An 89,419-nucleotide genomic window follows, 5' to 3' on the forward strand; every position below is an offset into this window, starting at 1 on the left:
ATTTATTGGCGTGATGATTTTTGCCGGTTCATTACCTGCGACGCGCGCGGCGGTAGCGGATTTTGATCCGCTGTTTTTAACCAGCGCGCGAGCCATTATTGCCGCCACGCTCGGGGCGATGTTACTGGTAATAGGCCGTCAGCGTCGCCCGGCGTTGTCCGATCTCTTCTCTTTAGCCATCACGGCAGCGGGCGTAGTGGTAGGATTTCCGCTGCTAACAGCTCTCGCGTTACAACAGGTTTCTTCTGCCCACTCTATTGTTTTCCTTGGTTTATTGCCGCTTTGCACGGCCGCCTTCGCCGTACTGCGCGGCGGAGAACGTTTACAGCCCGCATTTTGGCTATTTGCGATTGTCGGTGGGGCGCTGGTGGCCGGCTATGCGCTTTCGAATGATAGCGGTGGCACGATGAGAAGTGATTTGCTGATGACCGCCGCTGTTATCGTTTGCGGATTAGGCTATGCCGAAGGGGCCAAACTGACGCGCAGATTAGGCGGATGGCAGGTGATAAGCTGGGCATTGCTGCTCTCTTTGCCCGTCATGATTCCTATGGCGTGGTTTACCGTGCCGCCAACCTTTAGCCAAATTTCGACCTCGGCGTGGATGGGGTTTGTCTATGTTTCGGTCTTCAGTATGCTAATTGGTTTTATATTTTGGTATCACGGGTTGGCTAAGGGCGGAATTGCCGCCGTCGGTCAATTGCAGTTGGTGCAACCTTTTATGGCGCTGGGTCTCGCCTCTTTACTACTACATGAATCCGTCAGCGCGATGATGCTGCTTATTACCCTCGGCGCAGTAACCTGTGTGATAGGCGCGAAACGATTTGCCGTGCGTTGATTCTGAATAATTACCCTAAGTTGGCACTTTGCTATAAAAACACGCTCCCTTGTCTATACTTTCTTATTCTGTGAATTATAGAGAAGGGAAGAGCGATGCAATTAAAAGCCGCGTTATTGAAAACGACCTTATTAGCGGTAATGGCCGCGTCTTCACTGGCGACCCCTCAGTTTGCCTTGGCCGACGCCAAGCCAGAGATTATTGGTCGATTAACTCAGCCCGTGCCCGATCCTTCGGGTATTGCAGTCAGCTCGAGCAATCGCGTATTTCTAGGCTTTCCGCGCCATGCCGATAATCATTCATGGTACGCGCTGGGAGAATTGAAGAATAATAAGGTCGAACCTTACCCCGATAATAAGCTGGGCAGCGTGCAAAACGGCAATTATCAAGACTGGCTGGTGTCACCGCACGGCATGTATATTGATAAAAATGACGTGCTGTGGATTTTGGATGACGGCAAAAGGGCGGGCGAACAAGAAATTCCCGAAGGCGCTGCGAAGGTAATTGGTATCGATACCAAAACCAATAAAGTGGTGCATAAGCTGATCATTCGTAAACCTGTGCTGAACTCAGGCTCACACTACAACGATCTGCGTGTCGATCTTTCTCACGGTTCGCAAGGAACGGTTTATATCGCCAACTCGGGTTTTAAAGAGCATTTCTCGCTGGTGGTGATAGATATTGCGACCGACAATCAAAAAGAAGTGTTGGTAAACCATTATTCCACCTCTCCCGACGCAGGCTTTGTGGCCTTTTTAGAAGGCAAACCGCATAAATATGATTTTAAAAACCAGACCTTCCCGCTTGGCGGCGCGGACGGTATTGCCATCAGTCCGGATAATAAAACGCTTTATTGGACAGCGTTGAGCGGCCGTAATTTGTACAGCGTGCCGACGGCGATATTAAGTAACTTCTCTCAGTCTGAAAGCAATATAGAGAAGAGTGTCAAATTCGAAGGACAGCATCCGGCAAATGACGGTCTGGCGGAGGATGAAAAGGGCAATATTTATTTTGGTGCTTTCGAGCAGGAGTCGTTAGTAAAACGCGATCCAGCGGGGAATTATTCCCTGATCGCGCATGACGAAAAGAATTTCGGTTGGCCCGACGGTCTGGCGTATAAAAATCACTATTTATACATCACGCTCGGTCAATGGAATAGACTGGCTGATTTGAACGGCGGCAAAGATTTACGTAAACCGCCGTTTTTGGTAATGCGGGTTAAAGTCGACTAACGGCCAATAGCCAGCGTTCATTAATAGCGAAAATCCAATAGCAAAATTCAGCGCTGGATAGTCACTATTATAAAAAGTCCTGTCGTTGCGGGGTGAAGGTATCCAGCAGCACGCCTTTCTCAAGACAGACACAGCCGTGCATAATGTACGGCTGTTTATAGAGCGTATCTCCCGCCGAGACTTCACGGGTTTCATCGCCGATGGTAAAGGCAAAGCGGCCACTCAGCACGTAAGTTAGCTGCTCGTGAACGTGATTATGCATTGGGCCGACTGCACCTTTTTCAAAAGAAACCTCGACCGCCATCATCGAGCCGCTGTGTGCCAATACGCGACGGCTTACGCCTGCGCCAAGATCCTGTAAGGGAACATCTTTATGGTAAATAAACACCTTTACTCCTTGCCTAATGAGGTTAATAAAGACGCCGGAATTTCAGCGAGATAGAGCGCCGGAAGTCCCTCGTAGTCACTGGTAAACAGCACGTGGCGATTGTCGGGCGAGAAAGAAGGGTGCGGATGAGTCACCTGACGATCGCCGTTGAGGACCTGCCAGGAACTTTTATGGGCCGCCAGCGGCGCATAGTGGCGAGTTTTCGTATCGAAAATATACAACCACGGATCATTTTCGATCTCATGGCTGGCGGTATCTTTTACATCTACGGGCGTGCCCGACCCATCGCCAACCAAAAGCGTGCCGTTTTCGTTACTCATCAGATGCGAGCAGGCTGGCATGGTCATCAAGCTGCTGTCTTCTGCCGTCTGGGGATCGAAGCGACGGATGTGACGCTCACTTTGTCCTTTCATATAAGAGACATAGATGAGCGCCGAGCCGTCGGGCACCCAGAATTCGTGAGTGCAGCTTTCGCCAGCCGCATGCTCTTTCACCTTACGCAGATGAGTGCCATCTTCATTTATCAGCCACATTCGTGCGTCAACAAGGTCGTGTGGACCTTCATGACAAAAAGCGACCGTTCTATCATCAAAAGGACGAAAGATTGGATGCCCAAGCCACTCATTTTTCTGATGAATAACGCGCGATTTTCCATTCAGCATATCCACTGAAATCAGGCGACACTGCGGGTTACTGTGATAAAACGCCTGGAATTTTTGCCAATCGGAAAGAGGCGTCCAATCTTCTTTGGCGATTTCAATGCCGACTAAACGTGTGCATTCGCTGTTCGCCACCCAAGTGCCATAACCCACCCAATTTTCGGGGACCTGATAAATAGGCGTTTCGGTAAAATCAGTCAGCGATACCCGACACAAGGTGCGTTCGTTTTTAACGTAATAAAGAAAACGATCGTCGGGCGACAGAAAACCACCAAAGGTATTATCGCCAGCGCCCTCGGTTAATTGCACCGCCTTTTGGGTTTTCAAATCCAGAAGATAATAGTTGCGATGACCCTCAAACTCGCCCGCAAACAGCAGCCGATTACCATCACGGGTGAAGCATTTCTGATAGAAATAATTGCGATGACACAATACGTCCGGCGACGTTAAACGCGTGACGTTGGCCCCCGTTTGCGCATCCTGCACGGTATGAAAATTTAACTGAATCTGGGCACCTTTGGCCATCACTCACCTCATGACTCGGACTAAAAAGAATAAGCGTTCAACAAGTTCTATAGCGCATTTAAAATAATTGAAACACCATTTCATTTATTTAAGTCAATTTAATCATAAGAATGTAACGTAGATCTCAAAAGTGGTCGATAAAGCCGGCTGCTTAACCTGACTTTGAACCACCTCACATTTTTCCTGTTGTTCAAAAGATATAAATCTGCCATCAAAAAATGAAACGCCGGTTCATTTTATTCTCTCTTTTTGGCGGACACCCGATGAACGCAGAAAAACCGATTTTATTCAGGCATCAACTGGCTTATGGCGGTGGGAATTTATTGGGCAGCGGAGCGTTAGCCATTGCCGGGATCTGGCTGCTCTATTTCTATACCACCTTCTGTGGCCTGACGTTATTAGAGGCCTCGGCAATCTTTTCCATCGCGAGTATTATCGATGCGCTAAGCAATCCCTTGATGGGCTACCTTTCTGATAATTTTGGCAAAACGCGGCTCGGAAAACGCTTTGGCCGTCGCCGCTTCTTTATCTTACTCGGCATTCCATTAATGCTTTTTTATCCGCTACTGTGGGTAGAAGGCTTTGGTTTTTGGTATTACCTGACCACTTATGTGATTTTCGAATTGATATACACCTCGGTTATGGTGCCCTACGAAACCCTTGCGACCGAAATGACCACCGATTTCTCGGCGCGCTCTAAACTTACCGGCTTTAAAGCTATTTTCGGCAAGATAGCGAATTTTTTGGCGGCTCTGATTCCGGGGCAGTTTATTTTGCTTTATGGCAAAGACTCCGCCGAACCGTTTTTCTATACCGCGCTGACGTATGGCGTGATTTTGTGCTGCGCCATTGCCATGCTTTATTTGTCATCGTGGGAGCGTCCGGTCGAGGAAACCACACCCGTTGATGAGAAGAAAATGACGCTGGCGAAGACCTTGTCAACGCTGGTGAAAGATATGCAGTCGATTTTCCATTTACGGGTGTTCCGCAAACATTTGGGGATGTACCTGTGCGGATTCGGCGCTGAATGGCTATTTGCTTCGCTATTTACCTACTTCATCATTTTCGTTTTGCAATACGACCCCGCGATGGTCGCCGGTTTGAACAGCCTGAACTCCCTGCTACAGCTTTTTTCAACCGCCATTTTTATTGGTTTATGTGTGAAGAAGGGCTTTAGCAAGCCTTACATTTTGGCGCTCGGCATCGTGATTTTCTCGGTAATCTGCTACAGCCTGTTGCACTTTATGCACCTGCCACGCCAGTATGCGACGGCGGCGATGCTCGCGATTACCGTAGTGTTTGGCATCGGAACGGGCGGCGTTTATTACATTCCCTGGACGGTTTATACATTTTTAGCCGACATTGACGAGGTGTTTACCGGCCGTCGTCGCGAAGGAATCTACGCCGGTGCCATGACCTTCTCGGGCAAATTAATGCGATCGGTTATCGTGTTCAACATGGGCGCCATACTGACTTTCTATGGCTTTCATTCGAAATCAGTCACTCAACCAGAGAGCGCGGTTACAGCCATTGCGGTGGTATTTAGCGTTGGCGTGATCGGTCTGGCATTGATGGGCATCGTTTTCAGCTATCAAATGAAACTGAACCGCAAGGCGCATCTCGTGGTGCTGGGGGAAGTGGCTAGAATCAAGGCTGGCGGGCGCCTCGTGATGATTAAACCGGAGGTTCGCGTGGTCATTGAAGAGCTGGTGGGCTATCCGTACGAGCAATGTTGGGGCAATAGCAAAGTATGTCGGAGCATTTTCGCTACGCCCGCTTTAGAAGCGCTTGAGCCTAAAGCCGGCGATCTCAACGCTATCGAACCGAAAGTCATTGAACATTGATTAACGGTAATAGCCGGTGATATAAAAAAAACGTTTTTGGATGAGCAAGGAGCCACGGGTTATGACTTAGTGGCTCGCTGTTACGTTAATCCTGATGCAGCGATTGCATCACGCGAGCATGTTCTTCTGGCCCGAGGCAGGCAAAATGCGGCAGCATTTCAGCCGCTGTCTGTTTCAATGCGTCGATAAGCACCAGCACGCTTTGACGCGGCGGTCTCGATTGCGGTGTCATCACGCCGAAATAGTACGGAATTTCCACATCCAGCTCTTTCAGCACCACGCCCGCGACGGGCAGGCCATAAGCGGTCACTGGTTCGAGGATCGCGACGCCCATTCCCGCACGCACGCAGGCCAGAATATTCACCGACGAATTGGTTTCCACCACGCCCGCAGGCTGCACCTTGGCCTGCCGTAACGCCTGCTCAAAACGCCGACGCAGCCGATACGGGTTATAAGGGGTGATCAGTTTTCGCGCCTCTAAATCCGCCAAAGAAACCTGCTCTTGCTGCGCCAAAGGGTCATCGTCACGCAGCGCCAGCACGCAGCGGGACTGACCAATCCAATGCACCTGCACGCCCTGATGCTCCAGCGGCAAACTGCTGATCCCCAATTCGGCCTGACCAGTAATAATCGCGTGCGCCGTTTGCTCGGCGGAATCGGAAAGGATCTGCACCGAATCACTCAGGCTGAGACTCGCCAACGCCGCAGGCAGTAAACCCGAAGACATCGACGGCGTGGCGGCAATCATCAACGGACTCTTTTCCTGTTTCCAGATTTCATTGGCCCGCAGGCGAATCTGCTGCAGTGAAATCAGCGCCGTTTCAACATATTCGTGCAGTCGCAACGCCTGTTCGGTCGGGTGAATGCGTGGCCCGTTGCGTAAAAACAGCGGATATCCAATCGCATTTTCCAAATCCTGAATCAGCCGTGAGACGGCCGGCTGCGAGCGCTGCAACACCTTGGCCGCCGCCGTCACACTCCCTGAAGAGATAACTGCAGAGAATGCCTCGAGTTGTCGTAGATCAAGATCGCTTAAAGAGGTCATTTTCGGCATTAAAATTCCTTATTTTATTGCGTTATTTTACTGAAAAACTGCACTATTTTACTGAAAAGATTTCAGAAAGATTAAAGAAAAAAGACTGTTTAAAAAAAAACCAATTGCATTTTTTGTATAAGCTAATTATTAATTAGTATTAAGAATTCGCATACAACCTCAATCATAATGCGTTTTTCATATAATAGATTAGACGATTTCATTGTTTGTTATGCCGACATCAGGGGTCTTATGTTTAGACAAAAAGCGTCCGCACCGACAGTGTCCGCCACGGATACTACACCTTCAGAAGATAAAAATAGAGTCGGATTAGCGGCGCTGGAAAGGCGTTTGCAGGAGGATCTGGCGCTGCTGGAGCTTCCGGCCAAGCCATGGGTTCCCGCGCGTTCGTTTAATGGCGAAGCCGTGCGTGACGTGGTTGTCATCGGCGCTGGAATGTGCGGATTGGCGGCCACGGCAAAACTCATTCTTACCGGCATTACAAATGTAGTGACTTACGACGCCGCTCCTGAAGGTCTAGAAGGCCCGTGGGTGACGTTTGCGCGCATGGAAACGCTACGCTCGCCGAAGTCGTTGCACGGCCCGGCGCTTGGTCTACCGCAGCTGACTTTCCGCGCCTGGTTTACCGCTCAGCAGGGCAGTGAAGCCTGGGAAGCGTTAGACAAGATCCCGAAAAATATGTGGATGGATTATTTGGTCTGGTATCGCCAGGTTTTGGCCCTACCAATCCGCAACAACGTGCGAATGACAGGTATTTCCGCTGTCGGCGACCTGATTGCGCTGGAGCTGGAAGGTTCAGAAACGGGCCGCGTACTCACTCGCCGTTTGGTGCTGGCGACGGGACGTTCCGGTCTTGGCGGCTTTGCCGTGCCTGATTTCCTGCAAGGGGTCGATCGCCGTTTCTGGTCTCATTCCGCCGATGACATCGATTTTTCGGCGCTGCAAGGCAAGCGCGTGGCGGTGATTGGCGCGGGCGCGTCTTCAATGGATAACGCCGCAACCGCGCTCGAAACGGGTGCCGGATCGGTCGATTTGCTGATTCGCCGAAAAGAGATGCCGCGCATTAACAAGATGACCGGCATTGGCAGTCAGGGCGTGGTGCTCGGCATGCAGCATCTGCCCGACAGCTGGAAATGGAAATTTGTCGATTATACCGCCTCGACCCAAACTCCACCGCCGCGCGCCTCAACCCTGCGCGTGTCGCGTCATGACAATGCACGATTTTTGCTCGACTGCGGCATTGTCGCGGTGAAAGAAGACGCGGGCGAGCTGCTGATTGAGACCACTCAGGGTCCACTGCGTTACGATTTTCTGATTGCCGCCACCGGTTTCTCTAACGATTTCAACGGTCGACCGGAGTTTTCCGAACTGGCGTCGCACATCCGCTCGTGGGCCGATGGCCGTTATCGCCCCGAAATGGGCACGCCGCGCGTCAACATGCTGGAAGCGCCAGACCTCGGCCCCGCGTTTGAATTCCAGGAGCGCGTCGCCGGCGAATGCCCGATGTTGGCGCACATTCACTGCTTCAACGACGCCGCCATGCTCAGCCACGGCAAGGTTTCTGGCGATATTCCGGCAGTTAGCGCCGGTGCCGATCGCCTGGTTCGCGGCATTGCCGCCTCGCTGTTTGCCGACGATGTCGACACTCATTTTGCTAATTTGATTGCCTACGAAAATCCGGAATTACTCGGCGACGAATGGACAGATTCCACCCCTTTACTCAAACAGGAGAACGCGTTGTGATTGACGCAATTGACAAGGCCGCTGGCCTTTCACCGAGTGATGCCCTCTATCAGGCACGGCGTTTTCGTCCCGAATTTGTCGAGGGTGCAGAACTGTGCCGCGTGTCGGTATTAACACCTGATGACGATCAGGGACTGGCTACCCATTTGCGTGTCGCGTTAGCGCTGCGCATGGCGATACTGAACGCCGATGAAAAATTGGTTGACCAATATAAAGCACAGTTGGCGGCCTTAAACCCGTCGCCTGAATTGTTGGATCTCGCCGAAGGGGCAAACGATTTACCCCAGCCTTTGCGCGCCATCGCCCGTCACGCAGATTTCGTCACGCTGACGCCTGCCGATGCCGTCGTAGCCGATATTACCCGTCTGGAAGAGGCAGGTCTGAATAACGGACAAATCGTCGCGCTTTCAGAACTGATCGCTTTCGTTAATTTCGAAACTCGCGTCATTACCGGCCTGCGCCTAATGGGGTTGGCATGATCCCTTTAGTGACCTTAAAGCCGTTAAATTGGCACCCTCATATTGCGCCCGTCGAGGTTGAAACGGCCAGAGCCGATCAGCTCGAGGCGATGAAAATTACGCCGTCGAACAAGAAAGTTTCTGACTATGTGCGCACGCTGGCCCATGACCCGCAGAGTTACGTGGCGCGAACCGTGTTGTTCAACGCCATCATGTATGTCGATGGCGGTCTCGATCGCGCGGACCGTGAGTTGGGCGCGTTGGGCGCGTCGATGGTTAATGGCTGTAAATATTGCGCCGTGGTTCACGCCCGTCGTCACGTGCAGCTAACCAAAAACGAGAAAGTGGTGTCGGCTCTCTATTTCGATAAACCGGCCACGCTCGGCGCTCGCGACAAGGCGATTTATCAGTTTGCCCGTCGCCTGTCTGCAGCACCTTCCGAAGCGACCAAGGAAGATGTCGCCGCATTGCGCGCCGTAGGAATGAACGACGTTGAAATTCTTGATCTTATTCACGCCATTTCCATTTTTGGCTGGGCCAATCGCCTGATGCACGTTCTCGGCCATGCCGACAGCGGAAAATCATAGGACACTCAATAAAATGTTAGAACTCAATAACATCAAGCTTTCGTATGGCAGCACCCAAATTTTGAAAGGCGTTAATCTGTCGGTAAATCGCGGCGACGTAGTCTCTATTATCGGGCCGAGCGGCACCGGTAAAACTACGTTACTGCGTTGTATCAACTATTTAGCCAAGCCTGAGTCGGGCAGTATCGCCTTTGACCAGCTCAAAATGGATTATCAGTCTCCTAATAAGCAGGCGATCCAGACTATTCGTTTGCGCACGGCGATGGTGTTCCAGCAGTTCAACGTGTTCAAAAACATGACCGTTTTACAAAACGTGATGGACCCGCTGATCGTGGTGCAGGGCAAATCACGCGACGAGGCGCGCAAAATCGCGCTGGAAGAACTCGAGCGCGTGGGGTTAATTGCTAAACAGGACAACTATCCTTCGCAGCTTTCTGGCGGACAGTTGCAGCGTACCGGCATTGCGCGTGCTCTGGCGGTGCGTCCTGACGTGATCCTGTTTGACGAACCGACCTCGTCGCTGGATCCCGAGCTGGTGGGTGAAGTGTTGAAAGTTATTAAAGATGTTACCTCGTCCGGCATTACGTCCCTGCTGGTCACGCACGAAATGCAGTTTGCCAAAAGCGTTTCCAATCGAATCGTCTTTATGGATCAAGGCGTTGTGGCTGCACAGGGGACGCCGACAGAAATGTTCGACACGCCTGCAAATCCGCGACTTGCGCAATTTCTGAATTCTGAACACACCGTTTAATTACGCTAACTCATTAAAATAAAAGGATATCAGCACATGCAGGCAACTCATTCTACTTTGCGCCGTCGTTTCGGTCTGGCGCTGTTAAGCGGCGCGGCTTTATTGATGACCTCCGGCGCAAGCTTCGCCGATACCGCCGTTCGCACCATTAAAATCGCTACGTCAGCGGAGTCTAAACCTTTGTCATGGGGCGCAATTGGCGTCGAACCGCAGGGCTACGAGCCTGACGTGCTGAAAGCCATCAACGCCAAGCTGCCACAGTATAAATTCCAGATGGTCGGCGCGGCAGACATCGCGCAGGAAACGGGTTTGGTGACCGGTAAATATGACATGGCAACCGGCGGTTTCTACACTAATCCGGCGCGCAGCAAGCAGTTTCTGATCCCTGCTACGCCAATGGGCGCCAGCCTGATGAAGATCTACAGCCATAAAGGCAGCAATATTAATGGCATGAAAGATTTGGTCGGCAAAAATATCGTGCCAGTGACTGCGGGCGGCGGCGTTTACAAGTTCGTCAACCAGTGGCAGCAGGACAATACGGGCTACAAGATTGATATTAAAGCTTCAAGCGCCGGCATCCCTTATCCAGATCGCCTGAAAGAAGTGCAGAGCGGCAAATATGACGCGCTGATTTTGCCATCCAACCTTGGCGAGCAGACGGTTATCGACAATCAGAAACTGGATATCGTGGCGAGCGAGCCGGTTTCCATTAACAACACCTACGTGCTGATTCACCGTTCTGCCGAAAATCAGGCGCTGAACGACGACATCAACAAGGTACTGATTGAGCTGAAGGCTGACGGCACGCTGGATAAGCTGGCCCAGAAATGGTTCGGTGAAGACGTCGTCAAGTACATGAAGTAATTACCTATTTATAGAAATATTACTTATTTGTAGAAATATTACTTATTTATATAAATATCAATATCTTATATAAACACAGCACTAAAGTAATGGACTCTCGCTGGCCGCGTTGAAAGGGCCAGCGAACAAGAGTCGAGGCTGAAATTGCATTTAGGAGTGTATTAACGTGGATCTCACTACAATGATTCCCGAGCTGCTGTCGGCGCTGCCGCTGACGCTCGCGATTATGTTTGTGGCTCTCATCGCCGGTTTCTGCCTGGCTCTTGTCGCAACGACGTTTCGCGTGCGCAGAGTGCCGGTGATTAGCCAACTCGCCGACCTCTACGTCTCCTATGCGCGTAGCGTGCCCGTTGTGCTCCAGCTGTTTGTGGCATTTTACGGCCTGCCGATGCTGGCCGGTTTATTCCACATTGAAGATATTTTCACGGCGACGATCGCCTCGATGGTTGGGCTGAGCCTCTATCACGGCGGCTATTTGTCGGAAGTTATGCGTCCGGCTTATCTGGCGGTCGAGCGCGGCCAGCATGACGCCGCCGACAGCATGGGCTACAGTTTTCGCCAAAAACTGACGCGCATTGTCGCTCCTCAAGCTTTGCACATCGCCTTGCCGGGCTATGGCAACTCGGTCATTTACCTGATCCACAATGTGGCGCTGGTGATGTATATCGGCGCGGCCGACGTGATGGCGACGGCGCATCTGATCATGGAACGCGCGTACAACCAATATCAGTTCGGCACTTATCTGGTGCTGGCGGTGTTGTATTCCCTGCTGTGTCTGATCGCGTGGCTTATCGTGCGTGTTTTCGAACGTCGCAGCGCAAAATACACGTCGAAAACGGCGCAGGCCAACATCAAGCTCACGCCGAGCGTCTGACAGAGAGAGTGATTAAACATGTTTGATTGGGATGTTTTGCTACCGGATTTCTGGAGCATTCTCGACGCGGTGCCGGTTACGCTGGCGATGGCGCTGACCATTTTCGTTTTTTCGACGCTTGTCGGCGGCCTGTTTGCGCTGATCGAACACCGCCGAATTCCCGTGCTGCGCCACCTTGTAACGGGTTACAAGGTGGTTTTCAAAGGCGTGCCGATGGTAGTGGCGATTTTTCTGGCCTATTACGGCTTGCCGCCCGCGCTGCACTTTGTCGCTGGTCTGTTTGGTATCGAAGTGAACGGTCATTCGTTGCCAAACTGGGTGATTATCGTGGTGGCGTTAAGCGCCTGCGTGGCGGCGTTTCAGGCTGAGGTAGTGAAAGGGGCGTTAAACTCATTCGACAGCGGACAATCCGACGCGGCGCACTCTTTGGGTTACAGCAACGGCCAACTGTTTCGCCGCGTGCTGTTTCCGCAGATCATCGTCTCGGCCATTCCAGACCTCGCCAACTCGTTCATGGTCATCATGAAAGCCTTGTCGCTGGCGTTTGCTATTGAAGTAGTTGATATTTTTGCGCAGGCTCAGCTCACCGCCGCGCTGAACTTCTACTATCTCGAAGCCTTTATTCTCGCCGCGCTGTTCTACATGGTGATAGCTTACGTGGTGACTAAAATCGCCGACCTGCTCGAAGCGCGTCTGCGTATTAGAACCTGATATTCGACATGATTTACTGACAAGCAATAGATGAAAAACGGGCAGGGAAGCTCGTTTTTCAGTTAACGACTCCAGACAGCGAATAAGAGACGATTATTTTGCTAGCGTGCCGTTAAGCCGCGGCGGAAAATGCGTTACCAACCAATCGATAAATACCCGCAGACGCTGGGTCATATGACGGTTTTGTGGATACACCACGTGAAACGGATAAACCGGCGGTCGCCAATCGTGAAGAATTTCTATTAACTCCCCCGTTTTTAATCCAGCCGCTGCACAGTAGGTGAAGGTTTGAATAATACCGATACCCGCCACGGCTGCCGCCAGATGTGCATTACTTTCGTTCACGTTAAATCGTTGCTCGGCCTTTATTTCGATTAACTCGCCGTCCTGCATAAATTTAAAAGGCACCGCGCGGCTATTGTGATGCGTAACATAACTCACTAATCGATGGCCATTTTTTAGCTCATCAGGATAAGCCGGCACGCCGTAAAGTTTTAAATAGGCCGGAGAGACGCAGGTAATCATCTCGGCATGACCCAGCGCACGAGCAATCAGGCTGGAATCATCCAGATTACCGCCACGAATAACGCAGTCTACGTGATTGCCGATGAGATCGATTGAATGGTCTGATACGCCAAGCTCCAGCGTAATATCCGGGTACAGGGCGATGAAATCCGGTAGCGCGGGAATAAGAATATCAGTAGCCGTTGAAGACCCAATATCGATGCGTAATTTACCTCTGGGCTTACTGTGCGTGGCGTTAAGTGCCGAATCAATATCTTCGAGATCGTTAATCACCCGCGACGTCTGTTGATAATAATCCTGTCCTTCAGGCGTAACCGTTACGCGGCGCGTGGTGCGCTGAAGTAATCGCGTACCCAGATGATTCTCCAACTCTTTTACCATCTTGCTTAGCGTCGCATTTGGAACATCCAGTGAATCGGCGGCACGCGTAAAACTGCCCATCTCGACCACTCTTGCAAAGGCTTTTATCGCTTGCAGTTGATTCATTAGTTTCGCCTTTAGGATTTCTATTATCTACAGCGGTGAATAATCATTTTCATTTTACATGATTTATCCAAACTCCTTACGAGTCTATTGTTATTTCAAGCCCGGACGAGCTGCTTTAAATAAACAGGCAGCGAGTGGGAAAGGCAAACCGAAATCCTAAACAAGACATCTAAACTATCCATCTAAATGACCGAGTGGAGTAAAGCATGAACAATCAACTGGCAGGTAAAATCGCATTGGTAACCGGCGGCACCACGGGAATTGGCCTGGCGGCGGCGCAGGAGTTGGCGACGCAGGGCGCAAAAGTCTTTATTACCGGACGCCGTCAGGCAGAACTGGATGCAGCGGTAGAAAAAATTGGTCAGGCCGCTACGGGAATTCGCGCCGACGCCTCATTACTCACTGATTTAGATAATGTTTATGCTGAAATTGCCCGCAAGGCCGGACACCTAGATATTCTCTTCGCCAATGCAGGCGGCGGTGACATGCAGCCTTTAGGCGCGATTACCGAAGAGCATTTTGACCGAATTTTTGGCACCAACGTTAGGGGAGTGTTGTTCACTGTGCAAAAAGCGCTGCCGTTGCTGGTGGATGGGGCATCGATTATTTTGACTGCCTCCACCACCTCGATACAAGGCACGGCAAGCTTCAGCGTGTATAGCGCCAGTAAGGCCGCCGTGCGCAACTTTGCCCGCTCGTGGGCGTTGGATCTCAAAGACAGAAAAATCCGCGTCAACGTAGTAAGCCCGGGCCCAATCAAAACGCCGGGTTTGGGTGGATTAGTGGATGAGAGCGAACGCCAGGGTTTATATGATTCCTTTGCCGCGCAGATCCCGGTAGGTCGCGTCGGCGAACCCGAAGAAGTCGCTAAAGTCGTTACATTCCTAGCGTCAGACGCCTCGAGCTTTGTAAACGGCATCGAACTGTTCGTCGACGGCGGCATGGCTCAGGTTTAAGGGATTTTGACGATATACTCACTACAACTTATACAAAACCGTGTTTAATGCAGCCTTAAACGACGTATTTTTTTAAAAAAATAATCGGACCTGTAAAATTTAATAATAATTCTACAGGCCGATTTTATTAACATTTATCCAACCGAGTGACATTACCACGGGGATGCGGTGAGATAGACGGGGATTGAGAAGGTGCCAATCTTATTACTATATGCCGCAGAGCTCTGATAAGAGTAAATCGTTCCTTTAATTTTTAAATATATGCTGTTCTCTTTTATGACGGCAGAAGCATTTTCACCATCAGTGATAAGAAATGGCTGCTGTTTTTCGTTAGAGATAAATTTATTTACCTCCTCCTCATTTTTACTTGCGTCAAGGAGATAATAACGGTAGGAATAACGCGTAGTTGCACCAGCGCTAGCCTGCGTAATGTAAAGAGTGACTAAGTTATTAACCGCCACTCTTTTAATAATCGACTGCTCAAAAGGTGAGAAGAGTGCAAGCTTATAGACGGCAAGAACGATGATAATTAATAAAACCAGCCTAAAAGGGCGTTTGGTAAACATCTTGGCTAAATGCATAATCTGTCCTTGATAAATCCCAATTACCTGGATATTTCCGAATGGCGAGTAATTTAGCTCATCTGATCAAAGGTTGCTGTGACGCAAGCATATGATTGAGTTGTCCAAATTATCGGCTATAGATGTAGCGGAAAATTCTCATTTTAAAACAGCTATTTACTCGTGAGTTGAAGAATATTCAACGTTATCAGCGAACTGCGGGATTGATAAGTAAAATAGATAATACCTATTTATCATATGCACAAAACTTTATTACAGATTGGCTCAAAAAAGGGCGGTATAGACTATAATTAAAAACGTTAGACAAGCGTTACCTTATTTAAAATTAACGTTTTAGGAGGTAGAAATTGTTTATTTCTGATGAAGTAAAAGGTAATAAAATGATGGGCGAAGCGGCCTTAAACCTTCTCTTCAACAGCGAGCAAGTCACGACCGCCAATTTAGTGAAACAATTGAAAATGATGGCGGAAATTGAAGCAGACGAAGACCGATTGCTGTTGATGCACAAAACGCGTCGTTGGTTGGAAGGGTATATCAGCGTCAGCTGCCGCAAACCTGAAAGGGCAGGTTGGCTGGAAAACGCCGAGATAAGGGTAAAATCGCCGTCTCCACATCTTCGGCTGGTCCCAACGCAGGCCATCGATTAACGCTATTTTTCATGAGCTTATCCATTAGTAACTTAGCTTGGATTATTATTTTTCGTTCTCCTTTCTTGACTGCAACCCGACAGTAGGTAGACTGGTCTACCTACTTCGACTTCCTGAGGTTGCTCTTCATGCCCGCCAATACTCTTCCCGACAGCGCACGAAATCGTCTGCTTGATGCTGCACGGGTCCTCTTTTATAACGATGGCATTGCTGCCACCGGCATCGACAGTCTGGTCAAAAAAGCCGGCGTTGCGAAGAAAAGTCTGTATAACAATTTTGAATCGAAAGCCGCGCTGGTCGCCACTTATCTGCAAATCCGTCATGAAGAGTGGTTGGCGTTTTATGCCCAGCGCGAGCAGCAGGCCAAAAATCCCCGCGAGAAAGTGTTGGCAGTTTTTTTAGCCTATGAAGATCACGCAGAGTTTGCCTACGAGCGGGGTTTTCGCGGCTGCGGATTGCTCAACGCCGCCGCAGAACTGCCCGCCGGATCTCCCGGCAGAGCGGCGGTGCGGGGTCATAAAGAGCAGGTCGAAGCCATTTTGTCGCACCATCTTTGCCAGCTGTTTTCAGGTGATGAAGCCCGCGCCGCGCTGACCGCCCGACATTTCGCCTTCTTGCTCGAAGGCAGCATTTCTCGCGCCGGTCTCGAAGGCAACGGCGACTGCGTGCGTCAGGCGATGGCGATGGCCGCGACCATGATGGAGGAGGCATGAGCTTAAATTCGAGTGAACGAACTGTCGGGATTTTTGCCGTGCTTTTTGCCTCGCTGCTGTGGGGAACCACCGGCACGGCGGCCACCTTTGCCCCACAGGTCAGCGCCGTGGCTATTGGCGCGGTGGCGATGGGCGTGGGCGGACTATTGCAGGCCGCGATTGCTGCCAACAGTCTTGTAAAATATGCGCCTACTTTGCTGAAAAATTGGAATTTATTACTGATTGGCGCGCTGGCAGTCGTCGTGTATCCGCTCGCTTTTTATGCCTCGATGCACTTGGCGGGCGTGACCGTCGGCACGGTAATTTCTATTGGATCGGCACCGTTATTATCCGCATTAATCGAGTATCGCCTTGATGGACAACGTCTTTCTCGCCGCTGGATGTTCGGTGCGGCAATCGGCGTGACAGGCATGTTGTTGCTTAGTGTGGCCGAAAAAGGCGGGCAGGGCGAATCTGCCGAATCTTCGCAGATAATGGCAGGCGTCATTTTAGGGTTGGTGGCCGGATTCACTTACGCGCTCTATTCGTGGGCCGCGCGGCGCTTGATGCAGCAGCAAATTCCCTCTCGCGCAGCGATGGGTGCCACATTTGGATTAGGCGGTTTACTGCTCATGCCGGTGTTGGCATTGACGGGCGCGCCGCTGCTCGCCTCGTGGAACAACGCCGCAGTAGGCGCTTACATGGCGCTGGTGCCAATGTTCATTGGCTATCTGTGTTACGGCTTCGGGCTGGCGCGCATTTCCGCCAGCATGGCGACCACCATCACGCTGATTGAACCCGTGGTGGCCGCCATCTTGGCGGTAGTGATAGTTGGCGAGAGATTGCCGCCGCTCGGCTGGCTCGGCATCGGTCTGGTCGTCGCTTGCCTGTTAGTGATTACCTTGCCCGTTCAGTACCGTTATTCGCGTTCCCGGAATGCTTAGCGCAAAGTCGTCGCCAAAGACTTTCGCGGGAGTCTGGAATCCGGGCGCGCGCTGGCCTTCAAGCGCGCGTTTGGCGGCTTCGATCGCTGCCAGCGGGGTATAGGCGTAGCCGTTCACCGTGTCTATAATCGCACGATGGACCTCTCCGTCCGCGCCGGTGATTTCAACCACCGCGCGGGCGGGCGTTGATTGTAGCTCGTCGAGTGACGGCCCGTCAGGCAGCAGCGAAAGGTCACCTTCTGGAAATCCCGCGCCCGCCACATGAACAAACATTTCTATATTTGGAATGCTTGTGGAGTGCCACGCCGTGACCAAATCGCCGAACGAAAGTGGCGCGCATTCGACCGCGCCGAGACCAAAATCGAACATTCCCATGCTGGCGTCCTGTTTGGTGGTCAATTCACCGTTGACCCGGGCAAGCAGGCCAGCACTGAAAATCTCTCCTGCGCTAATCGCCGAGCCGCGTGACATCGACCCCGCCACTTGCAGCGCGATTCGCAATCGCTGCGGATTTTTTACCTGACGTGACAAGGTGACGGCGAGCGAATCGGTCGGCACCACGTCCCAGCCCACGCCCGGCATTAGCATGCTTCCCGCTTGTGTGGCCGATTGCTGCAAAGATTCGGCAAGACGATAAACATTAATTTCTGCCGTAATATCCAGATAATCGATGCCGTTTTCGATGCAGGCTTTGATCAGCGGTTCTGCCGTTTTGGCAAACGGACCCGCGCAGTTCAGCACCACGGCAATATCAACCAGCTGCTCGCGGACAAGCTTGGGATCTTCCAGCGTAAACACCGCAGCGCTGACACCAAGGGTTTCGGCCAGCTCGCCCAGCTTCTGTTTATCCCTGCCTGCAACAACAAAATTCAACCCCGCTTTCTTCGCCTGATGGGCAATCATCTTGCCGGTATAACCGGTCGCGCCATAAATCATTAACGTCTTCATTATCTTTCCTCTTAAGTTTCGGTGAGGAAAGACTAAACGAATAGGTCTGAGAGGAATTCAGCATTCCTGCTCGATTGTTGCCTATTTCTGCTCTATGCTCGCGAAACCGCAATGGCGAGGAGAAAGATGATGAGTCAGCAAGCTTTGCTCGACGAACTATGCCTGTTGGCAGCCCACGCCCGAAACTGGCGAACCGAAACCGGCATTCCGCGCGTCGCGATGGTGCAGGGCTGTATTCCCCAGCACGCGCTTTCAGCAGTCTATGAACCCATGATCAACCTGATCCTGCGTGGCAGTAAAACCATGAGCGTGGGTGACAGAGTTTTCCATTACGATCCCGCGTCCTACTTTGTCATGTCGGTCGATCTTCCGGCCGTGGGCGCGGTATTTCCGTCGGCCGCGCGTGAACCTTATCTGGCGGTCAGCCTGACGTTGCAGCCCGAACGGGTGGCAGAGTTACTGGCCGATGCGCCGCCAAGAGTTCATTCGGACGACGTGCAGGGTGCGTTTTCGGTGGCCTCGGTGACGCCAGAGCTGCTGGATGCCTGGGTGCGCATGCTGCGCCTGATGAATCAGCCTGAAGATATTCCCGTGCTGGCACCCGTGTTTGAACGCGAGATTTTGTATCACGTATTGAAAGGGCCGCACGGCTGGATGTTGCGAGACATCGCCTCTCCCGACACCATGCTCGGGCGCATCGCCAACGCGATCAGCTGGATAAAACAGTATTACATGCAGGAGTTCAGCATTGATGCGCTGGCCGAGCGTCACGCGATGAGCGTTTCGGCGTTTCATCGTCATTTTAAAGCTGTGACCGCGATGAGTCCGTTGCAGTATCAAAAACGGGTGCGGCTGTTGCACGCCCGAACGCTGCTGCTGCGCCGTCAGCTGAATGTCACCTCCGTGGCGCTGGAGGTGGGTTATCAGAGCGTGACGCAGTTTAATCGGGAATATGCGCGGTTCTTTGGCCTTCCTCCTTTAAAAGATATTAGCCGACTGCGTGAAGAAGTAGGCGCAGCAGAATCGCTGATGATCTGATTTAAGGCGGTTGACCTGATTGAAAGCAGTTGACCTGATTAAAGTAGTATTAGGCAGTTTTCAGGCAGGATAGGGCAGGTCGTTGCAAGCCGGGGTCGGTATGCTTTCTTTACACCCAAATGTAAGGAAAGAGACATGACTGTAATCTTGATAACCGGCGCAAATCGCGGCATTGGCGCCAGTACGGCAATCGAATGTGCCAAACGAGGCATGGGCGTAATCATTACCTACCGCAGCCATGCAGAAGAAGCTGAAGCGTTGGTGAAAAGCATTCAATTTGCTGGCGGTAAAGCCGTTGCCCTGCAACTCGACGTAGCGAATATCGCCTCTTTTACGCCGTTCAAAGCCACGCTGGTTCAAGCGCTTGAAACGACGTGGGGCAGCACGCAGCTCGACGGACTGGTAAATAACGCAGGTTTCGGCAACTTCGTGGCTATCGATGCCTTAAAAGAGAGTGAATTTGACGATTTGCTGAACGTGCATCTGAAAGGCCCGCTGTTCTTGACTCAGGCCTTGCTGCCCATGATTGCCGATGGCGGCCAGATTATTAATTTGACCAGCGCCACCACCCGCGTTGCCACTCCGGGCGCTGCGCCGTATGCGGCCTTCAAAGGCGCGATGGAAGTGGTCACGCGCTATATGGCGAAAGAGTTTGGACCGCGCGGCATTCGCGCTAACGCGATTTCACCGGGCGCGGTGCGTACCGACATGACCAGCGGCGCTTTCGATCAATACCCCGAGTTTGAAACTATGCTTGCCGCGCAAACCGCGCTGGAACGTATCGCCGCGCCCGATGATATCGGACAGGCTATCGCAAGCCTGCTGTCGGAAGGCAATCGCTGGGTCAATGCGCAGTCCATTGAAGTCAGCGGCGGCTACATGATCTAGATTAATTTTCGGTGATTTATCAGAGTGTTATTCGCAGTAATGCCTTAATACGCCGAGATGTTCGAGCTGGAGGCGGTAACGGTAGACCGGTCTGCCGGTGACGCCATAGTGAATGCTGGTGAACAGGACGTTCATCTGCGCCAGCCAAATCAGGTATTTACGGCAAGAGACGCGTGAGATATTGACCTCGTTGGCCAGCTCATCGGTGGAAAATTCCATGTCGGGATGAGCATCGATCCACTGGCACAGCGTGCGTAACGTCTGCTGCGTCAGCCCTTTTGGCAGCCGTTTTTGCTCGTTATCGGCGGGCGCACTGCCGTGAATCAGGCGATCGACATCGGCCTGCTGATAAAAAGGCTGATTCTCCATCAGCTGTTTTTTCTGCCGCCAATGGGTCAACGCCTCCTGGAAGCGCGGAAATTGAAAGGGTTTAATCAGATAATCGACCACGCCGTAATGCATCGAGGTTTTGATGGTCGCAGCATCGGCGGCGGAGGAGATAATAATCACGTCGACAGGCCGTGCCGAGGCGCGCAGCTCGGGCAAAAGTTGCAGCCCGTTTTCATGACGCATGTAAATATCCAGCAAAATCAGATCGACCACGGGATAACTGTGGGCCAGCCGATCTTTCGCTTCCTGCAAGGTCGACGCCGTGCCGCAGCAGTGAAAACCCTCTATTTGATCGACATAACACCGATTTAGCTCGGCGACCATGGCGTCGTCATCAACCACTAATACATTGATCATACGCTGTTATTTCCTTTTCCCCACGGAAGCTGGACTAAAAATTGCGTGTAAACGCCCGGTTCTGATTCAACCACAATCTGGCCGCCGAGACTGCGAACCTGCTGGTGGACTAAAAAGAGTCCGACGCCGCGATCGTTGCCTTTCGACGACAGCCCCTTATCGAAAATGTGCGGCAAATAGTCTTCCGGAATGCCGGGGCCATCATCGCCGACCTCGCAGGCCAGCCAGCCATTTTGATAGTGCAGGAGCAGGTGAATTTCGCCGTCTGACTGATCTGCAAGCGCTTCGAGCGCGTTTTCAATCAGATTGCCGAGCACGGTAATCAACACCGCGACCTGCTGTTCGCTGCCGATATCCGGCAAAGAGCTGGCGTCGCTCAGCGTGAGCTGGTGGCCTTTTTCGGCGGCGCGATTAGTTTTACTCAACACGAAACCGGCAATCATTGGCGAGCCAATCTTTTGCTGCAAGGCACCGATTTCATGCTGATAGCTGTTGGCCGATTGCAAAATAAACGCCTCGGCCTGCGGATAATTTTTCAGGTGCAGCAGGCCAAGAATGACGTGCAGCTTGTTCATGAATTCGTGCGAACGTTCACTCAAAATATCGACGTAGTTTACCATGCCGTCGAGCCGCTGCATGAGCTGGCTGATTTCGGTTTTATCACGAAAAGTACAGACCGCGCCGATAATCCGCTGGCCGCTGCGCACGGGCACAGTATTGCTGATAAGCGTTCTGCCTCGCGTGCTGACCTTCTCATCGAGCCAGGCCGTGCCGTTGTGCAACGCGTCGCGCAGGTGGCTGAGAATTAACGAGTTCTCGGGAATACTCTCGCCAGTTAGCGGCGCTTCGGTCGTGGTTTCACTCAGCAACGTGCGGGCCGCCTGATTAATCAGGGTCACGCGCGCGTGTTCGTCGACGGCAATGACGCCCTCTTTGGTCGATTCAAGAATTGCCTGCCGCTGCTCGAATAAGCTTGAAATTTCATAAGGTTCGAGGCCAAAAAGAATGCGTTTCAGCCGTGTCACCAGAATTAAAATGCCTAATGAACCGACCAGCGCGCCGACCAGCACGGTCCAGAAAATATTCCAGCGATTGCGGGTGATTTGCGCATTGACCTCGCTTATTGAAATACCGATCGCCACCACGCCAACCTGTTGATGTTCGGCATTATAAACGGGGGTGAAAACGCGTAACGCCTCATCGAGTACGCCATGATTGACGGAGAGATTTTCCAGCCCGCGCAGGGAAGGGAGGAAATCGTCGCCAATAAAATGGTGATTGATAAACTGCGGATTAGGATGCGAGTAACGAATGCCCTGCATATTAATGATAACCGCGAACAGTAAATCGTTGCGTTTAACCACCGTGTTGGCAATCGGCTGAATAATATTGTCGGTCGGCGAGAGGGTCAGCGCGTGCTGAATTTCAGGGGAATCGGCCAGCGTGCGCGCCACGGCCAGCGCTTTATCATTCAAATGCGCCCTGATGAAATTATCTATCTGTATATAGTAGAGAAAATTGACGCTCAACAGCACGGTCGCGATTACGGCGGCGAACATCAGGCTCACCAGCGTAGAGAGTTTTAGCGGGCGTCGACGCGCCGGATCTTGCTTTTGGGCCTGAATCATAAGGTGTCTATTGCGAAGCGAAACGACGTGAAGGAGAAGATCAATGACATAGAGTACCGCCGTAGAGAGGGTCTTGTGTTGTTGAGTGTAGGTTTAGTAATTAAAAAAATTAAAATTTGCGATTATTAATTAAATAACTAAAAACACATTAACTTGGCTGTAACAATATTTTAAATTCCCCGCACTTTTTTCCGACCCACAATAACAAAGTGTAGACCTGGAATGAACAAATCCACAAAACTACTGACTTCGCTCTCTCTTTCTGCATTACTTGTTTCTACCGCGCTCCACGCTGAAACTTCACCAGAGAAAACCGACGTACTGTTGATCGGCGGTGGCGTAATGAGTGCTTCCCTCGGCACCTGGCTTGAAACGCTGCAACCTGACTGGAAACAGATCATGGTCGAAAAGCTTGACGGCGTGGCGCTCGAGTCTTCCAACGGCTGGAACAATGCCGGGACCGGACACTCGGCCAACATGGAGCTGAACTATACGCCTGAGCGTAAAGACGGTTCAATCGACGTCAGCAAGGCGCTGGAAATCAACGAAGCGTTCATGATTTCGCGTCAGTTCTGGACCTCGAATGTTAAAAGCGGCGTGCTGCACGACCCACATTCTTTCATCAACTCTACGCCGCACATGAGCTTTGTCTGGGGCGACAAAAATGTCGAATACCTCAACAAGCGTTATGACGCGTTGCAGAAAACCGTGCTGTTCCAGGGCATGAAATTCTCAACCGATCACCAGCAGATCCAGCAATGGGCGCCGTTGATTATGGAAGGGCGTGACCCGCAGCAGAAAGTCGCCGCGACGTGGACGCCGGTCGGCACCGATGTTAACTACGGCGAAATTACCCGTCAGCTGATTGGCAGTCTGAAGAAAAACAGTAACTTCAAGCTTGAAACCTCGTCAGAAGTCACCGACTTCAAGCGCAACGGCGACAATTCATGGCACGTGACGATCAAAGACGCGAAAAGCGGCGATGAGCGCAGCGTTGACGCGAAATATGTCTTCATTGGTGCGGGTGGCGGCGCGTTGAAATTGCTGCAAAAAACCGGTATTCCAGAGGCGGATAACTACGCTGGCTTCCCGGTTGGCGGCTCGTTCCTAGTGACTGAAAACCCGGCAATTGCCGCGCGTCATCAGGAAAAAGTTTACGGTCAGGCTTCTGTTGGTGCTCCGCCGATGTCAGTTCCGCACCTCGATGCGCGCTATCTCGACGGAAAACGCGTGGTGCTGTTCGGGCCGTTCGCGACTTTCTCCACCAAGTTCCTGAAAAACGGTTCACTGTTTGACCTGCTGGGCACCACGACCACGCACAACTTTATGCCAATGACTCACGTGGGTCTGGATAACTTTGACTTGGTTAAGTATCTGATTGGTCAGGTTATGTTGAGCGATGACGACCGCTTTGAAGCACTGAAAGAGTACTATCCAGACGCTAAAAAAGAAGACTGGAAGCTGATTCAGGCCGGTCAGCGCGTGCAGATCATCAAGAAAGATGAAGATAAAGGCGGCGTTCTTAAGCTGGGTACTGAAATCATCACTGACCAGCAGAAAACCGTAGCTGCGTTGCTGGGTGCTTCACCGGGCGCGTCTACTGCGGCACCGATTGCTATCAGCGTGATGGAAAAACTGTTCCCAACCGAGTTCAAGTCACCGGAATGGCAGAGCAAAATCCGTCAGATCGTGCCAAGCTTCGGTCAGAAATTGAATGACGACGCTGCGCTGACTCAGCGTGTTTGGAATGATACAGCGGCGACGCTGCAACTGACCAAACCACCAGTTATCAACATGCCGCAAACTAGCGCTACAGCCGCGGTTCAAGGCGCTGTTGAAGCCGCTGTTCCGGGCAAACCTGAACCTGCGAAAGCGGATATGGCGCTGTAAATTGCTGATTATCAAATCAGTAAGCTAAGCCGTTCTCAGTACGTTAAACAGTTAAAAAGTAAGTCATAAAAAATCAAACGCCTGATGCCTCGCATTGGGCGTTTTTTTGCGTCCATAAAAAAGGCCGGTCATCGCTGACCGGCCTTGAAACTCCGTTAACTATGCTAAACGTTAGCCGTTGATCTCGGGGTGCTGATCAATCAGGTTAGAACGTTTCTTTTGCAGCTCGGCAATCTGCTCGTCGATAGCTTCAATCTTCTGCTCTACGCTATCGTAATGTTCTTGCAGGATTTCTTTCGCTTCCGCACGGTCAGAAGCGGCTGGCGTCGCGCCTTTCAGCGGTCGGTTGGCCGTCTCTTTCATGAAGATTGCGGTGACGAAACCAATCACTGCCACCACCATCAGATAGTAAGCTGGCATAAACAGGTTATTGGTAGATTCAACCAGCCACGCCGCGAACGTTGGCGTCAGGCCTGCAATCAACACTGAAATGTTAAAGGCAATCGCTAGCGCGCTGTAACGAATGTTGGTCGGGAACATCGCGGGCAGGGTAGAAGCCATCACGCCGATAAAGCAGTTAAGCAACACGGCTAGAATCAGCAAGCCCAGGAAAATCAGGCCGATAACGTTACTCTGAATCAGAATAAAGCACGGGATCGCCAGAATAAACAGCCCCACGCTGCCGATTAAAACAAACGGCTTACGGCCAAATCGGTCGCTGAGCATGCCCATCATTGGCTGAACGAACAGCATACCGACCATGATAGCGATGATAATCAGCAGACCGTGGTCCTCTGAATAGTGCAGGCTATGCGAGAGGTAGCTCGGCATGTAGGTCAGCAGCATGTAATAGGTGACGTTGGTGGCAATCACCATCCCGACGCAGATAATCAGGGGTTTCCACTGTTTGGTCAGGATCTCGCGGAACGAGACTTTTGGCGGCTCGGCAATCTCTTTACGCGAATCGCTGTCGATTTTGTCGACGTGCTGCTGGAAAGTTGGCGTCTCTTCCAGCGCGTGGCGCAGGTAAATACCAATCAGGCCCAGCGGCGCGGCAATAAAGAACGGAATACGCCAGCCCCACGCAATGAGGTTTTCTTCGCCGATGATGCTGGAAATAAGAATAACCACGCCCGCGCCGAGGATGAAACCGGCGATGGAGCCGAAGTCTAGCCAGCTGCCGAGGAAGCCGCGTTTTCTATCCGGCGAGTATTCCGCCACGAAGATAGCCGCGCCCGTGTATTCGCCGCCAACGGAGAAGCCCTGCGCCAGTTTTGCCAGCAACAGTAATATCGGCGCCCAGATGCCAATCGAATCGTAGGAGGGAATAAGTCCGATACAGAAGGTACTGACGGACATGATAATAATGGTCACCGACAGCACTTTCTGACGACCAAACTTGTCGCCGAGCGCGCCGAAGAACAGACCGCCCAGAGGTCGTACGAGGAACGGCACGGAGAAGGTTGCCAGCGCGGCAATCATCTGAATACCCGGATCCGCGCCCGGGAAGAACACTTGCCCCAGCGCAAATGCGACGAAACCGTAGACACCGAAATCAAACCACTCCATTGCATTACCGAGCGCAGCGGCGGTGATCGCCTTTTTGAGCTTGGTATCATCAATGATAGTAATATCATTGATGTGCATCGGCTTGATGCGTTTTTTTCTTAATTTAATCATATACTTCCCTTGTCTTTAATAACTCTGCAATCATTGCTTGAGAAATTACACTCTCAATAAATCGTTCGTTAACAAAATTATTATATGTCGCTTTATGAATAAGGCAAAAATTTCGCCCTATTGGCAATAAATAAAATTTTTGCCGGGGAAATATTTTAAAAGGGCGGATTTGATCACAAAATTTAATTAGGTCGCTTAGTAATCGTTATTTCACTTAAGTATTTTACGCAGGGGGAAATAGCAGGATAATGCCACGAGGGGATGTGATTAAAAATCAAACGAGATGATTAAATAACAGGCTAATGAATTAAGTGTGAGTCTTTAGGATTTAGCTAGAGAAAAAACCTGAGGATTTTCTCCTCAGGACTCAACTATTATCTTCTGTCGAGCTTTTCAATATTGTAGGTATTAAACTTGGAACTCAATTTGACGATTAAAATATTGTCGTTGATTTCTATCGCGTTCCGGCTTGGCCAGACAGGCATTTTATTGGCGTCATCAAGCACCGCATTCTTTTGTTCGACCGTGCCATTTCACGGCAATATACAGCAGGCGGGAGATAACCAGCACGATAGGTAGCGTCACGGTCGATTGATATATCGACCGTGAAAATAATTATTATTGATAAACTCTTCGTCAATAGAAAGGGTGAAGTGTGTGAGTTCAAAACCGTAAATAACGAGATAAGCCAATACGGAATAAAAAAACAGCATTCTGAACTCTTTATCAATCTCCATCGTTTACTTACCCTTGTTATTAATATAATCACTACGCTTAACGTTTATTATTGGCATTCCTTCATGTTAAGGCATAATAACCTGCTGCAAAATAGCTTCTGAAAAATCCAGAATAATGCGATTTTACCTGCATCTGCTTGGCGGTATTAAAATGTCCAGAGATTAGAGCGAGGCGAAAATAACGGCCTGCAAAATACCTCTGGCGGCAATCCCGACCAGTGCGCCAAGCATGGCGAAACGCGCTACTCTCGCGACTCTAAACCCTGCGCCTAACATTATTCCGATACCCGGTAAATCAAAGGTCTGGATAAGCCATCCCGCCGAGGCATTCAGCGTATGCGCATTCAAGGTGCCATTCTTTAGCAGCTCTGAGGCGACGCCCAAATAGGCGGTGCCGCCTGCAAGACATTTGACCAGCGCGGGCATGATAAGCACGGTAGGAATATTGAGGCTGTGCATTAAGGGTGACAATGCGTGCTCAAGTAATGCAATACCGCCAACCGCTTTTAAAATGCCGACTACCGTAAGCGAAAGAATAAGCATCGGCACGGCGCCCAGCGCAAGCCGGATAGATTCTGCCCCCGCGCTGTTGATGATATAAAGCAGGCCATTATTCTGTGGTGAATGAACCTCGGCATCCTCCGCCGAAATAACCTCTTTAACCGGCAGTTTTCGACCAAAGACATACCACGTCATCGCGCCCGCAATCAGGCCGCCAATAACGGAAATAACCACCGACGAAAGCCAGTGCAGGCCAAGCGGCGCAAGTGGATAAAGCACGTTGGCCTGTCCCATCGCAAACAGCATGGCGAGGGTTGCCGCTAGATGCCTGTCGGAAACGCCTTTCTTTTCCATCATCGCAAGGGTGGCAACGGGCGCAGCAAAACTGACGAAGTTCAGCTGTATTAAGGCAAAGAGACTCAGGCCGGTTAAACCAAAAGGTTTTAATAACGGTGCGGTAATATTAATAATTCTGGCGAGAATGCCGACCGACTCAAGGTATTTCATGATAACCATCATGACCACCATGACGGGAATCAGCGTATATAGCGCAATATCAACGGCCGAACGTCCGGAGGCCATAATGATTTCGATGATGTTCAAGGTAAAAGCCTAAACTTATGCAGATACAGCGTTAATTATTCGGCAAAAGGGGTTAGCGCAAAAAATGACGTTAACGGCTTCTTCCATAAAGAAAAACTACAGCAGAATAAGTCGGTTGTTAGGATTAGGCAATATTACATTGACTTCAATTTAATTTGGATCAATATTACCAGCCCTGTAATAGGGTGTGATGAGTTGGGATAAATGATGATATGAAAGACGAAAATAAAAAGGTGTGCAGTACTCCGGCAGAAAGCGAGGCACCTGTCATCATTGAGCAGTTTCTGTGCTTTGCACTTTATTCTGCATCCCTGGCGATGACCAAGCTTTACCAGTCGCGACTCAAGCCACTCGGCCTGACCTATCCCCAATACATCGTGCTGCTGGCGCTTTGGGAAAAAGATGACGTCACCGTTTCTGAAATAGGTGAACGTGTGCAGCTCGATTCAGGCACCTTGAGTCAGCTGTTGAAAAGGCTTGAACAAGCTGGAATTATCAGCAGAAGGCGGGATGTGGGCAATGACGAGAGGCGAGTGCTGATCTCACTGACCGAGCAGGGCCTTAAGCTTAAAACTGAGGCCGCTGGCGTGCCGGCAGATATGGTTTCTGTAATGGGCACGCCGTGCGACGAGCTGACCGAACTCACCGTTAAAGTGAAGCAGCTGCGGGATAAATTAATCAACGCGATACCGTAATTCGCCGCAGGTTTATAAAAGTTTTCAAACATAGGGAGAGGCTTTATGACAATTAAAAACGCAGGTTACGGCGATGATATTCTCGCTACTATTGGCAACGCGGCCTCGCTTCTCATTATGGAAAGAAAGCCCCTTGGCATAAACGACATCTCAAGCCTGCTGAAACAACATGCCGATGAGGCCTCTGGTTCAGGAAAGGAGAGTTTCGTTAAGGCGTTAGAGCTGATCGCTGCCAAAAAGAGATAGGAACCGGATAAACAGTTTCTTAAACTTTTAGTGCAATTTATGACCGCCGGGCGACACGAGATCCTCAGAGGATAAAGCACCCTGAAGCAGAGAATAGTCGTCATTTTTGGCTGATTGATAGGCGTCTGCCATGCTGTCGATGATGAGGGCGATGGCGCTTTCACACGCTTGCCTTCTGTCTTGTCGCTCTTCCGTTTCAATCATTACTCGCAGTTTTGCGATCAGATTAGGGAGAGAGAGCGTTTCGTCGCCGTCGAGCAGTTCCAGAATGGCCTTGCCCATTACAATATCACTCAATTTTTCGTCGTTGTTTCTTTTCATATCACCATCTTTTGATTCATCTACCTACCCAAAAGCTTATACCAGAAAATCAGGCTTGCCTGCATCATTTTGATGCTAAAAATCCCCTTCTTAGGCCTTTTCAGACCTATGCTGCCCGTGCAAGGTATGTTAATTGTACTGCTTATTACCAAAAGTTCAGTTTCGCTCATCTTATATCAAAAATTTCAGAGCGGAATAATGCTGATGAGGTTTCCCCACGCTGCTTGATTAACAGGAGTAAAAGATGCTTAAGGGCCTTTGCGCTTTTCCACTAACGCCACTGAAAGACGGTGAAATCGATGAAAAAGCGTTTACTTTACTGATTGAAAATTTGCTCGAAGCCAATGTTGATTCTATTGGCGCGCTGGGCTCAACCGGCAGCTATGCCTACCTCACTCGTGAACAGCGCAAGCACGCGACAGAGTGGGCGGTTAAGGCCGCGGGCAAACTTCCGGTGATTACCAGTATTGGCAGCGTCCGATTTGAAGAAGTATTACAGCTCGCCGACGATGCGCAGAAAGCCGGCGTCAGCGGCGTGCTTATGGCACCTGTTTCTTATCAAAAACTGCGTAGCGAAGAGGTGTTTGAGCTTTATCGTCTTGTTACGCGAGAACTTTCTGTTCCACTTTGTCTCTACGACAATTTTTCGACCACCGGATTTGAGTTCACCGACGAGCTGCTGATTGAACTGGCGCAGCTGCCCAATATGGGGTCAATCAAACTCGGTTCCTTACCTGCCACGCGTGATGAAGCCGAACGCCGATTGACCCGGCTTCGCTCGGCCATACCTTCTACGGTAACGCTGGGAATCAGCGGCGACGCGCAGTCTCCGCGAGGATTACTGGCCGGATGCGACGTGTGGTACTCCGTACTGGGCGGACTTTTTCCACGTTATACGCGGCGGCTTGCCCGCGCAGCGATGGCGGGTGATGAAGCACTCGTTAATCGGCTTAGTCAAAAACTCGATCCGTTATGGGCACTCTTCGCCCGTCACGGCAGCCTGCGCGTAGTCGCCGCGATGGCAGAGATGCAGGGAAAAGTTCAGGCTCCGTGCTTGCCTAAGCCTTTGAATGCATTGCAGGGAACTGAACGCGCGCTGTTGCAGCAGGCTTTGCAAACGTTGGATGAATTGTCGTGAGGTAGACATCACAAATTTTTGCCGTTAAAAAACCCACATCAGTGGGTTTTTATTAAACGAGGTTATTAAACATTCGTTTGACGCGTACGCAAAGTACCTTCTCGAGCAGCCCTTTCAAAAGAAGCTTTCAACTGTCGCATGGCTTCTGCTTTACGTTCGGCAGTAGTCATTTGCTTAATCGTGGAAATATTTTGTTTTGAGTGCATAACCCATTCCTCCGTCACCTAAGCCCGTGATGATTTCATATCCTATATCATGCTGAGGCTGCTGTAAAACGCGGTCATAAAAGCGTTTTAATTTGTGAGTCTCAGCTACTGCAAAATAAGCTTTGGCTCTATAGGTTTTATAATGCAACGTAATTATGGTTATTAAAGCTTGTGCTAGTCTTGTTGAAAAATTAAAGCTCTTTGAAGATTGCCCTCTAGTAGGTAAGGCGTAAAAATTCCCTTGTTCGAAATTTTCTAAACGGTCGAATTTTACATCATAACAACATGAAGGAATGATAAATCCTACCTCTTCGTTTCTAAACATATGATATTCGGGAGCAGCAATATCGACTTCTGAAAAAATTGCTAAAAAACTGTCGCTGTCTATAAAAAAATCGAAACGATGAGCTAGATATCCGCCATGCGGAAACTCTTGAAATTCCTTTGTCAGATAGTGAGGCATATTTTAATTTTTATATTTTTTGGGGGTGGTCTAAAAAGATAGCACTGTCATTAATTAAAACCTTAAACACAAGGTCAATCAAATCCCAAAATATTTTATAATAGTGTTGTTTGTATTTAAATTAATGCGTTTTTCTTACTAATAAATACTTTACAAGTTTTGTTTTAATTATTAACTAATAAAAGCAACCCGATGTTTTCAGGTAAGAAATATCGGGTTAGAGGGGTTTTTTATTACCATTAACCATTATAAAACGGTTATTACAGCAGATTAATGCCAAAGCGGCGCAGCACGAGGGCATAACCCCAGAAAATAACCACCGTCATCACGCAGGACGCCAACAACGCTGCCCAAAATCCCCAACGTTGGAACATAAGCGGAAAACAGAGAAACATCGGCAGCGTTGGCACCACGTACCAAAAGGTATACCACGCATGGCTGGCAATTTTTTCCTGCGTTTGCCCCTCAATCTTCATCCAAATCAGCACTAAAACGGTAACCATCGGCAAGGCGGCCACTAATCCGCCAAGGCGGTCACTACGTTTCGCCACCTCGGAGACCAGCACCACGATGCCTGCTGTCAGGGCATATTTCACAATTAGCCAGATCATATTGTTCCCATTTTGGACGGTTATTCATTACCCGGTAATGAATTAACGGGTAAAGAAGAGATGGGTAGAGAAGTGACGAGTCTAATTGAAATTTATAGTAAAAGCTCTGCAGATGCAGAGCTTGTTGATTCTATTTATTACACCTTAGAACTGATATGACACGCTGACCGAATAACTGCGCGGCTCGCCGTAAACATAGCTGCTCATGTAAGCGTAATAAGTACGGTCAAATAGATTATCGACGTTCGCCTGTACCGCGACCTGTTTGGTCACTTGATAACGGGCAAACAGGCTAGCCAGTGGATAGCTGCTCTGATAAACGCGCTGGGTGTTGCCATCTGGCGTGCTGACATCTTCAAACACGCGGTTTTGCCAGTTAATGCCGCCGCCAATCGTCAGGTCACGCAGCATCGGCAGCTGATAACGGGTAAACAGCTTGAAAGAGGTCTGCGGCTGATCCGGGTTGTAACGGCCATCCGAATCGCGCGCGACATAACGCGTTGCGCCGAAGGTCATCTGCAGGTTGTCGGTCAGTGCGCCATTCAGCTCAAACTCTGCGCCTTTACTGCGCGCGCCTTTGGTCGCGGTGTAGGCCTGTTCGCTGCTGTTGTTGACGTAAACGCCGTTTTCTTCGGTACCGACATTATTCTGCTCGATGCGGAAGATAGCCATGGTCGCGGTCAGGCGGCCATCGAACCAGGCGGATTTCAGGCCCGTTTCATAGCTTTTTCCGGTAACCGGCGAGAGATAATGACCGGCGCTGTCGCGATAGGTTTGCGGCTGGAAGATGGAGGTATAGCTGGCGTAGGCTGACCAGGTATCGTTGATGTCATACACCAGACCCGCGTAAGGGGTGATGTTGTTTTTCGCCATATCGCCGCTGCTGCCATCGGTGCTGTATTGGGTGTAACGCGCTCCGACAATCAGCGATAACGGATCGGCGAGCGAGAAGCGGGCGGCGCTGTAAACGGATTTCTGGCGCACCACGTCGTTGGCATTTTCATACCAGCCTTGCCATTCCGGTTCGGCGATATTGCCGTTCCAGTTGTTGTTAAAGGTCCCCAACGCACTTGGCGAGATATCATAGTTATCGAGATCGGTCACGCCGTCCTGACTGTCAGTGACATTATGCTGGCGGCTGTAACTCACGCCCATCATCAACTGATGCTGGCGACCCAGCAATTCAAACGGGCCGCTGGCGTAGCCGTCAATCGAGGTCAGTTCACGTTTGCCGCGGTCCATACTGCCGTAACCGTCAGCCCCTTCGCCGGTATCCTGATCCGGGAAATACTGATAGCCGACGTACAGCAATTTGTCGCTGAAGGTGTTTTCGGCGTGAGTGCCATTAAGATGGAAATTCCAGCCATTGGCAAAGTTGTGGTCCAAATCGACATACACTTTGCGCGCGGTGGTGTGGTAGTAGGTCCAGTCGGCGGACGAGTTCAGGCTGCGATTGTAATGGGTGGTTGCGCCGTTGCTATAAAACATCGGCAGGCCGCCCCAGGTCGGATCTTTGGTGTCTGCGTCCTGATAGTCGTAGCCAAGCGATAAGGTGGTGTTATCGGTCAGGTCGGCGTCAATCACGCCGTAAATGAATTTGGTGTTTTTATGGTAGCGATCCAGCCAGCTGTCCTGATCCTGATAGCCCGCAATCACGCGGCCACGCACCGATCCCGATTCGTTTAATGGCGTTGAAACGTCGACCACATAACGCTGCTTGTTCCAGCTGCTGTAGCTTGCACTGATCGTGCCGGTAGCCTCTTTGCTGTCGGCATGCTTGCGCACCATATTAATCGATGCCGCCGGGCTGCCCGCGCCGGTCATCAGGCCGGTTGCGCCGCGCACCACTTCGATACGGTCATAAATCGAGGTATCGGAGGCGGCATCGCCAAAGTTCCATGAGTCGCCTACCGCCGTTGGAATGCCGTCGAAGGTAAAGTTGGTGATTTTAAAGCCGCGTGAATAGTATTCCGAACGTTCGCTATCGACCTGATTACTGGTGATACCGGTGGTGTTATTCAGCACGTCATTAACGGTTTGCAGCTGCTGGTCTTGCATACGCTGCTGGGTGATCACGCTGACAGACTGCGGCACGTCGCGCGGGGTCAGCAGCATTTTGGTGCCGGCACGCGTGGTTTGTACCTGATAATCCTGATTTTGTTGCCCGCTGAGATCGTTGGAAGGCGTGGCATCCACGACAATGGTGTCTGGCGCGCTGTTCGTCGTCGTGGCTGAGGATGTCGTCGTCGTAGCTGACGATGTCGTAGTTGAAGATGTTGCGGTTGTTGCCGCCAAGGCCAGCGCCGGGTTTAAAAGAGCATGCACTGCCACAGCCACTAACGACACCGTGAAGACTTTACGGATGCCCGTCGCGCGTGAGTCAACGCGCGTTTCCCTGCGATTCAAAGACATAAAATTTCCTGTCAGAAATAAACGTGATCTGCTGTCATGCCGCTTCTTTTGTAATCGTTTGCGTTCGCATGGTGTGAGTTAAAAAACCGCGCGACGAGGCATCTAATGTTAAGCAGCATGTTAATTGAGAAGGCCAATGATAATCATTTGCTTTAATAATTCTAAATAAGTTTCATGCAAATATGTAATATTTTGTAATAATTAGGTAGTTCAACGGGATGAGGAGTGATTTTTTGAATAAATGGCAGGATTTATTTGAGGTTATTGAGAATGGAAAAGCAAATCGGCAGGTTTAATAACATCGGGATGAAAACTCATTTGATGGGCGGCTGACACTTTATCTCGCGTCAGCCGCCTGTTTTGCGCCAATCTTTAACGATGATTCATGGTTTTTGACAGGGCCGGGATTTCACCGAGTCCCGCTCCTTTGATTTTCATATCCAATTGAACGTTGCGATGTGAAACGATACTGACGGCGGCGAACAGCGCGGGCAGGGCGAGCACGAAGAAAATAGCCGATTGCCCCGGGAAGGCGCCCATTAACAAGCCGCCCATCGAAGAACTCAGAATCGCCCCAATGCGCCCGATGCCGTGCATCCAGCTGACGCCGGTGGCGCGAATTTCGGTCGGATAGTAGGCGGGAGAGTAGACCTGCAAGCCGTTTTGCGCGCCATTAATGCACATGCCGGTAATGAAGATGATGACGCCCAGCGCCACGCCGCTCAGGCCAAACACGCCCTGAATAATCAAGCAGCCGCAGCCGATGAGATAGACCACGCCGATGACCCATTTGGCGCGCAGTTTGTCCATCATTGCGCCGACGATAATGCCACCCAGCGGACCGCCAAGCTGGAACAGTCCGGCGATAATGGCGGCCTGTTCCAGCGAAATTCCGCCGGAACGCATAATGGTTGGCAACCAGCCGTTAAGCAGATAAATCACGAACAGACCCATAAAATAGGTCAGCCACAGGATGATAGTGCCGCGCGCAAAGCCGTGGCGGAACAGCTCGGCAATGGTGCTATTACGTTTTACGCCGGGCGAAGAGAGAATAAAGGCGTGCTCGGCGTTAAAATTGCCGCCCATCTTGTTAAGAATCGAGGCAATCTGCGCGCGCGGCGCTTTGCGAACAATTAGATTGAGGGCGGACTCCGGCAATAACCAGCCGATAAACGGCAGCAGCAGCAAAGGCAAGGCACCCCCGAAAATCAGCGCGGCGTGCCAGTCGTAATGAGCTAACAGACCGGCGGCGATAAATCCGCCCAGTCCTGAACCGATATTAAAACCGCTAAACATCAGGGTAATCATGATGCCTTTACGACGCTCGGGCATATATTCCGACAGCAGCGTCACGCAGTTTGGCATCACCGCGCCTAATCCGAGACCCGCAATAAAACGCAGCATCGCCATTTGCATCGGCGAGGCGGCAAAGGCGCAGGCAAGGCTGAAGATGGCAAACATCAGCACCGAAAGTAAAATGACTTTTTTACGGCCATAACGGTCGGACATCGGTCCGGCGATCAGCGCGCCGAGCGCCACGCCAAACATTGCGGCTCCCAGAATAGGACCCATCGCGGAACGGCTAATTCCCCAGTGCTCAATCAGAGCGGGCGCGATAAAGCCCATCACGGCGGCGTCATAGCCGTCGCACATGATAATAATCAGGCACAGCACCAAAACACGCCATTGAAAAGGCGAGATGGGCCGCGCATCAATCCATGTTTTCACATTGATCAGGTTGTTTGCTGTCATCGGGTACGCTCTCTATTGTGCCGCCTGCGGCAGCTATCGTTGTGGTGAGAGAAAGAAGTCATCAAGCAACACGTTAAGCGCGGTCGAAGAGAGTGTCTGTCAAAAAAGGCTTTTAGAGGTATGAGTTGGGTTTATATTGTGATGAGTTTAACATTGTTGATAAGGGTATTAACTAGCCCAGCGCGGCTTGTGCGCTGCGCCCTGAGGCCCACCGCGCTGGTTTAGCGTATGAATTTTGTTTAGGGTTGCGGTTGTAGCGTTTCACTGATGCTGCGCAGCAAAGCCTGAGTTGCCGGAGAATGCAGCGCGCCCTGACGAAAGGTAAAACCGATTTCGCGGCGAGTATTGGGCAAATTAAGCTGCAACGGCGCGAGAATTCCGGCGCGCAATTCATATTCCAGCTGATGCGACGACACCGCCGCCACCATATCTGAATTGAGCAGCAGCCCGCGCACGATCGCTAAATCACCCGTTTCCACTACCGGCTGTGGCTCGTTCATGCCTAAGGCCTGAAACGCGCTGTCCAGTAAATGTCGTGCCGGCGTGTTGTCGCGCGGCAAAATCCACTGCGTCTGCGCCAAATCATCGGCGGTGAGCGGGCGTCCGGCCAGCGGATGCTGCGGGCGGGCCAGCAAAATCAGTTCCTCGTCAAACAACACCTGATTGTGAATATCCAACACGGCATCATTTTGACGCAGCGCGCCGAGGATAAAATCGATGTCGCCAGAACGCAGCTCCGTCACTAACGCGCTAAAGGCGCTCTCGTTGGTGACCACTTTTATGCCCGGATAACGCGCCACAAGATGGGTGATCGCCAACGGCAGCAGGGTGCTGCGACACAGCGGCAGTGCGCCAACGTGAACCGTGCCGGTCAGCACGCCCTGTTGCGCCGCCAAATCTTCGGGAATGTGGCGGATTTCATTCAGCGCGCGGCTGATAAATGGCGCGATCTCGCGTCCGGCGGGGGTCGGCATCATCCCTTTTGGCGTACGCTGAAACAGCATGACGCCCGCGCCTCGTTCAAGCACTTTCAATGCCGCGCTGACCGCCGGTTGGCTGATTCCCAGTAAATCCGCCACGCTTTGGGTGTGATGCAGCCGATATAGCGCCAGAAATATTTGCAGCCGCCGAAGGTTGAACAGCCAGATAGGTTCCGCCTCTTCGCGGCCACTGTCGCGCTGTTTTAATTTATTCAACAGCGAAGGGATGATATGCAGCTCTTGAATGGCGCGTTTGGCCCGCGGCAACACGCCTTTGCCAATTTCGGTCAGCATCATGCCGCTCGCGTGACGCTCGAATAAAGGTGTCGCTAAAGTGTGTTCGAGATCACGTATTGATCGGGTGATCGCAGACTGGGTGCGAAATAAATTGTTCGCCGCCTGCGAGACGGTTCCGCGCTCCGCAATCATGCAAAATGCTCTTATCTGCATAATTTTTAAAGGTATTTCTTCTTTTATATTTCTCATTTCAATAACTCGTATTCTGCGGCGTGAATCACAACATAAACAAAAATCATAGCTCACGCAATGAAAGGCATTATCCGCTCACAGTCCGCCGTGGCAGGATAAAAAAAACAGCAAATGCAGGTAAACACGATGGAAACGAATGTAAAAAAAAGTGCCTTGGTTGTCAGTGCCCATTCCGCTGATTTTGTCTGGCGTGCGGGCGGCGCGATTGCGCTGCATGCCTCGCAAGGTTACGACGTGCACGTGGTGTGTCTTTCCTTCGGCGAGCGCGGCGAATCGGCCAAACTGTGGCGCAAAGGCAACATGACAGAAGCGCTGGTGAAGCAGAATCGTCAGTCCGAAGCGGAAGCCGCGGCCGAAATTCTGGGTGCCAGCATTGAATTCTTCGACCTCGGCGATTACCCGCTGCGTGCCGATAAAGAGACGCTGTTCCGCCTCGCCGACGTGTTCCGCAAGGTTCAGCCGCACTTTGTCCTGACCCATTCGGTTCAAGATCCTTATAACTACGACCATCCGCTGGCCGCCAACCTGACGCAGGAAGCGCGCATTATCGCGCAGGCGGAAGGCTATCGTCCGGGCGAAACGATTGTTGGCGCGCCGCCGGTTTACTGCTTTGAGCCGCACCAGCCTGAGCAGTGCAACTGGAAACCCGACGTGCTGCTCGACATTACACCCGTCTGGGACAAGAAATACGCGGCGATCCAGTGCATGCAGGGCCAGGAACACCTGTGGGAATATTACACTCGCGTGGCGCAACAGCGCGGCGTGCAGGCCAAACGCAACGTGGGCATTACCTCCTCGCAGGTGATTAGCCACGGCGAAGGCTATCAAAGCCTGTTCCCGCGCGTGACGGGGGATTTGTCATGAGTCTGGTCAATCAAAAAGGTGTAGTAGTAAAAAATATTCAACGTGCTGACGCCGATTTAGTCGCCCGTTTTGCGCGTTACGGTGTGGCGACCACCCACGAGGCGCAGGGCCGCGGCGGCCTGCTCGACGTGCGTATTCGTCCTATTCAGCAGAATCGTTCCGTGGCGGGCAGTGCCGTAACGGTGCTGGTTTCGCCGGGTGATAACTGGATGTTTCACGTCGCAGTCGAGCAGTGTCAACCGGGCGATATTTTGCTGGTGGCACCGACTTCCGACTGTCACGACGGCTTCTTTGGCGACCTGTTGGCGACCTCATTGCAGGCGCGCGGCGTCGTGGCGTTAGTGGGCGACATTGGGATCCGCGACAGCCAAACCTTGCGTGAGATGAATTTTCCAGTCTGGTCGCGCGCGGTATTTGCTCAGGGCACCATCAAAGCCACGTTGGGATCGGTCAACGTGCCGATCACCTGCGCAGGCCAGCTGGTCAATCCGGGTGATATCGTGATCGCTGACGACGACGGCGTGGTCATTGTGCCGCGTGAGCGCGCAGCCGACGTGGCCGACGCGGCGCAAAAACGTGCCGATGCCGAAGAGGGCAAACGTCTGCGATTGGCGGCGGGTGAACTCGGACTGGATATTTACCAGATGCGTCCACAGCTGGCTGAAAAAGGGCTGCGCTACGTCGATTCTCTCGAGGAGCTGAAAAACAGCCTATGAAACAAACATTTCTGCCATGTGTGCTGATGCGCGGCGGCACATCGAAAGCGGCCTGCTTTATGGCGTCCGATTTACCTGCCGATGCTGCCTTGCGTGATCGTGTATTGCTGGCAGTCATGGGCTCGCCCGACGCGCGACAAATCGACGGCATCGGCGGTGCCGATCCGTTGACCAGTAAAGTCGCCATTATTTCACGCTCATCGCGACCCGACGCAGACGTTGACTACCTATTCGCGCAGGTTAATGTCGACAAGGCGAGCGTCGATTACGGCCAAAATTGCGGCAATATTCTCGCGGCGGTTGGGCCGTTCGCCATAGAAAAAGGGCTGGTGGCGGTGCAGGGCGAGGTCACGCGCGTACGCATTTTTATGGTGAACACCGAGCAAATCGCCGAAGCGCAGATCGCCACGCCCGACGGCGCGGTGGAGTATGAAGGTGACACGCAGATTGACGGCGTGCCGGGTCACGCAGCCGAACAAGTAATTAATTTTCAAGATATTGCGGGTTCCAGCTGTGGCGCATTATTGCCGACCGGCAACGCGCGCGACCGTTTTGATGGCATTGAGGTCACCTGTATCGATAACGGCATGCCGGTGGTGCTGATTCGTGCCGCCGACTTGCAGCGCAGTGGGCTCGAAACGCGTGAACAGCTCGATAACGACGACGAGCTGAAAGCACGGCTGGAATCGATCCGTTTACAGGCCGGACCTTTGATGAATCTCGGCGACGTAGCGCAGCGAACAGTGCCCAAAATGACGCTGATTGCCGCGCCAACTCACGGCGGCGCGTTGACTACGCGGACCTTTATTCCCCATCGTTGTCATGCCTCGATTGGCGTATTGGGCGCCGTCAGCGTGGCGACAGCGTGCCTGATACCCGGTTCGATTACGCAAGATTTGGCGGCGGTCAGCGAGGCTCGCGAACAGCGTTTGGCGGTGGAACATCCGACCGGCGAATTTGGCGTCATGTTAACGCGCGACGCGGCCGGGAATGTCACTAAAAGCGGCCTGATCCGCACTGCGCGCCTGCTGTTTGATGGCCGCGTGGCTATTCCAGGATCGATTTGGGCAGGCAAAGTATAAGGAAGGCGCGATGCGCATTGCAATTGTAGGTTTTGGCGAAGCCGGGCAAATTTATGCTCAGGATTTAGCGGCTGTTGCAGAGGTCGTCGTTTGGGATAAAAAGTTTTTAGCTTCCAATCCAGCGCCTAATGCAGCGTCTGAAGCTGACAATTTGCGTGCGCGCGCCGTGCAGATAGGCGTGCGGCCAGCCCATTCGCTGGCTGAGGCGCTCGATGGCGCGAATCTAGTGTTTTCGCTGGTGACCGCCGCCAGCGCGCTCGAAGTGGCAAAACAGGCCGCGCCGTTGCTTACTCGCGAGCAAATCTTGCTAGATTTCAACTCGGTAGCGCCTGATACCAAACGCAAGGCTGCCGAGTTAGTCGCCAAAGGCGAGGGTGATTATCTTGATATTGCCGTCATGGCGCCCGTGCCGCCAAAACGTTTGGCGACGCCGCTGCTGCTGGGTGGCGAACAGGCCACCGTCGTTGCGCCAGTATTAACAAAGCTCGGATGCAGCGCACAGGCCGCGAGCGAACGTATTGGTGACGTGTCGGCAATAAAAATGTGTCGCAGCGTGATGATAAAGGGATTAGAGGCGTTAACCACCGAATGCCTGAGCGCGGCGCGGCAATACGGCGTTGAAGAAGCGGTGTTAAATTCGCTGCACGCCAGCTTTCCTTCGCTCGGATGGGACGATCGGCTGCCGCATTATTTGATTAGCCGCGTGGCAGAGCATGGCGTTCGTCGCGCAGAAGAGATGGGCGAAGTGGTTAAAACGTTGCAGGACGTGGGCGTGACGGCGTCGATGAGTCAGGCAACGCAGCAGGTGCAGGCCAGATTGCCGGCAAAAATGCAGCTGAAAAGTCTCTCTTACCGCGATTTAACTCCCTTTATCTGGCAGGATGCCGTCGACCGATTAAAATAACGCGGTAATTATTTGTTGTCAGGCATTGTGTGGCAGCAAATAAGCAGAGAGTAATAATTGAAAGCTGATCGCGTAAATAAAAAAGCGGAACATAAATTGAGTTTATGTCCCGCTTTTTTATTAACGGTAGTTATCTCATAAAAGTAAAAGCGGGTCTACTTCATAAATAAAAAGCATGGCGCTAAAACTAAAAATAACTGTCTTTTTAAATAATCGCTAATCATTAAATGTCGCTACTTTTTGCAACAACTCATTAAGCGACGCTGCTCACAAAGTAGGCTGAAAACGCTGTTAATGATCCTGCTAATAAATTAATTCTAGATGACCAAATAATTAATCATTAGCGCCACCTGCAAGGGCGGCGAATTGTATTTTTTGAGCCAACAGTGGGTGAAATATGAAAGCAGGATGGTACAGTGAATTAAGCGGCACTGAGAAAAAGACGTGGTGGGCCTGCCTCGGGGGATTCACTCTCGATTCCATGGACAGCACCATCTATTCCTTAGTGATGCCGATCTTATTAAGTCTGGCAGTTTTGACTAAATCGGAAGCGGGTATTTTAGGCTCGGCCTCGTTAATTGGCAGCGCGCTGGGCGGATGGAGCGCCGGCATGCTCGCCGATCGCTGGGGACGTATTCGGGTCATGCAGCTCACCGTATTATGGGTCGCCTGCTTTACAGCGCTCACGGCACTCTGTGGTGATTTCTGGCAATTTCTGTTTGTGCGTTTCTTGCAGGGCATTGGCTACGGCGGTGAAGTGGTGGTCGGCGGCGTATTGATCAGTGAAGTCATTCGCGCCAGCTATCGTGGCCGCGTGGGGGCTTCGATTCAAAGTGGTTACGCGCTGGGCTACGCCATCTCTTTGGCCGTGCTGCCCGTCTTGCTTAATTTTTTCCCGCAGCAAATCGCCTGGAAGCTGTTTTTCCTGATTGGTATTATTCCGGCTATTCTGGTGTGGTTTATTCGCCGACTGGTTCCTGAATCTCCCGTCTTTCTTAACACCCTCAACGCTAACAACAATAAAAATACAAACTCACCTCAAAATACTAAGACTAATAAAATTACCGAGATATTTAAGCCAAAACATCGGCGTATAACCCTAACCGCGACGTTATTAGCCAGCGGAATATTTGGCGGCGCCTATATTATGATAACCTGGCTGCCTACCTATTTACGCATGGAGTTAGGATTGCCTGTCGTGTCAATGTCGGGCTATTTAGCGATCAATATTATCGGCTCGCTGATTGGACCGTTTCTTTATGGCCGATTGAGCGACAAGTTTGGCCGATGGAAAACAATTATTCTGTTTTTGCTGTGCCAAATGGCGGTAGTCGGCGTTTATATGTTTGCCGATATCAGTTTAAATATCACCCTCGCGCTCGGCTTTTTCCTTGGCGCACTGCAAGGCGGATTAGCGTCGGGATTAACGCCCGCGTTCTCTGAGTTATTCCCAACCTCTATTCGCGGCAGCGGCGCGGGATTTTGTGCCAGTTTCGGGCGTGGCTTCGGCTCGCTTATGCCTGCGTTGGTCGGGATATTTTCTAGTCAGGTGCATCTCGGTTATGCGATGGGCGGTTTGGCGATCACCTCTTATCTCGTGGGTATTATTGCCGCACTTTGCCTGCCAAATGTTACGGGTATCGACTTGACCGAAGTTAATTAACGCCTGTTTTTTCGCCGCTCTCCGGAGCGGCATTTCCTCGCTTTACCATCTGCTATAAAAAATCTCGGTAAACGCCTGCATTTTATTTTAAATATGTCTATTTTTTGAAAGAATCAATATGTTATCGCAGTCACATTATAAACAGAACTCATACCTCTATAAGGTAAACCCGCTGACTGGAACGGCAATAGACGGTTAACCTGTTACTACGCTCCTGACTTAAGCTTTTGTCTTTCAGCTCCTGCTATAAGCAAATGCAATAAGGTTTTTTGTCTACACCGAATGTCTACACCAATAGGAAGACTATTATGACTCATCAACTTCCAGAACCTTGCTACGATATCGCGCATCTGGCCCACGTTGAAATGTACTCCGATAAATTCGAAGAAAGTCTCGATTTTTTCGTTAATGTTTATGGGCTTACCGTTTCGGCGCAGGACGAGAATCACGCTTGGCTGCGTGCCTGGGATGACTACGAGTTTCATACTTTGAAACTTACTCGTCATCACACCACAGGCGTTGGTCACATTGCCTATCGCGCAAGTTCTGAAGCTGCACTGATGCGTCGCGTCGAGGCGATCGAAGCCAGTAAATATGAAGTGATTGGCTGGGTTGATGACGAGCAGGGACATGGCCGCGCGTTCCGTTTTGCCGATCCGTTTGGTCATATTTTCGAGATTTATTACGACACTGTACGCTATCAGGCAGAAGAGGGCGAGCGCCCGTCGCTGAAGAATCTGGCGCAGCGTTATCACGGTCGCGGCGCCTCGCCTCGTCGTCTGGATCACCTGAATTTACTGGCCTCAGACGTGCGTGAATTCAAAAACTTTATGGAAACCTGCCTTGGCTCACGCGTGACCGAGATGATCCAGCTGGATAACGGCCGCATTGGTGGCTGCTGGTTTACCATCAATAATAAAACCTACGATCTGGCCTGTACCGAAGAGCACGGCGGCGGCAATGGGCGTCTGCACCACGTCACCTACGCCACCGACACGCGTGAAGATATTCTTCGCGCGGCCGATATCTTCTTGGAGAATGGCGTTCATATCGAAACTGGCCCGCACAAGCACGCGATTCAGGGCACCTTTTTCCTTTACGTTTGGGAACCGGCGGGCAACCGTGTAGAGCTGGCAAACTCCGGCGCGCGCCTGATTCTGGCACCAGACTGGCAAACCATTGTCTGGACGGAGTCCGAGCGTAAGAAAGGACAAGCATGGGGGTTAAAAACTATTGATAGTTTCCATACGCATGGAACACCACCAGTACAGTTAAAAAATCATTAAAAGTTGGTTTTGTTTTAGATTTGGAATCTAAAGGCAACTTTTTAGATTCTAAATCTTTAAGTTCAAGTTCAAGTTCAAGTTCACGATCAAAAGCATGCGCTTCGCTTACTGCGCGGCGGCGCAGACCGCCCATGGGGTCTTCCAAGGCCAACACCCCCTGGACCCCCACGCCTTTTTTTCCACAGCTGCAACTTGAGGACTACAAAGGGAGATCTTTCCAGTGACCTCAAGTGTGGCGTAGGTCGCGGCGCTTCGCGCTTCCGTCACTTCCCTCAGAAGCCAAAAACGTCTTCTTCACTCCGCTCCGCGCCGTCCTGATCCCGCCAATTACAGCATTTAAAGCAAGGGCGGATACTTTTAAGCGGTCAAGGCCCGATCCTTCAACCTAAAATTTATTGATGGAGGGATCGGTTCTTGACCGCCTAAGAGTTATCGGTTTTTCTTTTTAGCTATTATTGGCGGTATCGGGGCGGCGCTGAATGAAGTGATTTGAGACGTGTTTGGCTCAAATCCGTAATGAAGGGACGGCGAAGCCGCGCGACCTACGCCACGCGCTGTGGTATCTGGAAAGATCTACGAATTTAGTCCTCAAGTTACAACTGTGGAAAAAAAGCGCGGGATTCTCAAGGGTGTTCGCTTAGGAACATCCTTGAGGCGGTCTGCGCCGCCGCGCAGTAAGCGAAGCGCATGCTTTTGAACTTGAACTTGAACTTGAACTTAAAGATTTAAGGTCAAAATCCCTTGACCAATCAACCCTTATTGTTGAAACCGTAAACCATATTACCCCTGAAAATTAAAGGAACTTTATAAAGTTTGCGGAAATCAACAAAATATCTTATTTCTGGTCGACAATCAGGCTAGATGAATAATCCCACACACTTAAGGTGAAATAACTTGGCGAATAAATGATGATTATAAAATTTAAACAAAATAATTATAATTAATCTGCTAATGAATTGATCCGCAGGCTTGAGGGAAATTATAATTTTCTATTTCATCAATAATAGCCTCTATTTCAATGCGCCTTTTAGGCGAGTTTTCTATTGTTTTAGCAATCACCCGATCCTTCATGAAAAAGTCTATCGCCATGTTCATGTCATTGACGACATTTTCAATAGTCACTTTCTGATACGGTGGGCTTTGACTTTGATTTTCCAGCTCATTCTTGAGATACAGAAAAAATCCTTCAGGATTTTCATACAACGCTAGCCCCAGAGCAATCATATCTAATGTCAGTTTCATTTTTCACCCTGTCATTTATTTAAGTAATGTTTAATGGAGTAAAAAATTTAATGAGATAAAGCATTAATAAAATGACGCATTAAGAGCCTGTTATTTTTTCATCTATGATATTTTCTAACGATTAGCTTATTAATGCTTGATACGCCGAAAGAGCCGTCTAAATAATTCCCCTACTCAAGCGTAGTGATAATAATTGTGTATTTTATAGGATTAATACTAAATGCGTCATTTTGCAATAATTTGTTAATTATGAATGCCATCAATCCTCAGGACAATTAAATATAACTGATGAATTAGGTTGGCAGTCAACCACACTTCAAGTGGCTTTAATGTCGAGCATGATGATCATTCAGCCTACGGCCAGGAAGGCGAGCATTACGGTATGGAGGTATACGTGCAGGTGAAATAGGGGCTGATAGGTTCGATGATTATCTGATTGTGTAAATCAGTGATACTTAAGCGCATGTTTTTACTGCCTAAGTATCACTATTTTACTGATTCAATTGGCTATTTGGTTATGCGTCGTCAGGTGTTCCAGCCGCAACCAATTTTAACGCCGTTCTTAATATCTCGTGTTGAGACACGCTTTCGGTCAGCTCCAGCATGACAATCAGCTGCAATAGAATGTCTTTGTTAGTGAGATAACCTCGGGTCAAGACCAATTCTTGTGCAATCGCACCGATGGCCTCGCGAACGCTACTGAAGTGTCGATTGAGATGATGAGGAACTCGATCGAGTTTAATCGTGTTGGCAGCGCTTGAGTCTTGATTCAGCACTGCATCGTTAATCTGTTCTGTTTGAGCAATAAAATCAGGCTCGGAAGACTTAATGGTTCTTTTTCCCACGAAATTGTCCCTCATTCGAAAATTGCACAAGTACGTTATCCGCATCTCGGACAAAGTAGTTTTTATTATTCTGGGCAGTGCCAATGCTGTTTTGTAACGCTGTGATGGTGTGTTCACAGGTGTTTTTTATGATACTGCTCTTTGTATTCAGTGCGGTAAGTTTGAGCTGACTCACTAACCCATCGACAGTAACGGGTTTACCCGCTTGAAGAAGCGTCAAAACGGCATCCCCGATGAGAGTATCATTTAAATTTGAATCGTTTTCGTCAATTTCCATGATAGATGCTCTAAATCGTTGAAAATTTACTATAAGCCACAGACAGCGATGTCAAATTGTTCGAGCTTATGATGAAAGTGGTTTCGGATAATTGTTATGGGTTTTGGATAATTGCTATGACGGGGATCATACATGAAAGTTATACAGAGATCATGAGTTGTATAATTTAAGGTAAGTTTTTTAACCGTTTATGCAGCAGAGGTGCCTTTCAACACCCCATGCTGCTGTTTAATGGCGACGTTCCGATTATTGGCAACCGTCTGAAGTGAAACGTTATGGCGCTTTCTTGTCTACCCAAACGTCTGACAGATTGCCTTCTATTCCGTCGGCGGTGACCGAATCATCATGAACGCGTTGATTACGAATAGTGATAAATTGCGGTGAAATCAGGTCAATGCTCGGCAAATCCTTTTTGACTATTTGCTGGAACTGGCGGAACTCTTCCACCCGTTTCTGCGGATCATTTTCGGTTTGCGCGGCCTCGAGCAGGCGGTCCACTTCTAGATTATGATAATCAGACGCGTTGGAGAACGGCACGCCTTTGCGGAAATTTTTGGACCAGAAAACGCGCTGTACGCCAACGGTAGGATCAAACAAATTACTGTGGCCATTCACCGTGAAAGAAAAATCGCGGTCTGTATAAATTCGTCGCACGAAGGTTGAGAGATCTTGAGAGCGCAAGCTAACCTTGATACCCAGCGGTGACAGCGCCGAACGGATATATTGCGCCGTTTTGTAGATATCTGCGGCGATAGGATTGTAATCCAGCGTCACGCTAAATCGCGTGCCGTCGGCGGCTCTTTTATATCCTGCCTGATCCAGCAGTGTATTAGCGGCTTTGATATCAAAGTCATACGGCGATGGAGACGGGTCGCTATATTCTTTCAGGCCGGGCGCGATAGGCGACGCGGTCACTTGCCCGAGCCCAAAGTAGGCCACCTGTAAAATAATATTGCGATTAATGGCGTGCGCCACCGCCTGCCTGACGCGCAGATCTTTAAAATGCGCATCGTCGAGGTTGAACTGCAACGACGTGACGTTAAACGAGTAGCTGTTACCCACGGTCTCAAAGCCGAGCTTTGGCAACGTTTTCAGGCGGGCAACATCGTTCAATGCCACCGGCGTGCGATAGCCGAGATCGGCATCTCCGGTTTCAAACGCTGCCGAGCGTGCGGCATCATCAGGGATAAACTTGACCACCAGCTGGTCGAGATAGGGTTTGGAATGATCCCAATAATTCGGGTTACGCTTATAAAGGATGTAACTGCCGCGCACCCACTTTTCAAAGATATAGGGCCCAGTACCTATCGGGGCATTGTTGTTTGGATTGGTCAACGCGTTGGTGCCTTCATAGATATGGCGCGGAATAATCGGCGATTCGGCGGCGGCGAAAGCTTTAATCAGATACGGAGCCGGTTTTGACAATACGATCACTGCGGTCAGCGGATCCGGCGTTTCTACCTGGGTGACATTGGCAAAGGTACTGGAACCGCGCGGATGGACCTTTTTGAGCAATTCAATCGAGTAGGCGACGTCGGCCGAGGTGAAATCCTGTCCATCCTGCCATTTCACGTCAGGACGCAGGTGAAAGGTGTAGCGTGTGCCGTCCGGGCTGATTTCCCAACGCGTTGCCAGCTGCGGCTTGGGTTTTAGGTCAAAATCGTAGCTTAGCAGGCCTTCGGTCACTTTTGCGCTGACGCTCAGCGCCGGCGTTGCCACCGTGGTTAATGAAATCAGCGCCGGAGGTTCATAGCTCAGCACGAGATTGAGCGTGCCGCCGTGCTGAGGTTGCACTGTCTCCGCAAAAGCGGCGCTCCCCGACAGGCTGGCCAATAACGTCACGGCACACAGGCTGCGACGAAAAGTAGAAAGCTTCATTTTCAATGTTGCTCCATTAATCATTATTTTTGATGGAATAGTCGCGGTAGGCAGCCTCTGCACTCACCAGCTGGTTTCTTACGTCACGTTCGATGCGGGCGCGCGCGCGCTCGGAGGGTGCGCCCAAACCACCGCCGCCCGGCGTTTCAACGATTAAATGCGCGCCCGGTGGAATGATTTGCTGGCCCTTGCCGGAAAGTATTTCGCCCGTAGACAAACGAACGCGACCGGGTGCGCCCGCGTTGCCGCCTTCTGCGCCACGTGCCGGGAAGTCAATGCGATCCCACGCCGCACCCAGCGCCATCGGGGCATCCTGTCCGTGTGAAACTTCAATAATCTGCCCCAAACCTCCGCGCTGTTGACCCGCACCGCCGGAGTCTGGGCGATATTCTTTCCGCCAGAACACCACTGGACTGATCGATTCGAGGATTTCCAGCGACACGTTGCGCACGCCGCTGGGGAAAGAGGTCGTTGAGAGGCCGTCAAGATGCGGACGCGCGCCGGTGCCGCCGGTCGAGAAGCTGGTGATCGAAAAACGCGGCTGTGACAGGAAGCTTTGCGCGTCGTAACCTGGCAATACATGGCCGCCGGAAAGCTGGATATTCCACAGGCAAGACGATCCTTCGGCCGGAACTTCGCCCGGACGTGACTGACGCAGGCAGCCAAACACCACGTCAGGCAGCATCTGGCCGATGATATGGCGCGAGGTCACCGCGGCAGGATAAGGAGCATTGAGAATGGAGCCTTCCGGCGCAGAGACGCGGATCACCCCCAGCGAGCCAGAGTTATTCGGCACGTCCGAGCCAATCAGGCAGCGGATACCAAACGAGGTGTAGGCGTCAGTATAGGCTTTTACGACGTTGATGCCTTTGGCGACAAATCCCGAGGTACCGGTGTAATCGACATCGATGCCGTCTTGGCCGACGGTCAATTTTGCCTTCAGCAGCAGCGGCTCGCCATAGCCGTCCACCCACATTTCGGCATCCCAGCTGCCCTGCGGCCATTCCTGAATTGCCGCCAGCATCGCCCGTTTGGAGTGATCAAGAATGTATTCACCCGCGTCGAGCAGGTCGGGAAGGGCGAATTCATCGAGCACGCTGATGAGGCGGCGTGCGCCGACGTCATTACAGGCTACCAGCGCGAAGAAATCTCCCTCGACCTGTTCGGGTTCGCGGACGTTGGCTTTGACTATCGACAACACATTCTGATCCAGTTCGCCGCCGTGGATAAGCTTCATAATTGGCAGGAACAGGCCTTCGTGATAAATCTGACGGCCATCCGGTCCCGGACCCAATCCGCCGATATCCACGACATGCAGGGTTGAGGCAAACAGCGCGACAGGCTTTCCCTGATAAAATACGGGCGTGACCATGACGATATCGTACAGGTGGCCAGTGCCTTTCCACGGGTCATTGGTGACCAGCACGTCGCCCGGCTTGAGGGTTTCGACAGGAAACACGTTCAAAAAATGCAGCACCGAATCGGCCATTGAATTGACATGGCCCGGCGTACCGGTCACGGCCTGCGCCACCATACGGCCATCGGGTAAAAACACGCCGGCAGAAAGGTCGCCGGCCTCGCGGGTAGAAGTGCCGAAAGCGGTGCGGATTAGCGCCTGCGCCTGCTCTTCAACGACCGAAATCAGGCGATTCCAGATCACCTGATGTTGAATGACGTTCTGACTCATGATGGTGATCCTTGTGCCGTGATGTGCTGTTGCAAAACGAGATGGCCTTCGGCGGTGATCTGCGCTGAAAAGCCTTCTTCTACCCAAGTGCTGGTTTCAGTTTCAACAACCAGCAGCGGGCCTGCGGCAGCGTGACGGGTTGAAAGCTGATCGCGGCGATAGACCGGCACGCGAATACGCTGTTGCTGGCGAGCGGAAAATACCTCTCGCTGCGGCAGGTCGGCGAGAGAGTTGGGAGCAGGGTGAGGCGCGATAGACTGCGCGTTGATAAGCGGCGCCGGGGTGCTGGCGGTAACCGTCCAGCTTATTGCTTCAACCGCAACGTGATCCAGGCTGCGGCCATAGAGCTGGCGATAGGCAAGGGTAAAGCGCTGATGCAGTGCCTCAAGAGAGCTCGCGCTCAGCTCGCCGTCGTCGAGCGCAATCGGCACCTCGTGACCTTGACCGGAATAGCGTAAATAGACGCTTCGCTGAATGCTGACCGGCGCAGCGGTATCGGCTTGCTCGACCACCTGACGCACCTGTTGGCTAAGCTCGGCGAGCAAATCGCCCACAGCCTCTAAGTCCAGTTTATCCAGTCGTTGATAAAAACTGCGCACGGCCTGATAGGCAACGGGTGCCCATAAAAAACCCAGTGCAGAACCGACACCTGCGGCCTGCGGAATCACTACTTTTTTGATTCCCAGCTTGGCGGCCAGACGGGCAGCATGCAGTGGCGCGGCACCGCCAAAGGCAATCAGGGTGTAATCTTCTACGGCTTTGCCGGATTCGCTGGCGTGAACGCGAGCGGCGTTTGCCATGTTCTCGGCGATAATTTCAGTGACCGCCAACGCGGCGTTATCAACGCTGAGGCCAAGCGGCGCGGCAATTTGCTCATTTAGCGCGGCGGCAGCGCGTGGCACATTAAGTTCGACTTTTCCGCCGGCAAAGGTCGCGGGATCGAGCAAACCCAGCTGCGCGTTGGCGTCGGTAATCGTGACGTTTTCGCCGCCAAGGTTATAGCTCACCGGTCCCGGCGCAGAACCGGCGCTGTCTGGGCCGACCTGTAATCGCGACAGAGTATCGATACGCGCAATCGACCCGCCGCCCGCGCCAATTTCGACTAGGTCGATCACCGGAATGCGAATCGGCAGACCCGAGCCTTTCTGGTGACGATGCACGCGACCAAACTCAAAACTGCGCGAGATTTGCGGCTGGAACTGATCGATAAAGCAGATTTTTGCCGTGGTGCCACCCATATCAAACGACAATACTTTTTCCAGACCGAGTTGGGTGGCGATATTGCTGGCGAGGATTGCGCCGCCCGCTGGCCCGGATTCGACCAGTCTTACCGGTTCATCAATACCGGTTTCCAGCGTAGTGATCCCGCCGCCGGAGGTCATCAGGAAGGGCGGCACGCGTAGCCCGCGAAGGCTAAGTTGCTGGCGCAGGCGAGAGAGATATCCGGCCACCAGCGGCTGTACGTAGGCGTTGGCACAAACGGTAGAGAGTCGCTCATACTCGCGAATTTCGGGGCAAACGTCGCTCGACAGCGAAAAAGTCACCTCCGGCAGTCGCGCGCGCAGGATTTCGGCGGTACGTCTTTCATGTTGCGGATTCACAAAGCTTTGCAGATAACCAATCGCCACGCTTTCTATGCCGAGTCTCTCGAGCTGGTCGGCCAGCTCATGCACCTGCTGCTCGTTGAGCGCGATCCTGACTTTTCCCTGCGCGTCGATACGCTCTTCAATACCAAAGCGCCATTGACGTTCAACCAGCGGCAGCGGCTTTTGCAAGAATACGTCGTATTGGGCAAACCGGTCTTCCTGCCCGATTTCGACCAAGTCACGGAAGCCGGCAGTGGTGATCAATGCGGTTTTCGCCCCTTTACGTTCGATCAAGGCGTTGGTGGCAAGCGTTGTGCCGAGGATCAGCAAATCCACATCGGCGAATTGCAGCGCAGCATCTTGCAGCACATTTTCAATGCCGTTGAGTACCGCGCGTTCTGGCGCATCGGCGCTGGTTAATACTTTTGAAGAAAACTGTTTTTCGCCGCTAATCAGCACCACGTCAGTAAATGTGCCACCCACATCTACTGCCAGGCGATTTCTCTGGTTAGCTGTTTCGATGAAGGAGTGATCCGTATCAGACATTCTCTGGCCTTAATTAATAGTCAATTCAACGCTCAATTAACTGAAATAACGTTTGGGCTGACTACTGATTTTTTTGGGTTTGCAAAGCAAGATAATGACTAAGAGAATGCGTTTTAGTGTTATCGGACGGCTTAAGTTAAATTATCTTCGAATAATTAACATTGCTAAATTAATTAGGCGGTATTAATACGGATTGCGTTATTTAATTTTTTTGGTAATCGTAAATAGTTAATTTCTGATATAAGCAAAGCGAGATTAAGCATTAAGCTTCGATCTCGTCGGCTGGTACTCTTTTTCACTCTGTTTTTTATTCTACCGGTCAATTTACTATGCTGGGAAGTCAATAAACTATGCTGGAAAAACAACACTGGCTATTGGCGCTGGTCGGGCGAACGTTGCTGCAAGTGATCCCGACTTTGCTGGGTATTCTGCTGATCATGTTTGTTATTCTTCATCTGATACCCGGTGACGCGGTCGACGTTATGGCGGGAGAGTCAGGAGGAGCAAGCGCCGCGTCGATGGCGTTACTGCGCGATCAATACGGGCTTAATCTTCCGGCATGGCAGCAATTTATTAATTGGTTTATTCACGTGCTGCACGGTAATTTGGGCTTCTCCCCACGATTTAATGCCCCGGTGACCACGCTTATTTTTTCACGCCTGCCCGCCACGCTAGGATTAATGTTAGCCGCACAAATTATTGCCATGGCCTTCGGAATAGTATTTGGCGTCGTGATGGCATTATTTGTGGGGAAATGGCCCGATCGTTTCCTCTCCTTATTTACGCTGCTGCTCTATTCCTTACCGGGCTTCTGGATTGGTCTAATGCTGCTGGTATTATTTTCCGTGCAATTAGGCTGGTTGCCGAGCGGCGGAAATATCACTATTGGCGCCCAGCTTTCATTCTGGGAAACCGTTAAAGACAGTGTAAGCCATGCTATTTTGCCGGTATTTTCACTTGCCAGTTTCTTTATTGCCATTTATTCACGACTGACTCGGGCATCAATGCTGGAAATAGCCCATCAGGATTTCGTGCGTACCGCCAAAGCCAAGGGGATTTCACCCTTACGGGTTACCGTGCGTCACGTGCTGCGCTGCGCGCTTATTCCGGTTGTCACCGTCGCGGGATTACATATTGCCACGCTGCTTAGCGGCGCGGCGGTGGTAGAAACGGTCTTTTCCTGGCCGGGATTAGGACGTTTGGCACTGGACGCGGTAATGGCGCGTGACGTCAACGTGCTGCTCGGCATTCTGTTCTTCTCTTCACTGCTGGTGCTGGCGGCTAATTTTTTGGTCGACCTGATCCATACCGCGCTCGACCCTCGAATTAAGGTGCGTTGATATGACGGTTATTCCTGAACCTCATCTCGCAACCCGTGCTCGCCCACGAAGCGTGCTACGCCAGTTGCTGCGTAATCCTGCGGGCGTTGTCGGTTTGCTTATCTTGTTAGCGGTAATGTTAATGGCCGTTTCGGCGCCTTGGATTTTTCCCGGTGACCCGCTGGACATGATTGCCACTCCTTTACTGTTGCCGGGCGCCGAGGCGACTTACCCGCTAGGCACCGATGCCATGGGCCGCGACGTGATGGCCGGGATTTTTCATGGTGCTCGCGTTTCGCTTTTAATTGGCGTGAGTGCCACCGTCATTGGGCTGGTCATCGGGATTTTGATTGGCAGCATCGGCGGCTATTTTGGCGGCATCACCGACAACATTTTGGTGCGCTTCACCGTATTGTTCCAGACCATGCCCTCTTTTTTGCTGGTGATTATCCTGCTGGCCATTTCGACGCCCTCGGTAACGCTCATCGCGCTGTCGATAGGCATTACCTCGTGGCCGACCGTGGCACGATTGGTACGAGCCGAGTTTCGGACTCTGCGTAATGCCGAGTTCGTGCTGGCAGCGCGCACGGAAGGTTTTTCGTCATGGCGGATTATTTTTCAGGAAATCCTGCCTAATGCCTTGCCCGCGATTATCGTCACTTCCTCAGTGATGGTCGCCTCGGCGATTTTAATGGAGTCGGCGCTGTCGTTTCTGGGACTAGGTGATCCTAACAAAGTCAGCTGGGGATTTTTGATCGGCAGTGGTCGAGAAATGCTGCGCAGCGCCTGGTATCTAACAGCCGAGCCCGGGCTGGCGCTGGTTATCACCATTCTTGGCCTCAATTTATTAGGCGACGCGTTAAACGACGCCTTTAATCCTCGTTTAAGGGAGCGCTAAATGAACCCGCTATTATCGATTGAGGGACTTGGCGTGCGCTTTGGTCAGCATCAGGCGGTCGACAGTTTGGATTTGACGCTGGCACGCGGAAAAATGCTGGCGCTGGTGGGAGAGTCTGGTTGTGGGAAATCGGCCATTGCACTTTCGATCCTCGGGCTGTTGCCCGAATATGCACAGGTTAGCGGCGCGATTACCTACGAGGGGCAAAATCTTATAACGCTGCCACCGCGTCAACTCCGCGCGCTACGCGGTAACGAGATTGCCATGGTTTTTCAGGAGCCTATGACTTCGTTAAACCCTGTGCATACCGTGGGAGAGCAAATTATCGAGAGCCTGCGCGAGCATCTCGGCTTAACGGGCCGAATGGCAAGGAGCCGGGCGATTGAACTGCTCGAAAGAGTACAGCTTCCTAATCCAGAAAAGCGTGTCGATTTTTATCCGCATCAACTTTCGGGCGGCCAACGGCAAAGAGTGATGATTGCCATGGCGGTAGCCTGTGAACCCAAGCTGCTGATCGCCGACGAGCCAACTACCGCGCTGGACGTCACGGTGCAGGGAAAAATCATGGCCCTTATTGATGAGCTGCGAAAATCGATGTCGATGAGCGTGCTGATGATAAGTCACGATTTAGGGCTGATGTCACAATGGGCCGATGAGGTTGCGGTGATGCACGGCGGGCGCAAGCTTGAGCAGAATTTAACTGCCGAACTGTTTGCCCATCCGCAGCATGAATATACCCGCGGACTTATGGCCGCTTCCTTGCACTATCAGCCTAATCTGCATTACCGCCAGCGCAGGCTGACGGAGATACGCGCCGGAAAAGGGCAGGGCGAGCCGTTGTTTACTTTATTCACGCCACCAACGTTGAGCTTTCCGTCATTGGCGCATACCGCCGCGTCACAACCGATACTCTCCGCACGCGAGGTCAACGTTTCCTATACGCAGGGCGGCCAGCGAGTTGACGCGGTCAGCAAGGTAAATTTCGATTTATTCAAAGGCGAAACGCTAGGGTTAGTGGGCGAATCCGGCTGCGGCAAATCAACGCTCTCCCGCGCAATCCTGCATTTGGTCAATCCCGACAGCGGGCAGATTCTGTTAAACGGCACGGACACTGTTGGGCTGAAAGAATCGCAGCTTGGGTTACTGCGCAGCAAAGTGCAGATGATTTTTCAGGACCCTTATGCCTCGTTGAATCCGCGCCAGACGGTAGGCGGGATCCTCGACAGAGTGCTGAAAGTGAACGGCGTCAAAGATAAAAAGCAGCGCCAACAGCGAATAGCGACCATGGTCGATCGCGTTGGGCTTCCGCGTCAAAGCCTTGAGCGCTTTGCTCACGAGTTTTCCGGCGGTCAGCGGCAGCGTATCGGCATCGCTCGAGCGTTAATTACTCAACCGGAGCTGGTTATTTGTGATGAAGCGGTGTCGGCGCTCGACGTGTCGATTCAGGCGCAAATCCTTAATTTATTATTGGAGATGAAACACGAACTTGGCCTGAGCTACCTGTTTATCTCGCACAATCTCGACGTAGTGCGCTATATGGCCGATCGGGTTTTAGTGATGCAAAAGGGTAAAATTGTCGAGTCCGGCGAGGTGGAAACCGTCTGGAACAGGCCGCAGCATCCTTACACTCAGGAATTGCTCTCGGCGCTTGGGGCAGAACATTTCAATCATCATAACCAACAGCAGGAAATTGCTTGAGGAGGCTGACAAATCCCACAGCAGAAAAGGCACCGTTAAGGTTGCAACAATGCGCGGGTTTCTACCGCCACACGCTGCAAAATTCTCTGCGCCTGTTCAGGCGATTGCACATTGGTGTAAGCGATCACCAGCCCGTAACGTTTCTGTGACTGTGCATACTAGGTTAAAAGGGCGCGCACATGGAGCCCGTGTTGCTGCCTTGATATGCATGTAAAAGAGGCAAAACTTGAGGGTAAGCGAAGCTCTGTACAGCGAACTGCGTGAGCACTTATCTGAAGTGGAGATTTCAGAGCTGACCTTCAGCATTGCAATGATCAACGCCTAGAACCGAATGCAGATAGTGTCGCAGATGGCGCCGGGCGCGATGGATAGCGTTTACGGTCTGGATCGCGCTGATTTAAGCTAAAAGGGTGTTTTTTATTATCTGAAAGCTCAGCCGACATTATTTACTTTAGGTGACAATCATCCTGCCTCCTATTACTACGGCCGCATAAACGGCAATTGCAACAATACTAATGCAGGTTCCACAGGTGATAGGGCGTGCTGAGCGGCCGCTGCCAAGATAATGCGTTTCAAGAACGATTATATTTGCAGCGGGCGGTAATAAACACAGTAAATAAAGAGTGGCGGGGTTATCAGTGATCAAAGCTTGGTGTGTTGCATGAGCGAGCAACAATAACAAAGTTATTAATAGAGCCATCACTGAAACCCGCTGAAAGAAAGGTTTCAATTCCTGTCGGAAATCATCTAATCCCACGTTAACTTTCGATAGCCAAATTCCTAATACTGCCATTCCAAGGAAGCTCATTAGAAATTTGGCTATCTGATATAATTCACTGCCGATGTGCTTAACCTGATCACTAAAAGGGATAAGTAGAATGCCTATCATTAATGCGAGGACTGGGGGTGTTTTCAGAATTTTTAGTGGGTTAAGCGTTTTGCCTGATAACATGCTTGCCCCAACGGAATTTCCCACTATTGAACTGCCGACATAGGCTGCAATAATAATTACCGCAGCTTGATTGCCGAACAAAGCACTCGCCACCGGAAGACCTAGCCAACCTATATTGAGGTAGCTGAAGCACAAATTCATCACGGGATCGCGAGAAAATATTTTACTTACCACGAGTAAAGTCAACATGGCTAAAGCAGTGGCAATAATGATCCACCCCATACTGCGAAAACTGGTCGCAATGTTGAAGATAATGACCATAGGTATAATTAATTTGGTTAACAGCTTCGATATTACATTTTTTATGTCAAAGGGTGCTTGGCCAGCAATCCAGCCAGCAGCAAGATATAACAAGGGTAAAAAAATAGTCACGAGCGCTCCCTCTCTGCATTATTAACATAACTCAGTGCCCATTGCTTTGCCCAGTTTTCAGCACAGCGAGCATTAAACCAAAATGCATTTGTAGAAAACAAGCAACCTTTGCTTAAAGGGCCGAGATTATAAAGACCGTGAGTAGGATAATTACCCACTATACATTCATAAGTCAGAGGGTTGATGTTTATCCCCCCACAAGGATGAGCTTCAACCATTTTATTCTTGATAAGAATTTTTAGGATAGGTACCTCCATTTTTTCTAAATTTTGACTCCCTCCAGTCGCATCCCAGAAATAGTTAGCAGAAATTTTTCCTTGCCTCGTAAGTAAAACAAACTGCCCGTTATCATATTTTGGTTCTGAAATTGACTGATGAAGCTGCAAGCGTCCGTCACCGCATGCCTGGATCATCTCACTAAACACTTCTTGCGGAATAGGGTGACGCCATGCTGCCCAAAGAGCACCATATTCTGAGCTGAATTTTTGGCGTTGAGTCAGTGTCATTGCGTTCCAAAGTTTGTGCATATAAGGTCGCGTTGAAACGAGTACATCCTGCCACGGAAGATCAGCATTTTCAGCACGACTTTGAAGATATTTAAAATAACTTTTTTGCTTACCTGCCCAAAGAAGTTTCATCGCCTGTTTAAATTCATCTTTCCCGCCTAATGCAGAATATTCCTTACGCAAAAGCTGAGTAAAAGTTTGCAATGCATTGTTTGACTTCTCACTGTTAGCCACAATATTTCGCCAGTTGAGGTGGATTGGCGAATAATTATTCATTTCGGTTAAGCAAGTTGGAGCATAACCACGACGAGAATATAAGTGTATGTTACTTTTTCCCTTAGCCCACGCATAACGAAATGCATCAATTGCCGTCAATCCACTCCCTGCTATAATCAGCGGCCTTTGGTTATCAGGTTGGTAATCCAGATGGTGCTCAATAAAACCAGGCGTTTTTTTAAAACCAGGAAATATCTCGGCCGCCTGTGCTCCTAAGCACATTACGACCTTACGCCCGAGTATAATATTTCCTCCTTCCATAGTAATGCTAAAGCCGCAAGCATGCCTATTTATAGCGATGACATTATTTTTATATTCATGGATTTTTAAAATGCCGGCTAAACGAATATCATGATATGCCTGACTTATAAACTGAGAATATTCCAATCTAGCAGGCCAACCTGAAGGCTGTTTTAGTTTATTGTGAAGCCAATGACCAAATTTATCAGGCTCCATGTTGGTGACGGACATCATCCATGGAGGGGTGTTAACTTTGTGCAAAGTATCAGCATCACCAAATGCTTTTCCTGATGCAAAGCTGCTGGAGGGATTAAATACGGCAATTGTCGGCCTCTTTGCATTATTGATGTTGTAAACTTCATCCTGAATCTGGCTGAGTAAACTAACACCTGTTGCCCCTAACCCTACAATAGCAATGTCAACAATCAATGACTCATCCACAACTCTTTCACTCGATTTTCCATATGTTTTTCTTATATATCACCACTACTAAACTTAAGTGAAATAAATTTTTTTCACATATTTATCAATCAATAAAAATTATTTGTCAAAAAATAAAGAAGGTGTTACTTAGGAAGTTAAGATGGCAATTGATAAATAAAAACAATAAAAATCAAGTGATTATATCATAATTCGCAGCTCTTAATTTGTCTGGATAAAAAAGTCAATAAGTGACATGGCGGGGGGTTTATCAGATGAGAATATATTTTTAAATCAATGAATATGGAAGTTTGTGCTAAATATTTCGCTATATAATTATTTATATATCGAATTATTTATATCATTTCCTTCAATGTAATTGCCCTTGTAAAAGTATCTAGTCGAAACTAAATTTTCTGCTTTTTATAGCAGTAGTAATACAACTTGGTATAGTAGAATAAATTTCTTTTTCAAAACTTTCTGAAACACAGGTGATGCATTTTGGCCCTTCACGCGGCGAGTATGTTAATGGCTGGATAGGGCAATGATTACACCGTCACATAAAAAACAGCAGAGGAACGAGTCTATGAAGAGATGCTCTACGGCGTGTGCTCGGCAGCTACGCGCTGCGTGGCAATGTCGACGTCGAACGGGTTCTGCTCTGAGGATTCCGACATGACAAACTTTCATCAACTCGATGCCATCAGTTTAAGTGGCCAGCCCATTTCTATGGCCGACTACGCTGGCAAGCTGGTTCTGGTGGTTAATACCGCCAGCCATTGCGGATTCACGCCACAGTACGCAGGCCTTGAAACGCTCTATAAAAAGTACGCTGCCAAGGGACTGGTGATACTTGGATTCCCCTGCAACCAGTTTGGTAAGCAGGAACCCGGCGGTGCCGAAGAAATCGCCCAGACCTGTCATATCAACTACGGTGTGAGTTTCCCGATGTTCGAGAAAGTGAATGTCAACGGTGCCGCAACGCACCCGGTATTTCGTTACCTGAAGGATGAATTGCCCGGCGTGTTGGGCAGGCGAATCAAATGGAATTTCACCAAGTTTCTGGTCGGACGCGACGGTAAACCGCTCAAGCGTTTTGCACCGATCTCTACCCCGGAGAAAATCGAAGCCGCAATCGTTGCTGCGCTCGAAAGCAAAGTGTTGCTGTAATCCGAACCATTCATTTCATGGGGGCAAGTACTGCGCCGATATTGGGCTAATTGGCATGTGAGATACCAAGTTAAGTGGCGTATAGACAGCTACTATTATCTGCAAGTTTGTGCCTTAAGCGGATCTACTATATTTAGCTGTAGGTAACGGGAAGTAAATCACCCACTTCAATACTGGCTATAAATTATCAAGAATGTTTTTAATTTCTTGATTGAGTGTAGTAATCATAACTTGCGTTGGAGGACTTAGCTCGAGCGTGGAGCATTCATCAAAACATATCCACTTAATAGCTTTGGTTTCTGACAAGGCTTTTGCCTGTGCAGGGCCAACATTACAAGCATAGACGAGCGTAATATTGTGGACTTCATCTCCGTTTGGATATTGATAGTAGTTATTTTGCCCTGACACCACGCCGCATAACGTTAGTTCATCGGCAACAATGCCCACTTCTTCTAAGAGTTCTCTTTTCGCAGTATCTTCAGTGTACTCACCCATTTCGCACATCCCGCCAGGAAACGAATATAAGCCATTATCTGAACGTTGCTGAAATAAGACCAACCCTGAGTCATTCTTTGCGATTACGCTGGTCCCTACGCAAATTATGGGAGCATGGCCGACGAGGTTTCTTATGTATTTGATATAATCATCCATCTCTAAAAAACTCCATTTTATCAAAAGGATGCTTAATGCAGGCACTGAGGCGACTAGGCAAATCATCGTCATGGATTTCCAATTTTTGCCCGTCTGGCCTTGGGAGTAAATCAAAGCGTATCGTCTTTAAATTCAAAACTTCTTGAAATGTCTCTTACTGCAATTGCGTTGTGATTTAATGCGTTTAATAGTCAAATTCTGCCGAAGAGAGACTGAAATTACAATATTCGTATTTTACCTCACCAGACGGTAACTAATTTATTGGAGTTGAAGGCATTTCATTGCGGACACTGTGGCTGATCGCTTTCAATATTCTTAATCTTATCAAGCCACTTATCGGCCTGATAAGATACCAATAAGGTGTAAAGCTGCGTTTTGCTTCTTTATCCAGACAAAATATCCGAGTTTCCGTGGTCAATCGAGTATGCGTTTCGTTGAGCTTTTCAACGGTAAAGCTGAGCACGAGTTTGGCAGTGCCGGACTTGTTAAATGCGAGGAAGTCCGATGCAGTTGATATCGTTGTTTGACCGTAGTCTGCTTGCCAAAACTTTCCAGCCAAGCCGAATACCAGTTCTAGAACGCCGTTTTTTTCAAGTAATGTAAAATTTTCCATGCCAAACGATGGTCGTGACTTAGCAGATCGTCCCTGTATCACGTCCAGTAAACGGATGGGTAATTCACGGACTGCCGTGGCGTATCGGAAGAGCCAATCCTCCTGAGGACGGAAATTTAGTACTGCTGTTAGGATGTCCGCGTGCGGAGCCATGATGTGCAGCGAATGTTTCTCGCTGAACTGATAGACGGGCAAATATTTTTCGTTAAGACACATTTAAAACCTCCTGAATAGGGCGGTCTGAGCTGGCAGGTCTTCCGCTTTTCGCTCATGCCTACTTTCATCCAAAGCTGGCAGACTTATACCAGGATTTGCCAGCACAAAGCCGTCAATCATCCCCAACTGTTGCTGTAAACACGTGAGAAGAAGTAATAATCAAGACTTGGATTGGCTATTTTCTTTTATGCGCCACGGACATCATGGTTCGGCTAATTTGTTGTTCTGCATGAGCATAGTCTCTTTGTGCAACGACCACGAACAAGGCGTCCAGAATGTTGAGCTGAGCGATGCGGGCGGCGGCATTTTCACCGGTTAACGGCGAACCCTGCGCCGTCGAACTGAGCACAATGTCAGCCATATTGGCGAGCGGCGATCCAAAGGAGTTGGTAATGGCAATCACCGGCACCCCATTGGCCTGAGCAGCCTTCACCGCTTCGATAATATCTTTAGTCTGGCCGGAGTGCGAAATAGCCAGCACGACATCTTTATTACCCAGCAGCGAGGCGGACATCAGCATCATGTGAGGGTCATCATAGGCAGTAGCTCGCGCGCCGATACGAAGAAATTTATGCACAGAATCGCGAGCGATTTGTGACGATCCCCCGAAACCATAAAAATCTCGCTGCTGCGCATTTGCCAACAGTTCGGCGGCGCGTTCGACAGCATTCATATCCAGAATGGCTAACGTTTCTTCCAGCGCCTGCGCGGAGGTTCTGAAAACCTTGGTGACTATTTCTCTTGTTGTATCCGTGGGTGAGAGCTCTTTGTGCATCTCGGTAATAGGCAGGCGATTATATTTGGCGGCCAGCGTTCGCAGCTCTTTGAATCCCGAAAAGCCCAATTTTTTCGCAGTCTTGACAACCATAGCCTGGGACATCTCACAGCGAATGGCCATGTCTTTGAGCGCAACATGTTCATCAAACTCGCTCGACAAAACGGCATTGACCAGCTTCGTTTCAAGTGAGGTCAGGACGGAGACCATCATGCGCAACCGTGGGCCAATGGCGCTTATCTCATCTGCACGATTGACCATGGAATGCCTCATCTATTTATAACCCACTGTTAATTAACAAAGATATCATGGCGTAGGGGAAGGGTCCATTTTTTCCCCAGGCACATGAGTGTAGAACGTGTGGAATATACTGGGTCATGATGAGCCGTCAAGTTAATCAACGCCTTACTTATTGACGGCGTAAACATAGAAGCTACGTTTTATACGCGTTGGTCGCCGCTCTGGCTTTCGATCTTTCGCTCAGCCAGTCTTTAACCACGACGCCGCCCGATGCCAGAAGCAGGATGGCGCCCCACAATGCCAAGGTAATAAACTGGCTGAGTCCAAGAAGAATTGATGCGGTCGACATCAACTGCAAAATAAGCAGTGAAAGTATGACGCCACTGACGCGGCCAAATCCGCCCAAAGGATCGACACCGCCGAGCACGGCTGCAAGAATAGCGACCAGTAAATAACTTTCGCCATACGCCGCATTGGCGGAGTCAAAACGTGCCATCATTATAATTCCCGCGACGCCGGCCAATAGTCCGGAAATTAAATAAACCCATACCAGACTGCGGCGGGTATTAATTCCAGAATACTGAGTGGCGCGTTCATTTGAACCGATCATGGCAATAGAATTACCCAATGGCGTCTTATTAACGAAGATACTCAAGGGAATAATGGCCAAGGCAAAGATAATAAGGGCGAAGGGAACGCCAAATAATGTTCCATTACCGATAAATACCACCGGCGCGGGGAAACCTGAAATAACGTTACCGTGACTTAAACCAATGGCCAGCCCTTTGACGGCGGTCATGGTGCCTAATGTCGCGAGCATAGGAGGGACGCGCAAATAAGCCACTAAAATGCCGTTAATTAACCCGACCAACGCCGCAAGGAGTAATCCAACGAGGATTGCTCCAACCTGTAGCAATCCCCAGGAAAGGCCCTGTGTTTCAGGCAAAAAGTGCGTCAATGTGTAGGCGACCGTCAGCGCACAAAGATTTGCCGTGGCAATAATAGACAAATCAATACCGCCGGAGAGCATCGGAATCATCATGGCGAGGGCAAGAAAGCCGAGTTCAGGAAGCTGGAAACCCATGGATCGCAACCCTGCGGCCCCGAAGAGTTTGTTGCCTTCGAGCAGGCCGAGTCCGACAACCATCAAAGCCAGCATCAACAGCAGTCGGACGTTGTTTGTGCCTAAACGATATTCGATGTTTCCCAATAGCGTTTTTTGATTATGTTTCATCATGCTGCTCCTGGTTGGACCTGCTTGTGACGTTTGCGGGTTTCTCTCGCCATCATGATCATGGCGGCAATAATAACCAGACCGGTACTAAACATGGACCAGTAGGATGAAATTCCGAGTAAAATCAGGCCGTTCTGCATTATGGCAATAAGCGCCAGCCCCAACACGGTTCCGAGCACCGTACCTGCTCCGCCCATCAGGCTCGCGCCACCGATGACAACCGCTGCCACTACGTCCAGCTCGCGACCCACAAGGGCGGTAGGTGATACCGATTGCGCCAGCTGCGCCTGCGCTAAAGAGGCAAAACCCGCCAGTGCTCCCATATAGCCGTAAACCAGCATATTTAGCCGATAAACGTTGAATCCAACGCGCTGAGCGGCGTCCGGATTCCCGCCCATCGCGTAAATCTGCCGGCCTGTATTGCTCATGTTAAGCAGCAACCAAGTCACAACAAATGCCAGAACCAGCGCGATGATTTGGAAATTCAGCGCGTAGGTTACGCCTTGGGCGTCGGTGTGGAATACCAGCTCAAATCCATTGGTAAACCACTCTGGCAACATGAAAATGTCGGCGCCGCCAGTGACGGTCAGTAAAATTCCGAAGAACACATTCAACGTGGCAATCGTGATAATCAGTGCCGAGGTTTTAAGCGTATTCACCAGCAGGCCGTTGATTAATCCCAAAACAATGCCCAAGCCTATGGCGATGACGAATACCCCAATCCAGCCGATACCAAAATGGTTGGCGACAGTCAGCGCCGCGAACTGCGTAATCGAGGCCGCCGCGGCAAATGACAAATCTATGCCGCCGGTGATAATCACGACCAGTAAACCGGCGGCCAGTATGCCGATAAACGCCGTTGAACTCAGGATATCCAGCAAGTTTTGCAAGGTAGCAAATTCAGTCGTAAAAACGGACAGCAATACGACCATGACCGTCATGACAATCAGTAGTCGACATTCATGCGTGTGCACGAATCGTTGAATAAAATCACGCATTGACAGCCTCCTTCAACTCTTCTTCCGAGCAGCGTCCGGGAATGTATTCGCCATTAAGCCTGCCGGCACGCATCACCAGAACACGATCGCTGTGATAATAAATTTCGGGGATTTCGTCTGAAATCATGATGATGGCAATGCCGCTAGCGGCAAGCTTTCTGACGATGGCATAAATGCCGTCTTTGGCATGGATATCTACGCCAACCGTTGGGCTGTCGAGGATAAGAAGTTTGGGTTTTGTCGCCAGCCACTTCGCGAGAACTACGCGCTGCTGATTGCCGCCGGACAAGGTTTTTACCTTGTTTTCAGGATTGCCCGCCTTGATCGTCAGCTCCTCGATGGCGTGGCGCACGGTGGTTTCGTAAAGGTCGTCGCGAATTAATCCCGCTTTGTTGACCAATTTTTCAATCACGGAAAGGGTAATGTTGGCGCTAATCGATTGTTCGAGCACCAACCCCAGAGCAAGCCTATCTTCGGACAAATAGGCGATGCCGTGTTCAATCGCATCGCGATTCGAGCGCAGTTTCACGGCATGACCGTGAAGAAATATTTCACCGCTTTCAGGGCGGGTCAGGCCAAACAGGCTTAATGCAAGCTCCGTGCGGCCCGATCCCAATAGCCCGGTGAGACCCAGGATTTCCCCACGGCGAATGTCCAGACTGATGTCCTGATACTCCCCCGGGCGTGACAAATTGCGCACCTCCAGCACCGTTTCCGTAGTGGGGCGATCTTTCGCCACTGACTGATAGCTGAACTCTTTACCCGTCATTAAGGTTGCCAGTTTTCGGTCAGACATCTCTTTGGCATCGTAGGTGCCCAGCATCACGCCATCGCGCATCACCGTAACCCGATCGGCGATTTCCAGAACTTCGTCGAGACGATGGCTGACAAAAATAATCGTAATGCCGCGACTTTTTAACTGCATCGTCAGTTGCAGCAGGGCATCAACTTCATGTCGAGTGAGCGAAGAGGTGGGTTCATCCATAATAACCAGCCGCGCATTCGCCGCCATAGCACGGCAGATGGCGACAAGCTGACGCTGGGCTATCGAGATGTTAGCCACTTTTTCACCGAGTGGCAGCGAAACGCCGATGCGCTGAAGAGCTTCAACCGCGGTCTGCTGAACTTTTTTCCAGTTAACGCGTTTAAGCCCGCCAACATGCTGACCAATGGCGATGTTTTCGGCGACGGTCAAATTCGGAAAAAGGGAGAGATCCTGATAGATAACCTGCACGCCAAGCCGCGTACTCTCAACGGGCGTCAGGGGAGAAATAACGTTGCCGGCAATGGTGATAACGCCGCCCGGCTCTGGCTGGTGAACTCCCGACATCACCTTGATAAGCGTGGACTTTCCACAGCCATTTTGCCCGCACAAGCAGTGTACCTCACCTTCTTCGAGGGACAGACTAACGTTTGAAAGCGCGTGTACACCGCCAAAAATCTTAGATATTCCATCCAATTGCATAAACACTGACATTGCACTAGCCCTCTATAATTAGGGTACAGGCAAGCTGGCCTAACCCATAAAAGGCCAAGCCAGATCTTGTGTAGAAAGTAGGGTGTTAGAGGCCGAGCTTGATCAGTTCTGCGATCGTGGATTTGTTAATCGCCAGAATGCGATCCACCATGATCACATTGTTGGTGTTATCGACGGTAGCTTTACCCAGTCCCGGAATGGTCATCCCGGTTTCAAATTTGGTGTTATCCAACGCCAGACGAGCGACGGCGGTCATTGCCAGACCCGCCTCCTTAGGACTCCAAAGGAAGCCTTCACGGATCACGCCCGACATAATATAAGCCCGCGCCTGAGAAGGGATGGTGGTGCCGACCAAGGCAATTTTCTTCTCGAGATGACGTTTTTTCAGCACGTTGCCAGCGCCGATCGGACCGTTGGAACCCATCGACATAATGCCGGTAACATTAGGATAAGCCTTGAGAATATCCTGCGTTACGCGTTCTGACTCGTCGATAAAATCTGCGCCCGGAAAGCGATCGGCGGCAAGTTTCATGTTGGGATAGTGCGCTTTCTGATAGGCAATGGCCGCGTCGGCCCACTGATTGTGGCCGGTCGTCGTTAATGTTCCTACCAAGATGACATAGTCACCTTTTTCGCCCATTTCGCGTGCAAGAGATTTCATCTGCGCTTCGCCGTAGCCCTGCGCGCTCATCAGCTCAACGTCCCACGTTTTGCCAGGCTGATTCGGCCCTTCTTGAGTGATCACCATAATGCCCGCTTCCCGCGCGCGTTTAACCACCTGCGCGGTCACTTTGGTGTCGAGCGGAACCAGCCCGATAACATCGACTTTTTTGGCAATCAGATCTTCGATTAATTTGACCTGCTGCGCAGGATCCGCACGGGTTGGGCCAACCATTGAAGTGTCGAGATTAAACTGCTTGCCGCCTTCCTCGAGGCCTTGATTAAGAATGTTGAACCATGGCACGCCGGCTTCTTTTACCACCGTCACCATGGTTTTGGCCTCGGCGGCGGTGGCAATGGCTGGCCAACTCAGGCCCACGGCCATAGAAAATACCGTCGTGATACTCATTAATTTAACTAAATTGCGGCGATTCATGTTGATACCCCTTAATTATGATTAATAGTGGCGCATCGTTCTGATTAGCATTAAATACGTCGCTGTCTTTGGTGTTGGATAAATAACAGTAACGTAACGACTCAGTGCCATGAACGTAGGTAATCGGCAAAAATTCTATCTTTAAGGAAAGCGAGTGATTTGTAGAAAAAGGTCGGTCAGACGATGCTTATTCACTTCGGGAACAGACCGCACTAAATGCCCCTTTAGCTGACTCGACTTTACTGTAAAAAAAATCAAAGTAAATTACATTGGCCGGGTAAAGTTCTCTTCTTTGATAAAGCTCACACCTCGGCTTTGCAAAACCGGCACTATTCTTATCGAGATGTGTGGATGAGGCTCTTCTCCGTCATACTTTCCGCTGCATTGAGATAACCCAGCCTGACGTTGAAACAGGCCACTTCACCACTCGCCAGCGTGCGCACATTACCCGCCTGATTCTCGACGTAATGCCCCTCAACGCCGCACGTCGCCGGCATCGCAAAGGCGCAGACTTTTTGCATGTTGTTTGCGAGTATCCAGCGGGTGACATGGGAAAATTCGGCAGGATTATAGCTGACCGCAAAAGCGTCTCCAGTAGGTCTGTGCAGCATAAAATGCACCCGATCATCATCCGCTTTTTTCATGTTTTTCAGATAGAAAACGAGTTCGGGATCGCAGCCTATGTCCTCTCTCACCACCTCTGTTGCGGAAGGGTTATGCTTCATTCTTTCCAACCTTGCAAGGTACTCGTCGTTGGCTTTTACAATGGCGGGAACTGAACTTCTGACCACCGTGTCCACGGGGTTAAAACTCGTCGGCTGGACAATTTTACCGTCCTCCACAAAGGCGAAGTTGGCGTGACACATGTACATTAACTCCATAGGATTCAACGACAAGTTCTTTACTTCCATGCCAATTTCGAACGTTGCCTCGTGGGGGCGAAGGGTGACTCGTGGGGCTGCGCGATAGTGATCACCAAAGCCCATAAGGTATTCGGTCTCGCTCACCACGGCTATCCACGGGCCTTTTGCATCTTCGCCCATTTCGATGCGTGCGCTGTCCATCGACGCCAAAGGCATTTCGCCGTGCAGGGCGTGGCTATCGTTCGGGCCTGGGTTACCGTTGCGCAGCAAACCCGAGTGGTACATGAAGCATCCATAGGTGCCGACGATATCCTTTGCCCGTCGCGGCACCTTGAACTGACTCTGCATCGTAAGATCAACGCCATCAAACATGGCTTGCCAAATCATCTGGCCGTAATAGGGCAAGATAACGAGATGTCCGCGTTGATTTGTAAGGCGAATAGCCTCGATACCCGTTTCATAGGTGAACAATTCTGCGGTGCAGCCTTGCGCACTGATAAGTTCGGTAGAAAGCGGCGTGAAAAAGTTTTTCTTGAGATTAATGGTGGTGTGTTTCATCGAGGGCTCCGCAAGTTGAAAGGCAATTAATTTACTATCAATGAATCGACAGTAAATCTTTCGCCTTGCTTGCTCAACCGATCACGCTTGGTAGGGAGGCTCTATTTGCACAGAATGTGAGCTGTAGCTGCTTTCTGAAAAACCCATTTGGGGTTTGCAGGTTGGGGGAAGATTGCAGAGGGTAGTGAAATCCGTTGGTGGAATAGGGCTTTATTGGGCGGTATCCGACGAGATAGCAAACTGCCTGCTCGTTGCAGATGTATTCAGCTTCTACTCAACTAGCGTCACTTTGAGAGATAGCAAGAACCGCGATGTGATGTAGCCCGAGAGAGATATGAACGAGTTCAGGCTGAAAAATTTTTTCCCTGCCGAATTGCACTCAGATTGGCAGGCGCCAGTGGCTTCGCCCTACATGCAAAGGACGATTTCACAGGGATCGCTGGCGAACGCGGGCGCAGAAATGCCCGCAGCCAGACATAGAAATGTCGCCGCGACGAGGCGTAGGTTCATGGAAATTCATCCTTAATAAGCAGGAATTAGGCTACAGCGGACATCCTCTAAGACCTCAGGTGTAGCTCATTAAATAAACTAAATTTGACACTTTACCTATGTATGCGTAGGTTAACTGTAAAAGAAGTTGAGAGGTGATCTATGCGCTATACAATCCAAAATGATACTCAGAAACACACGTCAAAAGAGCGAGATGCATTCCTATGCCGCGTTGCTAACATTACCGGTGAAATTGTTGAAACCCTCGCCAATAAGAAGCGATTGTCTAGCGCACTTAACCTTACTGATATCGAACTGATAAGGTTGATGTTTGAGACTCAAATCGAACGAACCTCTGAGGTGTCTCCGCGCGAACTGCGGAAAATTGCCATCCTTAATGAGGGGGCTATTCAGTTCGCAGAACATTTGAAGGGCTTGGGAGGAACTTGCAGGGCGAGTCGTGCTGCTGAAATTCTGGGTGTCAAAAGGCAAACCATCAATAACCGAGTTAAAGCGGGTAAGCTTCTGGCCATTAAATCAGGCGGTGAGTCTTTGATACCTTTATTTCAGTTTGATGGAAATAAGGTCGTCGCTGGATTGGAAGAGGTACTGGCGAAGCTAGTTGTATTTAGCGATGTGACAAAGATTTCATTCTTAACAACCCTGTTCTTCTTTAATGACGAACCAGAATTAAACGTTGTTGATGTGCTCAAAAAGTACGGTAAATCAGAAAAGTATATGGACGTTATAACCTGTCAGGCATCTCTTTTCGGCTCTCAGGCCGCTCATTAATTTTAAGGACCCGGCATGCTGCTGCCGGGTTGTCCTTTAACTACTCTTTATTCACTTTAAAATTCAACGTAATCGCTACGATCTCTTTTCCTGAAATATCATATTCTGGCCAGTTCTGCGGGAAGTTTTCTGCATCTTCGTCTAAATAGTCATTTACAGAACAATGAGTAACGTCAATTAGTGGGCCTATCTCCCCAGGAAAATATCGGTTGAATGATAGAGCATAAGGGGTGTACCCCATTTGCCGTAATAGATATTAATTAAATGGGTAAAGGGTTATTTTAAGGCTATTTGCTATTGAGTTATTAAAATAGACATATATTTCATTTTTTTAACAATAATTATTATGCAGATTATAAAAGTCACTGGTAAGAAATTAGTAGCGTATAAAGCGCCTGAGTGGATGAAAAAATCTGTTAGTGGTAAAGAGGCTATAAGAAGAGCTCAAGAATACGAAGCGATAATGCAAAAATTGGCTTCAGGTTATGATATTTTTAAAGTTGATTAACAATTGCGTACTAATCGCAATGATAAATAGCTGGCATCAATGAAATCTATTCTTGAGGCCTATCCAAAGTATCAACTGCTATGCTTAACATATATGCACTCAACAGGACAAACCTATGTGTGGCCGTTTTGCGCAGTATGAAAGTAGAGACCAGTATTTTGATGCTCTTAGCCTGAATCCCGATGACATCCTCTTCGATCCCGAACCCATCGGACGTTACAACGTTGCGCCCGGAACTTCCGTTCTCTTGCTTCACCATCTTGACGCCGACTATCACCTAGATCCTGTTCATTGGGGATACGGGCCTGAGTGGTGGAACAAAGCACCCTTAATCAATGCCCGGAGTGAAACGGCTTCGACTGGACGCATGTTTAAACCTCTATGGCGAACGGGAAGGGCGATTGTTCCTGCCAACGGCTGGTATGAATGGAAGCGCGACGGCAGCGTTAAACAACCTTACTTTATTCACCATAAAAGTGATTCACCTCTGTTCTTTGCTGCAATAGGTCATACTCCTTTCGACCGAGATAATCCGGCTCAGGGATTTGTTATCGTGACCGCCGCGAGCGATAAAGGGCTGGTAGATATTCACGACAGAATGCCTCTTGCGCTTGAACCGAAAGCAGCACTGGAATGGCTCAATCCTGAAACCAGCGCTGAACAGGCAGAGGAGATTGCAAAAGAGGGAGCTGTAAGTCTGAATGAATTTGCCTGGCACCCGGTCACAAAAAAGGTCGGCAACATCCGTAATAAGGGACCTGAACTGATTGAAGAGATTGATGATGCCGAGCTTTAGAAAGCACCTTATTTAATTTTTTGAGATTTTGGCTCCTACTACGGAGAGTACAAAGCTAAATGCGGGCGTGGTACTAATCTTGCGCAATGCAGATGGAATGAAGGATGATTACCCTCAATACCTAACATGACAACATTAAGGAGAGCTGCGGACTGTGATGTTTTGGATCCGAAATAAGAAAGATAAAGCTGCTGCCGACAGCAAAAAAAATCGCTTCGATCACCTGCTTTCTGTGGCCGAACGACTACCCGTTAAGGCACTACCTGATCTCATTCGCGCTATCGTCCGGCCTATACAGAGTGACCTCCTGCTGGCGGTAGCAGAAGAAGGAACGGATTCCCGCCCAGATATGACTCCACAAGAATTTTTTTTTGACGGGCTTATCCAAGTACAATTTTACGAGAAGATGAAAGAGGGCAAACTGAACAGTGATGATTATCCGCTGTCGCTGGCAAGTGATATGGTGCTGCCATGGCCGTGGAACTTGTCGCGCTACATCGATAGCGTTTCATACATCGGAATCCATAAGGGAATGCCATGGAAGCAGGATAAACTCAACCATTATGTTGACCTGTGGCTACCGTGGCGAATTGGCTTTGTTCACAGCGGTAACCATTCCATAACGGCGGGCATTTTGGCCGGTGAAGGGACCATAATCCCTGATCACGTTTACGATATGTCGTATTTGTTTACGCTGATCCGAACGGATGGCGTTCACTGGTTTGTGAACGGCCAAAAAGCCGAAGCAGTGAAGTCCTGGCGGTCAGCGGCGGTGTTTGAAATAGGGCGGCTGTTAGTGGAAGGATCTTAAAGAGGACGAGGGTATATCAATTAATCATATAAGACTCTAAACATAAAACAATCTCCAACCTGCAAAACGACCCCAGATAAATACCATTCTACTTCAGGCAATAAACACATATTACTGACGCGAAAAGCAACTCTACCTTTTTTTAAATATCCAATGCGTTGCGTGCTCGGCGGTGGAGTTTTGTTGCGATCAGGACATCATCGTTTTCAATTCGATCAAACAGAGGGCCGCTTGAAAATCGGAAAAAATCCTACTCCACTAATGATATGTTCTAGTTTTGAATCAAAGAGGATTACAACAAAGGTTAAAACGATAGGCTACCGCAGCCTGGCACGGTGCTGGTTTGCCTGGAAATGATTATATTGTGAGTGGCCTCGGCGATGTCGTCGCGTATAGTCAAAACCATGAAACGCTTACAGGATCTCTATCGTGGGATAAAACCGGCGAAGAGGAAATAGCGCGCCGCTGCCATCGTGGCTTATTAAAGGCAAAGGAAGCAGAATGCATATCGAGCCGTTACCGCCTCTCAATACCTTGATCGCGTTTGAATGTGTTGCCCGCTACGGCAACATTTCCCGCGCCGCTGAAGAACTCAATCTTACGCAAAGCGCCACCAGCCGCCAGATACTGCAACTGGAGGAAATGCTGGGTTGTAAACTGTTTAACCGGACTCAGCGGCGGGTGCTGCTGACCCCGCGCGGGGAAATTTATGCCGTGCAGGTTCGTCAGCAACTGGCCGCGCTGTCCCATGCTACCGCTGAGGTCATGGGTTGGAACGGTTTGCCGCAGGTTACCATCGCCTGTACAAGCGCGATGGCCTCACTCTGGCTGGCACCGCGGCTCTCTGCGTTGCATCTTGTCTGGCCGGATATGCAAATCCGCATGAAAATTTCGGATAACTTTGCCGATATGCGGACATCTGAGTTCGATCTGGCGATATTTTATCTGCATGACGCACCCGCTAAGTTTCAGGCGAGCGCGTTGTTTGATGAAATTTGCTATCCGATGTGCGCACCTGACTTTCTCAAGCGGCTGGATCCCTCTGCGCCACCTGAAGCGCTGTTGCAACATATGCTGTTGATTCAGGATGATCCGCAACGTGAATGGACCGGCTGGAGCGACTGGTTCGCCTCGCAAGGTGTGCCAGCGTTTGTGCCCCGGCAAACCTGGCGGGCGAATAATTATCCATTTTTAGTGCAGGCCGCATTACGGGGTGACGGAATATTACTCGGCTGGGAAGGCATGGTGCAGGATCTTCTCAATCGCGGTGAGCTAGTGGCAGCGCACCCGGGTAAACTGGCTGCCAATGGCAAATGTTATTTGCTGACCCCTGAAGATCGCTATATCAAGCCCATTGTCCGCCAGGTTATTTCCTGGTTGCAAAATAATCAATAAGGCAAAAGTGAGGGCATAAAAAATAAACCACCCTAAGTGGATTATATTATTTGCCTTCGCTTTAACAGGTTATTGTATTTCAGCCGATGGTCATAAGTTTTAATTATATTTAGCGCTGTGGATCAAACGGCGGTAATTTATTTTTTATTGTGTTACGGCGGCGGCGTGAAGCGTGCATACCCACTAAGGTGAAAATTAACCACATCGTTTGTGATATTACCGCAGCCAAATTAAAGTCCCGGCTGAGAGAATACAGACCACAAATCCCTCCGGTAATATTCAGGCAGGCGTAAATATCTGAATCAACAGTTAATTTCCTCATTTGCATCAAGGCATAAGCCAGCAAATAACAGAATACCCCTACTAATCCAACAATTGTATGCAGTTCCACATGCTTGTTCCCTGGTGTCGGTCAATGATCGAGAAGTTATCTTTTTTTTCAGTGTTCTGCTGCGCGTTTTTCGCATAGTCTGATACGAAATATTCATAGATGAGTTTTTAATACTTTTGATATAAATCAGGAATAACTGCGCTCAGGCTCAGGGTGAAATGTAAAACAGGGTGAAACAACACGGAGCCAAAAATAAATGAAAGACGACCATTCTGACTTTAAAAAATATCTTCAGGGCGCGAATTTAAGCCGCCGTTCATTTATCAATACCACGGCCTTAATTGGGGCCGGCGCGGCCTTATCGTTGTCGCCGTTTGCTGGTTTTGCCGCCGAGGCGGTGCCAAAAAAAGGTGGCGTGCTGAAACTTGGCATGTCGGGCGGCAATACCAGCGATACGCTGGATCCCACGCTGTTCAGTGATTGGGTACCCCTTAATCAGGCTTATATGCTGATGAACGGGCTGATTGAGATTGATGAAAATAATCAGGCCACGCCGGAACTGCTGGCAAGCTGGCAAGCAAAACCTGGCGCTCAGGAATGGACATTCAAGGTACGGCAGGGGGTGACCTTTCATAACGGCAAAACCCTGACCGTGGAAGATATTCTCTACTCCATTAATCTGCATCGCGGTGAAAATTCGCGCAGTGCGATCAAAAGTCAGCTGGCCAGCATTACCGAACTGAAGAAAAGCGGCGATAACGACATCACCCTGGTGCTGGATAGCGGCAACGCCGATCTGCCTTTCCTGTTGGCCGATTATCATCTGGTGGTGGTGCCTGATGGTTTCACCGATTGGAAACATCCCATTGGCACCGGTGGTTTTATTTTTGACCAGTATCAACCGGGCGTGCGCTCTTATTTCAAGCGCAATCCCAATTACTGGAAACCTGACCGCGCTTTCGTTGACGCCGTGGAAGTTCTGGTCATTAACGATGCCACCGCGCGCACTAACGCCTTGATTTCAGGCCAGGTTCACGCTATCAACCGGGTCGATTTCAAAACCGTCGATTTCCTCAAGCGCAGCCCAATGCTCAATATCGTCCGCTCATCTGGCGGCCAGCATTTCACCTTCCTGATGGACTGCCGCGTGGCGCCGTACAATAACAACGATGTCCGTATGGCGATCAAGCATGGCATCGATCGAGAAAAGCTGCTGGCAACGGTGCTGCGTGGTTATGGTTCCCTAGGCAATGATCATCCCATTCCAAAAACCGATCGTTTCTTTAACAAAGCCTTGCCACAGCGGGCTTATGATGCTGACAAAGCGAAGTTCTATCTGAAAAAAGCGGGCCTGAGCACGTTGCCGGTAGAGCTATCTTCCTCGGATGCGGCCTTTGCCGGTGCCCTTGATGCGGCTGCACTGTTCCAGGGCCAGGCTGCCGAAGCGGGCATTAAACTCACTATCAAACGTCAACCTGCCGACAGCTACTGGGATGATGTCTGGATGAAAGCGCCTTTCAGCATGGGTTATTGGGGCGGGCGTCCTACTGCCGATCAGATGTTCTCAACGGCCTGGCAATCCACCGCCAAATGGAACGATAGCCACTGGAAGAATGAAAAATTCGACGCGCTACTGTTGCAGGCCCGCTCACTGCTGGACGATCAAAAGCGCGCGGAGATCTATGGCGAACTGCAAAGTATTGCCCGTGATGACGGTGGCGCGATGATTCCTCTGTTTGGTGATTATCTGGATGCCACCAGCAAAAAATTGGGCGGCGTCAAACCCCATCCGCTGTTTAACTTTATGGGTGGTCGTCTGGCTGAACGCGTCTGGTTGGAGTCGTAATGAAAAAGCAGATTCTTCATCGCCTGTTGCTCGGCATTTTAACCTTATGGCTGGTCTCCCTGTTGATATTTGTCGGCACCGAGCTGCTGCCTGGCGATGTTGCCAGCGCGATACTTGGCCAGAACGGTACGCCGGAAACGGTGGCGGCATTACGCAGCCAGTTGGGGCTGGATCAACCGGCCATCTGGCGTTATTTGCACTGGCTGGGCGGCGTGCTGCACGGCGACCTCGGTATGTCACTGGCCAATAATCAGCCGATCGGGGACGAACTGTTGCCGAGGCTGGGCAATACGCTGTTCCTTGCCGGTTACGCTGCCGTCGTGGCCATTCCGCTGGCCGTGCTGCTGGGCATCGCCTCTGCGGTCTGGCGTGGTTCCTGGTTCGATAAGCTGGCTAACTCACTGACCTTGCTGAGCATCTCGGTGCCGGAATTCTTTGTCGGTTACGTGCTGGTCATCTTCTTTGCCATCCGCTTCGCCTGGTTCCCCAGCCTGGCGCTGGTAGAGCCGGATGCCGGATTCCTGCAAAGGCTGTATGCCTGCACGCTGCCGATGCTGACGCTGGTGCTGGTGGTGCTGGCACATATGCTGCGCATGACGCGGGCGTCGGTGGGCGCGGTAATGTCGAGCAGTTATATCGAGTCGGCGCTGCTGAAAGGCCTTTCGCGCTGGCGCATTGTGCTTGGGCATGCTCTGCCCAATGCGCTTGCGCCCATCATCAACGTCATTGCCTTTAACCTCGCTTACCTGGTGGTGGGAGTGATTTTGGTGGAAGTGGTCTTTGTCTATCCGGGCATCGGGCAACTGATGGTGGATGCGGTGACCAAACGCGATCTGCCGGTGGTCCAAGCTTGTGGTTTGTTGTTTGGCGGCACTTATATCCTGCTGAATACCACGGCGGATCTGCTGGCTATCTGGTGTAACCCACGGCTCAGGCATGCGAGGTAACGGATGCGAAAATTAAAAAGTAGTGTGCCATTTTCAGCCTGGCTGGGCATTGCTATCATCGCGATTAACCTGATCGCAGCGCTGTTTGCCCCCTGGCTGGCACCGCACAGCGAAACGGCGCAGGTAGGTGATATCTGGATGTTACCTTCATCGTCGCTGCCGCTGGGCACTGACAGTCTCGGGCGTGACATGTTATCGCGCATCCTGTTTGGTGCCCGCACCACCATTGCAATTGCGCTGGCGATTACCGCGATCTCATTTGTGATCGGTATCCTGACCGGTTTTACCGCCGCCATTTATGGCCGCTGGGTCGACATAGTGTTAACGCGGATCGTCGACACGCTGATGTCGATTCCGGTGCTGATTTTGGCGCTGATTGTGCTGTCCGTGCTGGGCACGTCGATTCCGGTGCTGGTAGGCACTATTGCACTGTTGGATGCCACCCGCGTGTTCCGTCTGGCGCGTCTGGTGGCGCAGGGCATTGTCTGCCAGGAGTATGTTGAAGCAGCCAGATTACGTGGCGAAGGGCTGGCGTGGATTGTACGTAAGGAGATACTGCCTAATGCCATCCCGCCGCTGCTGGCTGAATTTGGTATGCGTTTCTGCTTCACTTTTCTGTTTATCGCCGGGCTGAGTTTCCTCGGCTTAGGGATTCAACCGCCGTGGGCCGACTGGGGCAGCATGGTACGTGATAATGCACAGGCAATTAACTTTGGGCAATTCGCGCCGCTTTACCCGGCCGCCGCCATTGCGCTGCTGACTATCGGCGTCAATCTGGTGGTTGACTGGCTGCTGTTGCGTAACAACCTTTCGCTGGGAGAAGAGGGATGACACAACCGATCCTGACGATGCGCAATGTGCGCATAGAAACTGACCAGGGCATTCCACTGGTACAGGATATTTCGCTGGCCCTGCAGCCCGGTGAGGTGCTGGGGCTGATTGGCGAATCGGGGGCCGGTAAATCGACCATCGGCCTGGCAGCGTTGGGCTATGCGCGTCCCGGTTGTCGCATCGCTGGCGGTGAAATCTGCATTGCTGGCAGGGACATCGTGCCACTTTCTACCGATGAAAAACGCCAGATTCGCGGCAGGCAGGTGGCCTACGTGGCGCAAAGCGCAGCGGCAGCATTTAACCCGGCGCTGACCATCGGTAAACAGGTGTGCGAAGGGCCAATCAGGCACGGGCTGATGGATGCTGACAGCGCGCAACAATGGGCAGTGACGTTATTCCGTGCCCTAGATTTACCCGAGCCGGAAACCATTGGCCAGCGCTATCCACATCAGCTTTCAGGTGGGCAATTGCAACGCGCCATGGCGGCGATGGCGATGTCCTGTAAGCCTGATGTGCTGGTACTGGATGAGCCTACCACGGCGCTGGACGTTACCACGCAAATTGAAGTGTTAGTGATGCTGCGCAAGCTGGTACGTGAATTCAACACGGCGGCGCTTTATATCACCCACGATTTAGCGGTCGTGGCGCAGATTGCCGATCGCATCATGGTATTGCGCCAGGGACGTGAAGTGGAGTGCGGCACCACAGGCGACATCCTGCAACATCCTGGCGAGGAATACACCCGGCGGTTGGTGTCGGAACGCGCCGGGGCATTGACCCCAATGCAGCGGGAAACCAGCCCGCAGGAGGCCTTGTTAACGCTACAAAATGTCTCTACCGGCTACAACGGTAAAAAGGTGGTGCATGACGTCTCCCTGAACCTGGCCAGAGGTGAAACGCTGGCGATTATCGGTGAGTCGGGCAGCGGCAAAAGCACGCTGGCGCGCGCGCTCTGCGGCCTGCTGGGTGATACCACCGGCACCGTCACTTTTGCTAACCAGGCGCTGAGTAACCGCTATCAGCAACGTGATAAAGAAACGTTGCGCCGTATCCAGATGATTTACCAGCTGCCTGATGTGGCGCTCAACCCGCGTCAAACCATCCTCGAAGCCATTGGCCGCCCGGTGGCATTTTATGGTGGTCTGAATAAACAGCAGGTACGTCAGCGGGTCGAAGAGTTACTGCGGCTGACTGAGCTGCCGCTTAGCCTGATCGATCGTTACCCTGGTGCGCTCTCCGGTGGGCAGAAACAGCGCGTCTGTATTGCCCGCGCGCTAGCCGCAGAACCCGATTTAATCATCTGTGATGAAGCGACGTCGGCGCTCGATCCGCTGGTCGCTGAGGAGGTACTCAACCTGATGCGCCGTTTGCAGGAGCAGCTTGGTTTGTCTTACCTGTTTATCACCCACGATCTCGGTACGGTAAAACGCATAGCGCAGCAGGTAGCCGTTATGTATCAGGGCAAAATCGTTGCGCAGGGGCCTACCGGCCAGGTGTTCAGCGCGCCAATGCACAGCTACACCGCGAAACTGTTAACGTCTGTGCCTGAAATGCGCTCATCCTGGCTGGATGAAGTGCTGGGACAGCGTCATTTAAATGCCATGGCAGGAGCCTCATGAAAACTCTCGTTAGCGAATTTCCATTCAGCGTCAGCGTGACCGAACAGGTGTGGATCACATTGCAGGACGGTACGCGTCTGGCGGCACGCATGTGGCTGCCGCTGTCGGCCTCACAGCAGCCGGTTCCGGCGATCCTGGAATATATTCCTTACCGTAAACGCGACGGCACTCGCACCCGTGATGAGCCGATGCATGGTTATTTTGCCGGTCACGGTTATGCGGTACTGCGGGTTGATATGCGTGGCAGCGGCGAATCCGAAGGCCAACTGGCAGATGAATATTTATTGCAGGAACAGGAAGATGCGCTGGAGGTGATCGACTGGATCAGCCAACAAGCCTGGTGCAGCGGCGCGGTTGGCATGATGGGTAAATCCTGGGGAGGCTTTAACTGCCTACAACTGGCCGCGCGTCGTCCGCCGGCGCTAAAAGCGATCATTACCGTCTGCTCTACTGACGACCGTTACAATGATGATATTCACTATAAAGGCGGCTGCCTGCTGAACGACAACCTGTGGTGGGGCGGCATTATGCTGGCTTACCAGAGTCGTCCGCAGGACCCGGAACTGGTTGGCGATAGCGCCTATCAGCAATGGCTGGCACGGCTGGAGAATATGCCGTTTTTCCCGGCGCTGTGGATGGAGCATCCGCTGAAAGACGCCTACTGGAAACACGGTTCAGTGGGTGAGGATTGGCAGGCAATTCAGTGCCCGGTGCTGGCCGTCGGTGGCTGGGCTGACGCTTACAGCAACGCCATTTTTCGTCTGATGGATAACCTCGATGTGCCGCGGCGCGCCATTATCGGTCCGTGGGCACATATCTATCCACAGGATGGCACGCCACAACCCGCAATTGGCTTCCTTCAGGAAGCGGTTAGCTGGTGGGATCACTGGTTAAAGCAGGTTAATAACGAGGCGATGGACGGGCCGCGCGTTCAGGTATGGCTCAATGACAGCCAGCGTCCCGGATCGCAACGCCCGCAGGCCACGGGTGAGTGGATCGCTATCGACAGTGATACGCAGGATGCCACTACCGACCAACGCCTTTACCTGCAGCCGAAAACCCTGAGTACGGCACCCGCAGTTAAGGATAACTGGCAACTGATTTGTACCCCGCAAAATCACGGCCTGTTTGCCGGGGAATGGATGGGCGCGGGCGTGCTGGGTGAAAGCCCGTGCGATCAGCGCATGGATGACGGCCTGGCAGAAAGCTACGACAGCACACCGCTGGAGCAGAGCCTGAGCATCTACGGCTTTACCCGCTTCAGCGTGCAACTCAGCAGCGATAAACCTGCCGCCATGCTCTATGTCCGCCTGTCGGATGTCGCGCCTGATGGTGCCTCAACCCGCGTAACGCACGGCTGGATGAACCTGAACCATCTTCAGGGGCAGCACAAATCGGTGGCGCTGACGCCGGGCGAAAACGTTACGGTGGAACTGAAGCTGGATGGCATTGCCTGGCGATTTGCTGCTGGTCACCGTTTGCGTATTTCACTGGCAACCACCTTCTGGCCAATGATTTGGCCGATGGCGGAACAGGCCACGCTGCGGGTAAACCTTGCCAGTGCTGTGCTGCATCTGCCGGTTTGTAATCGGGTTGATGCCATTGCCGGGCCAAACCCGCAGCCGAAAACCGCCGCAGATACACCATTGACGCTACTGTCACCGGGACGGGTAGACAGAGAGCTACATTATGATGTGGTTAACGACAGCTGGCAAAGCGTCACCAATGGTGTCGGCGGCGTCTTCGGCGAGGGGGTTTATCGCTTCGACGATATCAATACCACCGTCGATCACAGCCTGCGCCGTCAGCTGACAGTGCATAATCAGGACCCGCTGTCGGCACATTACCTGCTGACGCAAAGCATGAAAATTGGCCGTGAAGGCTGGTGGACGGAAACCGATATTACGCTGGAGATGCGCAGCGATCTTACCCATTTAATCATCAGCGGTGAGATGCAGGTGCAGCACAACGGCGAAGCCGTATTCTCACGTACCTGGCACCGGCGCATTGCGCGATAAGCCATGATACCGGGCCTGGCATACGGGCCCGTTTTTCCCCCTGTTTCATATTCTTACTAATAACCGGCGTTACCACACCAGCAATGCTGCAAAAAGTTAATGCAGTCTTCTATGTTTGTGCTTTATCGTCCGGCAGCGCATCCAGGCACCTTACAACGCGCAGCATATTGGCAACATGCGCCTAGTTTTGTGTGTCATCCGCCTGTATCGCTAACTGCTGCTGCATGCTGCAGTTAAACCTGCCTCATCTCTTCCAGAGCATCGATTGCCTGTTGAATCGTACGACTCTGCAGCACCAAATATACGGTTGTGGCAGCAGAGAAAAGCATCGCCAATTCCAACTCATAAACTACAACCCATGCCAAATTGGTAGCCAGCAAGGAGCGCTATGCGTAAGTCGCATGAGAAGTTGTCAGGTCGCAACAGCTCTGTGTTTCCCATCCCGCTGCTACTTACTTCGTAGCGCCCGCTATCGAAATCTACTCGATAGACGAGGCCTTCATGTGCCTGCATGGCGTCAGCAAATGCAAAAATCTGGAAGAATTTGGCCGGGAAGTGCGGGAGAAAGTCTATCGCTGGACCGGCCTGACCGTCGGCGTCGGAATTGGCCTGACTAAAACACTGGCAAAATTGGCCAACCATGCGGCCAAGAAATGGTCCAAAACGGGTGGAGTGGTTGACCTCTCGACGCTGGCACGTCAGCGAAAGTTGATGGCGCTGGTCGACGTAGGGGATGTATGGGGCGTGGGTCGACGTATTTCAAAAAAGCTCAACGGCATGGGCATTTTTACCGCGCTGCAGCTGGCCGATTCCCGGACCAGTCTCATCCGCAAACATTTCAACGCCTTGCTGGAGCGGACTGTCCGCGAGCTGCGCGGTGAATCCTGTCTGGAACTGGAAGAGTTTGTGCCGACCCCGACAGTAAATTGTCTGCTTAGGTGTGTATATTTTAGATGTAAAGTGAGCAGATAAATGGGGTTTTTAAATATATCGAGGCTTGAAAGTTTTTGAGTACAAAAATCAGAAATCAGATTTAATACTTTTAAATTAATAGATTAGGTAGAATCTCTTTTACTACACATAGAGAAGAAAACCATGAAACAACATTTGAAAACACTTTTAAACAGCTTCATCTTGGCAGGCGCTTTTTTCTCATCACTTTCAGTAGCCGACGATGCTCCCCGAGATCTCGGTTTATTACCTTTAGATGAGCAGGCGACAGTATTCAAACAGTATGATCTGGCGACTGAGGGAACGCATTATTACGATTTATGGTGTGGTACCAGCAAAAATGATGACGGTTATTCTATCCAATATAACTATTTTGAAAAAAATCATCCTCCTGTAGGAGCCAAGTTTTCCGGAGGGGAAGATGCAGGGGCACGAATTTTCTTCAGAAAGGATATTTCAGTTGATAGCGTTACCCACTCCATCGTGTTTAAGGGCATAGGTAGATTGAATGCAAAATTGACTAAACTCACGTTGGAGAGTGGGGTAGTTAAGCCATGCTCGCATGAAATGGAATATGAAAACTTGCAGAATGATACAAGTAGTTAAATTTACGAGTGGTGATATTGGCTAAAAAAAGGCTGTTTTAAGGCGGCGTTTTTGAGGCTGATTTTGGCCTTGATAACTGTAGGCAAGAGCGATTTTTACCCTCTTTTTACCATCGCCAAATCCCAGAAACAAAAAAAACCAACCCTAACAGGTTGGTTTTAAAGGAGATATTTGGTCGGCATGAGAGGATTTGAACCTCCGACCCCCGACACCCCATGACGGTGCGCTACCAAGCTGCGCTACATGCCGACGCTGGATAATAAGTCTACTCATCCATACTTCGAAAGCAAGATACCCGCCAAACGAATGCTTAAAATTTAAGCCTTTAATTCGCGACGAAGCGTTTCTGGTCGGTAAGCACCTGCAACAGTAGACCCAACTCTGGCTTCTGATCTTTCAGTTCATTGCCGCGATTGTCGTAAGCACGATAATTGCCGTTATTGTCCAACTGAATTGTCTGCGTTGGCGTCGTGATAATCAGTGAGCGCTCGCTACTGCTCGACACCCAATTATTGCTGCGACGAGCCGCGAACAGGTCTTCGCCCTGCGAGTAATCCGACGCGGAAGTAGTCACGTGGAGCAAACGCTGCATCAGCGTCGTCATTACATCTTCGTGCGCAGTCAGTTTATTTACCGTCTGCGCAGGCGTGCCCGGCCAATGAATCACCAGTGGAACTTCAATTTGCTGCGCATCCATCTGATTCTGTGACGCATTGAGGTCGACGCCTTTCGAACCGGTAATCACAACGACAGTGTTATTCAACACGCCTTTGGCCTCGAGGCTTTTCAGAACCTGAGCAATTTGTCCGTCAACCTCGCCGGCGCCTTGTTGATAACGGCGATTAATCGTAGCGATAGAGAGCGGGCGACCTTCTTTGCTCGGCTGCGTCGCGTCATTGGTGCCGTTAAAACTTAAATAAGAGAACCACGGGCGCGTGCCTCGGGTATTCAGCCACTGCTGCCATTGCTGAGTGGTCTGCGCATCATTTTGACGCATGGCAGGCGGTAGCGAGAAGTCTGAAAGCAGCGCCTGACGATACAGCGGACTGTTGAAACCGTCTGAGGCAAACAGGCCAAACTCGTAGTTCTGCTGCGCCAGCGAATTCATCAGCGCGGACGGTTTGCGCGAGGTAATTATGCCGGGCAAATAGGTTGGAGAGATGCCATAGAACAGGCCAAACAGGCCGGAATCGTCATCGCTACCCGAGCTGTAATGATGGGTAAAGTTAATATTGGTGCTGGCAAAGCGGCTCAGTTCGGGCATGCTTTTGCCGGTCGTTGAGGCATTTAAACCATTTACCACGATCATCAGCAGATTATAGTTGCTGCCTTTATCGCGGAAAGTAATCGTATTTAGCGGATATTCGACCGAAATAGCTTCGGGATCGCCTTGCTCTATCAGTCGTTGCTGATACACCTGAGCATCGAGCAGGCCGTGCTTCTCGAGGAATTTACGCGCCGTCATCGGATAGGAGAGCGGCAGGTTAGAACGCTGCATGGTGATCGGGCGATAGAAATTGGCATCGGCCCAGATGTACATCAGGTGCGACGCGAAGAAGCAGCAGATAAACAGCACGACAAGCGGCTTGGCAAAACTGCGTCGATTGAGGCTGCGCAGCTTCTGCCACGCCCAGGTTCCGACCAGCATCTCGACCAGAAAAATCGCGGGCACGCAGATAAACATCAGCTGCCAGTCGCGCGCTAAATCGGCCTGACCAGGGTTGACCACCAGCTCCCACACCACGGGATTTATATGCAGATGGAAACGGGTAAAGACTTCGGTGTCGACCAATAATAGTGTCAGGCCAATGGTGGCGAGAATGGCGGACAGGAATCGCAACAGCCGCTGGGACATCACCACAAACGTCAGTGGGAAAATAATCAGCAGATAAACCGCGAATCCGACAAAGCTGAAATGACCCAGCCAACTGACCAGCGCGTAGATCCTGCCTTCAAGCGAGGAGGGCCAGTCAGAAACAAATAGGTATCGGCTACCGAGTCCGAGACTAAGCAGAATATTGAAGAAGGCGAACCAGTGCCCCCAGCTCACCATCTGGGATACTTTTTCGCGATAGCGCGGACTATTTGTCACCATAACAAGGTTTGGCTGAATGTTGAATTAATGGGCTTTATCTTCTCTTATGGACGCCTGTAGGGCGTCGGCGAACGAACGACCCAGAACCTTACGCTGAGCTGGTGCGACGCTGGTATTGATAAGATTGGTCACCATATTACCCAGAACCATCAAAGAAAGGTCGGTTGGGGCGCGGTGTTTTTCCAGAACGGTGGCCAACTCTGACAGGAGTTGCTCAACTTGTTCGTCACTGTAACGGGATGATTGTGGCATAGATAAATGTGCTCAAAGCTTTACAAAGTCCAATATCTTAACGTATCACGGCACGAGTTTCCGCATTTTTATAATTCTAATCACGGCGGGTTAATGTTTACGCATGTTAGCAGAGATTTCAGCCCGTAAGGTTATGCGCTTGCAGCAGGCGGCCTTCGGTGTTTGAATACGCGGCGCAGGGGCAATCCCTAAACGAACAGGAGAAAATACCATGAGTCTGGATATCGAGCAGGTAGCTCTGCACCAGTTGAACAAACGCGACGAGCAGACGCTGGATGTTGTGCTGCGCGATACCCTTTTAACCCCGAACGCGGCGGTTGAAGAGATGATGGCCGAGCTGCATCGAGTGTATAGCGCCAAGAGCAAGGCTTACGGTCTTTTTAACGAAGAGAGCGAACTGGCCGAGGCGCTGCGCAGCTGTCGCAAAGGTGATGAAAACTTTTTGGGCTTTAGCCGCGCCGCGACAGGCCGTCTGCGCGACGAGCTGGCGAAATATCCTTTTGCCGACGGCGGCGTGGTGCTGTTTTGTCACTATCGCTTTCTGGCGGTCGAATATTTGCTGGTGGCCGTGCTGACCAGCCGCAGCAGCATGCGAGTTAATGAGCAGCTTGATGTCAGCAGCATTCATTATCTGGATATTAATCACGCCGATATTGTAGCGCGAATCGACCTGACCGAATGGGAAACCAACTCAGAATCAACGCGTTACCTGACTTTCCTGAAAGGGCGCGTGGGCCGTAAAGTCTCTGATTTCTTCATGGATTTCCTGGGCGCGTCGCAGGGGCTGGATGCCAAGGCACAGAACCGTGGGCTGCTGCAGGCCGTTGATGATTACTGCGCCGAAGCTCAGCTAGATAAAAACGAGCGCCAAAATTATCGTCAGCAGGTTTACACATACTGCAACGATCAGCTTCAGGCGGGCGAAGAGATTGCGATCGAAGAGTTGGCGCAGGAGTTACCGCCGCTGGGCGATAAGGATTTCAAACAGTTTTCGAACGATCAGGGCTACGAGCTGGAAGAAAGTTTCCCGGCCGACCGCAGCACGTTGCGTCAGCTGACCAAGTTTGCCGGCAGTGGCGGCGGATTGAGCATTAATTTCGATGCGTTGCTGATGGGTGAGCGTATTTTCTGGGATCCTGCGACCGATACTTTGACTATCAAAGGTACGCCGCCGAATCTGCGTGACCAGCTGCAACGTCGTTCTGGCAGCGGCAGCAAATAATCCCGACTTTTGATATCGAATCTCTCATTTTCATTCGAAACTCAAAAGCTTAGGCAATAAAAAACGCCGCATTAAGCGGCGTTTTTTATTGTTCTCGCGTAGGCGTCCCTATGCGCATCTACTCAGTTTGCGATTAAACGCGAACGAAGTCGATGTGAGCCAGTTTTGGCTTGAACGGGTGACGCTGTACAGCTTGAACTTTAACTTTGGTTTCTTTACCGTCGATAACCAGAGTAATTGCTTCGCTGTAAAATTCCGCTTTCAGTTCCTGGTTCTTTACAGAGTCATGGTCCAACTCGATAGAGATAGGTTCAGCAGAGCCACCGTAAACGATAGCTGGGAATTTGTTTGCTGCGCGCAGGCGGCGGCTCGCACCCTTACCCTGAGCAGTACGTACTTGTGCATTGATAGTAGTCATGTTTTTTCTCTAAATAAGAAAATTACTGTTACAGGCGACCCAGCAACAGGTGATAGATCTTCGCTTCGCACATGGCGAAAGCGGGCGGTATGTTACCGAAATATCCCCCTGACGGCAATGTTTAATCCCTCTTCGTGCAGGATATCTCTACCCGCGCAGCTCATAGGCGCGACGGAAGCGGCCCTGATAATCGAAGATTTTTTCACGGATCTGCCAGAATTTGCCCTTCATGCGCGCGACAACGAAATCGGGATGTCGCAGCAATGCCTGCTGCGCGATGATATCCGCCGCCGACTGCCATTTTAGTTCGATACCCGGCGCGCGCTGATGCGGACGCATAAAGTTGTGCAAAAATGCCGTTCGCTGGGCAGGCGTTTGCAAACGATAACGTTCGCTGGCGCTGGCACCGTCCTCATCGTAATAGGTGATTTTCAGCCATTCGCCTTTATCATCCTTACCCGTTTCGAGATTCATGCCGCCGCAGCGCAGCACCAGCGCATCTTTGAGCTTCTGCGCGGCCTTGAGCATGTCATCAGGATCAACCAGCACTTCCTGACACTGATGGCAACGACGGGCAGCGATATCATTTTCGGCGCCGCAGTGTGGGCAGCTTTTGAAACGAAAACGAAAATCACACTGTTCGCGGTTATCTTCGTCATCTTCCAGCACGCCCTGACAGCGACGGCCAAAATGCTCGATAATCGTGCCGTCGTCGGTGGTTTTTCCCCAGAAAATATTGGCAAATCCACAGGCAGGGCAGAATACCTGCACCGGTTTATTGTCGCTGGCACCTTTTGGGCTGCCCACTTCCGGGGTAAATAAATCGTGCGGATTGCCTGCGTAATCAAGGATTAAACAGTCCGTTTTGTCTGGCGCGAGACGCAAACCGCGACCGACAATCTGCTGATACAGGCTGACCGATTCTGTAGGACGCAGAATGGCAATCAAATCGACGTGCGGCGCGTCAAAGCCCGTTGTTAGCACCGACACATTAACCAGATAACGCAGCTCCTGACGTTTAAACGCGTTGATCAAGGCATCGCGATCTACGGCCGATGTTTTGGCGCTCACCAACGCCGCTTCACCCGCGGGCAAAAGTTTAAAGACTTCGCCCGCGTGTTCGACCGTCGAGCAGAAAATCATCGACCCTTTGCGATCTTTTGCGAAATCAATGATTTGATTAACAATGTGCGGCGTAATGCGCGCCTGCTGGCGCAGCTCGTTGTTAAGATCCGCTTCGGCAAACAGTCCGGCGCTGTTGGGCTGCAAACGGCTAAAATCATACTGCACCACCGGCATATCCAGCCGCTCCGGCGGCACCAGAAACTGATGCTTAATCATATAACGCAGCGGCAGCTCGTAAATACAGTCGCGAAACAGACTTTTTTGATCCCCGCGCACCATGCCCTGATAGTGATACTGATAAATCCAGCCTTTGCCGAGACGATAGGGCGTCGCCGTCAGTCCAAGCAGGCGCAGACGTGGGTTTTGCGTTCGAAGATGAGCGATGATTTGCTGATACTGACTTTTATCGTCATCGCTAATGCGGTGACATTCATCGATGATCAGTAACGAAAATGCGCTATCGAATTTGTCGAGATTAGGCGCGACCGACTGCACGCTGCCGAACACGACTTTGCCCTGACTCTGCTTGATGTTTAGCCCGGCGGCGAAGATATCGGCCTCAAGTCCGTAGGAAAGATATTTGCTGTGGTTCTGCGCCACCAGCTCCTTAACGTGAGCAAGCACTAAAACGCGACCGCGCGCCACCCTTGCCAGTTCGGCAATAACCAGACTTTTTCCCGCGCCCGTCGGCAGCACGATAACGGCCGGATCGTCATGTTTGCGAAAATGTTGCAGCGTGGCGTCAACGGCTTCCTGCTGATAGGGGCGGAGTGTAAAAGGAACAGCTTGCATGAGGGACTCGTCTTAAAAACCGGCATTCAGTATGCCAATAATTGGTCGTGAAGGCTAACCAGGCGCTCGAGAAAATTAGTCTGCAAACTTTTGGCAGATAGACGCGACAACGCCCGGCAAGGACCCTATAATAGCGGCTCTCATCGGCAGGCACGCCCTGCGTTTTCAAATGAAAATTCCTTCATCACCCTGCAGTTGCAGACTCTTGCGGCGGCGGGGTGTTGTGTTTTATCAAAGTGCGAACCGACTGTGTTCGCCCGGACAGGCTAAGTAGATTCAATGCGATTGGACAAGTTTTTATCTCAGCAGTTAGGCGTAAGCCGTGCGTTAGTCGCACGTGAGCTGCGTGCAAAGCGCGTTACCATCGACGGCGAAGTCGTCAAAAGTGGTTCCATGAAACTGACGCCGGAAATGAGCGTCGAATTTGATGGCAACGTGCTGGAGCAGATCACCGGTTTTCGTTATTTCATGTTGAACAAACCGCAGGGCTACGTTTGCTCGACGGACGATCCCGATCACCCAACCGTGCTGTACTTCCTCGAAGAACCGGTCGCCTACAAGCTGCACGCGGCGGGCCGTTTGGACATCGACACCACCGGTTTAGTGCTGATGACCGACGACGGCCAGTGGTCGCACCGCATTACTTCGCCGAAGCATCACTGCGAGAAAACCTATCTGGTTACCCTTGAGCATCCGCTCGCCGAAGATACTGCCGCGCAGTTTACCGCCGGTGTGCAGCTGCATAATGAAGACTCGCTGACTAAACCTGCGCAACTCGAGCAGCTCGAAGAGTGCGTAGTGCGTCTGACTATTAGCGAAGGCCGTTACCATCAGGTGAAACGTATGTTTGCCGCCGTCGGTAACCGCGTCGTGGCGCTGCATCGCGAACGTATCGGCGAGATCAGAATGGATGAAGATCTCGAGCTGGGTCAATATCGCGAGCTTACCCAAGAAGAGATCGCCTCAATCGTCGTGCCGCAGCGTCCTTGACGCTGTAGCGGCGTTGGCTGCGCGCACTTACCCGAATCACTTACCTGTGTAAGCTCATCGGGATTCGTTTGCTTGCCGCCTTGCCACAACGCCAATGACTTGGGCACG

81 protein-coding genes, 1 tRNA gene and 2 pseudogenes (1 of these 84 cut by a window edge) are annotated in these 89,419 nt (G+C 50.9%); 45 read left to right on the plus strand and 39 right to left on the minus strand.

Annotated elements, in window-relative coordinates; all coding sequences use genetic code 11:
- Positions 1-835, plus strand: the 3' portion of a protein-coding gene (locus tag SC206_RS16075) for a DMT family transporter (protein ID WP_332738634.1). Its footprint begins 32 nt before the window's first position; only the last 835 of its 867 coding nucleotides appear in the window; the start codon falls outside the window, past its left edge; its stop codon occupies positions 833-835.
- A gap of 95 nt (positions 836-930) precedes the next feature.
- Positions 931-2,067, plus strand: coding sequence for an L-dopachrome tautomerase-related protein (locus SC206_RS16080; protein WP_332738636.1), 1,137 nt, complete (start codon positions 931-933; stop codon positions 2,065-2,067).
- Positions 2,068-2,134: 67 nt separating this feature from the next.
- Here the strand turns inward: SC206_RS16080 and SC206_RS16085 are convergent, their stop codons facing one another.
- The gene (locus tag SC206_RS16085; RefSeq protein ID WP_332738637.1) at positions 2,135-2,455 is read right to left on the minus strand and encodes a cupin domain-containing protein; all 321 of its coding nucleotides are present in this window, start codon (positions 2,453-2,455) and stop codon (positions 2,135-2,137) included.
- A 2-nt stretch (positions 2,456-2,457) separates the two neighbouring features.
- Positions 2,458-3,639: an oligogalacturonate lyase family protein gene (locus SC206_RS16090; RefSeq protein WP_332738638.1), complete on the minus strand. Its 1,182-nt coding sequence runs from the start codon at positions 3,637-3,639 to the stop codon at positions 2,458-2,460.
- A gap of 263 nt (positions 3,640-3,902) precedes the next feature.
- On the opposite strand from SC206_RS16090, the gene SC206_RS16095 reads away from it, so the two are divergent.
- The gene (locus tag SC206_RS16095; RefSeq protein WP_332738639.1) at positions 3,903-5,483 is read left to right on the plus strand and encodes an MFS transporter; all 1,581 of its coding nucleotides are present in this window, start codon (positions 3,903-3,905) and stop codon (positions 5,481-5,483) included.
- An 85-nt stretch (positions 5,484-5,568) separates the two neighbouring features.
- Here the strand turns inward: SC206_RS16095 and SC206_RS16100 are convergent, their stop codons facing one another.
- Positions 5,569-6,528 (minus strand): LysR family transcriptional regulator, encoded by a 960-nt coding sequence (locus SC206_RS16100; protein ID WP_332738772.1) that lies wholly within the window; start codon positions 6,526-6,528, stop codon positions 5,569-5,571.
- A gap of 240 nt (positions 6,529-6,768) precedes the next feature.
- Between SC206_RS16100 and SC206_RS16105 the strand changes: the two genes are divergently transcribed.
- The 7 genes from SC206_RS16105 (at position 6,769) to SC206_RS16135 (ending at position 12,525) form a co-directional block, all read left to right on the plus strand.
- On the plus strand, positions 6,769-8,280 hold the full coding sequence (locus SC206_RS16105) for an NAD(P)/FAD-dependent oxidoreductase (RefSeq protein WP_332738640.1): 1,512 nt from the start codon (positions 6,769-6,771) through the stop codon (positions 8,278-8,280).
- The gene (locus SC206_RS16110) at positions 8,277-8,759 is read left to right on the plus strand and encodes a CMD domain-containing protein (RefSeq protein WP_332738641.1); all 483 of its coding nucleotides are present in this window, start codon (positions 8,277-8,279) and stop codon (positions 8,757-8,759) included. The genes SC206_RS16105 and SC206_RS16110 overlap by 4 nt, the downstream gene beginning before the upstream one ends.
- Positions 8,756-9,325, plus strand: a complete 570-nt coding sequence (locus SC206_RS16115) for a peroxidase-related enzyme (RefSeq protein ID WP_332738642.1) — start codon at positions 8,756-8,758, stop codon at positions 9,323-9,325. The genes SC206_RS16110 and SC206_RS16115 overlap by 4 nt, the downstream gene beginning before the upstream one ends.
- A gap of 13 nt (positions 9,326-9,338) precedes the next feature.
- Positions 9,339-10,076: an amino acid ABC transporter ATP-binding protein gene (locus SC206_RS16120; RefSeq protein WP_332738643.1), complete on the plus strand. Its 738-nt coding sequence runs from the start codon at positions 9,339-9,341 to the stop codon at positions 10,074-10,076.
- Between the two features lie 36 nt (positions 10,077-10,112).
- A complete protein-coding gene (locus SC206_RS16125) occupies positions 10,113-10,940 on the plus strand; it encodes a transporter substrate-binding domain-containing protein (protein WP_332738645.1) in 828 nt (275 codons plus the stop codon).
- A gap of 181 nt (positions 10,941-11,121) precedes the next feature.
- A complete protein-coding gene (locus tag SC206_RS16130; protein ID WP_332738773.1) occupies positions 11,122-11,814 on the plus strand; it encodes an amino acid ABC transporter permease in 693 nt (230 codons plus the stop codon).
- Positions 11,815-11,832: 18 nt separating this feature from the next.
- A complete protein-coding gene (locus tag SC206_RS16135; RefSeq protein WP_332738648.1) occupies positions 11,833-12,525 on the plus strand; it encodes an amino acid ABC transporter permease in 693 nt (230 codons plus the stop codon).
- Between the two features lie 93 nt (positions 12,526-12,618).
- On the opposite strand, the gene SC206_RS16140 is transcribed toward SC206_RS16135, so the two are convergent.
- Positions 12,619-13,536, minus strand: coding sequence for a LysR family transcriptional regulator (locus SC206_RS16140; protein WP_332738649.1), 918 nt, complete (start codon positions 13,534-13,536; stop codon positions 12,619-12,621).
- Between the two features lie 206 nt (positions 13,537-13,742).
- Between SC206_RS16140 and SC206_RS16145 the strand changes: the two genes are divergently transcribed.
- On the plus strand, positions 13,743-14,492 hold the full coding sequence (locus SC206_RS16145) for an SDR family NAD(P)-dependent oxidoreductase (RefSeq protein WP_332738650.1): 750 nt from the start codon (positions 13,743-13,745) through the stop codon (positions 14,490-14,492).
- Between the two features lie 152 nt (positions 14,493-14,644).
- Here the strand turns inward: SC206_RS16145 and SC206_RS16150 are convergent, their stop codons facing one another.
- Positions 14,645-15,073 carry a hypothetical protein gene (locus SC206_RS16150; protein WP_332738651.1) on the minus strand — a complete coding sequence of 143 codons (429 nt, stop codon included), beginning with the start codon at positions 15,071-15,073 and terminating at the stop codon, positions 14,645-14,647.
- Between the two features lie 347 nt (positions 15,074-15,420).
- Between SC206_RS16150 and SC206_RS16155 the strand changes: the two genes are divergently transcribed.
- The 3 genes from SC206_RS16155 (at position 15,421) to SC206_RS16165 (ending at position 17,356) form a co-directional block, all read left to right on the plus strand.
- Entirely contained in the window at positions 15,421-15,720 is a 300-nt protein-coding gene (locus SC206_RS16155; protein ID WP_332738653.1) for a hypothetical protein, read from the plus strand.
- 128 nt (positions 15,721-15,848) lie between these two features.
- Positions 15,849-16,433 (plus strand): TetR/AcrR family transcriptional regulator, encoded by a 585-nt coding sequence (locus SC206_RS16160; protein WP_332738655.1) that lies wholly within the window; start codon positions 15,849-15,851, stop codon positions 16,431-16,433.
- Positions 16,430-17,356 carry a DMT family transporter gene (locus SC206_RS16165; protein WP_332738657.1) on the plus strand — a complete coding sequence of 309 codons (927 nt, stop codon included), beginning with the start codon at positions 16,430-16,432 and terminating at the stop codon, positions 17,354-17,356. The genes SC206_RS16160 and SC206_RS16165 overlap by 4 nt, the downstream gene beginning before the upstream one ends.
- On the opposite strand, the gene SC206_RS16170 is transcribed toward SC206_RS16165, so the two are convergent.
- Positions 17,303-18,304 carry a saccharopine dehydrogenase family protein gene (locus SC206_RS16170; protein WP_332738659.1) on the minus strand — a complete coding sequence of 334 codons (1,002 nt, stop codon included), beginning with the start codon at positions 18,302-18,304 and terminating at the stop codon, positions 17,303-17,305. The two genes, SC206_RS16165 and SC206_RS16170, sit on opposite strands and share 54 nt — an antisense overlap.
- A 129-nt stretch (positions 18,305-18,433) precedes the next feature.
- On the opposite strand from SC206_RS16170, the gene SC206_RS16175 reads away from it, so the two are divergent.
- Both SC206_RS16175 and SC206_RS16180 read left to right on the plus strand, forming a co-directional pair.
- Positions 18,434-19,342: an AraC family transcriptional regulator gene (locus SC206_RS16175; protein WP_332738775.1), complete on the plus strand. Its 909-nt coding sequence runs from the start codon at positions 18,434-18,436 to the stop codon at positions 19,340-19,342.
- A gap of 135 nt (positions 19,343-19,477) precedes the next feature.
- Positions 19,478-20,230, plus strand: a complete 753-nt coding sequence (locus tag SC206_RS16180) for an SDR family NAD(P)-dependent oxidoreductase (RefSeq protein WP_332738661.1) — start codon at positions 19,478-19,480, stop codon at positions 20,228-20,230.
- 27 nt (positions 20,231-20,257) lie between these two features.
- On the opposite strand, the gene dcuR is transcribed toward SC206_RS16180, so the two are convergent.
- Both dcuR and SC206_RS16190 read right to left on the minus strand, forming a co-directional pair.
- Positions 20,258-20,977 (minus strand): two-component system response regulator DcuR, encoded by a 720-nt coding sequence (gene dcuR, locus SC206_RS16185; protein ID WP_332738663.1) that lies wholly within the window; start codon positions 20,975-20,977, stop codon positions 20,258-20,260.
- Positions 20,974-22,605: a sensor histidine kinase gene (locus SC206_RS16190; protein ID WP_332738665.1), complete on the minus strand. Its 1,632-nt coding sequence runs from the start codon at positions 22,603-22,605 to the stop codon at positions 20,974-20,976. The genes dcuR and SC206_RS16190 overlap by 4 nt, the downstream gene beginning before the upstream one ends.
- Before the next feature lie 222 nt (positions 22,606-22,827).
- Between SC206_RS16190 and mqo the strand changes: the two genes are divergently transcribed.
- Positions 22,828-24,495, plus strand: coding sequence for a malate dehydrogenase (quinone) (mqo, locus tag SC206_RS16195; RefSeq protein ID WP_332738667.1), 1,668 nt, complete (start codon positions 22,828-22,830; stop codon positions 24,493-24,495).
- Between the two features lie 171 nt (positions 24,496-24,666).
- Here mqo and proP read toward each other — a convergent pair whose 3' ends face one another.
- Both proP and SC206_RS16205 read right to left on the minus strand, forming a co-directional pair.
- The gene (gene proP / locus SC206_RS16200; RefSeq protein WP_332738777.1) at positions 24,667-26,172 is read right to left on the minus strand and encodes a glycine betaine/L-proline transporter ProP; all 1,506 of its coding nucleotides are present in this window, start codon (positions 26,170-26,172) and stop codon (positions 24,667-24,669) included.
- Between the two features lie 902 nt (positions 26,173-27,074).
- A complete protein-coding gene (locus SC206_RS16205; RefSeq protein ID WP_332738669.1) occupies positions 27,075-28,016 on the minus strand; it encodes a nucleoside recognition domain-containing protein in 942 nt (313 codons plus the stop codon).
- 212 nt (positions 28,017-28,228) lie between these two features.
- On the opposite strand from SC206_RS16205, the gene SC206_RS16210 reads away from it, so the two are divergent.
- Positions 28,229-28,711 (plus strand): MarR family winged helix-turn-helix transcriptional regulator, encoded by a 483-nt coding sequence (locus tag SC206_RS16210; RefSeq protein ID WP_332738671.1) that lies wholly within the window; start codon positions 28,229-28,231, stop codon positions 28,709-28,711.
- Positions 28,712-28,756: 45 nt separating this feature from the next.
- Positions 28,757-28,957 (plus strand): hypothetical protein, encoded by a 201-nt coding sequence (locus tag SC206_RS16215; RefSeq protein ID WP_332738673.1) that lies wholly within the window; start codon positions 28,757-28,759, stop codon positions 28,955-28,957.
- Between the two features lie 27 nt (positions 28,958-28,984).
- On the opposite strand, the gene SC206_RS16220 is transcribed toward SC206_RS16215, so the two are convergent.
- Positions 28,985-29,278, minus strand: a complete 294-nt coding sequence (locus tag SC206_RS16220) for a hypothetical protein (protein WP_332738675.1) — start codon at positions 29,276-29,278, stop codon at positions 28,985-28,987.
- 244 nt (positions 29,279-29,522) lie between these two features.
- On the opposite strand from SC206_RS16220, the gene SC206_RS16225 reads away from it, so the two are divergent.
- Entirely contained in the window at positions 29,523-30,416 is an 894-nt protein-coding gene (locus SC206_RS16225; RefSeq protein WP_332738677.1) for a dihydrodipicolinate synthase family protein, read from the plus strand.
- 174 nt (positions 30,417-30,590) lie between these two features.
- Here SC206_RS16225 and SC206_RS16230 read toward each other — a convergent pair whose 3' ends face one another.
- From SC206_RS16230 to SC206_RS16250, 5 genes are all read right to left on the minus strand, one after another.
- Positions 30,591-31,085, minus strand: coding sequence for a hypothetical protein (locus tag SC206_RS16230; protein WP_332738679.1), 495 nt, complete (start codon positions 31,083-31,085; stop codon positions 30,591-30,593).
- 260 nt (positions 31,086-31,345) lie between these two features.
- Positions 31,346-31,696: a DUF3147 family protein gene (locus SC206_RS16235; protein WP_332738681.1), complete on the minus strand. Its 351-nt coding sequence runs from the start codon at positions 31,694-31,696 to the stop codon at positions 31,346-31,348.
- 144 nt (positions 31,697-31,840) lie between these two features.
- Positions 31,841-34,108, minus strand: a complete 2,268-nt coding sequence (fhuE, locus tag SC206_RS16240) for a ferric-rhodotorulic acid/ferric-coprogen receptor FhuE (RefSeq protein ID WP_332738683.1) — start codon at positions 34,106-34,108, stop codon at positions 31,841-31,843.
- Positions 34,109-34,480: 372 nt separating this feature from the next.
- Positions 34,481-35,860: an MFS transporter gene (locus tag SC206_RS16245; RefSeq protein ID WP_332738685.1), complete on the minus strand. Its 1,380-nt coding sequence runs from the start codon at positions 35,858-35,860 to the stop codon at positions 34,481-34,483.
- Positions 35,861-36,099: 239 nt separating this feature from the next.
- Complete coding sequence (locus SC206_RS16250) at positions 36,100-37,326, minus strand: LysR family transcriptional regulator (RefSeq protein ID WP_332738687.1); 1,227 nt, start codon at positions 37,324-37,326, stop codon at positions 36,100-36,102.
- A 114-nt stretch (positions 37,327-37,440) separates the two neighbouring features.
- Between SC206_RS16250 and galB the strand changes: the two genes are divergently transcribed.
- The 6 genes from galB to SC206_RS16280 all read left to right on the plus strand — a co-directional run bounded on the left by galB (position 37,441) and on the right by SC206_RS16280 (position 43,844).
- Positions 37,441-38,193 (plus strand): 4-oxalmesaconate hydratase, encoded by a 753-nt coding sequence (galB, locus tag SC206_RS16255; protein ID WP_442976106.1) that lies wholly within the window; start codon positions 37,441-37,443, stop codon positions 38,191-38,193.
- Positions 38,190-38,909, plus strand: a complete 720-nt coding sequence (locus SC206_RS16260) for a 4-carboxy-4-hydroxy-2-oxoadipate aldolase/oxaloacetate decarboxylase (protein ID WP_332738691.1) — start codon at positions 38,190-38,192, stop codon at positions 38,907-38,909. Before galB ends, SC206_RS16260 begins: the two co-directional genes overlap by 4 nt.
- Positions 38,906-39,991 carry a 4-oxalomesaconate tautomerase gene (locus SC206_RS16265; RefSeq protein WP_332738692.1) on the plus strand — a complete coding sequence of 362 codons (1,086 nt, stop codon included), beginning with the start codon at positions 38,906-38,908 and terminating at the stop codon, positions 39,989-39,991. Before SC206_RS16260 ends, SC206_RS16265 begins: the two co-directional genes overlap by 4 nt.
- 10 nt (positions 39,992-40,001) lie before the next feature.
- Complete coding sequence (locus SC206_RS16270) at positions 40,002-40,895, plus strand: DUF1932 domain-containing protein (protein ID WP_332738693.1); 894 nt, start codon at positions 40,002-40,004, stop codon at positions 40,893-40,895.
- A gap of 397 nt (positions 40,896-41,292) precedes the next feature.
- Entirely contained in the window at positions 41,293-42,558 is a 1,266-nt protein-coding gene (locus tag SC206_RS16275; protein WP_332738694.1) for an MFS transporter, read from the plus strand.
- Positions 42,559-42,866: 308 nt separating this feature from the next.
- Positions 42,867-43,844, plus strand: a complete 978-nt coding sequence (locus SC206_RS16280) for a VOC family protein (RefSeq protein ID WP_332738695.1) — start codon at positions 42,867-42,869, stop codon at positions 43,842-43,844.
- On the opposite strand, the gene SC206_RS16285 is transcribed toward SC206_RS16280, so the two are convergent.
- The 7 genes from SC206_RS16285 to SC206_RS16315 all read right to left on the minus strand — a co-directional run bounded on the left by SC206_RS16285 (position 43,789) and on the right by SC206_RS16315 (position 51,905).
- The gene (locus tag SC206_RS16285; protein ID WP_332738697.1) at positions 43,789-43,989 is read right to left on the minus strand and encodes a hypothetical protein; all 201 of its coding nucleotides are present in this window, start codon (positions 43,987-43,989) and stop codon (positions 43,789-43,791) included. The two genes, SC206_RS16280 and SC206_RS16285, sit on opposite strands and share 56 nt — an antisense overlap.
- Positions 43,990-44,792: 803 nt before the next feature.
- Entirely contained in the window at positions 44,793-45,086 is a 294-nt protein-coding gene (locus tag SC206_RS16290; protein ID WP_332738698.1) for a hypothetical protein, read from the minus strand.
- A 515-nt stretch (positions 45,087-45,601) separates the two neighbouring features.
- Complete coding sequence (locus tag SC206_RS16295; RefSeq protein WP_332738700.1) at positions 45,602-45,931, minus strand: biofilm development regulator YmgB/AriR family protein; 330 nt, start codon at positions 45,929-45,931, stop codon at positions 45,602-45,604.
- Positions 45,912-46,208 (minus strand): hypothetical protein, encoded by a 297-nt coding sequence (locus SC206_RS16300; protein WP_332738702.1) that lies wholly within the window; start codon positions 46,206-46,208, stop codon positions 45,912-45,914. Before SC206_RS16300 ends, SC206_RS16295 begins: the two co-directional genes overlap by 20 nt.
- A 273-nt stretch (positions 46,209-46,481) precedes the next feature.
- Positions 46,482-48,086 carry an ABC transporter substrate-binding protein gene (locus tag SC206_RS16305; protein ID WP_332738704.1) on the minus strand — a complete coding sequence of 535 codons (1,605 nt, stop codon included), beginning with the start codon at positions 48,084-48,086 and terminating at the stop codon, positions 46,482-46,484.
- 16 nt (positions 48,087-48,102) lie between these two features.
- Positions 48,103-49,773 carry a hydantoinase B/oxoprolinase family protein gene (locus SC206_RS16310; RefSeq protein WP_332738706.1) on the minus strand — a complete coding sequence of 557 codons (1,671 nt, stop codon included), beginning with the start codon at positions 49,771-49,773 and terminating at the stop codon, positions 48,103-48,105.
- On the minus strand, positions 49,770-51,905 hold the full coding sequence (locus tag SC206_RS16315) for a hydantoinase/oxoprolinase family protein (RefSeq protein ID WP_332738708.1): 2,136 nt from the start codon (positions 51,903-51,905) through the stop codon (positions 49,770-49,772). The genes SC206_RS16310 and SC206_RS16315 overlap by 4 nt, the downstream gene beginning before the upstream one ends.
- A gap of 350 nt (positions 51,906-52,255) precedes the next feature.
- On the opposite strand from SC206_RS16315, the gene SC206_RS16320 reads away from it, so the two are divergent.
- The 3 genes from SC206_RS16320 to SC206_RS16330 are packed head-to-tail and all read left to right on the plus strand — an operon-like array spanning position 52,256 to position 55,820.
- Positions 52,256-53,245 (plus strand): ABC transporter permease, encoded by a 990-nt coding sequence (locus tag SC206_RS16320; protein ID WP_332738710.1) that lies wholly within the window; start codon positions 52,256-52,258, stop codon positions 53,243-53,245.
- Position 53,246: 1 nt separating this feature from the next.
- Complete coding sequence (locus SC206_RS16325) at positions 53,247-54,122, plus strand: ABC transporter permease (RefSeq protein WP_332738711.1); 876 nt, start codon at positions 53,247-53,249, stop codon at positions 54,120-54,122.
- On the plus strand, positions 54,123-55,820 hold the full coding sequence (locus SC206_RS16330; protein WP_332738712.1) for an ABC transporter ATP-binding protein: 1,698 nt from the start codon (positions 54,123-54,125) through the stop codon (positions 55,818-55,820).
- A gap of 451 nt (positions 55,821-56,271) precedes the next feature.
- Here SC206_RS16330 and SC206_RS16335 read toward each other — a convergent pair whose 3' ends face one another.
- Together SC206_RS16335 and SC206_RS16340 are read right to left on the minus strand one after the other, a co-directional pair.
- Complete coding sequence (locus SC206_RS16335; RefSeq protein WP_332738713.1) at positions 56,272-57,144, minus strand: permease; 873 nt, start codon at positions 57,142-57,144, stop codon at positions 56,272-56,274.
- Entirely contained in the window at positions 57,141-58,607 is a 1,467-nt protein-coding gene (locus SC206_RS16340) for an FAD/NAD(P)-binding protein (RefSeq protein ID WP_332738715.1), read from the minus strand. The genes SC206_RS16335 and SC206_RS16340 overlap by 4 nt, the downstream gene beginning before the upstream one ends.
- Before the next feature lie 654 nt (positions 58,608-59,261).
- On the opposite strand from SC206_RS16340, the gene SC206_RS16345 reads away from it, so the two are divergent.
- Positions 59,262-59,756, plus strand: coding sequence for a glutathione peroxidase (locus tag SC206_RS16345; RefSeq protein ID WP_332738717.1), 495 nt, complete (start codon positions 59,262-59,264; stop codon positions 59,754-59,756).
- Between the two features lie 177 nt (positions 59,757-59,933).
- On the opposite strand, the gene SC206_RS16350 is transcribed toward SC206_RS16345, so the two are convergent.
- The 8 genes from SC206_RS16350 to SC206_RS16385 form a co-directional block, all read right to left on the minus strand.
- The gene (locus SC206_RS16350; protein ID WP_332738718.1) at positions 59,934-60,407 is read right to left on the minus strand and encodes an NUDIX domain-containing protein; all 474 of its coding nucleotides are present in this window, start codon (positions 60,405-60,407) and stop codon (positions 59,934-59,936) included.
- 253 nt (positions 60,408-60,660) lie between these two features.
- A complete protein-coding gene (locus tag SC206_RS16355) occupies positions 60,661-61,236 on the minus strand; it encodes a hypothetical protein (protein WP_332738720.1) in 576 nt (191 codons plus the stop codon).
- A gap of 175 nt (positions 61,237-61,411) precedes the next feature.
- Complete coding sequence (locus SC206_RS16360; protein ID WP_332738722.1) at positions 61,412-62,272, minus strand: MurR/RpiR family transcriptional regulator; 861 nt, start codon at positions 62,270-62,272, stop codon at positions 61,412-61,414.
- A 172-nt stretch (positions 62,273-62,444) separates the two neighbouring features.
- Positions 62,445-63,485, minus strand: a complete 1,041-nt coding sequence (locus SC206_RS16365; protein ID WP_332738779.1) for an ABC transporter permease — start codon at positions 63,483-63,485, stop codon at positions 62,445-62,447.
- The gene (locus SC206_RS16370) at positions 63,485-64,483 is read right to left on the minus strand and encodes an ABC transporter permease (RefSeq protein WP_332738724.1); all 999 of its coding nucleotides are present in this window, start codon (positions 64,481-64,483) and stop codon (positions 63,485-63,487) included. Before SC206_RS16370 ends, SC206_RS16365 begins: the two co-directional genes overlap by 1 nt.
- The gene (locus SC206_RS16375) at positions 64,476-65,960 is read right to left on the minus strand and encodes a sugar ABC transporter ATP-binding protein (RefSeq protein WP_332738725.1); all 1,485 of its coding nucleotides are present in this window, start codon (positions 65,958-65,960) and stop codon (positions 64,476-64,478) included. The genes SC206_RS16370 and SC206_RS16375 overlap by 8 nt, the downstream gene beginning before the upstream one ends.
- Before the next feature lie 85 nt (positions 65,961-66,045).
- On the minus strand, positions 66,046-67,056 hold the full coding sequence (locus tag SC206_RS16380; RefSeq protein ID WP_332738726.1) for an autoinducer 2 ABC transporter substrate-binding protein: 1,011 nt from the start codon (positions 67,054-67,056) through the stop codon (positions 66,046-66,048).
- 335 nt (positions 67,057-67,391) lie between these two features.
- On the minus strand, positions 67,392-68,477 hold the full coding sequence (locus SC206_RS16385) for a DUF4432 family protein (protein WP_332738727.1): 1,086 nt from the start codon (positions 68,475-68,477) through the stop codon (positions 67,392-67,394).
- 651 nt (positions 68,478-69,128) lie between these two features.
- On the opposite strand from SC206_RS16385, the gene SC206_RS16390 reads away from it, so the two are divergent.
- The 6 genes and pseudogenes from SC206_RS16390 to SC206_RS16420 all read left to right on the plus strand — a co-directional run bounded on the left by SC206_RS16390 (position 69,129) and on the right by SC206_RS16420 (position 73,268).
- A complete protein-coding gene (locus tag SC206_RS16390) occupies positions 69,129-69,758 on the plus strand; it encodes a helix-turn-helix domain-containing protein (protein WP_332738729.1) in 630 nt (209 codons plus the stop codon).
- A gap of 346 nt (positions 69,759-70,104) precedes the next feature.
- Positions 70,105-70,266, plus strand: a complete 162-nt coding sequence (locus tag SC206_RS16395; protein ID WP_332738730.1) for a hypothetical protein — start codon at positions 70,105-70,107, stop codon at positions 70,264-70,266.
- A 115-nt stretch (positions 70,267-70,381) separates the two neighbouring features.
- Positions 70,382-71,062, plus strand: a complete 681-nt coding sequence (locus SC206_RS16400; RefSeq protein ID WP_332738731.1) for an SOS response-associated peptidase family protein — start codon at positions 70,382-70,384, stop codon at positions 71,060-71,062.
- A gap of 154 nt (positions 71,063-71,216) precedes the next feature.
- Entirely contained in the window at positions 71,217-71,873 is a 657-nt protein-coding gene (locus tag SC206_RS16405; protein WP_332738733.1) for a DUF6710 family protein, read from the plus strand.
- Between the two features lie 314 nt (positions 71,874-72,187).
- Positions 72,188-72,331 (plus strand): annotated as a pseudogene (locus SC206_RS16415) (MurR/RpiR family transcriptional regulator); the annotation flags it as partial.
- 43 nt (positions 72,332-72,374) lie between these two features.
- On the plus strand, positions 72,375-73,268 hold the full coding sequence (locus SC206_RS16420; protein WP_332738735.1) for a LysR substrate-binding domain-containing protein: 894 nt from the start codon (positions 72,375-72,377) through the stop codon (positions 73,266-73,268).
- Positions 73,269-73,377: 109 nt separating this feature from the next.
- On the opposite strand, the gene SC206_RS16425 is transcribed toward SC206_RS16420, so the two are convergent.
- A complete protein-coding gene (locus SC206_RS16425) occupies positions 73,378-73,659 on the minus strand; it encodes a CBU_0592 family membrane protein (protein WP_332738737.1) in 282 nt (93 codons plus the stop codon).
- Positions 73,660-73,855: 196 nt separating this feature from the next.
- On the opposite strand from SC206_RS16425, the gene SC206_RS16430 reads away from it, so the two are divergent.
- From SC206_RS16430 to SC206_RS16460, 7 genes and pseudogenes are all read left to right on the plus strand, one after another.
- The gene (locus tag SC206_RS16430) at positions 73,856-75,445 is read left to right on the plus strand and encodes an ABC transporter substrate-binding protein (protein WP_332738739.1); all 1,590 of its coding nucleotides are present in this window, start codon (positions 73,856-73,858) and stop codon (positions 75,443-75,445) included.
- A complete protein-coding gene (locus SC206_RS16435) occupies positions 75,445-76,392 on the plus strand; it encodes an ABC transporter permease (RefSeq protein ID WP_332738741.1) in 948 nt (315 codons plus the stop codon). Before SC206_RS16430 ends, SC206_RS16435 begins: the two co-directional genes overlap by 1 nt.
- Positions 76,393-76,395: 3 nt before the next feature.
- Complete coding sequence (locus SC206_RS16440) at positions 76,396-77,223, plus strand: ABC transporter permease (RefSeq protein ID WP_332738743.1); 828 nt, start codon at positions 76,396-76,398, stop codon at positions 77,221-77,223.
- Positions 77,220-78,842 (plus strand): ABC transporter ATP-binding protein, encoded by a 1,623-nt coding sequence (locus SC206_RS16445; protein WP_332738745.1) that lies wholly within the window; start codon positions 77,220-77,222, stop codon positions 78,840-78,842. The genes SC206_RS16440 and SC206_RS16445 overlap by 4 nt, the downstream gene beginning before the upstream one ends.
- Positions 78,839-80,860, plus strand: coding sequence for a CocE/NonD family hydrolase (locus SC206_RS16450; protein WP_332738747.1), 2,022 nt, complete (start codon positions 78,839-78,841; stop codon positions 80,858-80,860). The genes SC206_RS16445 and SC206_RS16450 overlap by 4 nt, the downstream gene beginning before the upstream one ends.
- A gap of 459 nt (positions 80,861-81,319) precedes the next feature.
- Positions 81,320-81,775 (plus strand): annotated as a pseudogene (locus tag SC206_RS16455) (Y-family DNA polymerase); the annotation flags it as partial.
- Between the two features lie 180 nt (positions 81,776-81,955).
- Entirely contained in the window at positions 81,956-82,417 is a 462-nt protein-coding gene (locus SC206_RS16460; protein WP_332738749.1) for a hypothetical protein, read from the plus strand.
- A gap of 172 nt (positions 82,418-82,589) precedes the next feature.
- Here the strand turns inward: SC206_RS16460 and SC206_RS16465 are convergent.
- From SC206_RS16465 to SC206_RS16475, 3 genes are all read right to left on the minus strand, one after another.
- Positions 82,590-82,666: transfer RNA gene (locus SC206_RS16465), tRNA-Pro, on the minus strand.
- Between the two features lie 76 nt (positions 82,667-82,742).
- Positions 82,743-84,512 carry an LPS biosynthesis-modulating metalloenzyme YejM gene (gene yejM, locus SC206_RS16470; RefSeq protein ID WP_332738751.1) on the minus strand — a complete coding sequence of 590 codons (1,770 nt, stop codon included), beginning with the start codon at positions 84,510-84,512 and terminating at the stop codon, positions 82,743-82,745.
- A gap of 24 nt (positions 84,513-84,536) precedes the next feature.
- Complete coding sequence (locus SC206_RS16475) at positions 84,537-84,764, minus strand: YejL family protein (protein ID WP_017492806.1); 228 nt, start codon at positions 84,762-84,764, stop codon at positions 84,537-84,539.
- A gap of 211 nt (positions 84,765-84,975) precedes the next feature.
- Between SC206_RS16475 and yejK the strand changes: the two genes are divergently transcribed.
- The gene (gene yejK, locus SC206_RS16480; protein ID WP_332738754.1) at positions 84,976-85,986 is read left to right on the plus strand and encodes a nucleoid-associated protein YejK; all 1,011 of its coding nucleotides are present in this window, start codon (positions 84,976-84,978) and stop codon (positions 85,984-85,986) included.
- Positions 85,987-86,119: 133 nt separating this feature from the next.
- Here the strand turns inward: yejK and rplY are convergent, their stop codons facing one another.
- Both rplY and SC206_RS16490 read right to left on the minus strand, forming a co-directional pair.
- Positions 86,120-86,404 carry a 50S ribosomal protein L25 gene (gene rplY / locus SC206_RS16485; protein WP_045047279.1) on the minus strand — a complete coding sequence of 95 codons (285 nt, stop codon included), beginning with the start codon at positions 86,402-86,404 and terminating at the stop codon, positions 86,120-86,122.
- 147 nt (positions 86,405-86,551) lie between these two features.
- A complete protein-coding gene (locus SC206_RS16490; protein WP_332738758.1) occupies positions 86,552-88,321 on the minus strand; it encodes a DEAD/DEAH box helicase in 1,770 nt (589 codons plus the stop codon).
- Positions 88,322-88,600: 279 nt separating this feature from the next.
- On the opposite strand from SC206_RS16490, the gene rsuA reads away from it, so the two are divergent.
- Entirely contained in the window at positions 88,601-89,311 is a 711-nt protein-coding gene (rsuA, locus tag SC206_RS16495) for a 16S rRNA pseudouridine(516) synthase RsuA (protein WP_332738760.1), read from the plus strand.
- The last annotated feature ends 108 nt before the right edge of the window (positions 89,312-89,419 follow it).

The sequence above is a fragment of the Rouxiella sp. T17 genome (assembly GCF_036663475.1).
Classification (GTDB): domain Bacteria; phylum Pseudomonadota; class Gammaproteobacteria; order Enterobacterales; family Enterobacteriaceae; genus Rouxiella.

Bases quoted from the DNA above. Each gene is read 5' to 3' on its own strand.
- SC206_RS16440 (WP_332738743.1), top strand. From the start codon at position 76,396: ATGCGAAAATTAAAAAGTAGTGTGCCATTTTCAGCCTGGCTGGGCATT.
- SC206_RS16370 (WP_332738724.1), bottom strand. From the start codon at position 64,483: ATGCGTGATTTTATTCAACGATTCGTGCACACGCATGAATGTCGACTA.
- SC206_RS16100 (WP_332738772.1), bottom strand. From the start codon at position 6,528: ATGACCTCTTTAAGCGATCTTGATCTACGACAACTCGAGGCATTCTCT.
- SC206_RS16400 (WP_332738731.1), top strand. From the start codon at position 70,382: ATGTGTGGCCGTTTTGCGCAGTATGAAAGTAGAGACCAGTATTTTGAT.
- SC206_RS16190 (WP_332738665.1), bottom strand. From the start codon at position 22,605: ATGATTCAGGCCCAAAAGCAAGATCCGGCGCGTCGACGCCCGCTAAAA.
- SC206_RS16245 (WP_332738685.1), bottom strand. From the start codon at position 35,860: ATGACAGCAAACAACCTGATCAATGTGAAAACATGGATTGATGCGCGG.
- SC206_RS16310 (WP_332738706.1), bottom strand. From the start codon at position 49,773: ATGAGTCAGAACGTCATTCAACATCAGGTGATCTGGAATCGCCTGATT.
- fhuE (WP_332738683.1), bottom strand. From the start codon at position 34,108: ATGTCTTTGAATCGCAGGGAAACGCGCGTTGACTCACGCGCGACGGGC.
- SC206_RS16390 (WP_332738729.1), top strand. From the start codon at position 69,129: ATGCGCTATACAATCCAAAATGATACTCAGAAACACACGTCAAAAGAG.
- SC206_RS16305 (WP_332738704.1), bottom strand. From the start codon at position 48,086: ATGAAGCTTTCTACTTTTCGTCGCAGCCTGTGTGCCGTGACGTTATTG.
- SC206_RS16385 (WP_332738727.1), bottom strand. From the start codon at position 68,477: ATGAAACACACCACCATTAATCTCAAGAAAAACTTTTTCACGCCGCTT.
- SC206_RS16210 (WP_332738671.1), top strand. From the start codon at position 28,229: ATGAAAGACGAAAATAAAAAGGTGTGCAGTACTCCGGCAGAAAGCGAG.
- SC206_RS16120 (WP_332738643.1), top strand. From the start codon at position 9,339: ATGTTAGAACTCAATAACATCAAGCTTTCGTATGGCAGCACCCAAATT.
- SC206_RS16330 (WP_332738712.1), top strand. From the start codon at position 54,123: ATGAACCCGCTATTATCGATTGAGGGACTTGGCGTGCGCTTTGGTCAG.
- SC206_RS16260 (WP_332738691.1), top strand. From the start codon at position 38,190: ATGAGTCTGGTCAATCAAAAAGGTGTAGTAGTAAAAAATATTCAACGT.
- SC206_RS16265 (WP_332738692.1), top strand. From the start codon at position 38,906: ATGAAACAAACATTTCTGCCATGTGTGCTGATGCGCGGCGGCACATCG.
- SC206_RS16300 (WP_332738702.1), bottom strand. From the start codon at position 46,208: ATGGAAATTGACGAAAACGATTCAAATTTAAATGATACTCTCATCGGG.
- SC206_RS16350 (WP_332738718.1), bottom strand. From the start codon at position 60,407: ATGGATGATTATATCAAATACATAAGAAACCTCGTCGGCCATGCTCCC.
- SC206_RS16230 (WP_332738679.1), bottom strand. From the start codon at position 31,085: ATGCCTCACTATCTGACAAAGGAATTTCAAGAGTTTCCGCATGGCGGA.
- SC206_RS16145 (WP_332738650.1), top strand. From the start codon at position 13,743: ATGAACAATCAACTGGCAGGTAAAATCGCATTGGTAACCGGCGGCACC.
- rsuA (WP_332738760.1), top strand. From the start codon at position 88,601: ATGCGATTGGACAAGTTTTTATCTCAGCAGTTAGGCGTAAGCCGTGCG.
- SC206_RS16235 (WP_332738681.1), bottom strand. From the start codon at position 31,696: ATGATCTGGCTAATTGTGAAATATGCCCTGACAGCAGGCATCGTGGTG.
- SC206_RS16420 (WP_332738735.1), top strand. From the start codon at position 72,375: ATGCATATCGAGCCGTTACCGCCTCTCAATACCTTGATCGCGTTTGAA.
- SC206_RS16395 (WP_332738730.1), top strand. From the start codon at position 70,105: ATGCAGATTATAAAAGTCACTGGTAAGAAATTAGTAGCGTATAAAGCG.
- SC206_RS16475 (WP_017492806.1), bottom strand. From the start codon at position 84,764: ATGCCACAATCATCCCGTTACAGTGACGAACAAGTTGAGCAACTCCTG.
- SC206_RS16080 (WP_332738636.1), top strand. From the start codon at position 931: ATGCAATTAAAAGCCGCGTTATTGAAAACGACCTTATTAGCGGTAATG.
- SC206_RS16165 (WP_332738657.1), top strand. From the start codon at position 16,430: ATGAGCTTAAATTCGAGTGAACGAACTGTCGGGATTTTTGCCGTGCTT.
- yejM (WP_332738751.1), bottom strand. From the start codon at position 84,512: ATGGTGACAAATAGTCCGCGCTATCGCGAAAAAGTATCCCAGATGGTG.
- SC206_RS16375 (WP_332738725.1), bottom strand. From the start codon at position 65,960: ATGTCAGTGTTTATGCAATTGGATGGAATATCTAAGATTTTTGGCGGT.
- SC206_RS16180 (WP_332738661.1), top strand. From the start codon at position 19,478: ATGACTGTAATCTTGATAACCGGCGCAAATCGCGGCATTGGCGCCAGT.
- SC206_RS16250 (WP_332738687.1), bottom strand. From the start codon at position 37,326: ATGAGAAATATAAAAGAAGAAATACCTTTAAAAATTATGCAGATAAGA.
- SC206_RS16360 (WP_332738722.1), bottom strand. From the start codon at position 62,272: ATGGTCAATCGTGCAGATGAGATAAGCGCCATTGGCCCACGGTTGCGC.
- SC206_RS16460 (WP_332738749.1), top strand. From the start codon at position 81,956: ATGAAACAACATTTGAAAACACTTTTAAACAGCTTCATCTTGGCAGGC.
- rplY (WP_045047279.1), bottom strand. From the start codon at position 86,404: ATGACTACTATCAATGCACAAGTACGTACTGCTCAGGGTAAGGGTGCG.
- SC206_RS16430 (WP_332738739.1), top strand. From the start codon at position 73,856: ATGAAAGACGACCATTCTGACTTTAAAAAATATCTTCAGGGCGCGAAT.
- SC206_RS16320 (WP_332738710.1), top strand. From the start codon at position 52,256: ATGCTGGAAAAACAACACTGGCTATTGGCGCTGGTCGGGCGAACGTTG.
- SC206_RS16450 (WP_332738747.1), top strand. From the start codon at position 78,839: ATGAAAACTCTCGTTAGCGAATTTCCATTCAGCGTCAGCGTGACCGAA.
- SC206_RS16365 (WP_332738779.1), bottom strand. From the start codon at position 63,485: ATGAAACATAATCAAAAAACGCTATTGGGAAACATCGAATATCGTTTA.
- SC206_RS16275 (WP_332738694.1), top strand. From the start codon at position 41,293: ATGAAAGCAGGATGGTACAGTGAATTAAGCGGCACTGAGAAAAAGACG.
- SC206_RS16290 (WP_332738698.1), bottom strand. From the start codon at position 45,086: ATGAAACTGACATTAGATATGATTGCTCTGGGGCTAGCGTTGTATGAA.
- SC206_RS16170 (WP_332738659.1), bottom strand. From the start codon at position 18,304: ATGAAGACGTTAATGATTTATGGCGCGACCGGTTATACCGGCAAGATG.
- SC206_RS16115 (WP_332738642.1), top strand. From the start codon at position 8,756: ATGATCCCTTTAGTGACCTTAAAGCCGTTAAATTGGCACCCTCATATT.
- SC206_RS16140 (WP_332738649.1), bottom strand. From the start codon at position 13,536: ATGAATCAACTGCAAGCGATAAAAGCCTTTGCAAGAGTGGTCGAGATG.
- SC206_RS16280 (WP_332738695.1), top strand. From the start codon at position 42,867: ATGACTCATCAACTTCCAGAACCTTGCTACGATATCGCGCATCTGGCC.
- SC206_RS16150 (WP_332738651.1), bottom strand. From the start codon at position 15,073: ATGCATTTAGCCAAGATGTTTACCAAACGCCCTTTTAGGCTGGTTTTA.
- galB (WP_442976106.1), top strand. From the start codon at position 37,441: ATGCAGGTAAACACGATGGAAACGAATGTAAAAAAAAGTGCCTTGGTT.
- SC206_RS16105 (WP_332738640.1), top strand. From the start codon at position 6,769: ATGTTTAGACAAAAAGCGTCCGCACCGACAGTGTCCGCCACGGATACT.
- SC206_RS16380 (WP_332738726.1), bottom strand. From the start codon at position 67,056: ATGAATCGCCGCAATTTAGTTAAATTAATGAGTATCACGACGGTATTT.
- SC206_RS16225 (WP_332738677.1), top strand. From the start codon at position 29,523: ATGCTTAAGGGCCTTTGCGCTTTTCCACTAACGCCACTGAAAGACGGT.
- SC206_RS16435 (WP_332738741.1), top strand. From the start codon at position 75,445: ATGAAAAAGCAGATTCTTCATCGCCTGTTGCTCGGCATTTTAACCTTA.
- SC206_RS16355 (WP_332738720.1), bottom strand. From the start codon at position 61,236: ATGTGTCTTAACGAAAAATATTTGCCCGTCTATCAGTTCAGCGAGAAA.
- SC206_RS16490 (WP_332738758.1), bottom strand. From the start codon at position 88,321: ATGCAAGCTGTTCCTTTTACACTCCGCCCCTATCAGCAGGAAGCCGTT.
- dcuR (WP_332738663.1), bottom strand. From the start codon at position 20,977: ATGATCAATGTATTAGTGGTTGATGACGACGCCATGGTCGCCGAGCTA.
- SC206_RS16130 (WP_332738773.1), top strand. From the start codon at position 11,122: ATGATTCCCGAGCTGCTGTCGGCGCTGCCGCTGACGCTCGCGATTATG.
- SC206_RS16135 (WP_332738648.1), top strand. From the start codon at position 11,833: ATGTTTGATTGGGATGTTTTGCTACCGGATTTCTGGAGCATTCTCGAC.
- SC206_RS16345 (WP_332738717.1), top strand. From the start codon at position 59,262: ATGACAAACTTTCATCAACTCGATGCCATCAGTTTAAGTGGCCAGCCC.
- SC206_RS16160 (WP_332738655.1), top strand. From the start codon at position 15,849: ATGCCCGCCAATACTCTTCCCGACAGCGCACGAAATCGTCTGCTTGAT.
- SC206_RS16175 (WP_332738775.1), top strand. From the start codon at position 18,434: ATGAGTCAGCAAGCTTTGCTCGACGAACTATGCCTGTTGGCAGCCCAC.
- SC206_RS16095 (WP_332738639.1), top strand. From the start codon at position 3,903: ATGAACGCAGAAAAACCGATTTTATTCAGGCATCAACTGGCTTATGGC.
- mqo (WP_332738667.1), top strand. From the start codon at position 22,828: ATGAACAAATCCACAAAACTACTGACTTCGCTCTCTCTTTCTGCATTA.
- SC206_RS16325 (WP_332738711.1), top strand. From the start codon at position 53,247: ATGACGGTTATTCCTGAACCTCATCTCGCAACCCGTGCTCGCCCACGA.
- SC206_RS16445 (WP_332738745.1), top strand. From the start codon at position 77,220: ATGACACAACCGATCCTGACGATGCGCAATGTGCGCATAGAAACTGAC.
- SC206_RS16315 (WP_332738708.1), bottom strand. From the start codon at position 51,905: ATGTCTGATACGGATCACTCCTTCATCGAAACAGCTAACCAGAGAAAT.
- yejK (WP_332738754.1), top strand. From the start codon at position 84,976: ATGAGTCTGGATATCGAGCAGGTAGCTCTGCACCAGTTGAACAAACGC.
- SC206_RS16270 (WP_332738693.1), top strand. From the start codon at position 40,002: ATGCGCATTGCAATTGTAGGTTTTGGCGAAGCCGGGCAAATTTATGCT.
- SC206_RS16215 (WP_332738673.1), top strand. From the start codon at position 28,757: ATGACAATTAAAAACGCAGGTTACGGCGATGATATTCTCGCTACTATT.
- SC206_RS16220 (WP_332738675.1), bottom strand. From the start codon at position 29,278: ATGAAAAGAAACAACGACGAAAAATTGAGTGATATTGTAATGGGCAAG.
- SC206_RS16090 (WP_332738638.1), bottom strand. From the start codon at position 3,639: ATGGCCAAAGGTGCCCAGATTCAGTTAAATTTTCATACCGTGCAGGAT.
- SC206_RS16125 (WP_332738645.1), top strand. From the start codon at position 10,113: ATGCAGGCAACTCATTCTACTTTGCGCCGTCGTTTCGGTCTGGCGCTG.